Here is a 114,206-nt window from a genome sequence, read left to right on the forward strand (position 1 = left end):
CGCCAGCTTCATCCTCGAAGAAGGCCTGCCGCTGACCGCCCTCGTGCGCATCGCCCGCTCCATGGCCGATGCGGCCTGCGAAGCCGGTGTGGCCATCGTCACCGGCGACACCAAGGTGGTCGAACGCGGCAAGGGCGACGGCGCCTACCTCAGCACCACCGGCCTCGGCTGGATCGCCCCCGGCGTGCGCTTGTCGGGCGCGAGCGCACACGTGGGCGACGCCATCGTGCTGTCCGGCTCCATCGGCGAACACGGGCTGGCCGTGCTCAGTCAGCGCGAGGGCCTGCAATTCGACTCCCCCATCGTCTCCGACACCGCCCCCTTGAACAGCCTGGTGCACGCCATGCTGGGCTGTGGTGCCCGCCTGCGCGTCTTGCGTGACCCCACCCGCGGCGGCGTGGCCACCACCCTCAACGAAATCGCCGCCGCCTCTGGCGTGGGCATGATGCTCGACGAAGCAGCCATCCCCCTGCAGCCCGCCGTGCAAGGTGCCTGCGAACTGATGGGGCTCGACCCGCTCTACCTCGCCAATGAAGGCAAGCTGCTGGCCCTGTGCCACCCCGACGACGTCGACACCCTGCTGGCCACCCTGCACACCCACCCCCTGGGCACCCAGGCCCGCTGTATTGGCACCGTCACCGAAGACCCCCATCATTTCGTGCAAATGCGCACAGCCTTCGGCGGTTGTCGTATGCTGGATTGGTTGATGGGTGACCCTCTGCCTCGCATCTGCTGAGGCCGCACCGCACGGTTCACCCGCCACCCCACACAGGAGCGCAGCCATGGCCCTCAAGCACGCCACCTCTGGAGACCTCGTTTCCACCCTGCCCTTGGGGCCGGCACTCAAAGAGACCCCCAGCCATGCCTTTGTCAAAGGGCGCCATCTGGAGGTGATCCGTCTGGTGCTCCACGCCGGCAAGGCTATGCCCCCGCACGATGTCTCGGGCGAAGTCACCGTGTTGTGCCTCGAGGGCTGCATCGAGCTGACCGTCGGCCAGGGCGTGCGCACCATGCAGCCCGGCGACCACGTCTACCTCGATGCCCGCGAGCCTCACGGTCTGCTTGCCCTGGAAGACGCCTCCGCCCTCGTCACCATCAGCCTGGTGGGCGCCCCCGGCCAAACCGCCATACGTTGACCCCGCCCGCTTCATGACCGCGACCGTGACCCTGGACGACCTGATCCACGCCTGGCCCGCCAGCCCGCAAAACCTGCTGCAGGTCTTGCGCACCATCCAGGCCCACTCCGGCCACGTCCCACCCCAGGCTATTGACGCCCTGGTGCAGCAATGGGGCCTGAGCTACACCGCTGTCCGCAGCGTGGTGAGCTTCTACCATTTCCTCAGTTTCGAGCCACGCGGCCGCTACACCGTCTACCTCAGCGACAGCGTCACCGACCGCATGTTGGGCAACGAGGCCTTGCTCACCCAACTCTGCCAACGCCTTGGCGTAGCCGAAGGCGTCACCTCCCCCGATGGCCGGGTGTCCGTGCACCGGACCGCCTGCACGGGTCTGTGCGATCAGGGTCCCGCCGGCCTCGTCAACGGCCGCCCGCTGGTGCAGCTCACGCCCCGCCGCATCGACGAAATCGCCGACCTCATCCTGTCCGACACGCCCCTGGACGCCTGGCCCGCCGACTTCTTTGCCGTGCACAACCCCGTCTGGCGCCACAGCCTCACGCTGAGCCACCCCATTGCGCCCGGCACCGGCCTGCAGGCCATGCTCAGCCGCGATGCCGACGGCATGCTGCAAGCCCTGCAAACCGCCGGCCTGCGCGGCCGTGGCGGTGCCGGCTTTGCCACCTGGCAAAAATGGCAAGCCTGCCGCAATGCCCCCGGCCCCCGCGCCATCACCTGCAATGCCGACGAGGGCGAGCCCGGCACCTTCAAAGACCGCATGCTGTTGATGCAATGGGCCCACGAGGTCTTCGAGGGCATGACCATCGCTGCCCTGACCGTCGGCGCCACCCAAGGCTTCCTCTACCTGCGTGGTGAATACGAATTCATCGCCCCGCACCTGCGCGAGGTGCTGGCCCAACGCCGCAACCAAGGCCTGCTCGGCGCCAATGTGGCCGGCAGCGGCCAGGCCTTCGACATCGCCCTGCACCTGGGCGCCGGCGCCTACGTCTGCGGCGAAGAAACCGCCCTGATCGAATCGGTGGAAGGCAAGCGCGGCATCCCTCGCACCCGCCCGCCCTTCCCCGTCGACCGGGGCTACCTCGGCCTGCCCACCGTCAACAACAACGTCGAAACCTTCGTGCAGGTGGCGCAGATCGCCGTGCACGGCGGCGACTGGTTTGCCGCCCAGGGCACTGCCCAATCCAAAGGCACCCGCATCCTCAGCGTCTCGGGTGACGTCACCCGCCCCGGCCTGTACGAAATCCCCTGGGGCATGACCGTGTCCGAAGTCCTGCAAGACGCTGGCGCGCACGACGTGCAAGCCGTGCTCGTCGGCGGCCCCTCCGGCAAGCTGATCGAAGCCAGCCAGTTGCAGCGCCAGATCAGCTTTGAAGACCTACCCACCGGCGGTGCCTTCACCGTGTTCAACCACCAGCGCGACATGCTGGATGTGGCGCGCCAGTACACCCACTTCTTCGCCCACGAATCCTGCGGCTTCTGCACACCCTGCCGCGTCGGCTGCATGCAACTGGTGGACACCGCTGACCGCCTGATGAGTGGCCACGCCAGCGCACATGACCTGGAGCGCCTGCGCGACATCGGCGCCCTCATGCAGCGCCTGAGCCACTGCGGCCTGGGCCAGACCGCCGCCCACCCGCTGCTCGACGTGCTCGCCCATTTCCCCGAACAGGTCGAGCGCCGTCTGGTGCCCAGCCTGCACGCCTTCGATCTGGACGCCGCCTGCGTCGACATGGCCCACCTGCCCACCGCCGTCCCTCACCGCACGGAAAACCCCGCATGAGCGCGCCCCAGACACCCACGCCCTCCGCCATGCCCGAGGACTCGACCGTGACCACGCCCCAGGCCGCGCCCGAGACCTTCCTGCTCGATGGCCGCCCCATCCCTTTCCAGCCCGGCCAGACCCTGATGCAGGCAGCCCAGGCTGCCGGCGTCTACATCCCGCACCTGTGCCACCACGCCGACTTCGACCCCATCGGCAGCTGCAAGGTCTGCAGCGTGCGCATCCAGGGCCGCACTGTGGCCTCGTGCACCATGCCCGCCCGTGCCGGCCTGGTGGTGGAATCTGAAACACCCGAACTCCAGCACGACCGCCAGCGCATCACCCAGATGCTCTTCGCCGAAGGCCAGCACCACTGCCCCTTCTGCGAAAAAAGCGGCGCCTGCCACCTGCAAGCTGTGGCCTACCACCTGGGCATGCAAGACACCCACTTCGTGCACACCGCCCCGCACCCAGACGTGGACGCCTCCCACCCCGACGTCTGGCTCGACCGCAGCCGCTGCATCCTGTGCGAGTTGTGCGTGCGCGCCAGCCGCGAGGTCGATGGCAAAAACGTCTTCGCCATCGGCGGGCGCGGCGCCCACACCACCTTGCTCGTCAACAGCCCCAGCGGCCAGCTGCACGACAGCGACGTGGCCGTCACCGACCGCGCCATGCACATCTGCCCCGTGGGCGCCCTGATGCCCAAGCGCCAGGGCTTCGTCATCCCCATCGGCCAGCGCCCCTACGACGCCGCCGACATCGCCCAGCGCCCGGAGGACAGTTGATGAGCACCGCCACCCCGCAGAAGAAGCTGCGCATCGCCACCTGCTCGCTGGCCGGCTGCTTCGGCTGCCACATGTCCTTCCTCGACGTGGACGAAGCCCTGGCCGACCTCATCGAGCACATCGAGTTCGACCGCAGCCCGCTCACCGACATCAAGCACGTCAGCGCCGAAGGCGTGGACATCGGCTTGATCGAAGGCGGCCTGTGCAACAAGGAAAACGTCGAGGTGCTGCGCGAATTCCGCGCCCGCTGCACCACCCTGGTCGCCGTGGGTGCCTGCGCCATGTACGGCGGCGTGCCCGCGCTGCGCAACGGCATCCCCGTCTCTGAACTCGTGGCCGAGGCCTACCTGGGCACCGATCTGCACAACCCCCAGGTCCCCTGTGACCCCGAACTGCCCCCCTTGCTCAACAAGGTGCTGCCGCTGCACGAAGTCGTGCCCATCGACGTGACCCTGGCTGGATGCCCGCCCCCGGCCGCCGCCTTCCGCGAACTGATCCTGGCCGCGCTGGCCCAACGCGCCGCCGTGATCCCCCGCACCGACCGCCATTTCGACTGAACCACCATGCCCCACCCGCTTGAAACCGCCGCCGACCCGGCCAGCCTGAACCGCGTGGTCATCGAGCCCGTCAGCCGCGTCGAAGGCCACGGCAAGGTCACCCTGCTGCTCGACGACAAGCGCAAAGTCCACCAGGCCCGCCTGCACATCGTCGAATTCCGTGGCTTCGAGCGCTTCATCCAGGGCCGCCCCTACTGGGAGGTGCCCACCCTCGTGCAACGCCTGTGCGGCATCTGTCCGGTCAGCCACCTGCTCGCCGCCAGCAAGGCCTGCGACGCCTTCGTGATCGGCAACGGCCGCATCACCCCCACCGCCGAAAAGCTGCGCCGCCTGCTGCACTTCGCGCAGGTGCTGCAGTCCAACGCCCTGCACTTCTTCCATCTCGCCTCGCCCGACCTGCTCTTTGGCTTCGACGACGCCGTGGCCCACCGCAACATCGTCGGTGTGCTGCAAGACCAGCGCGAACTCGGCCTGCAAGGCATCCGCATCCGCAAGTACGGGCAAGAGATCATTCGGCTGCTCACTGGCAAGCGCGTGCACGGCACCGGCTCGGTCCCCGGCGGCTTCAACAAGCCCCTGTCCGTGGCCGACCGCGACCTGATGCGCGCCGACATCGACCAGATCATCACCTGGTGCGAAGGCGCCCTGCAACTCGCCCGCGACCTCTTCCTGCGCGGCCAGCCCGAACAAGGCCGCTTCGCCAACTTCGCCTCCGGCTTCATGTCCCTGGTGCGCCCCGACGGCGCCGCCGACCTCTACGACGGCGCCCTGCGCGTGAAAGACGTCCAAGGCCAGCTCATCGTCGACCAGGTCGATGTGCACGACTACCAGCAGCTCATCGTCGAAGAGGTCAAGCCCTGGACCTACATGAAGTTCCCGCACCTGCGCGCGCTCGGCCCCGAGCACGGCTGGTACCGCGTCGGCCCGCTTGCCCGCGTCAACAACGCCACCTACCTCGACACCCCGCGCGCCGAAGCCGCCCGCGCCGAGTTCATGGCGTGGGGCAACGGCCAGCCCATCACCGCCTCACTGGCCCAGCACTGGGCCCGCATGATCGACACCCTGCACTGCGCCGAAGGCATCGCCCGCCTGCTGGGCGACCCCGACATCACTGGCACCGACCTGATGGCCACCGGCACCCCGCTGCGTGAAGGCATCGGCGTCATCGAAGCACCGCGCGGTACCCTGCTGCACCACTACCGCATCGGGGACAACGACCTCATCGAATACGCCAACCTCATCGTCTCGACCACGCACAACAACACCGCCATGAACGAAGCCGTGCGCAGCGTGGCCACCGAATACTTCGATGGCCGCGAAGTCACCGAAGGCCTGCTCAACCACATCGAAGTCGCCATCCGCGCCTACGACCCTTGCCTGTCGTGCGCGACCCATGCAGTCGGCAAGATGCCGCTGCGCATTGAGGTGGTCGAGCCCGATGGCCAACTGGCCGACGTTCTGCTCAAGCACGAAGACGGCACGCTGGAGCGCCCCGATCTGAGCACAGAGCCCACGGCGCGCAACTGGCCGCCCACCAGCGCATGAGCCCCTCCAGCCTGATCGAGTTCGACGAGGCGCCCTGCGACTGGGGCACCACGCTCATCGTGGCAGTAGGCAACCCCAGCCGGGGTGACGATGCCGCAGGCCCCCTGCTGGCGGAACGCCTCAGCGAGTGGCTCGACGACGAGGGCTGCATCCACCGCATGGACCTCGCCATCATCAGCGACCAGCAGCTCATGGTCGAACATGCTTACGACCTGCGATGGCGCGACCGCGTCTTGTTCATCGATGCAGCGGCACGTCAAAGCGAGCCCGTGACATGGCGCCGCATCCGTTCCGCACGTTCGGGCCCCGCCATCAGCAGCCACCAATGCACACCGCAGCAACTGCTGCACCTGTGTGCCAACACCCTCCAGATGTGCCCCCCCAGAGCCTGGCTCTTGTCCCTGAAGGGAGAATGCTTTGAGCTGGGAGCGCCAGTGTCTGAGGGCATGCGACAGGCGCTGGACCAAGCCTGGCCCGAGATCCTCCACTGGATTGCGCCAAAGCTCTATGCATGAAGCCTCCCTGGCCATCGAGGTCATCGCCCTGCTCGAACGTCAACGCGACGCGCTCTCGCGCATCACCCGCATCGTGCTCGACATCGGCGCCCTGGGCTGTGTCGATGAAGACGCGCTGCGCACCGCCTTACTGGCGGCTTTGCCAGGCACCTTGGCTGAAGGGGCTGCCATCGAGATGCACACGGTTCCGGCGCAGGCACGGTGCCTGCAATGCGGCTCAGTGTATGAACCACCCGACCGCGTTGAGCCGTGTCCGCAATGTGGGTCGGCCCGCAAGCAATGGTTGAGTGGACAATCCCTCACGCTGCGAAGCGTGGAAGGCACGCCACGCTAATGCGTCCATCAAGGTAGGCAACGCGCACCGACTGCGCCAAGCGGGGTGGCAACCATCTGCCGTGCCGAACCGGGCTCGGGCCATGAAGACGACGCCCTCTCCGTCTCTGGGGCTCACTCACGTGCCATGTAGCGCTGCGCAGCCTGCCAGCCCAGTTCCGCCAGAGGTCCGGCCTTGCGGCCGGTTTCCTCGGCATCCTCGGCCGCGGCATTGCCGTCCGCCGCGCGCTGCGCAATGCCATGCAAGATGGCCGCCATGCGGAACAGGTTGTAGGCCAGATAGTAGTCCCAGTGGCCTGCCGCATCGCGTCCGGTCGCAGCGCCGTACCAAGCAACGTACTCGGCTTCTGAGGGAATGCCGAGTGTCTCAAGGTCTAGCCCGCCAATGCCCCGCCACAGGCTTGGTGGGATGCGCCAGGCCATGCACTGGTAGGCCAAATCAGCCAAAGGGTGCCCCAAGGTCGACAACTCCCAATCCAGCACGCCGATGATGCGTGGCTCGGTGGGATGGAACACGAGGTTGTCCATCCGGTAGTCACCATGCACCAGCGTGGTCTCATCATCCTCGGGCAGGTGCGCGGGCAGCCAGTCCATCAGGCGATGCATGGCGGCGTTCACGGGCAAGGTTGATTCGCGGCACTGGCGGGACCAGCGCGCGACCTGTCGGCCCACATAGTTGCCCTCTTTGCCATAGTCGCCCAAGCCCACTGCGCGGTAGTCCACGGCATGCAGCGCAGCGATCACCCGGTTCATCTCTCGGTAGATGGACCAGCGCTCGTCGGGGGCCATTCCCGGCAGCGACTGGTCCATCAGGACGCGGCCGTGCAGGTATTCCATCACGTAGAACGGCGTGCCCAGCAGCTCGCTGCTCTCGCAGTAATGGAGCATGCGCGGCACAGGCACATTCGTCACCTCCAGGGCCTTCATCACGCGGTATTCGCGGTCGATGGCGTGGGCCGAGGCGATCAGCGTGCCGGGCGGCTTCTTGCGCAGCACATAGTCGCGGACTTCTCCGTCGTTTTCGGTCGTGATGCGATACGTGGGGTTGGATTGCCCACCTGACAGCACACGCACCTGCAGGGGGGCGCTGCCTGCGAGTCCTTGAGCACGCAGGTAGCTGCCAAGCTCTTGCACCGGCAGAGGCTGTTCGGCATGGCCTGTCGCGATGCCCGTCACGCCGCACCTCCGTGGCGCAGCAACTCGGCTTCGGCGGTCTCTGCCAAGTGGGCGAGTTTGCGGGCCATGCTCCAGCGGTGCACCTCGCTGGGGCCGTCGTAGATCCGGAAAGAGCGCATGTCGGTGAAGATGCGCATCACAGGGGTTTCCGCTGTGACCCCTTGGCCGCCAAGCATCTGCACGCTGCGGTCCACCACACGCCACTCCGCCTCGGAGCACACGACCTTGGCCCTGCTCGACTCGAAGTTGCACTTCTCGCCCTGGTCCAATAACCAGGCCGTATGCCAGATGTGCAGGCGCGCCGTCTGCAGATCCATGTCGTTGTCGGCCACCATGAAACCCACGCCTTCGTGCTCGACCAGCGGCTTGCCAAAGGCGTGGCGCTTGCGCACATAGGCCAGTGCCGTGTCGTGCGCGCGACGGGCCTGCCCCAGCCAGCGCATGCAGTGTGTCAGACGCGCTGGCGCCAAACGCACCTGGGCGTAGCGGAAGCCCTTGCCGACTTCGCCCAAGACATCGGTGGCGGGCACGCGCAGGTTGTCAAAGCGCAGCACACCATGACCGCCGGTGAAGCAGGTGTCCATCGCGTCCATGTTGCGCTCCAGCACGATGCCGGGGCGGTCCATGTCCGACAGGAACATCGTGGCCGAACCGTCCTCCATGCGCGCCATGATGATCGCGTAGTCGGCGCCCTCGGCGCCCGTGATGAACCATTTGCACCCATTGATCACATAGTCGTCGCCGTCGCGCACGGCCGTGGTGGCCAGCATCGAGGGGTCGGCGCCCGCGCCGGGTGCGGGCTCGGTCATGGCAAAACACGAGCGGGTGAGCCCCTGCACCTGAGGGCGCAGCCAGCGCTCCTTCTGAGCCGGCGTGGCCACCTCTTCCATCAGGTGGATGTTGCCCTCGTCCGGCGCATGGATGTTCAGCGCCGTCGGGCCGAGCCAGGAGTAGCCCGCTTCTTCGAACACCACGGCCTTTTCGACGTGGGTAAGGCCCAGACCGCCCATCGCGCGGGACGCGTGCGGCGTGAGCAGTCCGGCCGCCCGGGCACGTCCGATCAGTTCGCGACGCAGCGCTTCACTCGGGCCGTGGTGGCTTTGGCGCTCGTCGTTTTCGAGGGGGATCACCTGCTCGGCGATGAACTGTCGGGTCTTGTCGCGCAGCGCGCGCAGCTCTGGGGTCAGCGAAAAGTCCATGGGGCGTCTTCAAGGTTGGTCGATGGCAAACTTTATTGTTCAACCACATTGTTGAACAATAGTGTAGATCGATATTTCCTACGATCACAGCCCCTCGCCCCGATCCTGCCTCTTGCCCGCACAAGGAAACCCCGCCCATGTCCTCCGATGAAACCGCCCTCAGCGCATCGAGCGCCGTCCTCTACGGGATCCTGAACGGCTTGGCGGAACAGAAGATCGTCCCGGGTCAGCGACTCGTGGAGGTCGATCTGGCCGAGCAATACCAAGTGAGCCGCAATTCCGTGCGTGAGGCGCTGCAACAACTCGCGGCCCAAGGCGTTGTCGAACTGCTGCGCAACAAGGGGGCGGCGGTGCGATCGCTCAGCCTTCAGGAGACGCGGGAGGTGCTGGACGTGGCAGAGCGGATGACGGGCTTGCTGGCCAAAAGTGCAGCCTTGGGGATCGCTGCCGGCCAACCGAGCGACCCGATCCGTGAGGCACTCGCCGAACTCGAACGCGCCAACGCCGCACAGGATGTCGATGCGTTTGCGCGCGCACGGCGCGGCTTTTACCGCGCCCTGCTTCAAACCAGTGGCAGTCGGGAGCTCAAACGGCTGTTTCCGTCTATCCAGATGCCCATCGTTTACGCGCAGCACCGCCCTGCGACCTTGCAGAAGGTCCGCATGCGCGACTACCAACTCATGTGTGATGCGGTCCTCAGGGGGGACGCGTCAGCGGCGGACGAGGCGGGCATGGCACACGTGCGCAATGTGCGCGAAGCCATTTTCCGTGGACTCTCTAGCGACCCGGGCTGATCTGGCTGGTACGTGCGTGCGCCCGAATCCGCTCTGCCAAAGCCGCCGCCCAAGCCTCATACGCCAGCGCCCCCGGATGAAACCCGTCCTGCGCCATGTAGCGCAAGTCCATCGGAAAGTCCGCGCCCAGCACTTCACAGTCCGGCTGGCCGGCCACCCAGCGCCGCTGCGCCTTGTCCAAGCGCGTGGCACACCGCCCCAGATACCAGCGCAAAGGCTGCGGCAAAGCGGGAAACAAATGCACCGGCGGCAAGGCCGACAAGATCACCTGCTGAGCCTGATGCCGCTGCTTCAACTCCGTCACCAGAGATTGCAGACCGTGAAGCCAATGCGCCAGGTGCGTGCGCCCCGTGGCGTCGTTCACCCCCACGGCTACCACCACCACGTCGAAAGGCTCGGCAGGCAGCCCACGCACCGCCGCGCGCACATCGGCCAGCTTGTGACCCGTGCAGGCCTGCAGCCGCCAATGCACCGTGAAATCACGTGACAAGTCCTGCGTCAAGCGCCCGGTCAGCGCCTCGTCCTGATGCGCCGCGCCCACGCCCGCCGCCGACGAGTCGCCCACCACCAGCAGGCGCAACACCGGCCCCTGGCCGATCACGCCGGCTCGTGGTCCAGGCGGCTCGGGCAACACCGGCGTGCGGCGCCGCACCCAGCGCCCCTGCACCAACAGCAGCGGCGCCAAGCTCAGCGTGAGGGCCCCGTGCAACCAGCGTTCCACCTGTCGCCCTCCGCCACCGGCTGTGCCGATCAGTCCTTGAACTGCGGCGTCTGCTTGGCCATGCTGGCCATCATCGCCGTCGTCAGGTCGCTGGACATCAACATCGCCGCATTCCACGTTGCGATGTAGTTCAGGCCATCGGCCACCGAGTGGTCGCGGCTGTAGTTCAGCATTTCCTTCGTGCCGCGAATCGACAGCGGCGACTTCGACGCAATCAAAGCCGCCATCTCGCGCACACCCGCCTGCATCGCCTCACGCGTCTCGAACACCTGGTTGACCAGGCCAATGCGCAGCGCCTCATCGGCCAGCACCTTGCGGCCCGTGAACGCCATCTCGCGCACGATGCCCTGGTTGCCAATCAGCTTGGGCAAACGCTGCAGTGTGCCCACGTCGGCCACCATGCCAATGTCGATTTCCTTGATCGTGAAATACGCATCGGCCGAGCAATAGCGCATGTCGGTGCAGCTGATCAGGTCCACCCCGCCACCCACGCAGCCGTTGTGGATGGCAGCCAGCACCGGCTTGCGGCAGCGTTCGATGCTGCTGAGCGTGTCCTGCAACTCCAGCACCAGCGCCCGCAGCTTCTCGCGCGAACGGCCATCGCAGTCGTCCTTGATCTGGGCTTGCAGGCCCATCATCATCGTCAGATCAATGCCCGAGGTGAAGTGCTTGCCCTCACCTTCCACAATCACCACGCGCACTTCCGGCGTACGGTCGGCCCACTGCATCGCGCTGCGGATGTCCTGCCACATCTGCCAGTTCATGGCATTGGCCTTCTCAGGCCGGTTGAGCTTGACGGTGGCAATGTGCTGGTCCACCGACACAGCCAGGGTTTCAAATTGCATGGAGATTTCTCACTGTCCAGGTTGAGACATTTGGGCTTTGTAGGCCGGCAGGTAGGCGGCCAGGCGTGCGCCCATCTCGGCACCCAGGGCCTGCAGCCCGCTCATCGGTCGCACCATCACCTCAAAGTCCACGATCTTGCCGTCTTCATCGAAGCGGATCATGTCGATGCCCTTGAGCTGCTTGTCGGCCACCGTGGCGCTGAACTCCAACACCACGTTCAGGCCGTCGTCAGACACGAGCGTGCGGTGGTAGGTGAAGTCCTTGAACACCTGCAGCACCGTGGTCAGGATGAGGTTCACCGCTGTGGCACTCACATACGGCTTGAAGGCCATCGGCGAGCGGAACACCGCATCGTCGCGCAGGATCGAGGGCAAGCGCCCCAGATCCTGCTGCGCCACCATCTCGTGCCACAGCGCCAGCGAGGCCGCCGCCTGCGGATTCAAGTTGGGTGACATCGCCATGATCAGAGCGCCGCAGCGACTTCGGTGCCTTGCTTGATGGCGCGCTTGGCGTCCAGCTCGGCGGCCACATCGGCCCCACCGATCAGGGTCACCTTCTGGCCCGCCGCCTCCAGACCGGCCTGCAGTTCGCGGAAGGGCTCCTGGCCTGCACACAGCACCACGTTGTCCACCGGCAGCAGCACGTCCTTGCCACCCACGGTGATGTGCAGACCTGCGTCGTCGATCTTGTTGTACGTCGCGCCGGCAATCATCTCCACATTGCGGTTCTTCAGCGAGGTGCGGTGGATCCAGCCCGTGGTCTTGCCCAGGCCGTCGCCCACCTTGCTGGTCTTGCGCTGCAGCAGGAAGATCTGACGCGGTGGCTTGGGCAGGTGCGGCGCCTTGATGCCACCGCGCTCGGCGTAACCCGAGTCAATGCCCCATTCCTCATTGAACTTCGCCAGGTTCAGCGAGGGGCTCTCGCCTTCATGGGTCAGGTACTCTGAGACGTCAAAGCCGATGCCACCGGCGCCGATCACGGCCACGGTCTTGCCCACCGGCTTCTTGTCACGCAGCACGTCCAGGTAGCTCAGCACCTTCGGATGGTCCACACCTTCGATGGCGGGCGTACGCGGCGACACGCCGGTGGCCAGGATGATCTCGTCAAAGCCACCCTTGACCAGGTCGTCCACTGACACGCGGGTGTTGAACCGCGCGTTCACGCCCGAGGCCTTCAGCTCATTGCGGTAGTAGCGCAGGGTCTCGTAGAACTCTTCCTTGCCCGGGATCTGCTTGGCGATGTTGAACTGGCCGCCCACATCCTCGCCAGCTTCAAACAGCGTCACGTCGTGACCACGGCGAGCGGCCGTCGTCGATGCAGCCAAACCGGCCGGGCCCGCGCCCACCACGGCCACGCGCTTCTTCGCCGTCACCGGCTCAATCTTCAAGATCGTCTCGTGGCAGGCACGCGGGTTCACCAGGCACGAGGTGATCTTGCCGCTGAAGGTGTGATCCAGGCAGGCCTGGTTGCAGCCGATGCAGGTGTTGATCTCATCGGCCTTGCCAGCAGCCGCCTTGTTCACGAAGTCAGGGTCAGCCAGCAGCGGACGCGCCATCGACACCATGTCGGCGCAGCCCTCGGCCAGGATCTTCTCGCCCACTTCCGGCGTGTTGATGCGGTTGGTCGTGATCAGCGGGATCTTGACCTTGCCCTTCATCTTCTGCGTCACCCAGGCAAAGGCACCGCGCGGCACGCTGGTGGCAATGGTCGGGATGCGGGCCTCGTGCCAACCGATGCCGGTGTTGATGATGGTGGCGCCAGCGGCTTCCACCGCCTGGGCCAGTTGCACCACTTCGTCAAAGGTCGAACCACCCTCCACCAGGTCCAGCATGGACAGGCGGTAGATGATGATGAAGTTCGGGCCCACGCGCTCACGGGTGCGGCGCACGATCTCCACCGGGAAGCGCATGCGGTTCTCGTACGCGCCACCCCACTCGTCGTCACGCTGGTTGGTGCGCGCGGCGATGAACTCGTTGATCAGGTAGCCTTCCGAGCCCATGATCTCCACGCCGTCGTAGCCGGCCTTCTGGGCCATGGCTGCGCTGTGCGCGTAGTCATTGATCGTGCGCTCCACCTCTTCGGTGGTCAGCGCGCGCGGGGGCATCGGCGAAATCGGCGCCTTGATGGCGCTCGGGCCCACCAGGCCAGGGTGGTAGGCATAGCGGCCAAAGTGCAGGATCTGCATGGCGATCTTGCCGCCCGCAGCGTGCACGGCATCCGTCACCACCTTGTGCTGGGCGGCCTCTTCTTCCGTGGCCATGCGGGCACCACCGGGGTACGGACGACCATCGTCATTGGGCGCAATGCCGCCGGTCACCATCAGCGCCACCCCACCACGGGCACGCTCGGCATAGAACGCAGCCATGCGCTCGAAGCCATCCTTGGCTTCTTCCAGGCCCACGTGCATCGATCCCATCAGGACACGGTTGCGCAGCGTGGTGAAACCCAGGTCAAGCGGTTGCAAAAGGTGGGGATAGGCGCTCATGGGAATGGCTCTCTGGTGATGAAGGATGGGGATGGCCGGTTAGATCGGCACTTTTGATCAATGCAGCAACTATGCAACCAGTTGCATGAATGCATATTAGGGGATTCGCGGGCGCTATGCAACTGGTTGCATAGTTGAGAAGCGGGACGTAGACTGGCGCCATGTCGCTCTCCCACGCCTTGATGACGTCCCTGCTGGAAAAATCGTCCTCAGGCTACGACCTCGCCCGCCGTTTCGACAAGTCCATCGGCTACTTCTGGCGCGCCACCCACCAGCAGATTTACCGTGAGCTGGCCCGCATGGAGAAGGCCGGCTGGATCGCATCGGAAGCCGCCCCTGACGGTGGCCGCACCCGCAAGAAGATCTACCGCGTGCTCGACGCCGGCCGCACCGAACTGGAACGCTGGGCCCGCGAGCCCGCCCCTCTCGTGGACATGCGCGACGAGTTCATGGTGCGCCTGCGCGCCGACGCCGTCATCGGCCCTCTGGGCTTGCATGCCGAGATCGAGCGCCGACTGGCCCTGCACAGCACCAAGCTCGCTGCCTACCGCGCCATCGAAACCCGCGACTTCCCGGCTGAGCAGGTTCTCACCCGCGAGGCCCGCATCCAGCACCTGATCCTGCAGACCGGGATCATGTACGAGCAAAGCTGGGTGCATTGGTGCCAGGAAGCCCTGAAGGTGCTCCAGGACGACGAACCCGCGGCCCTGGCGCCCCCACCGACGGCCGACGCCCAATAAAGGCGTGCGTCAAGGCGCCTTGACGAATCCTGCCTGGGTGGTGATCCAGGCCAGGTCAAACGGCAGACGCAAGCGCGTGTCCGTGATCGTCATCGGCACCGGCTCCTGCGGCCCGAACAGCCGGAACGCGGTCTGCGACTGCATCTGCGCCACGATGTCGCTCCGCACCTGAGGCCGCAGCGCCATCACCGTGTCCACCGGCACCCGCACGGTCTCATTGAGCTCGCCGCTCACCGCCAGGTCCAGGTCCAGCGGCACTTTCGTCTTCACGGGAACCCGCAAGCGCACCGGTAAACGAATCTGCACCGGCACCGTCACATCCAGCGCAGGCAACCAGCGGTGCACCGGCGCATGCAAGCGCGCCACCGTGTTCACCTCCACCTCGTGCGCCACTTGCACCTCCGTGGACACCGGCAGTGTCGTGGCCAGACGCACCCGCGCGTGCACACTGTCCTGCAAGGTCACCGGCACCTCCTGGCGCACAGGCACCTGCACTCGCAAGGTGGGCGGCACCTGCAAGGTCAAAGGAGACGACACCTCCGCCAGGGCCGGCAGCCCGGACGGCAGGCGCAGCCGCACCGCCTGCTCGCGCACGGTGATGTGGCTCTCGAAGTGCGCGTAAAACCACATCACCCCGCCCGCCATCAAAGCCAGCCAGAGCAGAAGCAAGCCCACTGTCACAGCCAGCAACGCACCCGGCCGCACCGGTCGATGCCAGCCGCGCGGGGCGTCAGCCGTGGCGGGGTGGACGCTCATCGTGCGCAGGCCCTGTCTCGTGCGTTCACGGTGCTGGGCATCACGGCGCCGACGCCTCTCTCACACCCAGCGTCACCGAGCGGAACGGAATGGTGAGGTCCATCAGGTCCAACCCCGCCTGCACCGTGGGCTGCGGGAAGGTCAGCTTGGCGCTCACCGGCGCCATCAAGGGCACGGCCAAAGCCTGGCGGATCGGCACCTGGGTCTCGATCACCGTGTCGATGTGCGTGCGCAAAGGCGCCTGCATCGTCACCTGGGCGGTGCGAACCAGCGCCACCGGCAGATCATGCTGGATCGGGATGTTCAGATCGATCGGTACCGATGCCTTCACCGGCACCTTGCCCTGGATCGGCAAGGTCATCGCGATGCCCATCACCTTGGTCTGCACATGCGTATCCAGGTCAATCACCTGATCCACCTCGATCACCTGCTTGATCGGCACCGTCATCCGAATCGGCACCACCGTGTCGATGCTCACGGTCATCGGCACCGCCTGCTTCAGCGCAATGTCCAGATCATGCTGGATCGGCACGCGCAACGGCACCGTCTGGTCCACCTGCACCTGGATCTTGCGGCTCACCTCGGCCTCCACCGCCAGCTCCTGGGGCAAGCGGATCTGCACGTCCTGCTCCTGCAAGACCACCCGCGCCGCCAGGTTCTGCCAGGCCCACCAGCCCGCCGCCAGCGCCACCCCGCACATCAGCAACAGCAAGGTCACGGCCGTCAGGATCAGGTGCTTCCAGGTCACCGCATGGCCATAGACCGCCAGCATGGGGTCAGCGCTCGGTGGCATGTACGGTGCTGCGGACATCTCAGGGGTGTCAGACGGGTCAAAGGGCGTTTGGATCACCAATCGACTATGCCATGCCCGACTCGGTAAAATGGGGCGTTTCGACGAGACCTGTGTCGCCCATGAACCCGCAAGATGGCGAATTCCACGACCTGCCCTCTGCCCGGGCCATGTTCGCCGCCCTGCAGGCGCGGGCCGAAGCGCAAGGCCTGAGCCTGCGCCCCCCGCCTCCCGAGCCCACCAGTTGCTGCGGCCGCGGCTGCAACGGCTGCGTCTGGGAGGGCTACTACGCCGCCACCACCTACTGGCGCGACGAAGCGCTGCTCATCCTGTCGGACTGACACGGCGCGCCACTTGCGCGCCGGTCCTGAACCCGCCGTTCTCAGCTCACCTTGAACTTGAACTGACCGTCCTTACCGGCCGACACCTTGATCTTCTGAATCGGGCGCCCTTCGGCCATGCGCGCCAGCACACTGTCGGCCACCTCAGGCAACAGGGCACCGTTGAGGATGTGGTCCACGGCCCGCGCGCCCGTGTCCACCTCGGTACAACGCGCCAGCACGGTGTCGATCAGGGCATCGTCATAAGCCAACTCAGCCTGGTGGTTCGCCTTCACACGCGCCGCAATGCGGTCGAGCTTGAGCTTGATGACGTCAGCCAGCACATCGTCGTTCAAGGGGTAGTACGGCACCACCTTGGTCCGCCCCACAAAGGCCGGCTTGAAGGTCTTGTACAGCGTCGGGCGCAGCACCTCGGCCAGCGTGTCGGCATCCGGCAGCACCTCAGCCGACTTCATCACCGCGCCACCGAGTTCCTCGTCTTGCTGGAAGCAGGCCTGCATGATGTGCTGCGAGCCCGCGTTCGAGGTCAGAATGATCACCGTGTTGCGGAAGTCAATCTCACGCCCCTCGGCATCGTCCATCAGGCCCTTGTCGAACACCTGGAAGAACATCTCCAGCACATCGGGATGGGCCTTCTCCACCTCGTCCAGCAACACCACGCTGTAAGGCTTGCGACGCACGGCCTCGGTCAGCACGCCGCCTTCTCCATAGCCCACGTAACCGGGGGGCGAGCCCTTCAGGCCGCTCACGCTGTGCGCTTCCTGGTACTCGCTCATGTTGATGGTGATGAGGTTGCGCTCACCGCCGTACAGGATGTCGGCCAGCGCCAGCGCGGTCTCAGTCTTGCCCACACCGCTCGGCCCCACGAACAGGAACACGCCCTTGGGCTTGTTCGGGTCTTCCAGCCCGGCACGCGCGGTGCGCACACGCTGGGCAATGGCGGCCAGCGCGTGGTCCTGCCCGATCACCCGCTCCTGCAAGGTCGCCTGCAGATTGCGCACGGTCTGGATCTCGTCCTTCACCATCTTGCCAAGCGGGATGCCCGTCCAGGCCGCGATGATCTCGGCCACCACATGGCCGTCCACCTGCATCGGCACCAATGGGGCTTCGCCCTGCAGCGCGGCCAATTCGGCCTGCTTGGCGGCCAGCAACTCGTGATCGGCGCTGGCAAACACCGACAGACCCGACTTCTTGCGTCCCTTCGTCGCAGCGGGCGTCGGAGTCGGTGCCGGGCTCGTCGAGGCAGACACAGCGGCCGCCTGGCCCGCCACGGCTGCGTCACCCTGCGCCACCTCGGCCATCGACAGGCCACCAGCCTGGTGCTCCAGTTTGTCGCGCAACACGCGGATGTCTTGCACCAGTTGCTGCTCCTGCACCCAACGCGCCTCATCGGCCTTCAGCGTTGCCTCCAGCGACTCGCGCGTCAGGCGCAGCTCATTGAGTCGGTCGTCATGGCGCGCACCTGCAGCCACTTCGCGCAACAGGGCCGCCGCTTCCGCATCCAGGCGCTCCAGATGCTTGCGGGTCTCTTCAATGCGCGCGGGCGTGGCGCTCTGCCCCAAGGCCACCTTGGCACACGCCGTGTCCAGCACGCTCACCGCCTTGTCCGGCAACTGACGCCCACTGATGTAACGCGCCGACAAGCGCACCGCCTCCGCAATCGCCTCGTCCAGCAAACGCACGCCAAAGTGCTTTTCCATCAAGGGCGCCATGCCCCGCAGCATCGCGCAGGCCAGCTCCTCGCTCGGCTCTTCCACCTTGATGACCTGGAAGCGCCGCGCCAGCGCCGCATCCTTCTCGAAATACTTCTTGTACTCGCCCCAGGTGGTCGCGGCAATCGTGCGCAACTCACCGCGCGCCAAGGCAGGCTTGAGCAGGTTGGCCGCATCGTTCTGCCCTGCCTGCCCGCCTGCACCGATCATGGTGTGCGCCTCATCGATGAACAGGATGATCGGGTGCGGGCTGCGCTTGACCTCATCGATCACGTTCTTGAGCCGGTTCTCGAACTCGCCCTTCACCGAAGCCCCGGCCTGCAGCAGGCCCATGTCCAGCACATGGATGGCCACGCTCTGCAAAGGCGCAGGCACATCGCCCAGGGCCACACGCAGCGCCAAGCCTTCGACGACCGCGGTCTTGCCCACGCCCGCCTCACCCGTCAGAATGGGGTTGTTCTGTCGACGGCGCATCAGGATGTCGATGGCCTGGCGGATCTCGCTGTCACGACCAATCACCGGGTCCACCTTGCCCTCGCGGGCACGCTGCGTCAGGTTGGTCGTGAACTGGTCGAGCGCGGGTGTCTTGCCACCCAGCGCTGCCCCCGTCGTCCCCTCACGTTCGGCCTCACCACCGGCTGCCGGCGCCTGCGCATCCCGCACCGACTGCGCCGCCTCCACCGAACCCTGTGTGATGTCGTTCAAGCGGTGCTTCAGCTCTTCCAACTTGAACCTAGCAAACTGGCTGGACACCCGACGTGCCAACTGACTCAAGCTCGGCTCGGTCAACAGCGCCAGCAGCACATGCGCACTGCGGATGCGCGCGGCGTGTGACTCCAGCGAGGCGATCAGCCACGCGTGCTCCAACAACACCGGTAGGTGCGCCGAGAACACCGGCGTGCGTGTGTTCCCGTCCTTGAACTGGCTGAGCTCGGTTTCCAGATCACGCTGCAGCGCCGTCACCGACACCTCGAAGCGCTGACACAGCACCGCCAGATCGGTCTGAGGCTGCTCCAGCAGCGCCAGCATGAAATGCTCCAGGTCCACCTCGAAATGCCCCCGCGCCATGCACAGGCTGGCAGCCCGCTCGGCCGCGCGCCGCGTGGTGTCGTTGAGCTTGGAGATCAAGGTCTTGAGGTTCTGACTCATGGTGATGACAGCGTTGGATAAGCCAAGGAAATGACGCCAGCTCAAGCGGCCGCATGGATGTCGTAATGCACATCCGAGCGGTCCTGCGTGGCCGGTCTGGTTTGTAAAAAGGTGTCCCAGCCCAGGCGGGCCTCATGGAGAGATCGGTGCGAGCCCAGCGTGCAGCCCTGCACCTCGTCGCGTTGCAGGGTCAGGTTGACCTCGTACTCCAGGGCCACGCCGTTGAGCATGGTCAGCCACGACTTCAAGGCCGCCGCGCCCCGCCCACCCGGCAGAAAGCGCCGCAGACCGGCGCGGTCCAGGGGCCCCAACACGACGCGCATGCGCAGATCACGCTGCCAGACGCGCTCACCCAACATGGCCGAACGCCCCAGCACACCCGTGGTCGGCACCTGTCCGGCCCGCCCCCCCGCGATCACGCCCAGATGGCCCCAGGCCTCGTCCGGCAGGCGATACCAGCGCCCCACGAACTGTTCGATTCGCACGGGCACCTTCAGGTAAGACTGCAGCACCTGCTGCAACTGCCGTGCCGACAGCGTGCGACGCTGCAAGGCCCCCGCATGGAAAGCCAGCGACTCATCCGCCACGCCACCAAAAGCCCCCTGCAGCCGCTCGCGCAGGCCCTTCTGCCCCAGCCCGGCCAAGGCCAGCACCTCGGGCAAAAATCGCTGCCGCTGCGCGCCCTCGTACTGCACCGCCATGCGGTGCTTGCGCCACGCCTGGTAGAACAGCGCCACCGCCCGGTGACTGAACACGTCCAGGAAGGCACGCGCCGCGCGGTCCTTGTGAAAGTGTTCCCGTTGAGCCAAGGTCTCGGTGTAGTACAGCGGCAAGGCACCGGTCACGCCCAGCAAGCCCATGAACGCTGGCGTCAGGTCAATGCGTGCCACCTCGTGGCTGCGCGGCAACCGGGCGGCTGCGCCGTCGCCCGCTTCCCCTGAAGCCGCCAGCACCGCATCGAGCGCCTGCTCAGCCACATTCCCCGGCACCGCGTCACCCCCCGCAGGGCGAGGCGCTGCGAGCTCAGCGTGCCGCTGCACCTCCAGCGACTCGATCTCGCTGGGCGGAAACGACAAAGCCAGGCTGTTGCGAAAGTTCAGGCGCGACAGCCCCTGCCCGGGCTGCCCGCCCTCGGCCAACCACCCCTCCAGCAGCCGCACGGCCTGGAAAAAGCTGAACTGCTGCGGGTTCTGCAGCAGCTCCTCGATCACACCAGCGGCAGCTCGCCGTTGCGCGGGGGGCATGTCAACACCTCTTCCTGTGTGCGAGCCGACACCAGCGTCAGCTTCGTGAAACTGTTGGCGTGCACATACAGGCCAAAGAAATGGTCGAGCACGGCGGCAAACAGGCCCAAGCCCGTGCCCACAAAGCTGCCCTCGTCGACGGTGAGTCGCACCTCGGTCCCGCGCACAAAGCTGGCGTAGGGCTCGCCCTGCAACCACGCCGTCGCCGGCCGGAACTCGATCGCCACCAGTCCATCGAGCTGACGACGGTTGCTCGCGCTGCGCGGCAGGTCGTACAACCTCAACATTTCCTTGAGCGCGTCAATGCCGCCGCCTGACAAGGACAGGTGGTTGAGCGACAAGTGCGAAATCAAACGCCACAAGGCCCCCCTCCCCCGCTCAAAGCGCTGGCTGGCGGTGGGCTTGCGCAGCAGACGGATCTCCTTGGCCGGCCCGCCACCCTCCATGAACAGATCCCCGCCGGGCGTGCCCGGTGCCAGCAGACTGGGCAGATCCCGGTTGGTCGCAGTGACGTCCAGCGACAAGGTCTCGACGCTGGGCAGGATCGGATCGAAAGACTCGTCCACCAAGGTCAGCGACACCTCATAGCCGGGGCTGTGCAAGGCCACATCCTCGTCACGCTGCAACTGCCAGTACGCCAGGCAGCGTGCGCCGCCACGACGCTGCCGGGTGCACGCCGCACTGAGCGTGGCCGGCAAATCGTCATCCCCCATCTCCTCGTCGGACCACAGCTCATCGTGCTGCAGTGAGAAGAACGGACGCACCTCATCCACCGCTTCACCGACCGTCGTCTGGCGCACGCGATACACCCGGTCCAGCGAGTACAACTCGTAGCCATAGGCCTTGCGGGCGTCCACCACCACCGGGTAGTCGGCGGCCTTGTGGGTGATGCGAATCGGGTCAGCCGCTTGCGTGAACAGGTTGACCACGGGGGTGGCCCCGAGCACCACGTTGTGCGCCGCCACGGTCTCGAGCAAACGCGACTCGTCCGAGTCGGCCCGCACCTCGCGCAGGGGAATGTGCAGGACCACACTGCGCGGCCCCCCTTCGTCTTCACCCGCAACCGGCGCACCACCCGCCACACTCAGGGCCGGCAGCTCCACAAAATTGAACTTCTCGGGAAAGGCGAAGTACTCGGTCAACAGCCGGTACGCCGGATTGGCCCGTGCATCCCAGTCGATCAGCGCCTCCTCGTCGGCAAAGCCGCGCAAGGTCGGCAGCCGCATCCGGCCATCGACGGTGGCGGGCGGCAGCTGCCAGGGATGGTGCGCTTGCCACTGCAGCATCACGGCCAGCGCCTTGTTGCACAGCACCTCCCGCAAGGCGCTGACCTGGGAGGCCTCGCCATCAAGGTACACGCTCAAGGGCTCGCTCAAGATGGCCTGCCACGACATCTGCGGCGACAACTTCTCGAGCGTGATCGACAACACCGAGCTCGCCCCAGCCGGCACCCGGCTGCCGGGCGGCGCCCCCACGGCATTGCGGAACGACACCTCGCTCACCCGCACCGGCACCAGACGCACATCTTGCGTGGTGCGAAAGCGACAGGTCACCCCCTTGACCGCACGGCTCGTCATGGGGGTGCCACGCGGCAGCACCACGCTCTTGCTCATCTGCCCGGCGGCCGCACCCAGGTCCAGACAGGCAATCGCGCAAGACGGGAAGGGTCGCAGGTAGTGCGGATACAGCACTTCCAGCAGCGACTCGGTGAACAGCGGGAAGTCATCGTCCAGGCGCTTGTGGATGCGCGAGCTGAGGAAGGCGAACGACTCCATCAGCCGCTCGACATGGGGATCGTCCCCGACATCCCCCGTCAGCTGCAAACGCCCGGCGATCTTCGGGTAACGACGCGCAAAGTCCGCCGAGCGCGTGCGCAGGAACGCCAGCTCTCTCTCGTAATGGGGCAACAACTCATCCATGACTAGCGCCTGACGAATACAACAACATCAAGGATCAAGCCGACGCAAAGCGCGCCTGCATGACCCGGTAACTGGACAAGGACGGCTGCAGCACCGCATCAAAGCTCACGGTCTCACGCGTGGGTCGCACCACCAGCATCGCGCGGATGGTGAAGGCCAGGGAGCTCTGCGAGGTCTGCTCGTCATGGAACTGCACCGACACGTTCTGCAACCGCGGTTCATGGGACTCGATCGCGTGCGACAGGCTGCGGCTGATGTGCCGACGGTCCTCGGAACTCGACAAGACCCGGCCCACGAAATCACGCACCCCGAAGCACAGCACCGAGCGGGCCGTGTGCGGCCCCAACTCCACCGCATCAAAGTTGATGGCCGCACGCGAGTTCAGCAAACTCTCCAGATCCCGCGCCACGGCGTCGCGCAATTGCTCGACGGTACAGGTCTGCATCAGCCCTTCGGGCAGCTCGGGGTTGTTGTCCAGCAAGCGATCGAACACGCTGCGGCGAATGCGCACGGCAGAAGACATCTTTCACACAGCCTGAAGCAAGAGATGGGGCACAAGGCCCCATCCCGGTCACGCACATCGTGCGTTCATGCGATCACACCGATCAGTTCGGCGCGTCGAAGGTGGCCTTGTTGGTGGCCAGGCTCCACGAAGCCACTTGACCCGGCTTGGACTTGCCGTCCATGGTCTGCTGGGTGTAAGTCCATTGCACGGCCGAGTACTTCAGACCGAAGGTCTCGGTCGGCAGTCCTTCCTTGTCCACCGAAGGCACCACCTGGGAGATGATGACCTTCTTCAGCTGGATCTTGAGGTACAGCACGCGGTCGTTCGTGCCGTTGGCGCGCATGAAGTGGATTTCCACGTCGTCATACAGCGTACCGGCCGAGCAGGACTCCCACAGCTGCGGGCTGACCATGTCCAGATCTTTGGTGAAGATCATTTCGCCGTGTTCGCAACGCTCAGCAGTGTGACCACCGGCGGTCGAGGCCGTGGCGGACTTGGGCTGGCGAATGAAATGCTGCCAGCTGGTGGCTTCGAACCAGGGGGCCGGGTGCGTCTGGCCCGTGCCAGCGTCACGCGATTCGCCCTTGATGTCCTTGCCATTCAACGGCTTGTTGAACTTGACGTAAATGTCTTTCATGTGAATGTCACTCCTTGATTTGTATCGTGAAGAGTGCGGAAGCGGTCACCGTCAGCGCCGCTCCGCGGGGGGCTCACCTGCTTACTTCGAGCCCTGAGGCATCTCGGCAACCAGGCGCAGCGACACCGACAGTTCATCCAGCTGGTAATGGGGGCGCACAAAGGCCACCGCCCGATACGCACCCGGACGACCCGGCACTTCGCTGACCTCGACACTGGCCTCTCGCAACGGCTTCTGGGCGCGGATTTCCTGCGACGCGTCCTGAGAATCCACCACGTACTGCATCAGCCAGTTGTGCAGATAACGCTCGACGTCGAGCGTGTTGGCAAAACTGCCCACCTTGTCGCGCATCATCGACTTCATGTAATGCGCGATGCGGCAGACCGCAAACATGTACTGCAACTGGGCCGACAGCGCTGCATTGGCATTGGCCGCCTCGCTGTCGTACTTCTTGGCTTTCTGGGCCGACTGCGCACCGAAGAAGGCCGCGTAGTCGGTGTTCTTGCAATGCACCAGGGGAATGAAGCCCAGATCGCTGAGCTCCTTCTCACGACGGTCGGTGATGGCCACCTCGGTCGGGCACTTCAGGGCCAGCTCGCCGTCATCGGTCTTGAAAGTGTGGGTGGGCAGGTCTTCCACCAGGCCACCACCCTCCACGCCACGGATGGCAGCGCACCAGCCGTAGGTCTCGAACGCGGCTGTCAGGCGCGCGCCGAGTGCGTACGCCGTGTTCACCCACAGGTACTTGCTGTGATCGGTGCCATCGACGTCTTCCACGAAGTTGAAGCCCTCGGTCGTGAGGCCTTCCTTGGGGTCGTAAGGCAGGCGGCCCAGGAAGCGCGGCACGGTCAAGCCCACATAGCGCGCGTCTTCCGACTCGCGGAAGGACTTCCACTTGGCGTAGTCGACGGTGTCGAACACCTTGGCCAGATCGCGGGGCTTGCCCAGATCGGTGAAGGCTTCCAGGCCGAACAGCTCGCTGGATGCGGCCGAGATGAAGGGAGCATGCGCCGCGGCTGCCACGTGCGACATCTGCTCGACGAAGTACATGTCTTCGGCGCCACGGCCAATCTCGAAGTCGCCAATCAGGGCGCCGAATGGCGAGCCGCCGAAGGTGCCGAACTCTTCTTCGTAGACCTTCTTGAACAGCGCCGACTGGTCGAAGTCAATCGCCGTCTTGAAGTCCTTGACGATGTCCTTCTTGCTCGTGTTGAGCAGCTTGATCTTCAGCCGCTCGCCGGTGGAAGTGTGCTTGCACAGGTAGTGCAGGCCAGTCCAGCTGGACTCGATCTTCTGAAACTCGGGCGCGTGCAGCACTTCGCTGAGCTGCGCCGAGATCAGTTGGTCGATCTCGGCGATGCGGGCATCGATGTTGGCCGACAGGTTGTCGGACACCACCACGGTGCCGTCGAGCACTTCCTTGACCAACTCGCCAATGATGTCCTTGGCACGGGCGTGCTCGCTGTCGGTCTTGGCCACCTTGCTGCGAGCGACGATGTCGTCGAGCAGGCTGAGGCTGTCGACCAGGGCACCGGTCTGGGGTTGCAGTTGGGCACTCATGGCATCACTCCTGTTCAGGCTGCAGGGCTTCGGCGCTCAACTGCTTGAGCTTCTCGGTGCTGCTCAGCACCTCGGCCAGAGCGTCTTCGAGCTTCTCGTTACCGGCCAGCTTGTTGCGCAGGTCGGAGAGCTTGGTGCGTGCTTCCAGTAGCTTGCGCAGCGGCTCTACTTGCTCGACCACGGACTCCGGACGGAAATCTTCGATCTTCTTGAACTCGAGGTTCACGCCGAACTCACCGCCCTCGGCCGACAGCTTGTTCTTCACACGGAAGCTGGCGCGCGGCGCAATGCCGTCCATCACTTCGTCGAAGTTGTCCATGTCGATGTTGACGAACTTGCGGTCCTTGAGCTTGGGCAGGGGCTTGTCCGGGTCAGGCTGCCCACCAAAGTCACCCATCACGCCGACGACAAAAGGAATCTCCTTTTGCTCGGTGGCATCACCCACTTCCACGTCGTAGGTGAGTTGAACACGCGGGGGACGCACGCGCCCCAGTCGTTGCTGAACGCTGTCTTTCTTGGCCATGAGCAGCCTCCTTCCTGATGTCTGTGATTACTGCAAGGCGCCAAACGGGTTGGCGCGACCGGCGGTGGTGCTCACCGGCTTGGCGGCAGGCGCGGGTTTGACCACGGGGGCGGCCCGGGTCACGGCAGCGGGGGCCGCAGCTGGTTGGCCATTGGTCACCTGGCTCACGGCCGGGGTCCTGCTTGCGGCGCGACGCACGGCGCGGCGCACGGGCTTGGTCGATGCCGCAGCGGCTTCGGGCTGGGGCGCCACCAGGATGGGCTCGCCCAGGGCTTCGCGGATCAGCTTGGCGACACTCTCGGCCTCATTGCGGGTCGAGCCCTTGACCTCATTGACCTTGCGCAGGTGCGACAGGGCTTCGGCGCTCACACGCAGGCCGCTGACGGCCAGGATGCTCTGCGCGGTCAGGTCGTTGACATCGCGCTGCAGCACTTCCTGCGCGTCGTTGATTGCGTGACCATACTGACGTGCTTCGAAGTGAATCTGAGCCTTGCGCACCCAGGGCTGCTTGGCCGAAGGATCCAGCTTGATGGCCTGATCCAGTTGTTCAAATGCCTGTTGAGACTGACCTTGCTTCAGGGCCTCATCGGCCGCCGTCACACGCGCATCGACTTTCTCTCGGAGGGCCTTCTGTGCAGATTCGGTGTCCTGCTTTTGCATTGAGGAACAGGCTGTCAAGGTGGACAACAACGAGATCATCACCATGCTGCCCATGCGGCGGCGTACGTTTTGCGACGTCAATCCAATACTCCCTTATGACTTGTGACTGCGACCTGGTGGGTTACCCCCCGATCAACAGCGCGGATTAAAGCGGAATTCATTTGGCACGCCTGCCCCCATTCGGGGGTGACTTACAGACTCTTTCAACTCGTTGCAAATCCATCCCCCTCCTTGTGGGGGAAGCCGCAATCCCAATAGCCATCGGCTTCTTACACTACCCGCCGGCGATGGGCACCCCTTGCTCCGCCAGCGATGTATGAACACACACACACAGGGTTGGCGTGCCTTGGCATGCGGCATGTTGGCCTTCGTACTGGTGGGCTGCGGCAGCACACCCACCGACAAGACAGCCATGTCCGACATGGCACCCAAGGAACTGGCCGAGCTCGGCGCCGAAGGTGGTGGCGCGACGGAGAGTGGCGGTGTGATGGACTATCTCGGCAGCCTCGGCAAGAAGGCGTTGGAAGCGACCGGTTTGAAGAAGCCCGAGACACCGGAAGTCCCCAAGGTGCCCGACAGCGCCCTGCCCGACCGTCGCATTGATTGGCGCATCCATCCCAGTCTCTCCCTGAACGTCACCGAGCAGGGTCAATCACTGGCCTTGCTCACGCGCCTGTATCGCCTGCGCAGCCCCGATGCCTTCCTGCAAGCAGCGCCTGACACCTTCGGCGACGCCACCAAGGAGAAGGAGGTGCTGGGAGATGACCTCGTGTCGGTGCGCGAAGTGCAACTCATTCCCGGCAAGCCTTACGAAACAACCGAGAAGGTGCCACGGGAGGTGCGCTACATCGGCATCGTGGCCCAGTTCCGTGCCCCAGCGGCCAACCGGTGGCGCTACGCTTTCAGCACAGCCTCCGCCGAGCGCAGCGGCTTGACACTGGGCGCCCACGCGTGCGCCCTCAGTGTGCAGGCTGGTGAGCCCATCGGCCAGCCTGTCAAGGTCGTCCGCTCGGCCGCCGTGACGTGCCCCTGAATTTGCCCTTGACGCAACGCTCCCATTCACCAGAAGGTCTCGTGTGATCCAGTCACCCAAAATCCTGTGGGGCGAAGGCCTCTTCCTGCGCCCCCAGCACTTCCAGCAACAAGACGCGTATCACGAGTGGCGCCTGGCTCAGATGTCACGCCTGCTGCACCCCTATGCCTGGGGCGTTCGTCACGTTAAGGTGGATCCCGACGCACTGCAAACCGGAATGCTGCGTCTGCTGGAGTTGCAGGTGGTGCTGCCCGATGGCGAACTCTTCAACGCGCCCGGGGAAGACGAGTTGCCGCCGGCGGTCTCGCTGTCGTCCCTCACCCAGGATGGCACGAGCGAAGCGGTCTTCCACTTGGCCCTGGCGCCCGTGCGAGCCAGCGGCACCAACATGGCGAGCACGCAGCAAGAGGCGGACACGGCCGTGCGCTACTTCCGCTCGCCCGTTCAGGCAGCCGATGGCTTCACCGACGCGGTGGCCGCCGAGCTGGTGGTGCTGCGCAAGTCTGCGCGCATCCTGCACGATGGTGAACCACGGGCTCATCTGGTGAGCCTGCCCCTGCTGCGTCTGCGCAAGACCTCGACTGGCGGTTTTGAACTGGATGGGCGTTTCATGCCGCCCTCGCTGAGCATCCAGTCCTCACCGTCGCTGTTCCTGTACCTGCGTCGCCTGCTCGACGTGCTGCAAGCCAAGGTCGATGCGCTCTACGGCATGCACCGCGAGCCCAGCAAGAACATCATCGAGTTCCGCTCGGGCGATGTGGCCTCGTTCTGGCTGCTGCACACGGCCAGCTCGGCCTTTGCCGGTTTGTCGCACCTGTCGCGCCACGCCTCTCTGCACCCCGAGCGCCTGTTCGAAAAGTTGCTCGAACTGGCCGGTGCGCTGATGACCTTTTCCAAGACCTTCACGCTGGCCGACCTCCCCACCTACGACCACCTCAATCCAGGCCCGGGTTTCACCCGTCTGGATCAGATCGTGCGGGAGCTGCTGGAGACGGTCATCTCGACCCGTTACTTTGCGATCGCGCTCAACGAGACGCAGCCCTCCTTCCACCAGGGCCGACTCGATGCGGAGCAGATCAACCCGCAGACCCAGCTTTATCTGGGGGTGAGTGCCACGATGGCGCCCGCCGAACTGGTCGAGGTGGTGCCGCAACGCTTCAAGATCGGCGCACCGGACGACGTCGAGAAGCTGGTGCTGTCGGCCATGCCGGGGGTACGCCTGGTGCATGCCCCTCAGGTGCCCGCAGCCGTGCCGGTTCGCCCGGGCAGCTACTACTTCACCCTGGAGCCACGCGGCAGCTTGTACGAGCGCATGCTGCAAGCCCAGGCCCTGACCGTTTATGCCCCCTCCGGCCTGCCCGACCTCCGTCTGGAGCTGGTGGCCGTGAACGCCTGATCCGAGGACCCTGCACATGACCTCCTCCATAGCCCCCTCGCTGTTTGGCACGCCCTCGCCCACCCACGCCGCGCACACGGCATCTGCCGCCCCCCCCTCCGAGGCACACAGCCTGCTCGACCTGATGTATGACGGCTTCTACCTGCTGTTCCTGCTCAAGGGCAAGCACGCACCGCTCGATGCCGAGGTGTTTCGCGAGCGGATCAAGCAGTTCCTGACCGCTTTCGAGCGTGGCGCCACCCGCATGAACGCTTCGGCCGAAGACGTGTACGCCTGCAAGTACGCGTTCTGCGCCACCGTGGACGAAGCGGTGCTGATGTCGGGCTTCAAGGTCAAGGAAGCCTGGCAGCGCCTGCCACTGCAGGTGCAGTTCTTTGGCGAACAACTGGCCGGCGAGCAATTCTTCGAGAAGCTGGAAGAGCTGCGGCGCCAGGGAGCCCCACGCGTGCAGGCCATGGAGGTGTTCCACATGTGCCTGCTGCTGGGTTTCCAGGGCAAGTACCTCATCGAGGGCTCGGAGAAGCTCGGCTATCTGACCGCGCGTCTGGGTGACGAGATTGCCCGCATCAAGGGCCAAGGCGCCGGCTTTGCACCCAACTGGGCTGCACCGGATCGCGTCCAGCATCAGCTCAAGAACGAAGTGCCGCTGTGGGTGGTGGCGTCCGTCTTCGGCCTGATGGCCTTGCTGGCCTACACCGGCTTGCGCTGGCAACTGGGGCAGCACACCTCCGATTCACTCGGCCAGGCTCATCACATCGTGCAACTGGCGCCACAGGTGGCGAACATCACGATCACGCTGCCCTGACGCTCGCGACCTGGCAACGCTTCATCGGCTCATGCGCCGGGGTCATCGTCGGACGCCGACGCCCCAGCGCGACCATCTCCCAGCGCCACCCGCAGTTGCTTCACCCGCTCACCAATCTTGATCTCCAGCCCACGCGGGACGGGTTGATAGAAAGCCTGCGGCGCCATGCCATCCGGGAAATAGCGCTCACCGGCCGCGACGCCGCCCGGCTCGTCGTGCGCATAGCGGTAGCCCTCGCCGTGCCCCAGCGTCTTCATCAGCTTGGTCGGCGCATTGCGCAGGTGCATGGGCACGGGCCGGGTCGTGTCCTGCTTGACCCAGGCGCGCACCGCCTTGTAAGCTATGTAGGCGGCATTGCTCTTGGGCGCCACAGCGAGATAGATCACGCATTGGGCCAGGGTCAACTCGCCCTCGGGTGAGCCGAGGCGCTCATAGGTTTCGGCGGCATCCAGCGCCATGCGCAAGGCGCGGGGATCGGCCAGACCGATGTCTTCGCTGGCCATGCGGATCAGGCGTCGCACGATGTAGCGCGGGTCCACCCCGCCATCGACCATGCGCACGAACCAGTAGAGCGCCGCATCCGGGTCGGAGCCGCGTACCGATTTGTGCAGAGCCGAGATGGTGTCGTAGAACTGGTCGCCGCCTTTGTCATACCGCCGCAGTTGCTCGCCCAGCGACTTCTCCAGCGTGGCTTCGTCGATGGTGTCTCGGCCTTTGAGCATCCCGGCCAGGGTCTCGTAGGTGTTGAGCACGCGACGGGCATCGCCATCGGCGTAGGCGATCAGGCGGGTGCGAGCCTCGGGCGTGAGGCTGGGGCCCTGCAACTCGGCCTGACCACGCTCCAACAGGGTCTGCATCGCGGCCTCGTCCATGGCACGCAGCACGTGCACGGTCGCGCGCGACAGCAAGGCGGCATTCACCTCGAACGATGGGTTTTCAGTGGTCGCGCCGATGAAGGTGAACAGGCCGGACTCGACGTGGGGCAGGAAGGCGTCTTGCTGGGCCTTGTTGAAACGGTGCACCTCGTCCACGAACACGATGGTGCGGCGCCACGCACGCCGCGCCGCCTGCGCCTGCTCGACGGCCTCACGGATGTCCTTGACGCCTCCCAGCACCGCCGAGATGGCGAGGAACTGCGCATCGAAGGCGTGGGCCATCAGTCGCGCGAGCGTCGTCTTGCCCACGCCGGGCGGGCCCCACAGGATCATGGAATGGGGCTGGCCCGACTCGAAAGCCACACGCAAGGGTTGGCCTGGACCCAGCAAGTGATCTTGTCCGACGACCTCATCGATGGTGCGCGGGCGCAGGCGCTCGGCGAGCGGCGCCCCCAGACCAGGCGCCTCGGGTGCGCCCACACGGACACCGGCCGCACCGGCGCCGCCTGTGGGGTCCGGCAGATCGAGGGAGAGACTCTCTTGCATGGTGTGATTGTCGCAGTTGCCGGGCCACCCGAACACATCACCGACAAACAGCACTGGACAAACCCTGTCACTTATGGGAAACTCTTGGAATTCGCTGTTTTGCAACTTGCACGACACGAATTCAAAGTTCATCCCCTCTGACCTTTTTCAAGCCGGGCAGTACCGTCGGGTACCTGCCAAGAGCGTGTCTTGAGTTCCGGTTGGCGGCGATGCCGTCGCTTTCCAACCGACTCACCGTGGCCCTTCTCTGTGCCGAGCGCACCTGCCACGAAGTCTGTACACGAAATCCATAGCGACTCCACCTGGCTCAGGCCTTTGATCGTGTGATCAGGCCTTGGCCGTGGCGTTTGTTTCTTGTCGAACCGTCGACAAGCGGCAGCGCTTTGCATTGCTTGAAAGAAGTTATGTCGAATCAAAACGAAATCAACACCAGCGCCCCTTCGCAACTGGACGCCTTGGCCCAACGCATCGAAGCCGAGGTGTTTGGCGATGACACCGCCGAAGCGGCCGTCGAAGCCACCGGCCCCCGCTTTGAAGACCTGGGTCTGAGCCCCGCCCTGTGCAAGGCACTGGCCGATTCCGGCTACACCCAGCCCACCACGGTGCAGGTTCAGGCCATCCCGGCCGCCATGAACGGCGCCGACCTGCGCGTGGCTTCGAGCACGGGCAGCGGCAAGACCGCCGCCTTCATGCTGCCCTCGCTGGAGCGCATCATTGCCGCCCGTGGCGACAACACCAAGCGTCGCGAAAAGGGCAAGGTCCATGGCCCCCGCGTGCTGGTGCTGGCCCCCACGCGTGAGTTGGCGATGCAGGTGGCCAAGGCCGCTGACACCTACGGCCGTCACATGCAAGGTCTGCGTGTGGCCACCGTCGTGGGTGGCGTGCCTTACGCCTACCAGCTCAAGGCCCTGAAGGGTCCGCTGGATGTGCTGATTGCCACCCCCGGCCGTCTGCTCGACCACCTGAACACCGGTGCCGCCGTGCTCGACAACCTGGAAGTGCTGATCCTGGACGAAGCCGACCGCATGCTGGACATGGGCTTCATCGATGACATCGAAACCATCGTCGAGCGCACGCCGGCCGAGCGTCAGACCCTGATGTTCAGCGCCACCTTCGCCGGTCACGTGGGCCAGCTGGCTCAGCGCCTGACCCGCGATGCCGTGAACATTGAAGTGGCGTCGCACACCGACAGCCACGACAACATCGAACAGCGCCTGCACCTGGCCGACAGCCTGCAGCACAAGAACGAACTGCTCGACCACCTGCTGTCCGACAAGGCCGTGGACCAGGCCGTGATCTTCACGAGCACCCAGCGTGACGCCGACATCCTGGCCGACCGTCTGGCTGACATGGGTCACTCCGTGGCCGCCCTGCACGGTGGCATGCCGCAAGGTCGTCGCAACCGCGTGTTGCAAGGCCTGCGCAGCCGTCAGCTGCGCGTGCTGGTCGCCACTGACGTGGCCGCCCGCGGCATCGACGTGCCCACGATCACCCACGTGATCAACTACGGCATGCCGATGAAGGCCGAAGACTATGTGCACCGCATTGGCCGTACCGGTCGTGCCGGTCGCAGCGGCCTGGCCGTGACCCTGGCCGAGCGCCGTGACATTGGCATGGTGCGTCGCATCGAGCGTTACACCACGCAGCGCATCCCCGAGTCGGCGATCGAAGGCCTGGAGCCCAAGATGAAGTCCGGCGGCTACGCAGACAGCCGTGGCCCTCGCATGGGCAAGCCGATGCCGGGTCATCGCAACCGCGAAGACCGTGGCGCACCGCGCTTTGGCGCCAACCGCGAAGGCGGCTTTGGTGACCGTGGCGGCGATCGCGGCGGCTTCGGTGGCGACCGTGGCGGCTTTGGCGGTGATCGCGGTGGCTTCGGCGGCGACCGTGGTGGTTTTGGTGGCAAGCGCGAAGGCGGCTTCGGCGGCCAGGAGCGCGGCCACTTCGGTGGTGACCGTGGTGGTTTCGGCGGCGATCGTCCGTCGTTTGGCGACCGCGCTCGCCAAGATCGCCCATATGGCGACCGCCCGGCCTTCGGTGACCGTCAAGGCCCCCGTGGCGACCGCTCCTACGGTGATCGCCCGGCTTTCGGCGACCGTCAGGCCTTTGGTGATCGCCCCCGTGGTGACCGTCCTGCCTTTGGCGATCGTCCGGCTTTCGGTGACCGCCCGCACGGCAAGCCGTTTGGCGACAAGCCTTTTGGTGGCAAGCCGGCTCACGGCAAGTCGTTTGGCGAGAAGTCTTTCGGTGAGAAGTCGTTTGGCGACAAGCCTTTCGGCGGCAAGCCCTTTGGCAGCAAGCCCGGCTTCAAGTCCGGCGGCCCCAAGCCTGGCTTTGGCGGCAAGCGCCCTGGCTTCGGCAAGCGTGAAGGCTGATTGATCAGATCCTGATCATCACAGGGCGGCCCCTCCGGTCGCCCTGCGCAAGACCCAAAATAATTCAGGCCCGCATCGAACGGGCCTGATTCATTCAAAAACATCAGGAAGCAGGCCTGACGCCCACGGTGTCAAGGCTGTCTGAGCACATCGGCCCCTGCAGGCGGTGTGAACTGAAAACGGGTGGCCGGCAAGGCCACCTTCGATTCAAACTGCGCAAACTCCAGCCGCGAGCGCTGACCAAAGCTGTCCAGGATCTCCAGGGCGGCGAGTTGCCCTTTTCTGAATCCGACACGAACGGACTGAAACTGCCCCTCTTTGTGGCGTGGCAAGGCTTCCACCCATTCCAAAGACGTTGCTTGTTGAACCATCGGGGTCGCGGTCGCCGCACCCGATGAGGACGCAGGCACGTTGCGGAGGGTGAAGTCCTTGTCCAACGTCCCACCGGCCAGCAAGGCCGCCGGAGTCGCACCCAGTGCCTCGCTCATCGGTCGCACGGTCACCTGATTCAGGTCCACATCGTGCAGCCACACCTGTTTGCCATCGCCCACGATGAGTTGCTCCGTGGGGGTGGTGTAGGCAAAGCGGAATCGGTTCGGGCGCTGGAACTCCAGCGAGCCCTTGGATTTACGCGACTTCTTGCCGTCGGGCGAGATCACCGTCTGGGTGAACTCCCCCCGACCTGCCTGCACGTCTTTGACAAAGGCACGCAAGCTGGCCACGGCATCGGCCTGCGCCGCACTGCACACCAGCGTCATGCCCAGCGCCAACATGCTGGCGCGCCCCATTCCTGTCCACTTCGATTGCATTGCTTCAGGCCTCATCCCAGGGTGCCGAGGTGGCACCGCCATCGCCACCACGGGCCGGCACGATCAGTTCACGGTTGCCATTGGTGGCCATGCTCGATACGAGTCCGGATTTCTCCATTTGTTCCAACAGGCGCGCCGCACGGTTGTAACCGATGCGCAAATGGCGCTGCACCAAGGAGATCGACGCCTTGCGATGCTGCAGCACCACGGCCACGGCGTTGTCGTACATCGGATCTTGCTCACCATCGCCGCCACCCATCGGGGAGCCATCGAGGTTGCTGCCCTCATCGCTGAGGTTGCCCCCTTCGAGGATGCCTTCGATGTAGTTGGGCTCGCCCTGCGACTTGATGTATTCGACCACGCGGTGCACTTCTTCGTCACTGACGAAGGCCCCGTGCACCCGCATCGGCAGGCCCGAGCCGGAAGGCAGATAGAGCATGTCGCCCTGCCCCAGCAGCGCCTCGGCGCCCATCTGGTCGAGGATGGTGCGGCTGTCGATCTTGCTGGAGACCTGGAAGGAGATGCGCGTGGGGATGTTGGCCTTGATCAGGCCCGTGATGACGTCCACCGAGGGGCGCTGCGTGGCCAGGATCAGGTGGATGCCAGCGGCACGGGCCTTCTGGGCCAGACGCGCGATCAGCTCTTCGATCTTCTTGCCCACCACCATCATCAGATCGGCCAGTTCGTCGATCACGATGACGATGTGCGGCATGCGGTCGAGTGGCTCGGGCTCGTCAGGTGTCAGGCTGAAGGGGTTGGGGATCAGCTCACCGCGTGCCTTGGCCTCGTCCATCTTCTTGTTGAAGCCAGCGAGGTTGCGCACGCCCATCTTGGACATGAGCTTGTAGCGGCGCTCCATCTCACCGACTGCCCAGTTCAGGGCGTTGCCGGCCTGCTTCATGTCGGTCACGACGGGGCACAGCAGGTGCGGAATGCCTTCGTACATGCTCATTTCGAGCATCTTCGGGTCAATCAGGATGAGCCGCACATCGCGCGCTTCGGCCTTGTAGAGCAAGCTCAGGATGGTGGCGTTGATGCCCACCGACTTGCCCGAGCCGGTGGTACCGGCCACCAGGCAGTGCGGCATCTTGGCCAGGTCGGCCACGACGGGCGAGCCCACAATATCCTTGCCCAGGCCGATGGACAGCATGGACTGGGCCTCGTGGTACACCTGCGAGCCCAGGATCTCGGTGAGGCGGATCATCTGGCGCTTGGCGTTGGGCAACTCCAGCGCCATCAGGTTCTTGCCGGGAATGGTTTCGACCACGCGGATGGACACCAGCGACAGCGAACGGGCGAGATCCTTGGCCAGGTTGACGATCTGCGAGCCCTTGACGCCGGTGGCTGGCTCGATCTCGTAGCGGGTGATGACGGGGCCCGGCGAGGCGGCCACCACACGCACTTCGACGCCGAAGTCCTTGAGCTTCTTCTCGATGAGCCGCGAGGTCATCTCCAGCGACTCGGTGGTGATGGTTTCGGTGCGGCCTGGCGCCGAATCGAGCAGGTCGATCTGCGGCAGCTTGCCATCGGCCATCTCGGCAAACAGCGGCTTTTGCTTTTCCTTGTTGACGCGCTCGGACTTGGGCACCTCGACCACGGGCTGCTCGATGATCAAGGGGATGGGCTCAGGCGGCAACTCCTGGCGCACCTCTTCGACGACGCGTTCACGCTCGATGGCAGCTTTCTCACCAATGCGGATGTCTTGCGCCACCTCGCGCTGGGTTTCACGCTCTTGACGCAGGCGGTCAAACAACTGCCCGATGCGCTCGGCCAGATCCAGCCAGGAAAAGCGCAAGGCCAGCGCACTGCCCGCCACCAGCAAGGCGATCCACAACACCCCCGAGCCGTTGAAGCCCAGCCAGTGCATGCCCCACTGCCCCAGCACCATGCCGAGCACGCCGCCGGCTTGCTCCCCGGCTAACAAGGCCTCATTGCGGTACAGGCGCGACCATTCCAGCGCACAACTGGCAGACAGCAGCAACACCAATCCCAGCCAGACGCGCCAGGCTCCCGTCACTGGCGCCGCAGGCTCGACGGGCATGGGCGAGCGCGCGACGCTGCGCGCCGTGTCGCGCCGCATCCAGAGCGCCAAAGCGCCCAGCCACACGCGCAATCCGACCACGGGCAGCCACCAGGCCGAGTGGCCCAGCAGCATCTGCAGGATGTCGGACACATAAGCCCCGAACTGCCCGACCCAGTTGTGAGGGACGGGATGCTGCCCGGACGTGGTGAACGCAGGGTCGAATCGGTCGTGGCTGGCCATGGCCAACACCACGAGAATCCACAGGACGCCGCCCAGCAGCAAGGCGGCCTGGAAGCGCAAGGTTTGCTCGACCGGCTCGATCGGTGCGACCACGGGTGCCTTGGGCACGCGGTGCAGACGCCCGGTGGTGCGAGCGGCACCGGCAGGTTCGGCGCGGCGCTCGGCGCCCTTGCCCGAGCCTGCGGTATCAGAATGAAGAGATCCCAGCGGAAATGTCATGGCGACATTGTGAGCGCTTTTTGCCCCGGCTCGCGCCGACGTGCGGGCAGCAAAATGCCCCTCGCAAGGGGCATTGGCTCAGGCGGGGGGCAGCCGACCGAAGATCAGGCGGTGTTGGCCAGGCGCTCCTTGAGCACCACGCTGCCGGTTTCCTGGGTTTCGATCAGGCCGCGCTCTTCGAGGTCCTTCATGACGCGGCTGACCATCTCGCGGGAGGCGCCCACATGCTTGGCCAGATCCTGGCGGGAGACCTTGCCACGGATGACCTTCTCGCCCGCGTCTTCGTCGGCCATGTCGAGCAAGGCACGCGCCACTCGGCCATAGACGTCCAGCAGGGCCAGGGACTCGATCTGGCGGTCGGCGGCGCGCAAGCGCTGCACGAGGCCGCGCAGGATGGCGTAGGAAAGCGAGGAGTTCTCGGGCAGGCAACGGGCGAACTCGGGGCGCCCCAAGACCAGGACATCGGTCTGGACCTCGGCCCGGACCGTGGCAGAGTGCGGCTCGTTGTCGATCAGGCTCATTTCACCCAGATAGTCACCCGCTTCCAACACTGCCAAGATGACCTCGCGGCCCCGTTCGTCGGCGGCGACCACGCGGGCCCGACCCGTGAGCAGGATGAACAGCGCATTGGTCTTGCGACCCCGTTCGACAATCAACTCCCCCCGACGGTAGCGACGCTTGACCACGCCCTCGGCAATCGACTCGGCCTGAGCCTGCGTGAGCATTGAAAACAACGGGACTCGACGGATCAGGTCGAGATTGGACAGCATGGCCATGAACGCTCCTCTTTTATCAGGCAGGTACTCAGGTCAAAAACATGGAAGCGGGCGGGCTTTCCCACCCCGAATCGGTGCGACACACAACCTGTCTCTACAATTTTCGTCTAGACACCGTTATTTTTTAGCACTTTAACGAGGCTGCATGACGCGGCCCATCGGAATTTGCCCTTGTGCGCAACGGTCACTGACGTGGCTGTAGCATACACACACTGAAAGGCCAAGCCATGAGCACTCCACAACACAGCCAAGTCCTGATTCTGGGCTCCGGCCCTGCGGGCTATACCGCGGGCATCTATGCCGCCCGCGCCAACCTCAAGCCCACGCTGATCACCGGCATCGCCCAAGGCGGTCAACTGATGACCACCACCGAAGTGGACAACTGGCCCGCCGACGTGAACGGCGTGCAGGGCCCTGACCTGATGCAGCGCTTCCAGCAACACGCCGAGCGCTTCCACACCAACATGATCTTTGACCAGATCAATGAGGTGGACCTGTCCCAGCGCCCCTTCACCCTCAAGGGCGACGCCGGTACCTACACGACCGAGACCCTGATCATCGCCACCGGCGCCTCGGCCAAGTACCTGGGCCTGCCCTCTGAAGAAGCCTTCATGGGCCGTGGCGTGAGCGGCTGCGCCACCTGCGATGGCTTCTTCTACCGCAACCAGGAGGTCTGCGTGGTGGGCGGCGGCAACACGGCCGTCGAAGAGGCGCTGTACCTGTCGAACATCGCCAGCAAGGTGCACCTGATCCACCGCCGCGACAAGTTCCGCGCCGAGCCGATCATGGTCGACAAGCTCTATGAGAAGGTCGCCGCCGGCAAGATCGAGCTGCATGTGTTCAATGTGCTCGACGAGGTGCTGGGCGACCAGAGCGGCGTCACGGGCGTGCGCCTGAAGAATGTGGAAGACAACAGCTTCAAGGAACTGCCGCTCAAGGGCTGTTTCATTGCCATCGGCCACCAGCCTAACACCGACATCTTCAAGGGTCAGCTGGAGATGAAGGACGGCTACATCGTCACGCGCGGCGGCAACAATGGTTTTGCCACGATGACCAGCGTGCCCGGCGTGTTCGCCGCTGGCGACGTGCAGGACCATGTGTACCGCCAGGCGATCACCAGCGCTGGCACCGGCTGCATGGCCGCCCTGGACGCCCAGCGCTTCCTGGAGCAAGGCGCAGCCTGATCGAGGGGGATGGCGGCTTGTTTGTCGCCGTCTCTTTGCCAAGACCGAAGAATCTGGCTATAATCTCGGTTTTTGCACAATTCGTCCCGGAGTTGATGCGTCAATTGTGGGCCACACCAGTGGCTTTGACGCCGATGCTTCCGGAAGGGTGCTTCAACAGGGTCTGGTTCAGCAATGAGCACCCCTGCTCTGGGCACCGATTCGCAACATAAGCGCAATTACAGCGAACGGAGAAGCGTCATGGCACGCGTCTGTCAAGTCACGGGCAAGGGCCCGATGTCCGGGAACAATGTTTCCCACGCCAACAACAAGACCAAGCGTCGTTTTCTGCCCAACCTGCAGTACCGTCGTTTCTGGGTCGAAAGCGAAAACCGCTGGGTGCGTCTGCGCATCAGCACGGCCGCTCTGCGTCTGATCGACAAGGTGGGTATCGACCAGGTCCTCGTGGACCTGCGCGCCCGCGGCGAACTGTAATTGGAGACTGAATCATGGCTGCAAAAGGCGGACGCGAAAAGATCAAGCTGGAATCCACTGCGGGTACCGGCCACTTCTACACCACCAGCAAGAACAAGAAGACCACGCCTGAAAAGCTGGAATTCATGAAGTTCGACCCCAAGGCACGCAAGCACGTCGCCTACAAGGAAGTGAAGCTGAAGTAATTCAGCCTTTCTTGTCTGCCTGGCCAGCCCGGCCAGCAGGAATCAAAAAAACCCGCCAGTGCAAACCGGCGGGTTTTTTGTTTGTGTGGCGCAGGACTTTTGCTTCTCTGGCGCAGAACATGAGAGGCCGTCAGCCCCTCATGCGCCGCCCGCCTTGGCTCACACCGCCAGCGGTGCGAGTTGATGGTCAGACGTTGGCGCCTGAGCCGGCAGGTCCAGCTGGGTGCCGAAGCGGGCCGGCAGGCTGACCACCAGCTCGAAAGCACGGAAATCCGCACCTGCGTTGGCGTCGCGGAAGTGGATGTGCACATCCCCGCCCTCACGCTGCAGGAAACCGCGCACGGCATCCATGCCGACGCCGCGCCCGGATACCTCGGTCACCTGCTCGGCCGTGGAGAAGCCGGACAGGAAGATGGCCTGAGCCACGGCTTCGTCCGAACGGGCCTCCTCCGCATCAAGCAGCCCCTGCTCTACGGCACGTGAACGGATTCGTGCCAGGGCTAGGCCACGTCCGTCGTCGTGCAGGCGGATGCGCAAACCACCCACGTCGAGCTTCATCTCGATGTCGATGCGGCCGGCAGCTGGCTTGCCTGCGGCCAGGCGCTCGCTGGCAGGCTCCAGCCCGTGGTCCATCGCGTTGCGCAACAGGTGTGTGAACAGGTTCTTGAGCAGCGGCGCAATCTGGTTCTGCACCACCACCTGGTGGTCGTGCAGGCGGACCACCGGCGGCTCCTTGCCCAGTTCACGCGCCAGGGAAGGCAGCGAGTCCAGCTGTCCGGCCAGCACGCCCTCGAGGCGCTCGGTGCCGACCTGACTCAGGGTCAGCTTGACCTGCTGGAGGGCACTGCGCAAGGCGGCGGCATCGTCGAGGTTCACCGAGGACAACAGGTCGAGCGAGTCGGCCAGGTGCTCACGGTCGACCAGCGCGTACTTCTCGACACTGCCGCGGCGACCCGGCCCCTTGCGGCCCAGCACGTTGTCGTTGATGCGGGCGTACTCCTCGACCATTGCCTCGACGCCGTCGAGCGTGCGCAGCAATTCGGGTGCATCCCAGACAGCATCCGGATCCTTGCGCAGCTGATCGTAGGCCTGCTCGGCTTCGTGCACGAGGTTGGTCAGGTGGATGAAGGCGTAGGTGCGGGCATTGCCCTTGATGGTGTGCATGTTGCGGAACAGCAGTGCCACCACGTCCTGGTCCTTGCTCGAGGTCTGCTCGATGAGTTGGCGGTTCTCGACGATGAAGCGACGAGAACCGTCGATGAAGTCGCTGAACTTCTCCTGGGTCACGGGCAGGATCTGCCCGATGATGTCCAGCTCGCGCTTTTGCTCCGAGGCCTCTTGCTCGAGTCGCTTGAGCTCGGTGACATCGCGCACGCACAGCATCAGCTTGTCGACGGTGTCATCGGCGTTGCAGATGGGTGACCAGCTCAAGGCCAGCGATTTGACGCGGCCATCGGGCATGGTCTTGTCAAATTCGGTGACCATGAGGTGGCTGTTGAACTCGAAGTTCATCACGTCTTCACCGACGCAGCTGGCGGCGGCAGCCTCCACCGAGGACAAGGCATCCGAGCCCAGTGAGCTGTTGCTGAACAGCAAGGTCATCAGGTTCTTGCCGGCGATGTCCTTGGTTTCAAGGATGGTTTCGAGGTAGGCCGAGTACTCGGGGTGCACCTCGTTGCTGGCGGTGACGGTGAGCACACCCTGCGGCAGGTTCTCCAGCATGCTCTGGATGTCCTGGCTCTTTTCGCGCAGCTGCTCGGTGCGCTCGCTGACCAGGCCTTCGAGGTTGTCATTGATGCCCTGCAGGTCCTTGACCAGCTTGCGGTTCTCCATGAAGGTGTTGGCAAAGCGGGTCGAAGCCACATACATCATGGCGCACATGTAGACCAACACGCCCGAGAAGATCAGCGACACCGAGGAGATCTTGCCCAAGGCCAGCAGCACGTCGTTGAAACCGGTGAGCAGGAAGATGATCATGGCGACGGTCAGGATGGCCGCGCCAGACTTGCCTTCACGCCATGCCAGCACCAGCTGCCAGAGGCTGATCGAGCCCGAGATCAGGTTCAGGATGAACAAGACCGGGCGCACCTTCTGGAACAGCTCGACGTTCGGCGCGAACATCATGCTGCCGATCGTGGCGCACAGGATGATGTAGATGCCGCCCTTCACCCAGTTGAGCCGTGGCAGGAAGCGGTGCGTGATGTACTGCCCGAACATGTAGAACATGAAGATGCCCATCAGGCCGACGTAATGCGAATAGAGCATCACCTCCGGGCTGAAAACCTTCATGAAGTAGTCGCCCGGCGAACCGAAGAACGGGAAGATGAACAGACCCGCCAGAGCCGCCGTCAGGTACAGGGGGTACTGTGTCTTGGAATAGACCAGCAGAAAGAACAGGCCAAACACGAACATCACGTAGGCTGCGATGGTGCGCGCCTCACCGCCCCAGAACTGCCACAGCGCCAGGCTGCTGTCGTGCTGGTCGTAGCGGTGCACCTCGAAGGGCAGCTGATAGATGCCGGTCATGAGGGGCGTTTCCACACGGAAGGCCACGACATGCTCCGGCTGTGTCACCTTGAAGCGCACGGGGATGGGCTGGATGGAGTAGTAGCGCTCGACGTTGATGTCGTGGGGACGTTGGTACACCTCTTGTCCATCCACATACACGTGCATGCGCGCCATGTAGGTGTTGACCATGAAGACCACCTCCTGACCGATGAGGTCGGGGTTGAACTTCAGGTTACCGCGGTACCAGCCCACGGTGAACACCTTGCCATCGTTGTAGGCCGGCTTCCAGGGGCCCGGCGCCATGATCAGCTTCCAGTCCTGGGTGTCCAGCCCCGGATCCTTGTTCTCGGGGCGGTCGTCCCGGGTGAACAGCCACTTGCCCGCGAGCTTCGCGGGCTTGTCGAGCGACTGGATGTCAATGTGACAAGAGTGGCAATCGGGACGCGTGTCAGCCGCACGGGCTGACCACGACAGGAGCATGCCCAGAAGGGCCAGCATCAGGAATCGACTGATGGACATGAGGTGTACCTCTCTGATGGAGGGTGGGCGGACAGTTCAGCGACCAGGGTGGCCGCCCCCGCCTGCCTGCTTGCGGCACACGGGCAACAGCCGTTTGACAGCGTCAGGCTTCGGCCAGCTTCTTGAAGGTGGCGATCACGGCTTCGCCCTTGAAGGGTTTGACGATCCAGCCCTTGATGCCGGCCGCCTTGCCTCGCTCTTTCATGATGGGCGTGTTCTCGGTGGTCAGCATGATGATGTTGACCGCGCTGTTGCGCAGTTCGCCCCGGATCTTCTCGGCCATGGTCAAGCCGTCCATATTGGGCATGTTGACGTCGCTGACCACCAGCTTGATGCGGGCGTCGGCCTTGAGCTTGTCCAGCCCATCCCGGCCGTCGACGGCCGTGACCACGTCCAGGCCATTCTTCTTCAGGAAATCGCCCACCTCATTGCGGACGGTTGCAGAGTCATCAACGACGAGTACTTGTGCCATGGTGGTTCACCTCTTGAGAAAGTGGAATCAGAAAAGTTCGAGTTCGCCGGACTCGAACAGGTTGTCGGTGAGCACTTCGTTCTCTTTGAACTTTTCGGGCGCCCAGCTGAGGTTGAAAACAAAGCGTTGGTAGATGACGAGCGGTGCCACCTTGCCGTAGGGATCGAGCACGGTGTAGCGCAGGCACAGTTGCGGATCTTCCGAGCCGAAGGAGATGTAGCGGTGCTGGTGGTTGACGATGAGCGGCACCTGCGACTGCCGCCAATCGACCGGTTCATCGGAGATGAAGCGGTTCTTGAAAGCGCCCCAGATCAAGTTGGTGACTTCGCCCATCACGTGGTTGATGTCGCGGAAGCTCGCGGGGTCGCGCTTGATGTGGGTGCGCCCGTTCTCCACATAGGTCAGCAGGGGTGCTTCCTCGGTCTGGAACATCATGTAGCCGCGGCACCAGTTGCTCTCCAGCGGGATGAGGGTGAACAGCTCGCCGTAGATGAGGCGGTCGCGCACCATGTAGGGGGCCTCGGTGCGCACCTCGACGTCCTTGAACTGGTTCTCGAGCGTGGACTTGGTGATCTCGCTGATGCCTCGCACCAGCGCGTTCGGGAACTGGAAGCTGAAGATGCTCTTGGCGATCATCGGCCCCAGCTCGTCGATCGTGGCGATGGTGTAGGCCGCCGTGAAGACGCTGCGGTAGAGATCGGGCAGGTCGTCCAGGTGCGACTGGGTTTCGCGCCTCAGGAAGATGGGCAGCTCGGGCCGGATGGCGTGGATGGCGCGCGCCAGCTCCAGGGCGTTGCCGCCCTCGCCCAGGTAGGTCTCCTGCAGGAAGATGGCCCCGAGATCGACATTGGACTTGAGCACCGAGAGCGCCGCCCCGGCCTGAGGCTTCACCGGGATCAGATGGTGAGCCTCGCAAAAAGCCTTGATGTGACCGCGCACCTCGACCTCGTCGTTGAGCACCAGCACCTTGCTGACCAGTTGGGCGGTTTCCTGCATGAAGTTGATCTCGGGCTATGGGAGGTTCAGAACAGTTCCAGCTCGCCGTGGCTTTCTTCGACCACGGTGGTGTCCACCTGGAAATCGATGTCGGCGAAATCGCAGACGCACAGACTGGCGTGGAAGGTGACACCGTCGTTGACGACGACCCGGAAATGCCGGATGAAGCTGGCATCGAGCTCATCGAGGTAATCGATGCACTGGCGCTCGAGCACGTTCGGGGTCGACATGCCCAGGTAGGGAAAGTGGTGAGACAGGTCGCGGTTGATCGCCCCGCAGAAGATGTTGCCGACCTCGCCGATCACGTCGAGGTAGTCGGCCTCGACCATGCTTTCGGCCGGCGCACGGTGGATGGCCGCCAGATGGCTGCGGGTGGCGGCATCGAGCGTGAAAGAGATCATCGTGATCGCACGAAACAGGTAGGACGACACGGTGAGGAGCACCATGCGCTCTTCCTTGATCTCGCCGTGGTCGTCGAGCGCTGTGACGTCCACGCGGTCATCGGGCGACGACACCACCGCCGCCTTGAGCGCGTTGGTGACGAAGAACTCGAAGCCGTCCTTGGCTTGCTGACTGATCATGGCGCTCAGACGGCTTCCGCAGCCAGCAGGTTGCGGGTCTGGTTGTTGATGACCTGCAGCTCCGTCACGGCCCCGATGATCATCTTGCCGCCCGCCTGCAGGTCCTGGAAGGTGGTGGTGGTGATGAGGTCGTTCTTGTGCAGGTTGTTGCTGTAGTCCTTGGACAGCGCCTCGGCCCGGTTGGCGAGGCTGCGCACCTCGTTGGCCACCACGGCAAAGCCCTTGCCCATTTCGCCGGCGCGCGCCGCCTCGATGGAGGCATTGAGCGCAACGATGATCACCTGGCGCACGATGGAGGCGAATTCGTCATTGCGGTCGTGCATCTCGCGGTTGTGGGAGATGAGCACATTCATGTCCGCGTGCCAGCGCTCGAAGGTTTTGATCAGGCCCATGAGCTTGTCGATGGCCGCGGCCAGCTGATGGCAGGTCTGCAAGGCTTGCTCACGCGAAAGCGCCGCGCCGTTTTGCACCTGATGCAACTGCTCCTCCAGGCCGGCGCGAAGTTGGGTCAGCTGCTGGGCCGCGTCGGCATCCTGCTGCTGCGTAGCTTGCACCTGCGCCTGCAGTTGGGCCTGTAGTGCATCCACGCGGACTTGCCAGTCCTGTTGCAGTGCCTGCACCTCGGACTGCGGCACCAACACGCCACGGGCGGCCCACGCACGCCGCTGGTACCACCAGGTCACGCCCACACCGAGGACGCAACCCACGACACCGATCCCCAAATCAAGCCACATGTTCGAACCCTTGCCATCACTGAAAGCGCGCGACTGCGATGACACAGCCCGCGTCTGCCTCGTGCTCACCTTTCACCTGACAACAGGTTCATGGCTTTGACTGACAGAACGGCTTCAGGTTACAGGACAGGGCGGCCACCCCCACTTGGGGGAAATCGGCAATCTCGATCCGAAAACAACAAGCAACGCGCCAAAGTTCACGTTACAGGATGTATCGGACGCGAAAAAGTTCAGGGCTTGCCCTGAGTCCGGCCGCAAAAACGAAAAAGCCCCGCGAATGCGGGGCTCGATGGTGGGCAAATGTCCCAGACTCAGGCGTGGGCTGCACGTAGCTTGCGCGAGAACTCCTGCAGGGCGGCGATGCCGCTGCTTTCTGCACGGTGACACCACTCTTGCAGATCGTGCACCAGTTGCTCGGCCGAGACGTTCGTGCGGGTCCACAGGGCACGCAGCTCTTCACGCATGGCAATCAGCTTGTCGAGCTGAGGCAGGTTGGCGAGGGCTTGCTGCACCTCGGTTGCCATGCCGGTGGGCATCTGCGCTTCGTCGCGGTGCACCCAGCGGCGCACGCGCTTGAGCTGTGCGGCGGCGGCGCCCTGCCCGCTGGCCTTCAGGCGCGTCACTTCGCTGGCACAGGCGCGGCGCACTTCACGCGCATAACCTGCCATCAGCTCGTAGCGATTGGCCACAATGGCCTCCAGGGTCTGCGCATCGGCCACGGGTTTGACGTCACCCAGCGTCAAGCGAGGGGGCGTTTTGCGAACCTTGGCCAGGCCCATCATCTCCAGCGCGCGGATGTAGCCCCAGGCGATGTCGAATTCATAAGGCTTGACCGACAGCTTGGCCGAGGTCGGGTAGGTGTGATGGTTGTTATGCAGCTCTTCGCCACCGATGATGATGCCCCAGGGCGAGATGTTGGTGGAGGCATCGGGCGCTTCAAAGTTGCGATAGCCCCACCAGTGACCCAGGCCATTGATGATGCCGGCCGCCGTGATGGGAATCCACGCCATCTGGACCGCCCAGACCGTGATGCCGATGACCCCGAACAAGGCCAGGTTGATCAGCAGCATGACGATGGGACCCCAGTTGTTGCGCGGGGTGTAGAGATGACGCTCGAGCCAGTCGTCGGGGGTGCCGTGGCCAAACTTCTTGAGCGTTTCGGCCTTCAGGGCCTCGTCGCGGTAGAGCTCGCGACCTTGCAGCAGCACGGTCTTGATGCCGTGCGTGACCGGGCTGTGCGGGTCTTCGGCGGTTTCGCACTTGGCGTGGTGCTTGCGATGCACGGCCACCCACTGCTTGGTGACGGTGCTGGTGGTCAGCCACAGCCAGAAGCGGAAGAAATGCGAAGGGATCGCGTGCAACTCCAGCGCGCGGTGCGCCTGGGATCGGTGCAGGAAGATGGTCGTGGACGCGATGGTGATGTGCGTCACGATAAGGGTGAAGGCCAGGATCTGCCAGCCACTGGCATCCGTCCAGCCGTTGATTGCCCACTGCACGATGCTGTCGTGCAGCGAAGCCAAAAACCCGAAATCAAACATTCAATAGTACCTTTCAAGGACCGGAGATTGTAGAGTCCTCCGTGCAAGCGCGTTTAACCCAGGACAAGAAACGCCAGACTCGCTGGTTCAATGTAGCGACGTGCGGCCGCCGCCGCTACCCGACAACGGGGTGGCGGACACAAATCCGCACGAAATGTCCGAATATCATTGGCCGGGAGGCCGTCCCGTCGTGCTCAGGGGGCCACCGCCGCCCCGACCTGTTCTTGCAAGCGCGCCGCCAGCGCCCGGCGATCGGCATGGGCGGTCGCCAACAGCGGCAAAACGTGCACATGCACGACCAGCCCCCGCGCCGAGACCACCGACCACAGGGACTGCAACAGGCTGGTGTCGCCGACGTAAGCGGCCAGCGGGCTGACCGCGTGCACCGTGTCGGCGTACCGCAAGGCCACGGGCTGCACCGGTACGGCCGCGTCGATCGCCGACTGCAGGAGATTGGGGTGAAAGTGCAGCACCCCGTGGCCCGTGCCCGTGGTGCCTTCGGGAAAGACCGCCAACGTGTGCCCCTCGCGCAGGCCCTTGGTCATCAAACCCAGCACGCGCATGGCATCGCGCCGGCGTTCTCGCGCAAGGTAGAGCGTGCCGGCCTGGGTGACCATGCGCCCGACGACGGGCCAGTCCGCCACCTCGGCCTTGGAGACAAAGCGCGACGGCACCACGGCGTTGAGGGCCACGATGTCCAGCCAGGACACGTGGTTGGACACCACCAGCTTGGCGCCGGGGCGGGCTTGCCCCTGCACGACCAGCTCGATCCCGAGCATGCGCAGCAGTTGCCCCGACCAGCGCACACACTCGGCATCCCGGCCACGCTCGTCCAGCCGCGGCCACACCCGCCAGGATCGGAGGTAGCCATGCAGCACATGTACGATCACCCGGCTCAGGCGCCACACCACGCGCGGGATGGCCAGCAGGGAGCCGGCACGCCAGAAGCGCGGCGTCAGCGCCGACTCTGGGGACACCAGGCTCATGCCTCGGCGCGATCCTGGGCGTCGTGGGCCACCTGCCCTGCCACCAGGGTCAGTCGCACACGGCCAGCCAGCTCGAAACCGGTGGCTTCGAAGGCAAACGGGGTGTGCTTGCCCTGGCTCACCAAGGCAGACGGCTGCACCTGCCAGCGCGCGGCCGGGTCGAACATCACGATGTCGGCCACCCCTCCGGCGACCAGACGGCCCGCACTGTGGGTCAGGGAGCCCAGCGCATCGCCCAGCACTTTGACGGGGCCTTGTGTGACCACCGACAGGGCCTGACGCAATTTGTCGGCCGCAGGCTGGTCCTGCTGATCGGCGCCCGACCACTTCATGGCCAGGCTCAGCAGCAGTTCCACGCCGGTGGCACCGGGAGTCGCCTCCCCGAAGGGCAGCATCTTCTCGTCCTCGCTGACCGGGTTGTGGTCGGACACCAGCGCGTCGAGTGTGCCGTCGGCCAAGCCGGCGCGCAGGGCGTCGCGGTCACGGCCCTGGCGCAGCGGCGGGGTCACGCGCATCGACGAGTTGAAGTAGCCGATGTCGACGTCGGTCAGCATCAGCGAGTTGATGCTGACGTCGGCCGTGATAGGCAGGCCCTGGGCCTTGGCCTGACGCACCAGCTCGACGCCGGCGGCGCTGGAGATGCGGCACAGATGCACGCGCGCGCCCGTGACCTTGACCAGCTCGACGATGGTGTGGATGGCGATGGTCTCGGCACTCACGGGCACGCCCGACAGGCCCAGACGGGTGGCGACCGCCCCACTGGCCGCCACGCCCTTGCCCAACCACGGGTCGAGCGGGCGCAGCCACACGGTGTAGCCAAAGGTGGAGGCGTACTGCATGGCACGCTGCAGCACCTGGGTGTCCTTGATCGGCGACTCGGCCTGCGAGTAGCCCACGCAGCCGGCCTCGTGCAGTTCGGCCATCTCGGTCAGGTTCTCGCCCTTCAGACCGCGGGTCAAGGCGCCCAGCGGGAACAGGCGGCAGCGGCTCAGCTTGCGCGCGCGCAGCTTGAGCATCTCGACCAGACCGGGCTCGTCCAGCGCCGGGTCGGTGTCGGGCAGGCAGACCACGCTGGTCACGCCACCCGCAGCGGCGGCGGCCAGTTCGGACTCGAGCATGCCTTCGTGCTCGTGGCCGGGCTCGCGCAAGCGCACGGCCAGGTCCACCAGGCCAGGGGCCACGATGAGGCCGGTGGCGTCGATGACGCGGTCGGGCTCGAAATCGGCGCTGACGTTGCCGAGTGCCGTGATGCGGCTGGCCGTGATGGCCAGGTCACCGACCTGGTCGAGGCCGGAAGCAGGGTCGACCAGTCGGCCGTTCTTGATCAGGATCTTCATGATGGGATCAGGCCTCGTTACCAGCCAGAATGGACATCACGGCCATGCGCACGGCGATGCCGAACGTGACCTGGGGCAGGATGACGCTTTGCTTGCCGTCGGCCACCGCGGAGTCGATTTCCACACCACGGTTGATGGGGCCCGGGTGCATCACGATGGCGTCGGGCTTGGCCAGCGCCAGCTTGGACTCGGTCAGGCCGAACTCCTTGAAGAACTCGCCCGCGCTGGGCAGCATCCCGCCGTTCATGCGCTCGTTTTGCAGGCGCAGCATGATGACCACGTCGGCATCCTTGATGCCTTCGGCCATGTCGTGGCACACGCGCACGCCCATCTCGCGCAGGTCACCCGGCACCAGGGTGCGGGGGCCCACCACACGCACTTCGGGCACGCCCAAGGTGGTCAGCGCGTGGATGTTGGAGCGGGCCACGCGTGAGTGCACGATGTCGCCCACGATGGCCACAGTCAGGTTGGTGAAGTCTTTCTTGTAGTGCCGGATCGTGTACATGTCCAGCAGCGCCTGCGTCGGGTGCGCATGGCGGCCGTCACCGGCGTTGACCACGTGCACATGCGGCGCCACGTGCTGGGCGATCAGATATGGCGCGCCCGATTCGGAGTGGCGCACCACGAACATGTCGGCGCTCATGGCGGACAGGTTGGCGATGGTGTCGAGCAGGCTTTCGCCCTTGGATGCCGACGAGCGCGCGATGTCGAGGTTGATCACGTCGGCGCTCAGGCGCTTGGCCGCGATCTCGAAGGTGGTGCGGGTGCGGGTGCTGTTCTCGAAGAACAGGTTGAACACGCTCTTGCCGCGCAGCAAGGGCACCTTCTTGACCTCGCGGTCGTTGACGCTCAGGAACTGCTCGGCCGTGTCCAGGATCTGGTGGATGATGGCTTTGGGCAGTCCTTCGGTGGACAGCAGGTGGATCAGCTCCCCGTGGCTGTTGAGCTGCGGGTTGCGCTGGGGTTTCCGGATGGCGGTCATCAAACCCTCTCGAAATGGAATTGGAAGCGGCCGTCGTCGGCGCGGACCAATGCCACACGCTCTTCAGACGGCAGGGTGATACGGGCAGCCGACAGGGCCGGCTCGAAAGGCAGTTGGCGTCCGCCACGGTCCACCAGCACGGCCAGCGTGACACTGGCCGGACGGCCGAAATCGAACAACTCGTTGAGCACGGCGCGGGTGGTACGACCGGTGTAGATCACGTCGTCGATCAGCAGGATGTGGGCGCCATCGACCTCGAAGGGCAGGTGCGTGGCATCCTTGGACGAGACCATGCCGCGCGAACCAAAGTCATCGCGGTGCAAGGCCGACGAGATCACGCCGTGCGGGGTCTTCAAACCCAGGTCGGCATTCAGACGCTCGGCCAGCCAGGCGCCGCCCGACCAAACCCCGACCAGCACGGTCTCGGGGGTCACGATGCGGCGCACGCCTTGCAGCAAGTTGGCATACAGGGCCTCGGCGTCGAGGTGCAGGGTATGGGGCGAAGTGCTCACTCAGGCCTCTTTCCGGATGTCATCCCCAGGATGATCGTTGAAGTACTGTTGCAGCAAGATGGCAGCCGAGGCGGCGTCCAGGTCCTGGGCGCCAAAGCCCTGGGCTTCGGTGGTCGAGTAGCGCTCGTCCACCTCGTGCACCGGCAGGTGAAACCGCCCGCGCAACTGGCCGCCGAACTTGCGGGCGCGCAGCGTGTTCTCGTGCTCGGCCCCATCGGGGTGAAAGGGCACGCCAATGACCAGCGCATCGGGGCGCCATTCGTCGATCAGCTTGCCGATCTGGGCAAACCGCTCGGCCCCTTCGGCGGCGATCGTGCGCAGCGGCTGGGCCTGGCGCGTCAGGCTGTTGCCCGTCGCCACACCCACTCGCTTGAGGCCGTAATCGAAGGCCAGAAAATGCCGGATCGCCGAGGCAGGCTGGGCGCTCATGCGTGACCGGCCTCACCCATCAGGAAGCTGCGGTCGATGCCCAGCAGGGACAGGGCCTTGTCGTAGCGCTGCTCCACCGGGGTGTCGAAGATGATCTGCGGGTCGGCATCGACGTTGAGCCAGCCATTGCGCGAGATTTCCTCTTCAAGCTGACCCGCCGTCCAGCCGGAATAGCCCAGCGTGATGAACACCTTGCGCGGCCCGGCGCCGTTGGAGAGCGCCTCCAGCACGTCGCGCGAGGTCGTCATCTCCAGTCCGCCTTCGATTTTCAAGGTGGAGTTGTAGTGTCCGCCCTCGTCGTCCAGGCGCTCGTGCAGAACGAAACCGCGCTCGGTCTGCACCGGCCCGCCCAGGTAGACCGGGCGCTCGGCCAAGTCGCTGCGCTCCAGCGACAGGTCCACCTTTTCGAACAGGTGCTTCAAATTGATGTCAATGGGTCGATTGATGACCAGTCCCAGGGCCCCCTTGTCGTTGTGCTCGCACATATAGACCACAGTCCCGGCAAAATTGCCGTCCACCATGCCGGGCATGGCGATGAGAAACTGATTGGTCAGGTTGATGGGGGAAGATGCGCTTGGGGACATGCGCCGATTTTAGACGCCCACGCTGATCCGTACCGACTATCTGTGAATTAGACGACCATGAGCGAAACGAATGCCTCGGCCCTGGTGTGGTTCCGCCGCGACCTGCGCTGCACCGACCACGCGGCCCTGTTTCACGCGTTGAAAAGTGCTCGCCGGGTCTGGTGCGCCTTCGTGCTTGACAGCGACATCCTGGAGCCCCTGCCCCGCCAGGATCGCCGCGTCGCCTTCATCCGCGACAGCCTGGTCGAGCTGGACCAGGGCCTGCGCGAACTGGCCTTGGCCGCGGGCGCGCCCCAGCCCGAGCGTGTGGGCTTGATCGTGCGCTATGGCTCGGCCCGCTCGGCGATCCCGCAACTGGCCGGCGAGCTGGGCGTGCAATCGGTGTACGCAAGCCACGACGACGAACCGGACGCGCAAGACCGCGACGCCCAGGTGCGTGGGCGCTTGAGCAACCTGGGCGTGGCGCTCTACACGGTCAAGGACCACGTGATTTTCGAGCGCAACGAGGTGCTCACCGGCAACGACACGCCTTATGGCGTCTTCACCCCGTACAAGAACGCCTGGCTCAAGAAGCTGGAGCCCTTCTACGTCAAGCCCTATCCGATCACGCCCTACGCGAATCACCTGGCGCCCGTGCCTCAGGCGGTGGACGCGATGGGCGCGGACCACATCCCCACGCTGGCCGACATCGGCTTTGAAGAGGTCGGTCCGCTGAAAATGGCCCCGGGCATGTCCGGTGCACAGGCTTTGCTGGACGACTTTCTGCACCGCATCGACCGCTACGACAGCACCCGCGACTTCCCAGGCCTCAAGGGCCCGAGCTACCTCTCCACCCACCTGCGCTTTGGCACGGTCTCGATCCGGCATCTGGTCGACCTGGCCTGGCAGCGCGCCCAGGCCGGCTCGGCGGGCGCCCAGGTCTGGCTGTCGGAGCTGATCTGGCGCGACTTCTATCACCAGATCCTGTTCCACCACCCGCATGTGGTGGGCGGCGCCTACAAGCGCGAGTACGACCGCATCAAGTGGGCCCACGGTGCGAAGGCCAACGCCCACTTCCTCGCCTGGTGTGAGGGCCGTACCGGCTTCCCTTTGGTCGATGCCGCCATGCGCCAACTCAACCAGACCGGCTACATGCACAACCGCCTACGCATGGTGGTGGCCAGCTTCCTGATCAAGGACCTGGGCATCGACTGGCGGCGCGGCGAAGCCTACTTCGCCGAGAAACTGCTCGATTTCGACTTGGCGGCCAACAACGGCGGCTGGCAGTGGGCGGCCTCCAGCGGCTGCGATGCTCAGCCCTGGTTCCGCATCTTCAACCCCGTCACCCAAAGCGAGAAGTTCGACCCACAAGGCAAGTTCATCCGCCGCTACGTGCCAGAACTGGCCACGCTGCCCGACAAGGCCCTGCATGCGCCCTGGCTGGCCCGCCCGGCCGATTTGGCCAGTGCAGACGATGTGGTGCTGGGGCGCGACTACCCGATGCCCATCGTGCAGCACGATGAAGCCCGCACCGAAACCCTGGCGCGCTATGCGGTGGTGAGTGAGAACAAGGTCAAGGACAGCGCGGCACCCCGAGGGCGCGCGCGCCGGGCTGGCTGAAGCGCCGCAGCGCCGTCAGAACAACTCGACGTCGCCCACGTGGGCGGCTTCGGTCTTGAGCACGCCGTCGCGTACCAGGGCCTCGTAGCACAGGACCTGGTTGCGCCCCTGGTGCTTGGCCTGGTAGACCCCTTGGTCGGCGCGCGAAAATGCCACGCTCGGGGTGTCGTTGTGCATCACCTCGGTGAAGCCCAGGCTGATCGTGACCTTGTTGACTTGCGGGAACACATAGCTTTCCACATTGCGGCGGAAGCGCTCGAAGGCCAGCTGGGCATCCTCTTCGGTACCGCCACGCAAGAGCACGACGAACTCTTCGCCACCGAAGCGGTACAGCCGGTCGTAGTGGCGGAAGGACTGGCGCATGATGCGCGCCACCAGCACCAGCACCTCGTCACCGATCAGGTGGCCGAACCGGTCATTGACCAGCTTGAACAGGTCGATGTCGACCACCCCCAGCCAATAGCCGGTGGCGGGCGACGTGCGCCGCTCGCCGTTGAGCCCCGGATCAGGCTGCGACGGCATGGACGCCTTGAGGAAAGTCCCGTCGAAGGTCTGGCGGTTGAGCAAGCCCGTGAGCGAGTCACGCTGGCTCGACTCCAGCAAATTCTGGAAATTGGCAAACACCTTGAGCAGGGTCTGGATCGGCCGGAGCGACTCCATCGCCAAGGGCTTGTCGGACATGACCTCGAGCACACCAGGCAAGCCCAGCTCGACCATCAAGGGCAACACGGTGACAAAGCGCTGGGCCGGGTCGACCAGGCTGGCCGTCGGCAACTCAGCCTGCTCCAGCAGACGGGAGTCGAGCACCAATTGCCGCAGAGGAAAGGCCGAGACGACCGGCAGCGACTCGAAGTCCACCCAGGGCGGGTCACTGACCGTCAAGGCCCCGCGCTGGGCCAGGCCACAGCACAACCAGCGCTGCGCCCCGTCATCGGGTCCCACCAAACGGTAGACCCCCACACGGGAGGCGGGCAGCAACTCCAGCACCCCCTGCGCCAGAGAGACGTCGAGCATCTCCCTGTCCCGCTGCGCGGTCAGCGCAGCGAGGTGAGAGATGTGGTCACCCACCAGGGCTGACGGTTCGGCGTCGTGTTCCATGCTGGATGAAGAGCTTAGCAGAGATGTCAGGCGTGGACATTTTCTGGATGCACCGCGTAACGTGCCACCAGCTCGAGCAACTCCTCTTCACCGTAAGGCTTGCCGAGGTAGTGGTTCACGCCCAGTTCTTCGGCGTAATCGCGGTGCTTCTGCGCGATGCGCGAGGTGATCATGATGACTGGCATGTCAACCATCTTCTCATCGGCGCGGATGTTGCGCACCAAGTCAAAGCCATCCATCCGCGGCATTTCAATGTCGGACAGCACCACGGCCGGACGCTCTTGCGCCAGGGCTTCCAGCGCTTCCAGACCGTCCTTGGCCAGGGTCACGCGGTAGCCTTCGCGCACCAGCAGACGCTGGGTCACACGGCGCACGGTGAGCGAGTCGTCGACCACCAGCACCAGCGGCGCCAGGGCTTCGTCGGGCACCTCGTCGGCCGCCGCCGTCGGGGCTTCCGACTGCAGCCAACCTTCGCTGGCGGCACTGTCGGCGGCCAGGGCGTGGGTGGTCAAGGCCTGCGCGTGCGTGCCATAGACCGTCGCGAGTGCCACGGGGTTGTAGATCAGGGACACGGCACCCGAGGCCAGCAAGGTCATGCCTGCCAGGCCCGGCATGCGCGACATCTGCACCCCGAGGTTCTTCACCACCACTTCCTGGTTGCCCAGCACTTCGTCCACGTGCAGCGCGACACGCTGTTGGGCCGAGCGGATGATCACCAGCGGCAGCGTGCGTCCGCCTTCATGGCTGCGCGGGCTGAAGTCCAGCAGGGCACCGAGCCAGTAGAACGGCAGCACATGGTCCCCAAAGACATAACTGCCCTGTTGGTAGGCGTGTGCCACCTCTTCGGGCTTGGCGCGACGCACCAGCTCGATCAGGTGGGTCGGCACCGCCACGGTGTGCGAGCCGCAACGCAGCATCACCACCTGGGTGACCGCCGTGGTCAGCGGCACAACCAGCTTGAAGCTGGTGCCGCGCCCGACACTGGTCGCGGTTTCGATGCGACCGCCCATGGCGTTGATCTCGGAGCGGACCACGTCCATGCCGATGCCGCGACCGGCCAGCTCGGTGACCTTCTCGAAAGTCGAGAAGCCGGGCATGAAGATGAACTGCGCCAGCTCGGCGTCGCTGACCTCGTGGCCGTCCTGCAGCAAGCCCATGGCCACCGCACGCTGGCGGATCACGGGCAGGTTCAGGCCCGCACCGTCATCACGGAACTCGATGGCGACTTCGTTGCCTTCCTGACGCAGGGACACGGTCACCAGACCGGACGGCTCCTTGCCTGCCGCCACGCGCACGTCCGGCATCTCGATGCCGTGCGAAATGCAGTTGCGCAGCAGGTGCTCGAAGGCACCGGTCATGCGCTCCAGCACGCCACGGTCAACTTCGGTGGCGCCACCGACGATGTCCAGGCGCACCTGCTTGCCGGTCTCCTTGGCAGCCTGACGCACCACACGGTACAGGCGGTCGGACAAGCCCTCGAACTCCACCATGCGGGTGCGCAGCAGGTCGTCCTGCAGGTCACGGGTCAAGCGGGCCTGCACCGCCAGCTGATCTTCTGCCGTTTCCAGGTTGCGCTGCAAGGTGCGCTGCACGGTGGCCACGTCGTTGACCGACTCGGCCATCATGCGGGTCAGTTCCTGGAAGCGGGTGTAACGGTCGAACTCCAGCGGGTCGAACTCCTGGCCGCCCGCACGGGCCGCCTCCATCCGGGTCGACATCTGGGTGTCGGCCTGCAGCTCGATGTCACGCAGTTGCAGACGCAAGCGCTCCAGGTTGTCCGTGAGGTCGTTGAGCGAGTTGCGGATCTGCCCCACCTGCGAGGACAGACGGGTGCGGGTGATGGACACCTCGCCCGCATGGTTGACCAGGCGGTCCAGCAACTGAGGCCGCACACGCACCGCGGCCTGAGAGGCGCTCTGCTGAGCCTCGCGCACGATGCGCTGCGAGCCTTGCCAGGCCTTGCCTTCCAGCACGGTCCAGTCGACCGGGGTCAGCTTGAGCTCGGCCACTTCGCGCACGCTGACGCGGCGCGGCGCCACCTCGGCGGCAGCGTCGTCCGTGCTCACGGACGGGCCTTCGACATCGGGCACGCTGTCGAGCGCTGGTGCAGGCCACGCGTCCTGCATCGCAGCTGGATCGACATCGACCGCACCATCCAGCACGGGCTCGTCCTCGGTGAGTTCGGCTTCGGCGGACTGAACCGCCTGCGCCACCTGCGCCTCGTAGGCCTGGGCATCTTGCTGACGCAGGGCCTCAAAAACCTCCATCAGACGGTCAACGCGGGCTTCCAGCGGGGCCACATCGTCATGGGTCACGGACTCGGCCGCGACCAGGTGCTCGATGGTACTTTCCAGGCGGTGCGCCAACTCACCCAGGCGCATGGCCCCCGCCAAGCGGGCGCCACCCTTGAAGGTGTGCAGCGTGCGCATGCAGGCTGTGCCCGCTGCGGCGTTATCGGGCGCATCGAGCCAGTCGCGGACCTGACCACCCAGCTGGGGCAGCAACTCCAGAGCCTCTTCCTCGAAGATCGGGAACAGGTCCACATCCACGCTGTCGACCGCGTCAATCTCTTCCTCGGCATCCCAGCTGATGGCCGCGCCACGGGCCGCGGCCGGCGCCGTCGACGCAGGCAGCTCATCGAGTGTCTTGAACTCGGCGACGCCCAACTGGGCCGTGTCCTGCACCACGCTCAGATCGATGTCGGCGCCGAAGTCTTCGGCGGCCGGCGCCGGCTCTTCGGTGCGCACCAGTCGCAGGTGAGAGCGCTCGGCCAGGTCGGGCTCGGCCTCTTCCTGACCGGCGACCAGGCTGCGCGCCTCAAAGCGGCGTGAGGCTTCGTGCTCGTAGTCTTCCAAGCGCGCCATCAGCTCGTCCGATGGCGACTTGAGGAAACCGGCAGCGAACTGATGCAGGAGGCGACGCACTTCTTCAGCCGCCTCGTTGAACAAGGTCGCGGCCTCGTCGTCCCCGGCGCCCAGCGCCTGGGAGCGCATCAGGGCGTGCTCCAGCAAGCGGGCCAACTTCGACAAGTCGGTGTAACCCACTGCGCCCGAGTTGCCAGCCAGCGAGTGCGCCAAGGCGATCGCTTCGTCGCTGACGGGGTGCTGGACTTCCAACGCCCATTCGTTCAAGGCTGTGGTCAGGCGACGCGACTGCTCGTCGGCTTCATTGAGGTAGATGTTGAACAGCGGGATGCCGATGCGCAGATCGCCCACCACCTTGAACTGCTCGTCGGCAGACACAGCGGCTTCGGTCTCGGCTTCGGCCACCTCTTCCGTGATGGGCTCGACGGTGGGTACGGTGGTGGATGCCGTGGTGTGTTCTGGCTCAGACTCGACTTCGACTTGGGCAGATGCTTCCGTCAGCTCGGGCAGGTCGATGGCTTCGCCCACCACGTCGAGCGGCAGTTCCAGCAACATGTCGTCATCCGGCAAGACCGATGCGGGCGTCTCTGCCACCACCGACTCCGGCACCAGATCAGGCAGCGCCGGCTCGTCCGGCACCACCAGCGTCTCGTCCTCCAGCACCAGATCAGGCAAGGCCTCGACCTCAATCTGCGTCTCGTCGGAGGCGGCCAGGGACAGCTCGTCGGCCGCCTCGGCCAGATCGCCAGCCGGTGTTTCGTACAGCTCACCCGCCACCGTCGGATCATCGTCCTCCAGCTGCACCACGTGCTTGGGCTCAAGGATGTTGACGCTCAGGGGTTGCTCGTCCTCGGCAGCGCTGAGGTCCGGTTCGGCTGCCGATGCGGATGTGGATTCGCTCAGCGACAGGTCCATCGGCATGGACAAAGACGCGGGCTCGATGAGATCGAACGATGCGTCGGTGCTCGGTGTGGACAGGTCCAGTTCGATGCCGAAATCGGCGATGTTCACCGTGGGCAACTCGGACGCGACCAGCGGGGCTTCTGCTTCCGCGGCTTCTGCGGCTTCGGCAGCCTCTGCGGCGCCTTCGGCTTCGGCCACTTCGATGGCTTCGATCACCTCGGGCACTTCCACCACACCGAGATCCTCGGACGACAGATCGAGCTCGAACGGCGCCAGGGCGTCGGGAACGCTCGGAACCTCCGGCTGCAGCGCCACCTCAGGCACCACCACCTCCTGTGCCACCGTTTCAGGCACAGCCGACTCGGTCACGTCGCTCAGGCTGCGACGTTGGCCGTGCAAGCGCAAGGCCTCGGCCACGGCCGTCACCGGCTCGTGGCGCCAGGCCGAGGCCTGACCTTCGGCAATCGCATCGGTCCAGGCCGAGAAATGAGCCAGAACCTCGTTGCTGACGCCCAGCAAATCGCCATTGGCAGGCTCTTGTGTGGCCAGCCAGGCGTTGTAGAGCTGCTCGCACGCCCAGGCGGCTTCGCCATACTGGGTCAGGCCCACCATGCGCGAGCTGCCCTTGAGCGTGTGGAACGCGCGGCGCACCGAGGTCAGCGATTCCAGATCGTCAGGCTGATGCGCCAGATGGTCCAGGCTGGCACGGGCCGTCTCGATCACTTCGCGCGCTTCCTCCAGGAAGATCTCGCGCATTTCATCGTCTTCTTCCAGCCCCGTCTCGGCAGGTGCTGCGGCCGCCACCGGCGCCAACAGCGGTGCCGGGGCCGGTGCCGGTGCCGGAGCCTCGACTTCAGGCTCTTCAGTGCGTGTCAGGTCAGACAGCACATGGGCGATCTGCTCGCGTGCCGCAGCCACCGATGCCTGATCGTCAGAGGACTGGGCGGTGACCAGGGCTGCCTGGGCTGCCGCCAGATTGTCTGCCAGTTCGCGCTGCTCCTGCACATGCCGCATTTCGGCCAGACGGTCCAGCTGATCGGACACCTCGCTCAGGGGCACGTCGCTGCGCTCCAGAGTCTGCGCCACCTCACCGGCAGCCGCCTGCGCCTCTTCCTGCTGCACCTGCTGGACGTGCTGGGCCACGGCCTCGACCGGGTCATCGGTCAGCGGCAAGGCGCGCTTTTCACGGCCCATCACGGGCGAGAGCACACCGGTATCCGGGTCGAGCTTGAACAGCGACTTGGCCAGGTGCGGCTGCACGCCCATCATGTCGATGAGGAAGCCCAAGGCGCCCAGGTTGCTGGCCAGGCGGTCGAACACGCCACGTTGCGCGGCATCGTCCAGATCGGTGCTGTCGAGCAGCAGGTGATCGACGTCATCGCGCATGCGCACGCTGGCTTGCGCCGCCAGATCCAGGCCGAGCACGGCCAACACGCCGCGCATCGACTGCAGGATGGCCGGCACACTGGCCAGCGGTGTGCGATCTTGGGGATCGCGGAAGAACTGATCGATGTGCTTTTCAGCTTCGCTCAGGGTGGTGCGCAACTCATCGACCACGGAGCCGATGGTGTGACGGTCGGACACCCGGCGGTACAGGTCCTCCATCCAGCTCTCCAGGGGCTGGGCGGGCTCACCCCGCCCCACCGCCTGGATGCGTTCGGCCAGGCGGTGCAGACGCGGCTGCTGCTCGGCCTGGTCGAACTCGCCATCCTCAAGGCTGGCCTCCATGTACAGCAGGCTGGTGGCCACCTCCATGGCCAGGCTGGGCTCGGGCGCACTCGCCGTGGCCACCGTCTTTTGCGCGGCGTCGGCCAAGGCCGTCGCCAAGGCATCGCCTTGCGTGAAGAGGCGGCGCAGCGAATCACACACCAGGGCGAACTGCTCGTTCAAGCCCCCCAGGCGCAACAACTCACCACCGGCCACAGCCGACCAGCCATCCTTGGCGCCGGCCACGCGCTTGAGCGCCTGCGTGACCCAGGCCGGGTCAAAACGGCCCAGACTGGACGCCGACAAGTTGACAGGTTGGTGACGTGCCAAGCCAAAGGTCCGGCGCACGCGCGCGAGCACCGAGCGCTCGGAGGCCGGCACCTCGCCCGCCTGGGCGCAGAAGAACAGCAACTCGCTCGCCAGACGGTCGGACGGCACGTCCTGCCCCTTGGTGAGCACGCGCAACTGGCTGAGCAGGGAGGACAGCACCCGCTTGGCATGGACGCTCAGGGGCACATGCTTACCTGCCAGGGCTTCCAGGAAGCCACTGGCCAGCATCCAGGTGGCCGATTCGCGCGAGGCGTGACGCTGCGAGGCGTCGCTCGCCAGCGAGGCGCACAGATCAGCCAGGGCCACGGCATCGTCAGGCTGGTTGCGGCGCATCAGCTTGAGGATGCCCATCTCGAAGTCTTCGACCGTGGCCGCGTCGGGTGAGCGGGGCGCCACGTCTTCCGGAGGCGCCAGCGGCGCTTCCAGCGACAAGGTGGGCCAGTCCTGGCTCCACAGATCGGTGGGCCGGGCCATGCCGCCCCCGACACGGGCCACCAGGGCCTCGTACTGAGGGAACATCGCCATCGCCGAGACCGACTTGCCCGCCAGACGGCGCGCAATGTAGTCGAGCAAGGCAAACGAGGCGCGCTCGATTTCGCGCACCACGTCTTCGTCGATCAGTTGCGGGCGGTTGACCAGCTTCTGGATCACCGCCTCACTGGCCCGCAGCACTGTGGCCCCGGCGGGCAAGCCCGCCAACTCCAGCGCCCCCACCCCTTGGTGGATCTGCTGCCGAGCTGTTCGCAAGACCGCCGGGTCCAGCGAGTCCATGTCGGACAGACCCACGGCGGTGGCGTCCTTCAGGCAACGATGCAGGGCCTTGTGCGCGGTGTCGAGCGACTTGCGCAACTCCTCATGCACCCAAGCCAGGGCACTGAGGTCATCCGAAGGCAGGGAGACGTCTTGTTGCAGGCTGTCCATGAATCATCCAGCTCAGGAGGCAATCTTGAATCGAGACACGGATTGCTGAAGTTCGTTCGCAGTCCGAGACAGCTCTCGCACCAGTTGCGTGGTGGAGCGGGTGCCTTCGCCGGTCTGTTCGGTCACCGCGAAAATGTGCTGGATGTTGGCCACCACCACGTTCGCGGATTCGGCTTCCTTCAAGGCCTGTTCGGAAATCTGCTCAATCAGGTCGGCCAGACGGCGTGACACGCGGTCAATGTCACCCAGTGCCGAGCCGGCAGCGTCGGAGAGTCGGGCCCCTTCCACCACACCCTGGGTCGAACGTTCCATAGCGGCCACGGCGTCCTGGGTGTCGGTCTGAATGGTGCGCACCAGTGCGGCAATTTCGCGGGTCGCGTCGGCGGAGCGTTCCGCCAGACGTTGCACTTCCTCGGCCACCACCGAGAAGCCGCGACCGGCTTCACCGGCAGACGCGGCCTGGATGGCGGCGTTCAAGGCCAGCACGTTGGTCTGTTCGGTAATGTCCGAAATCAGTTCGGTGATTTCACCAATTTCCTGCGACGACTCACCCAGTCGCTTGATGCGCTTGGAGGTGTCCTGGATCTGCTCACGGATGGTGTTCATACCGCCGATCGCGTTCTGCACGGCCTGCAAACCGGAATCGGCAGCCGACAGCGATTGGCGTGCCACTTCAGCAGACTGCTGAGCTTGCGCAGACACCTCGTTGATTCGGCCGGCCATGTGCAGCACAGATTCACCGGTTTCGCGAATTTCTCGCAGCTGTTCGTCAGAAGCCGCGAGCAGCTCGGTCGAGGTCGCTTCCACCTGGCCGGTGGTTTCGGTCACCCGTTGCACCGTGCCTTGCACCTGAGCCACCAGGGTGCGCAGTTCTTCCACGGTGAAGTTCACCGAGTCGGCGATGGCGCCGGTGATGTCCTCGGTCACGGTCGCTTGCTGCGTCAAGTCACCTTCAGCAACCATCTGCAGTTCGTTCATCAGTCGCAGAATGGCGGCCTGGTTGGCGTCGTTGACGCGCTTGGCTTCACGCTCCTGGCGTTCGGCTTCCTGGCGCTGGTACTCGGCGATCTGGGCGCGGTGACGGTTGTCGGTCACGAACACACGCAACAGGCCGTAGGCCGATGCGGCCGACAGCAGCAGGAAGGCCAGGATCAGGACAATGTTGAAGCCGCCGATGCCGGCGCCTTGCGACAGGCGCTGCTGCACCTGCTCCATGCCCTTGCGCAGCGGTTCGCTGTCGTCAATGATCGCCACCTGGGCGTCGCGGGCGGCCACCAGGTTCTGCAGGGAGCCCAGGATGTAAGAGGCTTGTGCGCGGGTACCTTCGAAGATCTTCAGCAAGGCTTCGAGTTGCTCACGCACCTCGGGGTTCTTCGCGGGCGACAGCTTCAGGTCGGCACTGCCCTTGAGCAAGCCCTGAGCGGTGTCCTGGAAGGCGTTCAAGTCCTTACCCAGCAAGAACACCGCTTCGGTCGACACGCCTTCCACCGTCAGAAATTCGTTGGCGGATTTACCGATCCGCTGCGTCAGCATCACCAACTGGCTCAGGGCTTGCGCCTCGCCGGCCGTCAGGTTGCCCGACTCGACGCGGGTGAGCGTGATGCTCTCGGCCAGGTCCAACAACTCGGAAGACTGGGTGTTGACCTCGCGCAGCGCCTGGCTCACCTGGGTCAGAGTCTGCTTCTGGCTCAGCACGAACTTGGCGTTCTTCTCGGCGCGATCGACCAGCGGCAGCAAGGGTGCCAGGGTGTCCTGGACGCTGCCCGAGACGGCCTTCAGATCGAGTTCGTCATCGCCATTGGCCAGGCCGCGCACGTTGCTGGCCAGCACCTTGGAGCTCTCGTTCACTTCATCGAAGGCGGGCGCGCGACCGATCAAGGCCTGCGACACCGATTTCGCCAGACGTTGCGACTGCATCAGCGCCTGACCGGTGGCGGCCGATTGGCCAGCACGACGGTCGGCAGAGTTCACCGACAGGAAGGCACTGAGCACCAGACCCAGCACCCCGACCGCCAGACCGATACCCAGCAAACGCTGCTGGCGGTCGAGCTTGAGATGACCGACCAATGGCAAGCCGGAGCGCGGCTCCATCAGGCTGGCTTCGGAAATCTCTTCGTTCTGTCGCAGGTAGTCAGCGGGGAACTCGGAAGGCGCCGATTCGGAAATGATGGCCTCGTTGCCGCCCGGCTGAATGGTCGAAGCGCCCGCTTCGGTGTCCACCACCTGAGTCCCCGTGGCCGAGACCATACCCTCGGTGCTCAAGGCTTCCGAAGGAATCTCGTCATCCCCCTTGGTCTTGCCCATTTCCTTGATACGGCTGAGGAAACTCATGTTCTTGTGCTCCAAACGGTCAGATGTATACAGCGCGCTCGACAGGTTGCCCCGTCAGACATCGATCTTCAAAAATGCCTCGTCGGCCGACAGCGCGGCCAGATCCAGCTCGTACCAGACTCGCCCTTGCTCATCGGCCATCGCCTGGCCGATGAAGTGAGGTTTGCCTGCGGACGCCTCCCTGGCGGCCGGCTTCAACATGCTGGCATTGCGCAATCCCAGCAATCGGTCAATCAACAAGGCCACATTGAGTTGCAGGGCCGTGTTGAGCGCCACCAGGCGGCCCGCATCGCGCGCGGCCACGTCCGACAGGCTGCGGCCGGCACGCTCCGAGAGGCCCAGGAACATGGCGGCATCCACCACGCCATGCAACTGACCGCGCAGGTTGGCCACGCCCAGGAACCAGGGCTGGCTGTGGGGCACGTGCTGAGCGGGCGCGAGCGGGAAGATTTCACCGGCCTGCTCCAGCGGCATCAGGAAACCATGGCCGGCGATCTCGACCGCGAGCCAGTTGCGGCTCGGCGCCTGATCCCGCACGGTCTGCAGACGCTCTGCCAGACGCTGTTGCAAGGCCCTGAGGGCTTCTTTGTTGGCCATCTGTGAGCCCCCGATCTCAGCCGAAAGCCTTGATCTTGCGGAGCAGCTCTTCCGGATTCACCGGCTTGACGACGTAATCGCTGGCACCTTGGCGCATGCCCCAGACCCGGTCGGTTTCCTGATTCTTGCTGGTGCACATGATGACGGGCACGTTGGCGAACTGCGGATCGCGCGTGATGGCACGGGTCAGCTGAAATCCGTTCTGGCCTGGCATGACCACATCCATCAGGATCAGGTCGGGCTTTTCTTCCTGCAGGCGCCGCATGGCCTCCTCGCCATTTTCGGCCGTGCGCACGGCATAGCCGCTCTTGGTCAGGAGTTCCGACAGCACGTGCAGTTCGGTTTTGGAATCGTCAACAAGCAGAATTTTCTGGATCGGCATATCAAACCTTTTTCATGCGCAAGCGCCACAAGGGGACAGGTGGTCTCGCGCGATCAACATTCATCCCTGGCAATGATCGGTGAGCAAACCCTCTCAGGCCGTCAGCCGCCGTATTGGGCGACCGCCTGCAAGAGCTGGTCTTTGGTGAAAGGCTTGGTCAGGTAATCTTGCGAGCCCACCATGCGGCCACGCGCCTTGTCAAACAGGCCATCCTTGGAGGACAGCATGATCACGGGCGTGTTGGTGAACTTCGGATTGCGCTTGATGATGGCGCAAGTCTGGTAGCCATCCAGACGCGGCATCAAGATGTCACAAAAAATAACATCGGGTGAATGGTCGTTGACCTTGGACAAGGCATCGAAACCATCTTCTGCCAGGACCACCTCGTATCCCCCTTGTTTGAGGAATATCTCGGCGCTGCGCCGAATGGTGTTGCTGTCGTCAATGACGAGTACTTTCTTGGGGCCCCGAATCTCGGGGCTGTCAACTTCAGGCACGAAAGCGTTCCTCCAAACTGTGTCCCAGGCCGGGTCAATCTCGAACCATTACAGCACGCTCAACCCCACGGTTCAAAGCTGCACCATCTCGAAGTCTTCCTTGCGTGCCCCGCATTCCGGACAGACCCAGTTCATGGGAACGTCCTCCCAGCGTGTGCCTGCAGGGATGCCCTCTTCAGGCAGCCCAGCGGCCTCATCGTAAATCCAGCCGCAGATCAGGCACATCCAGGTACGAAATTCGTTCACGTCGACTTAAACCAGCTTGAATACAATGGACCAATTGTAGCCATCGGTCTTTCGCGCAAACCCAAGGGTTTGTGGGCAAGCAGACCTTATCTTTCACGAAAACCGCCATGATTGCTCAACTTCCCGGACAAGATCCCACCCTGGCGGACGAAGAGCTGGAAGCCGGCGCCCCCGCGTGTGTCCTCAGCTTCAATGCCAATGACCCCACCGGCGCCTCCGGCATCGGGGCAGATATTGCGACGATCGCCGCGATGGGGGCGCATGCGCTGCCCGTGGTCACCAGCATCCTGGTGCGCGACACCGCCGAAATCTTCGAGGCGCACGAGATCGATCCCGAGGCCGTTGCGGACCAGGCGCGCTCCGTGCTGGAAGACGCCACCATCGCGTCCTGGAAGGTCGGTTTCCTGGGCAGCGCAGAGGGCGTGAGCGCCGTCGCTGAGATCCTCTCCGACTACACCGACGTGCCGCTGGTGTCGTATCTGCCCAACTTGTCGTGGATGGACGACGATGCGCAGATGGCCTACCTGGATGCCTTCCGCGAGCTGATCCTGCCGGCCACCATGGTGTTGGTGGGCAGCCACAGCACCCTCACCGACTTCCTGTTGCCGGAATGGGACGCGGAGCGCCCCCCCTCGGCGCGCGAGCTGGCGGTGGCCGCCGCCGAACACGGCACCGACTATGTGCTGGTGACCGGCGTGCAACTGCCCGACCAGTTCATTGACAACGTGCTGGCCTCGCCTCAGGGCGCCATGTGCGGCGAGCGCTTCGAGCGCTTTGAAGCCAGTTTCGTGGGCGCCGGCGACACGCTCTCGGCCGCCTTGGCCGCCATCCTCTCCAGCGGCACCGCGCTCGATGTGGCCGCCGCCGAAGCCTTGAGCTTCCTGGATCAGGCGCTCGACGCCGGTTTCCGCCCCGGCATGGGCGGCGTCATCCCCGACCGCTTCTTCTGGGCCCTGCCCCCAGGAGAAGAGCCCGTGGCCCCACAGACTTCCGAAGAGTCCGTCGACCTGCTCGACGACACCGTCCCCCCTCTGCACTCACGCAATGTCCACTAACGCTTCGCTGTTTGAGCGCGCCCAGCGCGTCATTCCTGGCGGCGTCAATTCACCCGTGCGCGCGTTCCGCGCTGTGGGTGGCACGCCCCGTTTCATCACCCGCGCCGAGGGCGCCTACATGTGGGACGCCGAAGGCGCCCGCTACATCGACTACATCGGCTCCTGGGGCCCGATGATCCTGGGTCACGGTCACCCTGAGGTGTTGGAGGCCGTGCAGAAGGCCGCACTGGACGGTTTTTCGTTTGGGGCGCCGACCGAGCGCGAGGTCGAGTTGGCCGAGGAGATCCTCAAGCTGGCTCCGGGGGTCGAGCAGGTTCGCCTGGTGAGCTCGGGCACGGAAGCCGGCATGAGCGCCATCCGCCTGGCGCGCGGCTACACCGGCCGCAGCAAGCTGATCAAGTTCGAGGGCTGCTACCACGGCCACGCCGATGCGCTGCTGGTGAAAGCCGGCTCCGGCCTGGCTACCTTCGGTCACCCCACCAGTGCGGGCGTGCCGCCTGAAGTGGTGCAGCACACCTTGGTGCTGGAGTACAACAACATCGCGCAAATTGAGGAGGCGTTCGCCACCCAAGGTGCCGAGATCGCCTGCGTGATGATCGAGCCGATCGCCGGCAACATGAACTTCGTGCGCGCCAGCGTGCCGTTCATGAAGCGCATCCGCGAGCTGTGCACGCAGCACGGTGCCCTGCTGGTGTTCGACGAGGTGATGAGCGGCTTCCGTGTGGCCCTGGGCAGCGCCCAGAGCATCTACGCACGCGAGATCCCAGGCTTCCAGCCCGACATGAGCGTGTTTGGCAAGGTCATTGGCGGCGGCATGCCGCTGGCCGCGTTTGCCGCGTCGCGCGAGATCATGTCCAAATTGGCCCCGCTGGGCCCGGTCTATCAGGCCGGCACACTGTCGGGCAACCCGGTGGCCACGGCCTGTGGCCTGACCACACTCAAGCTGATCCAGCGCCCCGGCTTTTTTGAAGCCTTGTCGACCCGCACGCAGAGCCTGATGGATGGCCTCACCCAGGCGGCCACCCAGGCCGGCGTGCCCCTGGTGGCCGATTGCCAGGGCGGCATGTTCGGCTTCTTCTTTGCCGACACGCTGCCGCAGAACTACCAGCAGGTCATGGCCAAGGGCAGTGGGCGCTTCAACCGCTTCTTCCACCTGATGCTCGATCGCGGCGTGTACTTCGCCCCCGCCATGTACGAGGCCGGCTTTGTGAGCGCGGCCCACACGGAACAAGACATTGCCGACACGGTGGCTGCGGCCGCCGAGGCCTTCCGCCAACTCTGACGTTTCCATGCACATCCACATTCTTGGCATCTGCGGCACCTTCATGGGTGGCGTGGCTGCGCTCGCCCGCGAGGCGGGTCACCGCGTCACCGGCTGCGATGCCGGCGTCTATCCGCCGATGAGCGATCAGCTCCGTGCCCTGGGCATCGACCTGATCGAGGGCTATGGCGTGGAGCAACTGGCTCTTCAGCCTGACCTGTTCGTGATCGGCAACGTGGTCTCACGCGGCAATCCACTGATGGAAGCCATCCTGGATGCGGGTCTGCCCTACACCAGCGGGCCGCAATGGCTGAGCGAGAACGTGCTGCAGGGCCGCCATGTGCTGGCTGTGGCGGGCACGCACGGCAAGACCACGACCACGTCCATGCTGACCTGGATCCTGGAGTTTGCCGGACTGCAGCCGGGCTTCCTGGTGGGTGGCGTGCCGCAGAACTTTGGCGTGTCAGCCCGACTGGGCAACACCAACGCCGCCACACGGCCGGCCACAGGCCACCCCTTCGTGATCGAGGCCGACGAGTACGACACGGCCTTCTTCGACAAGCGCAGCAAGTTCGTGCACTACCGCCCGCGCACGGCCATCCTCAACAACCTTGAGTTTGACCATGCCGACATCTTTGCGGACCTGGCCGCCATCGAGACGCAGTTCCACCACCTGGTGCGCACGGTGCCTGCGAGCGGCCGCTTGGTGGTCAATGCCCGCGAAGAGGCTTTGAGCCGCGTGCTGGAGCGTGGCTGCTGGAGCGACGTGACTCGCTTTGGCGAACGCCGCGATGCACCCGGTTTCCGTGCCCGGGGCGAGCCCCATGCCTTCGACGTGCTGAAGACCGGCGTGCTGGTGGGCCGTGTGGAATGGACCCTGCTGGGCGAGCACAACCAGCTGAATGCCTTGGCCGCTGTGGCCGCGGCAGAGCATGTGGGGGTGGCGCCACAGGTGGCCTGCGAGGCGCTGGGTCAGTTCGCCAATGTGAAGCGACGCCTGGAGTTGAAAGGCGAGGTGCGCGGCATCACGGTGTACGACGACTTCGCCCACCACCCCACGGCCATCCGCACGACGGTCGATGGCCTGCGCCGCAAGGTGGGACCGGACAGCCGCATCCTGGCGGTATTCGAGCCGCGCTCCAACACCATGAAGCTGGGCACGATGAAGGCCCAGTTGCCGTGGTCACTGGAGGAAGCCGACCTGGCGTTCTGCCACAGCGGCGGCCTGGGCTGGGACGCCTCGGAAGCGCTGCTGGAGATGGGCGACCGCGCCGTGGTGTCCGACAGCATCGACACCCTGGTGACCAAGATCGTCAAAGCCGCGCAGCCGGGTGATCAGATCTTGTGCATGAGCAATGGCGGCTTTGGCGGGATCCATGAGAAGTTGCTCAAGGCTTTGAGCTGAAGCGTGAGCTTACGCACGCCAGGGAAACACAGATGAATGCAGCCTCACGCATCGAAGCTTTCGTAGAAGAAACCAACTTTGGGAACTGGTTCCTCAAGTCCAGCACGTGGAAAATTCATGTGCTGCGTCGCGCCCTGAACGACCTGCAACCGCTGATCCCCACGGGCAAGCGCTTCGAGCGCATCCTCGACGTGGGTTGCGGTTTTGGGCACTCGTTCCATGAGCTGGCACAGCGCTTCGAGCCCACGGTGATCGTGGGCATGGATGCGGACCCACAACTGCACGAGCGTGCCAGTGAACAAGCCAGCCGCTGTTCAGCTCACGTGGAACTGCACGCCGACAATGCCTCGCGGCTGACATTGCCAGATGCGAGCTTTGACATGGTGTACTGCCACCAGACGTTTCACCACATCGTGGCGCAAGAAGAAGCCATGGTGGAGTTCTTCCGGGTGCTCAAGCCCGGTGGCGTGTTGCTGTTTGCGGAATCCACCCGCAAGTACATCCACTCTCTGCCCATTCGCCTGTTGTTCCGGCATCCGATGGAGGTTCAGCGCACGGCAAGCGAGTATGTGGCCATGATCCGCAACACGGGCTTTGACCTTCCGGACGCCCGCATCTCTTACCCCTACCTGTGGTGGAGCCGCCCGGACATCGGTTTTTTCGAGTGGATTGGACGTCCCGTCCCGACGAAACGCGAAGAGACCCTGGTCAACGCCGTCGCGATCAAACCATGACGTCGGCCTCGATCAGAGGCTCCGCCAGTTTGCTGCCGAACCTCAATCGCCTCATCCTCCGGCACATCAGGGCCATTGAGATGGTGGGCGTGCTGATGCCCATCGGCAGTTTCAGCCTTGTCCGCTGGGTTGGGGCCACCATCCCTTTCCTGTTCGTCTGGGCCTTCAGCACCGTCGATGCGATCTTGCTGTCGTGGTGCGCGACTCTGAAACGCGATGCCACCTACTCGCTGCTCAATGTCTTCTGGATTTTGGTCGGGGTCGTCGGGATGTGGCGGGCCTCAGACATGCTGGGGTACTGAGCGCCTCAACCCTGGTCAGACATCAGCGCAGCGCCGCCACGGCTCCTTGGTAAGGGCCTGACGGAGCAAGCCCGCACACTGCAATGCGGCCATCCGCACCGGTGCCACGGCCAGCACCCAAGAGGGTGAGCGCAGCACCACCGCATCAGCCCGCTGCGCTTCACAAGGTTCAAATGGAATGGCCGACATGGCCGGCGAATCCGGGGCCTGCTTGATCCAGGCCTCTTTCAAAGTCCAGCGCGCATAAAACTGACGGTGCCGCGTTGCAGCATCCAACAGCGGGACAGCTTCTGCTTCCTGCTCGCCATGGATCATCGCTCCCAGGGCATCGGTATCGCGCTGACGCGTGGTGTCTTCGACGTCCACACCTATCGGATGTGACGCTACCGCGCACGCCACCCAGTCTGCACTGTGACTCAGGGAGACCTGCAGGGGGCACGCGTTCAGGTCGAACGGAGCGGCCATCAGCAACGGTGGCCCATCCTCGGCTGCGGACAGCACATACTCGGACGCCGCACCGCCATGCCATTGGGCCAGACACTGCCGCAAGAACCAGCGACCAGCCAAGAACTGTTGGCGACGGCGCTGGGCCGTCATGGCTTCACATCGTCTTTGCTCGCTCTCGCTCAGCCAGCCCGTCGACACATCTGGCAACGCCGAGCAGATGGCCGCCACACTGGCCAGGCTCACAAAAACGACATCTGTGCCCGCTTCAGGCTCAGCGTGCCACTTTGGCAATGGTGCCCTTCAGCGCCACACCCACGACGAAAGCGCCGGCGTGGCATTCATAGTCCGTGGCGCTCTTGACCTCGTTCTTCTTGTAGTAGCTGACGATGTCAACCACGGCGTTGGCGCCCAGAGACTTGGCCTTTTCCTGGAACGCGATCAGGGCTGACAGGGCGGCCCAACGGCAGCCTTCGTCATCGGCCTTGCCAAAGCCATTGGTTTTGCGGTTGGAGACATCCGAGCCCAGACGCTGCAACACCTTGGGGGTCTTCTGCCCGGCCAGATAGAACCGAACCGAGCCATCGAGCTTGGCCTGCGCCTCCGGCATCTCCAGCACTTCCGCGAAAGGCAGATGCAGTTCCGTGTCACGCGCCATGGCGGGAGACAGCAGCGACGCGCCAAGCACAATGGCCAGCAAAGAGTTCTTGATATTGTTTTTCATGGTCCACCCAATTAAAGAGAAATATTATTTGATCGCTTCAGATTTGACAGCCGACGCAGGCGCCAACTCGCCGGGAATCATGATTCGAGCCAGCAAGTTGCGAACCCACATGTTGTAAGTCGGGTGGATGAGTTTCGTGCCATCTTCACCGATCTCTTCATACAGGTTGGTGCTGGACTCATAGCTGATTTGATAGCTGGTCGCATCGTAATCGACCCGCACCACCGCCTTGTGCTTGTTCTGCTTGTTGTAGCTCAGGTGCATGACACCGGGGTTGTCTTGCTCGACCACCCAGCCAAAAGGCTGCGAGCCCATCAAGATCGCCTTGCGGACCTGGGCGATGGTCACGCCCTCCTCGGTCATTGACTTCAAGACCACGCGATCGGGCGCCAGCAAGGGCACACTTCTCATCCGGGCCTGTGCCGTTGTGGCCAAGGCGGCGCACAACATCATCGACACCGCCCACACACGAACATATTTCATCTCGTCTCCCTTTGATTCATCAATCGCGCCAGCGGCGCAGCACCAATGAGGTATTGATACCGCCGAACGCAAAATTATTGCTCATGACCACATCGGTCTCGATGGCACGGCCACCCGCGCCGATGTAATCCAGCTCGCCACAGCGAGAATCCACCTCCGTGAGGTTGATGGTGGGCGCAAACCACCCGTCTCGCATCATTTCGAGCGACATCCAGGCCTCCAGCGCACCGCAGGCGCCCAAGGTGTGGCCCATGTAACTCTTGAGCGAACTGATGGGAACCTGACGTCCGAACACTTCGGCGGTGGCATTGGTTTCAGCCAGGTCGCCGTGTTCGGTGGCGGTGCCATGGGCGTTGACATAGCCGATGGCCTCGGGCGGCACGGCGGCACTGTCCAGGGCTAGGCGCATGGCCTGGGCCATGGTGCGGGCATTGGGCTGGGTCACATGGGTGCCGTCGCTGTTGGTGCCAAAACCGATGATCTCACCCAGAATCCGGGCGCCACGCGCCTGGGCATGGGTCAGCTCTTCGAGCACCAGGGTGCAGGCGCCCTCCCCCAGCACCAGGCCATCGCGCTTGGCATCGAAGGGCCGAGGTGTCAGATGGGGGGTGTCGTTGACCGTGCTCGTGGCGAACAAGGTGTCAAAGACCGCGGCATCGATCGCGTCGAGTTCTTCGGCTCCGCCGGCCAACATCGCCACCTGGCGACCGCTCTGGATCGCCTCGAAAGCGTAGCCGATGCCCTGACTGCCTGCCGTGCAGGCGCTGGAGGTGGTGATGATCCGCCCGGTGATACCAAAGAACACACCGATGTTGACCGCCGCCGTGTGGGACATCATCTTGATGTAGGTGTTGGCCGTGATCCCTTCTGTTGTCTTGTGCATGATCATGTTGCCGCAATCACCGATCGCAGCGGGGGACCCCACCGACGAGCCATAGGAGATGCCCATGCGACCACTGCTGACGAGCGGATCGCCGAGGAGTCCGGCATCGGTCAGCGCGAGTTCGCTGGCACGCACACCCAAGACCGCGACCCGCCCCATGCTGCGGGTGGCTTTGCGGTTGTAGTGGGCGGGCAGGTCAAACGGCGCCGCCGGGGCACCCAAGCGCGTGTTGAGGCCTTCGTACTCATCCCACGCGGTGAGGTACTGCACCACATTGCGCTCTTCCTTCAGCCGAGCGCGCACCGTCGCCCAGTCATGTCCAAGAGGGCTGAGCGCCCCCACTCCGGTGATCACCACGCGTTTCATCCGACCATCCCTCCATTCACCGAAATCACCTGACGGGTGATGTAAGCCGCATCGGGCGACATCAGGAACGCCACGGCGGCTGCCACCTCATCGGGTTGCCCCATGCGACGCGCCGGGATCATCTTTAGCGCCTCTTCCAGCACATGGGGCTCGATCATGTCGGTGTCGATCAAGCCGGGGGCCACGCAATTGACCGTGATCTCGCGCTTGGCCAGCTCGATCGCCAACGCCTTGGTGGCGCCGATGATGCCGGCCTTGGCGGCGCTGTAGTTGGTCTGTCCACGGTTGCCCATCAGGCCCGACACCGAGGCCATTGTCACGATACGGCCCGGCGCACGCCGACGTACCATGGGCATGATCACCGGGTTGAGGACGTTGTAGAAAGCATCGAGATTGGTGTGGATGACCTCGTCCCACTCCTCGCCGCTCATCGCCGGGAAGGCGTTGTCACGCGCGATGCCCGCATTGCACACCACGCCGTGATAGGCGCCGTGCGCGTCCATGTCGGCCGTCAACGCTTCGGCAGCGGCCACGCGGTCGGCGACATCGAAGCTCAGCACGCGAGCCTCGCGGCCGAACGCCCGCGCGGCATCGGCCACCGCTTCCGCGTGCTCGCGCTGCTGGCGGCAATGCACCACGATGTCAAAGCCGTCCTTGGCCAGGCGCAGGGCGATGGCCCGGCCAATGCCCCGGCTGGATCCTGTGACCAGCACAAACCGATCTGTCATGCAGACTCCCGAGAGAAATTCAGAAACGCCGTCTCGTTGGGCGGCTCAAAAACCGACAAATTGGCCTCAGCGGCCAGCGCGTCATCAACCAGGATCCGGCAGGCGAACATGCCCAGGCCGTTGTCCCCCATCAGCTCGCAACGGGCCTCAATGCGCAGGCAGTCGCCGACCAGGAAAGCCTGGCGGTGCACGCTGTAGCGCCGTGTACCCAGCAGCAAACCGACCTTGACGGCCTCGCCTTTCCGACGGGCCCGATTGCCCGCCCAGGCCGCGATCGCCTGTGCCATGAATTCCACACCAACCCACATCGGTGCGCGGCCATCCCGCACGAAATAGCTGTCGGGTCGCAGGGTGGCCTGCGCGACCACCGTCTCGTCATCGGCCGACAACACGGTGTCCAGCCAGCTCATGTCGCCACGGTGAGGCACCAGCTCTTCCACCGCCACAGCGGCCAGATTCTCAGCCATCAGGCGGCTCCCAGGATCAAGGTGGCATTGCTGCCACCAAAGGCAAAGGAATTGGACATCACATAGCGCGGCGCATGGCCGAGTTGTTCACCCGGTCGCACCACGGACAGGGCCGGCAAGGCCGGATCGGCTTGCCCATCCCACCAGTGCGGTGGCAAGCGGCCCTGTGGATTGTCGACCAGTGTCAGCCAGGCAAAGGCGGCCTCCAGCGCACCTGCGGCCGCCAGGGTGTGCCCCGTCAATGGCTTGGTCGAGCTGACGGGCACTTTGCAGCCCAGGACCTCAGCCACCGCGAGCGATTCCATCGCATCGTTGTGCGGGGTCGCCGTACCATGCAGGTTCAGGTAGTCGATGGCCTCCGGCGTCAGACCGGCGCGCTCCAGCGCGGCACGCATGGAGCGAATCGCCCCCTGGCCGCTCGGGTCCGGCGCAGACATATGGTGGGCATCGGACGTTTCCCCCCAACCCGCCAGTTGAACAGGGCCCGCGTCACGCTCCATCAGGAACAGGGCCGCGCCCTCTCCCAGATTAATACCGCGGCGGTGCTGCGACAAGGGATTGCACACCTCGGGCGAAACCGATTCCAGCGCCGAAAAGCCCGCCACGGTGAACGCCCCCAGCACATCGCAGCCACCGGCGATCACCGCATCGGCCAGCCCCGCCTTGAGCAAGCGGGCACCGCTAGCCAGCGCCTTGGCGCCCGATGAGCAGGCCGTGGAGATGACATGGGCGATGCCCGTGAGGCCGAGCGCCACCGCCAGGCACTCGGCCAGGTTGCCCAATTCCTGCTGGGCATAGCTGAAGCCCTCGGGCCAGGACTGATCGCGCTCGAACTGTGCCCGTGCGGCTTCGCCCTCCGGCAAACCGGACGTGCTCGTCCCCACGACGATGGCGACGCGGTGGGCGCCGTGGCGGGCAATGGCCGCGTCCACCGCAGGACGGATCTGCGCCAGTGCCGCCCAGGCCATGGCGTTGTTGCGCGTCTGGTAGTGGCTCGGCAGGTGTCGCAGGTCGGGTAATGCCTGCGCCACCTTGCCCACATGCAGGACGCGTCCCGGGGAATAGCGGTCGGTCGGCGTCAAGCCGCGGGCTTGAGCAGAATCCATGAGCGCCTGGCGCACGGTGTCCACGCCACTGCCCAGCGAACAGATCAGCCCCAGCTCTTGCAGATAAACCTTTGTCATGGCGTCCCAAAATCAGGTTGTGCGCCTTGTGTCTGCAGTCGCACGACATAGCCACGCTCACGATGCCTCAGCTCGATCACACCCGGGCGCACGGCACGCATGTCGAACACCACGGCGTCGCCATGCCACAACTCGCGGCCGTCGGCCCGTGACAGCAGCATCCAGCCAGTGGGCAAAGCTCCTTGCACCTGGGGCTGAGGCCACCAGACATACTGCAGGTCACTCAACACATTCTCGGCGGAGACCACGCTGGGCCAACCGGGCGCCAGAGACTGCATCAGCGTCTGGCCATCCCAGGACAGCCGCGCAATGGTCTGCCCCATTTGCAGCACGGCGAGGCGCAGTCCATCCGGATCGACTTCCAGCACGGTCTCAAAGACGCGCACCTGTCCCTGCGCCTCGACCTCCATGCGCTGCACCACGGCCAACTCCCGGCCGAGCGAGGCCGGACTCAGACGCAACAGAGGCGTCGACTCAGCAGGCTGCCAACTGGCACAACCGCTCAGCGCCGCGGCCAAGGAGCTGCCCACCAGCGCAGCCACCACATGCCGACGCGCCCGACTACTCACTGGGCGCACAGGGCCTCCAGGACGCCCAGGCGTCGCTTGGCGTCGGCAACATAGGGGTTGGATGTGTCCCAGGCGTAGCCAGCCAGAATCGACGCGATCATGCGACGAACCTCTGGCGAGGCGTTCTCATGGAAGATGACCTGCTGGAACCCGCCGGCGTACCAGGATTCGACAAACACGCGGAAGGTGTCCACGCCCGCCTTCAAGGGGCGGGCATAGTCGGCGTCCCAATCCACCGTCTCGCCCTTGAACTGCCGCTCCAGACAGGCCGCAGCCAGGCTGGCCGACTTGAAGGCGATCGTGACGCCACTGGAGAACACCGGATCGAGGAACTCGCCTGCATTGCCCAGCAAGGCATAGCCCTTGCCCCACAGACTCTTCACATTGGCCGAGTAACCGGTGATGTGCCGCGCGGGCGTGTCCCACTCCGCATTGGCCAGCAAGCGGGCCAGGCCCGGCTCTTCGGAGACCAACTGCTGCAGGCGCTCGGTGTCGGTGCCTGTGTAGCGCGCCAGAAAGTCCGTGTGCGCCACCACACCTTGGGAGCAGCGCCCATCGGAGAAGGGGATGGTCCAGTACCAGACGTCGCAGAACTCGGGGTGCACCGAAATCCGGATCTTCTGACGGTCAAACTCGCCCCCCAGGGGCATGTTGTCCTTCACATGCGTGAAGATGGCACCACGCACCGGGAAGTTGGACGGGTACTCCAAGTCCAGCAGGCGAGGCAGCGTCCGGCCGAATCCGCTGGCATCGAGCAGGAAGGCGCTGCTGACCTCGTAGGTCTCGCCGGCCGGGTCGCGCACGGTCACCACAGGTTGCTCGCCGGCCAAGTCGACGGCCAGCACCTCGTGCCGATAGCGAACCTCGGTGCCCAGGCGCTCAGCCTCTTTCGCCAGCACATGGTCGAAGCGGGCGCGCTGCACCTGGTAGGTGGTGCCCCAGCCGGCGGAGAACTTGTCTCGGAAATCGAACTCGGTGTAACGCTCACCGCGCGCAAACGAGGCACCATTCTTGAACTGGAACCCGGCCTCCACCACCGCTTGCAGCATGCCGGCCTCTTCGATGTAGGCCATGCTTTGCGGCAACAGGCTTTCACCGATCGAGAAGCGCGGGAAGGTCTCCTTTTCCAGGATGAGCACCTGGCGCCCCTGCTTTCGCAACAGCCCTGCCGCCACCGCGCCAGCCGGGCCGGCACCGATGATCAGAATGTCTATGTGTTCCCGTTTCACGAGTTCCCTCTTTCCGCTTTGTCCGTTTGATGAATCAGTCGCAGGGTCGGGGCCAACAGGCAGACCAGCGTCAAGCCGATCAACAGGGTCAGCCCGAAGGCCCGCAAGGCTGGTGTGGATGACAGGGCCAACAGCCCAAAAGACAGGCCGGTGCTGATGGCCCCCAGGAGCACCGCCAGCCATGCATGGGCCTGCTGCTCACCCGGGTGTTCCAGCAAGAAGATGCCGTAGTCCACCCCCATGCCCAGCAGGAGCATCAGGGCCAGCAGGTTGAACAACTGGAAAGGCTCCCCCAGCAGACCCAGGATCGCCACGCAGACCAGGGAACCCAAGGCGCAAGGCAACCAGGCCCGCCACGCCGCGCGACCAAAGCGCAGGCACAAGGTCAGCAATACCAGCCCATGTCCGAGCCCCAGCAACCAGGTCATGGCCACGCGAAAGCGGCCCATCAGCTCGGAGATGTCATTGGGGCGGTCCACCCATTGCACGCCGGCCAGCGTGGAGGCGAGTTCGCGCAGGGCCTGGGCCTGCGTCTGCTGGCTGAGGCCACGGATGAGCACGACACTGGCGAAGCCTTCGTCCTGCGCTCCCAGCCATTGGGCACGCAGACCGCTGGAAGCCGGGCTGGCGAGCCATTGGCTCACCGTCAGGGCTTGTGTAACGAAGGCCGGTCGGCGCAGGTCCTCCCCCACCACCGACCCCACGGCCTGCAGCACGGCGGTCTCTCGCGCTTGTGTCAACGCGCGGGTGTCATCCTGTCGCTGGCGCGACGGCACCCAGTCGGACACCGCGCTCACGCCAATAGGGCCGCCTTGTTGAGGCGCTTGCGCCTGCCACGTCGTCAGAGCCTGCTTGAGGGCTTCCTCCCTGCCCAGGACCTCGTCTTCCGTGCTGCCCTGCACCAGGAAAAACTGTGCGGGGCTGGGCATCTGCAGCAAGCGTCCAACAGCCATCTGCGCCTTCATCAAGGCGGGCGGCGATGACTGCAACTGCCGCAGGTCGTCGTTGACCTGCAGGCGCGCCAGGCCCACGACACAGACGATGGCCACGATCACCAGCGCGATCCACAAACGTGCCCGTGTCAACACCGGCCAATGCCCCAGGCTCGAGGCGATACCCTGCGCAAGGCGGCCGCCCTGGAGCTGGCCGCAGTCCAGCCAGGGAAACCAGCAAACCGCCGTGGCGAAGGCCGCCGTCAGGCCCACGGCAGAGAACAAGGCCATCTGCCTCAGGCCTGGAAAGGGCACCACCGCGAGCACGAGATAACCCAGCACGCTGGTGGCCAGCGCCAGCAACAGGCCGGGCAGCAAGTGCCGCATCAAGGCCCAGCGTGGCTGATCGGGAGTCCCCAGCCGGGAGGCAAAGTAGTGAATCCCGAAGTCCTCGGCCACCCCCACCAGACTGGCCCCAAACACCAGCGTCAGCAGGTGAACCTGACCAAAGACCAGCACGGTGGCCGACAAACCCGCAGCGCAACCGATCACCAGGGACACGGCGATCAACAACATAGGGCCGGCTGCCCGGAACGTCGCCAGCACCAGGGCGATCACGGCCAGCAGCGAACCCCAGCCGATGGTGTTCATCTCTTGATGGCCTTGCGCGGCGCCCGCTTCCGCATGCAAGGGCACGCCGGCGGCCAGTACCGTCAAGCCGGCACCCAGATCGCCCCGCGCCGCCGTCTCGGCCTGCGCCAGCGCATCGCCCCAACGGCGCTGGCCATCAAACCGGAAGGCCGATCCCTGGGTCTCGTACAAGAGCACCGCCCAGTCACGACTTGCGGGCTGATCCTTCACCCACAACAGACCATCACGCGGTCGTGCGGCGCTCAAGCCACCCCGCTCTGCCCACCATGCGGACCACAAGCCCAAGGGGTCAGCCAGCCAATTCGTCGGTTGCCCCATGCTGAAGCCATGAAGCCGGCCCATCGCCTGGGCCGCCAGAGCCGTCACATCGGCCTGTGGCAAGGCGGCACGCTGTGCATCGGTCAGCAAGACGTCGCGCCAAGGTGCATAGAAGGACATGATCTGGTCCGACGGCACCGCATCCTGCGCAGGCCGGAGCCCGGCCTGTTTCGCCTGGAGTGCTTGGTCAAATCGCTGCGCCGCTTGGCGGACCCGCTCCCAGTCAGCACCGCCCAGCATCACCACCACACGCCGCTCGCCCTGCTCGGCCAGCTGCTTCATCGCCCGCTGTGCAGCGGGTTGCTGCTCGTCCTGCGGCAACAACGCAAATACGTCAGAGTCCAGCCGCGGCGACTGCCAGAACTGCCACTGGTGCCAGCCCAGCATGGCGACCACCAGCAGCCACAACAGCGGCAGCCAGAGAGGTCCACGTTCAGAACGGTCGCTCACACCCGGTCCCCTGTCTGTCTTCAGTTGAAGCGCGCGGCTTCAGCCTGAGTCAGGCTGGTACTGCTGTGGTGGGCAAAGCGGATGCGGCTTTCATCGCCGGCGCCCTCGGTCAGGCGCACCTGCTGGACATAACGGTCGCCCTCCATGTCGATGCGAGCGATGAAGCGCCGCAAGGCCTCGTCCTTCGGTACCAATGTCATGCGCCAGCCTTGCGAACCCAGCAAAGCGCCATCGACCTGGAAGCGCTTGCTCAACGCTCTCAGGTCGCCCCCTAACACGGCCATCAGCAATTCGTTGACCGCACGCAAGCCAGGCTCCTGGCGTGCATCCATCTGCTGCACGCCTCCCTCGGTGACCGTTATCAGCCGCTCGCGTGTGACCACCAGCGTGGAGGGAAAGGGTTCGAGCGTGAGCCACTGGATGCCCTGGCCCCGCGCGATCAGAAAACGTCCGCGTGACAACAGGGGCTTCTTGAAGCCCTTGATCGTCTTGATTTGCTCGAAGTCACCACGGATGACCGCTGCGTTGTCCATGCGACGGGCGGCTTCGGTCAACCAGTCTGGCAGGGACGATGGCGATGGTGATTGCGCATGCCCGCCATGGGCCGGCCACAACGACATCGGCACAGCCCCGCACATCCACGTCATGAGTTGACGTCGCTTCATGGTTGCGGCCCTTTCACGCCCAGGCGCTCGAACAACACGGGCGGACACACCCAGCACATCTCTCGCGTGGCGATGCACAGCGCCACCTGGATCGAGGTCGCCTTGTGCAGGCGCGCGCCCGTCTCGGCGCAGGTGACCAAGTAGTCGATGCGCAGGCGGTTCTCCCACTCCACGATCGTGGCGCAGATGCGGACCCGCTGGCCATAGTGGATGGAGCCGACGTACTTCATCCGCATGTCCACGATGGGCCAGGCATAGCCCGACTCACGCATCTGCGGGTAGTCGTAGCCGAACTTGGCCATCAAGGCATTGCGCGCGATCTCCAGGTACTTGACGTAGTTGCCATGCCAGACGATGTCCATCGGGTCCAGGTCATGAAAGGCAGGCGTCAGCTCGATCTCGTGACTGAGATCCGGCTGCGCATCCGCGGGCATCGGCTCAGTCACGGTACGGCTCCCACACCCCATCGTAGAGTCCCTGGATCAGACGATGCAGGTCGCCGTCCAGCGCGCGGTCCTCTTCCACCAGGGCAATGTGATCGGACAACTGACCCAGGAACGCGGCCAGTGCCTCGGGCAGCGGCAAGGCCCCCACCCGCTGACGCAAGGCCATGGCCTGACGGGCGGCGATCAACATGGCGGCCATCACCTGCTCGGTAAGTTCCAGCACACGCAGCGCATCGCGCGCGGCGATGGTACCCATGCTGACCTTGTCCTGGTTGTGGCACTCGGTCGAGCGCGAAAACACCGAGGCTGGCATCGTGTGCTTGAGGGCCTCGGCCGTCCATGCTGATACGCTGATCTGCAAGGCCTTGAGGCCGTGGTTGATCGCCGCCCGCGGCCCCTGGGCCCCCGACAGGTTGGACGGCAAGCCGTGGTTGAACTTGCTGTCGACCAACAAGGCAAGTTGCCGATCGAGCAGGTCGGCCACGTTGGCCACGGCGGTCTTGAGCGTGTCCATCGCCATGGCGATGTGGCCGCCGTAGAAGTGCCCGCCATGCAGCACGCGCTCGCCATCGGGATCGATCAGCGGGTTGTCATTCGCGCTGTTGAGTTCGTTCTCGATGAGGTGGCGCAGCCAGGGCAAGGCGTCTGCCAGCACACCGATGACATGGGGTGCACAACGCAGGGAGTAGCGATCCTGCAAGCGCTGTTCATTACGCGCCGGGCGATCACAGTTCAGGTCCTGGCGCAAACGCTGCGCCACCGATTGGGGGCCAGGGTGTGGCTTGTAGCCAAACAAGGTCTCATCGAAATGGTGGGCGTTGCCATCGGCCGCCCACACATTGCAGGCCGTCACCCGCGTGGCCAGACGCACCAGGCGCTCAGCGCGCTGCCAAGCCAAGCAGGCCAGGCCCGTCATCACCGAGGTCCCGTTCATCAGGGCCAGCGCCTCCTTCGGACGCAAGCGCAGCGGCTGCAGACCCAGGCGCGACAAGACCTCCTTGGCCGGCTGCACACGCCCTTCCCACCAGACATCACGCTCACCACACAACACCGCCGCCACATAGGACAGGGGCGTGAGGTCGCCACTGGCACCCACAGAGCCTTCGGCGGGAATCAGTGGCAGCACGTCGTGCACCAACAACTGTTCCAGCTGCACCAACAGGCCCAGGCTGACCCCCGAAACGCCCTGCGACAACGAAGCCAGTCGCGCCACTAGCACGGCCCGGGTTTCCTGCGGGCTCAGATAACGCCCGGCCCCAATGCCATGGTAGGTGTAAAGGTGATGCGGCAGCTCGGCGACCAGCTCAGGCGGGATGCTGACCGTACAGGAGTCGCCATAGCCCGTCGTCACGCCGTAAATGACCCCGTCCTCGCGCAGGAGACGATCAAGAAAGGCCGCGCCACGCTCGATCCGCTCTGTGAACGCAGGCTGCTTGCTCAATTGCGCAATCCGCTGGCGCGACGCCAGCGCGACCACATCGTCGATCGCCAGGCGCTGGCCGTCAAAGACCACCGCCTGGGCGCCCTCAGTGTGTTGATCTGTCATGTTGTTCCGCACGAGGCGCCATCGCCCCCTGCTGCCAGAAAGAAAAGAAATTGAACCAGGCCAGGGGCGAGCGTGCGAGCACGGTCTCCAGCCAATCCGCAAACTGCTGCGCACAGACGGCCATGGCTTCCGCCCTGGCCTTGCGCGGCAGCACCAGTTGCTCCGCCAGGCAATGCGCATGCAGCACGTAGCCCAGGCCGCCACCGGGCAAGGGCTTGCGCACACAGGCCATCGCATACAAGGGGCACTTGAGCAAGGCGGCCAGCACATATGGGCCAACCGGCCACTGTGCCTCGTGCCCCAGAAAGCGCGCCGGCACCGTCATGCTCTGATGCACCGGTACACGGTCCCCGGCAATCGCCACGAACTCGCCCTGAGCGACTTTCTCCGCCAGCAATATGGCCGTGGCCGGGTTGACCTCGGTGACCTGAATCAAGCGCACCTCGCTATCAGGGTGCAGGCGCTGCAACAGCCTGTTGAAACGCTCGGCATGGATGGTGTGCACCAAGACATTGAGGCGCACGCCACGATGGCGCTCGGCGCTGACGCGGCACAGCTCCATGCAGCCCACATGCCCCGTGACGATGACCGCTCCCCGCCCCTGTGCGACCAGGGTCATCAGGCCTTCCTCGCCCACCGTGCGCAAGGCCCCCTCGGGCATGGCCCCACTCATGGCCAGCAGCTTGTCCAGGATGGTGTCGGCAAAGGACAGGAAGTGGACCAGCGTGTCTCGCCAGCCCGGTGCATGGCCCAGCACCTGGGTGTGGGCTTCCAGTTTCTGCAGGTACGCCAGAGACGCATGACGCGCCTCGCGCCGCGTCGCCCAGTAGTAGATGACCACGGGGTACAGGCAGGCCCGAAACGGCAGACGCCCCAGGACACGGTAGATCCAGAACAGCAGGCGGATGCCCGAGACAAACGTGTGCTCGGTCAGACTCGCCCAGTGCGGGGCGGCCACATCATTCGCCACAGGTGCTTGCCCCATCAAGCCACCTTGCGCCACAGCAGCCGCGGCAACCGCAGCAGCATGCCCAGGAACAGGCGTGCGTGCATGCCCGAGATCAGCACGTTGTCCTGCAGCATCTTGAAATGGGACACCCCATCCAGCGGGTAGCTGACCCGGGTCGGCAGGCTGACGATGGGTACCCCACGCCAGTGCAGTCGCACCAGCAGTTCGGGGTCGAAGTCCATGCGGCGCCCCAGCTTGACCTGATCGATCAGATGCACCGCAGGCTGCAGCGGATAGACCCGGTATCCACACATCGAGTCGCGGATGTCCAGCGAGAGCGTGTTGATCCAGACCCAGACATGGGTGAGGTAGCGGCCATACAGGCGCCCCTTGGGCACGGATGCGTCGTAAACCGGCACCCCACAGATCACCGCGTCGGGGTGTCGTGCCGCCGCAGCGAGAAACTTGTCGATGTCAGCCACATCGTGCTGACCATCGGCATCAATCTGCAAGGCGTGGCTGAAACCCAAGGCCAGCGCCTGACGCAGGCCCGCCATCATGGCGCCGCCCTTCCCCTGGTTCACTGACAGGCGCACCAGGGTCATGCACGTGCCCTGTCGAGCGGCCAGCTCATCCAGCACCCGAGCGCAGCCGGGCTCGCAGCCATCGTCCACAACGATGACATGCAGACCCCGAGCCCGCACCGAGTCGACCATCAGGCCAATGGTTTGCGGGTGGTTGTAGCAAGGAATGACCGCCACCGGCTTAAACATGGCCGACTCCTTCGTCGACACGCCAGACCGCGCGGCCGCTGGCGTGCTCTCGCACCTCGCCATCTGCGTCCGCCTGCGGGGCTTGCGAATACAGACGGAACTGCAACACCGCCAGATCGAGCTCCTGCGGCTTGGTCTTGCGCTGCAGGCTGACGTACAAGGTGGTCCCCGGCGTCACCGGATTCACAAACTTGAGCGCCTCCAGGCGCACGAAGTGGGGCGGCAGGTCAAAGGACGCCCGCCCCAGCATCAACGCCCAGTCCAGCTGGGCCACGCCCGGCAGGATCGGGGCACGGTCAAAGTGACCTTTGAACACCGACAGCCGTTCATGGATGTCCAGGCTGGCAAGGGCCTCGTCAGCGCCTCGCGTGAGCCAGGTCACCGTGGGCGACTCGGGCATCGCCGTTCCGCTCGGCGCGGCCTCGGCAAACAGCTCCCGCAGCAATCCTTCCGGGGTCTTGCCCTGCGCATTGAGCGGCATCGCCTCCACAAAGCGCCAACGCCGGGGCAAGGCCATCGGCTCGAGCGTGCGCATCAAGGCCTCTTTCAGGCGATCCGTCAGCACGCGGCGGCCCTGGGCCAGCAAAGCCTGCCCGGCGCTCGACGCCACCAGCACCGCGCCCACGCGCTCACCAATGGGCGTGGGCACCACCACCGCCCGCGCCTCCTGCACCCACTCGGTCTCCCGCAAAGCCTGCTCGACCGCCGTCAGGGACACCCGCTTTTCCTCGATCTTGACGATACGGTCCAGCCGGCCCAACAACCGGAAGCTGCCTTGGCCTGCCGCCTCAACCCTGTCCGACGTGCGCCACCAGCCTGCCAACGGCAGACGCGGTGAATGGACGGACAGGCACCCCTCCTCCATGCGCCACTGCACATCGGCAAACGGCGCCCAGGCGGTGTCGGCCTCGCTGGCCTGGCGCCAGGCGATGCCCCCGGTCTCGGAACTGCCAAACACCTCGATCGGCCGCTGGCCGATCAGATCCGCCACCTGCGTGGACACCTCGAAAGGCAGGGGCCCGCCAGACGAGAAGACCGCACGCACGTTCGCACGAACCGCCGCCCAGTTCAGGTGTTCGCCCAAGCGCTTGAGGTGCGCAGGGGTGGCCACCAGCACCGCCGGGCCTGCGCACAGCGCCAGGATCATGTCCTCGGGGTAAAGCAGGCGCTGGGTCGCCAAAGGGCGCCCCGCGGCCAGCGGCCACAGCACCAGAAAAAGCAGCCCGTAGATGTGCTGATGGGACACCGTGGCCCAGACCACCGGCGCAACCGTGCCGCCCTGGTCCATGCGCCCGCCGAAAGCCTGCTCCAGCGCCTCGACCTCGGACCAGAACGGCGCAAGGGTCTTGTCGATGGCCTGCGGGTGCCCTTGCGAGCCGGACGTGAACACCTTCAACACGGTGGCATCCAGATTCAAAGGATGCCGCGCAGGCAGGTCCCCGCCCGGCGCAGCCGCCTGCAAGCCTTCGGGCAGATCACCCGCCAGACAGCAGCCCATCTCACGCAAGGCTGCCAAGGTGGCCGGGCGATCATCGCCGGGCAGCACCACCTCCTTGCCCGCATGCCAAGCACCGAACAGGGCCGCGGCAAACGTCAAGGGATCCTGAACATAGAGCGCCCACGCGCGGCCCTCCTGAGCCAGGAAGGCACGCTGCCAGCGCACCACCAGCGCCAAGAAATCGGCATGCGTGCCAAGCGCGCCATCCGCCTGCCTTGCCACCACGCGGTTGGCATCAGCGGGTCGGCAGGCCAACTCGCTCAGGGGAATCCACTCACGCATGCGGCCTCCCAGGCATCGACACAGCCGCAGCCGAACCGCGAACACGCTGGCGCACCAGCCACTCGACCACTGCAATCACGCCCATCAGGACGTAAGCGATGGCACCGTTGTAAAGGGCCCATTGCGCCTCGGTACCCCACACGGTTGTGGCCAAGGCCATGCTGCCATTGAGCAAGAAGAAACCACACCACACAAACGTGACCTTGCGGGTGTACGCAATGGCCACCTCGGGCAGATCGGGCTCTCTCAAGCGGGCCAGGCGTTCGACCGCGCTGGGCGGGTGGATGAGAGTCGAGGCAAACATCACCAACATGAAGACATTCACGGCCACCGGGTACAGCTTGACTGGCATCAAGGCATTGCCCAGCCAACTAAGGATAGCCAGGGTCAAGGCCACCGCCACCACCCCCCAGGTCGCCACCGTGCGACCCAGTCCGAGGCGCACCAAGGCAATGGCCAGCAACAGCAAGGCCAACCAGCGCGGCTCAAACCGCCCCAGAGAGAAATAGACCACGGCGGGATACGCCAGGGTCACGGCCCCCAGGGCGAGATTGCCCCACAGCCGTTTAGGCACCGACCTGCTCGCCGGACACCAGTTGGTACAAGGCATCGGCCACATCATTGACCGTACGCACCGTCTTGAAAGCCTCCGGCTGCAAGCGCTGCCCCACCATGGGTTTGAGCTGCACCATCAGGTCCACCGCATCGATGCTGTCGATGTCCAGATCTTCACGCAGGCGGGCTTGCGGCACCACCAAGGCGGGATCCAGATCAAAGGTCTTCACCAGGATGTCAACGATGCGTTGAAGGATTTCGTCTTTGGTCATAACAGGCATTCCGCAAGATTTCACAAGCGTGCATCAACGCGCACGCTGGGCCGTCACGAACGCAGCCAGCGCACGCACGCTCCCGAAGTGGCGACGGGTTTCTTCCGAGTCGGACGACACGGACACCCCATATTTGCGCTGCAGGGCCAGCCCTAGTTCCAGCGCGTCGATGGAGTCCAGCCCCAGGCCTTTGACAAACAAAGGCTCGGTGGGGTTGATCTCCTCGGGAGCGATGTCTTCCAGTGCCAGGGAGCTGATGATCAGCTCCTTGATCTCCTGTTCCAGCGTTTGGGTATCCATGTCAACAGTCACGGCGGGTCTCCGATGTGAAGTAATCGCTCAGGTAATCGGTCAATCGGCGAGCCGCCAGCGCATCGCTGGTACAGCCCTCGATCAGCTTGTCGGTCGGCAGGTCTTCGCGCACCACCAAACAGAAATGCGGCCGCTTGGGGGGTACACGCCACCATGGCTCGCCCTTGGTCAGCGTCGATGGGTCGCAGGTGATCACGACCGGCGTGATCGGGATGCGGCCTCGGACTGCCACATTCGCTGCGCCACGCTGCAAGGCCAGCGGCGCTCCGGGGGTCGAGCGCGTGCCCTCCGGAAAGATGATGAGGTGACTGCCCGACTGCACCGAAGCGATGCAATCGCTCAACATCGGCGGTCCGGCATTGTTGAAAATGAACCCCGCCGCCAGCACTGGCCCGCGAGTGAAGGGATTGTGCAGCAAGGCCGCCTTGACCACGCAGTCCGCCAAGGGCGTGAATGAGATCAGAAACACCACATCGATGAGCGAGGGGTGATTGGCCAAAATGAGCAAACCAGGGCGATTCAGCCTTTCCAGGCCATGCACCTCATAGGTCAACACACCTAGCCCACGCATCAGCCCGACAAAACAGCGGAAGGTCAGGTGGATGATCCGCCGCGACACACGCGCACGCCGCGCAGGCTCTCGGATCAGCAACCACACAGCCGGGAACACCAGCGCCCACAAGAGCAAGCCGCCCAACCCAAAACTGGCGAAACACAGCCCAGTGGCGAGCAGGCGCCAACACCAGCCCAGGCGATCAAGCATGGGCACTCCAGCGTGCACACACACCGGGTCGCTCATGACGAACCAGCACCTGGTCGCCCCCCACCTTCCCGATTTGCTGGAGCACCTGCCGCAGGACCGCCAGGCCTTCAGGCCGCCCCATGAGGGGCAACGGCGCCGCATCGGTAGTCTCTTCACCGAGCTGAAGCAGCACAGTGACGCCCTCGCTGCCACGGTGCGCCCCTGTCACGCGCCACGCCCAGGCAAACTCGCAGTTGTGCTCATCCTGAAAGTGCGCGTAGTGCTCAGGCAGAGGGGCTTCGTAGCACACCACCAGCACCTCAGGCTCACCGTCGGCAATCAGTGCCGCCGCTTCGACCAACGCCGCTGTCACCGTGGCGCGCCCGCCGGCCACCACCACCGCATTGCGTGTGTCACCGCGCGCAATGGAATACAAGGCAGCCACGGCGTTATGCACCGACAGCGCAAAGCCCGTTGGCGACAGTGGCTGCTGCTGAACCAGGTCACCCAGAAGCTGGAGCGAACGGTGGGCATCGCCGTAGCGCGACGCAAAAACCAGCGGCACATCGCCGGCGACCTGCTGGCACCAGTACGCCACCTGGCAGGCCAGACGCCCCAATCGGTCGACCCGACGGCGCATCATGGCCGGCATGTCCGACAGCGCCGGCACCTGCTGAACGTGCTCAGCCGGCAACTGCGCCGGACCGCGTGCCCACGCCAGCCACTCGTCCCGAGTGACCAAACCGTCGGCATACGCAGCCCATTCCAGAATCACCAATTCGCACTTCACACGCCACTCAACAGGAGCCGACAGCTCTCAAGCTCATCCGGTTCACCACCGAGACAACGTTAACGCAAGACCTCTTTAGGTTTCGCTTTGTAATTTTGTATTTTAATTCGGAACAGCCGACCCACCCGCCACACCCTCGAAATGGGTGCTTCAGACCTCACGGGCGTAAGCGGAAGCCAACATCAGGCCATCAAGGCCTCGGCCTCCACCATCAGGCGGGCCGGATTCGCCCCCAGACGCGCCTGTGGTTCGAACACGTCCACCCGGTCGGTGATCAGTCCGTCGAGCCCGGCGCGCCACAACATGCTGGCGCGCGAGGCCTGGTTGACGGTGTAGCTCAGGGCCTTCATGCCCGCCTCATGGATGGCGGCGATGCGCTCGGCATTCAGATGCGTGTGGTTCACCACCAGCGCCAGGCAGCCCAGCCGCGAGGCAGTCTTGATTCCGTCGTCGGCCCACTCATCGAGCAACATTGCCCGAGGCAGATCGGGCTGGGTCTGGCGCGCAGCCTCCAGCGCCGCCGTGCTGAACGAGCTGAGCAGTGGCTTGACGTGGGCCTGCGCCCACAGACGCGCCACATGCTGGGCCACGACCCGGCCGGTGCGCACCTCATCGCCCGGCGTCGGCTTGATCTCCAGATTGACCATCATGCCCAAGGCCTGCAGCCAGCGGGCCAAGGCCTCCAGACGCAGCAACGGCTCCCCCGCATATGGGCGGCCATGCCAGCTGCCAGCATCCAGGCGGGACAAGGCGTCCCAATTCAACAATCCCGCCTCGCCCTGCCCGTTGGTCGTGCGATTCAGGTCGGTGTCGTGCAGCAGAAACGGCTCGCCGTCGGCGCTGAGCTTCACATCGCACTCGAACATGGCAAACCCATGCTCGGCGCCCAAGCGGAATGCGGCCATGGTGTTCTCGGGGGCCAGTTCACCCGCACCTCGGTGGGCGATCCAGCAGGGATAAGGCCAGGTGGCATTCGGAGCAACAGCGTGCATGTTCGACTCGACAGAAAGTCATCAAGGTGTCAGTGCTGCCAGCATAACGACTTCAAACGCACCCAAACGCCGCCATAAGACCGTACTAAGCGCCCTTTTCTGACTAAGGGCATGACCCGCTGCGTTAACATCTCGACTCAGGCGCGAAAACCCTCCCCACAGCAGCGCCTGGGAGTGATTCATTGCCCCCAGGTGCCTTGCGCATTTCCGAAATCCGGCCCTTCGCGTCTGGCGACCTCATGAACGCACCCACCGAGTTGACCCACATGATCGCCCAGGCTGCCGACGCCCACACGGACGGCCAGCCACGCCTGCGCGAGATTCCCTATAACTACACCTCGTTCTCGGACCGCGAGATCGTCCAGCGCCTGCTGGGCCAGCGCGCCTGGGAGGCCCTGAGCCAGCTGCGCACCGAGCGCCTGACGGGCCGCTCTGCCCGGATGCTGTACGAAGTGCTGGGCGACATCTGGGTCGTGCAGCGCAACCCCTATCTGCAAGACGACCTGCTGGACAACCCCAAGCGCCGCGGCCAGCTGATTGAAGCGCTGCACCACCGCCTGGGAGAGGTCGACAAGCGTCGCACCCCCAGCAACGACAGCGCCCGCGACGCCTTGGTGGGCGAAGTGCTGGAGATGGCCCGCGCCGCGGTGGACCGTTTTGCCCGCGCCTTCGACCAGATGGGCGAGCTGCGTGAGCGCGCCCAGCGCGTGCTGCGCAAAGTCACCCGTCACGACAACATCAAGTTCGATGGCCTGAGCCGCGTCTCGCACGTGACCGACGCCACCGACTGGCGCGTGGAATACCCCTTCGTCGTCCTGACCCCGGACACCGAAGAAGAGATGGCCGCCCTGGTCAAGGGCTGCGTCGAGCTGGGCTTGACCATCATCCCACGCGGGGGTGGGACCGGCTACACCGGCGGCGCCGTGCCGCTGACCTGGAAGAGCGCGGTGATTAACACCGAAAAGCTCGAACAGATGACCGAAGTCGAGATGGTGAACCTGCCGGGCGTGGCCCAGCCGGTGGCCACTGTCTGGACCGGCGCGGGTGTGGTCACGCAGCGCGTGGCCGATGCGGCCGAACGCGCAGGCTTTGTGTTCGCGGTGGACCCAACCTCGGCAGAAGCCTCGTGCGTGGGCGGCAACATCGCCATGAACGCCGGCGGCAAGAAGGCTGTGCTGTGGGGCACGGCGTTGGACAACCTCGCCTCCTGGCGCATGGTGACGCCCGATGCGCAGTGGCTGGAAGTGGTTCGTCTGGACCACAACCTCGGCAAGATCCACGACATTGAAACCGCCAGCTTCGAGCTGCGTTATTTCGAGGCCGACGGCAAGACCCCGATCCGCACCGAGCGTCTGGACATCCCCGGCCGCATCTTCCGCAAGGAAGGCCTGGGCAAGGACGTCACCGACAAGTTCCTCGCCGGCCTGCCCGGCATCCAGAAGGAAGGCTGTGACGGCCTGATCACCAGCGCCCGCTGGGTCGTGCACCGCATGCCCAAGCACGTCCGCACCGTGTGCCTGGAGTTCTTCGGCAACCCCAAGGAAGGCGTGCCCTCGATCGTCGAGATCAAGGACTTCATGTTCGAAGAGATGAAGCAGCCGGGCGGCGCCATCCTGGCCGGCCTGGAGCACCTCGACGACCGCTACCTGCGCGCCGTGGGCTATGCCACCAAGAGCAAGCGCGGCACCCTGCCCAAGATGATCCTGGTCGGCGACATCGTCGGTGACGACGAGGACCGCGTGGCCCGCGCCACCAGCGAAGTCATCCGTCTGGCCAATGGCCGCTCGGGTGAAGGCTTCGTGGCCGTCAGCGCCGAAGCCCGCAAGAAGTTCTGGGCCGACCGCAAGCGCACCGCCGCCATCGCCAAGCACACCAACGCCTTCAAGGTGAACGAAGACGTGGTGATCCCGCTGCCGCGCATGGGCGAGTACACCCTGGGCATCGAGCGCATCAACATCGAGCTGAGCCTGCGCAACAAGCTGGCCCTGGTCGATGCGCTGGACGCGTTCTTCCAGACCGGCACCCAGCACATTGCCTCGTTCATGGGCAAGGTCGAAGACGCGGAAGAGCTGCCCAACGAAGAAGCCCTGGCCGAGAAGATCGCCACCGCGCAGGCCCACCTGGCCACCGTGCGAGCCCGCTGGGCCTTCTTGTCCGAGCACATCGACACCCCGATCACCGAGGTCGATGAGGCGCTGGTGGCCCATGGCTACCAGCAGCATCGCAACGGCAGCTACACGCCCGAAGCCGGGGACACCGTCTTCAACCTGCTGCAGACCTGGACGATCCGTGCCGGCTGGAAGCGCGAGATCCGCGACGTGCTGGCCCACGAGTTCAACGGCGGTGCCCTGCGCCCCATCCTCGACGAACTCAAGCGCATCCACAAGGAAGTGCTGCGTGGCCGTGTGTGGGTGGCCCTGCACATGCACGCCGGCGACGGCAACGTGCACACCAACATCCCCGTCAACAGCGACAATTACGAGATGCTGCAAACGGCGCACGAAGCCGTGGGCCGCATCATGAAGCTGGCGCGCTCGCTGGACGGCGTGATCTCAGGTGAGCACGGCATCGGCATCACCAAGCTGGAGTTCCTCACGGACGAGGAGATGGCCAACTTCACCGCCTACAAGCAGAAGGTGGACCCGGAAGGCCGCTTCAACAAGGGCAAGCTGCTGCGTGGCGAGGCCCTGCATCGCCTGGGCGACGACGTGCACGCCGCCGACCTGACCGAGGCTTACACGCCCTCGTTCGGCCTGATGGGCCACGAGTCGCTGATCATGCAGCAGTCGGACATTGGCGACATCGCCACCTCCGTCAAGGATTGCCTGCGCTGCGGCAAGTGCAAGCCGGTGTGCTCGACGCACGTGCCGCGCGCCAACCTGCTCTACAGCCCGCGCAACAAGATCCTGGCCACCTCGCTGCTGGTCGAGGCCTTCCTGTACGAAGAGCAGACGCGCCGTGGCGTGTCGATCAAGCACTGGGAAGAGTTCGAGGACGTGGCCGACCACTGCACGGTCTGCCACAAGTGCCTGACACCCTGCCCGGTCAAGATCGATTTCGGCGACGTGTCGATGAACATGCGCAACCTGCTGGTCAAGCTGGGCAAGAAGAGCTTCCGCCCTGCGGGCGCGGCCGGCATGGCCATGCTCAACAGCAACAACCCGCAGACCATCAAGCTGATCCGTTCTGCCCTGGTGGATGTGGCCATGCCACTGCAGCGCCTGGGCAACGAGGTGCTCAAGGTCGTCGCCCGCAAGCAGACCAGCGCACCCCCGGCCACGGTGGGCACGGCGCCGATCAAAGAGCAGATCATCCACTTCATCAACAAGAAGATGCCCGGTGGTCTGCCCAAGAAGACGGCGCGTGCGCTGCTGGACATCGAGGACAAGGACTACGTCCCCATCATCCGCAATCCCAAGGCCACCACGGCCGACACCGAGGCGGTGTTCTACTTCCCGGGTTGCGGTTCGGAGCGCCTGTTCTCGCAAGTGGGCTTGGCAACACAGGCCATGCTGTGGCACGCCGGCGTGCAGACCGTGCTGCCGCCGGGCTACCTGTGCTGCGGCTACCCGCAACGCGGCGCCGGCCAGTTCGATGTGGCCGAGAAGATGATCACCGACAACCGGGTGCTGTTCCACCGCGTGGCCAACACGCTGAACTACCTGGACATCAAGACGGTGGTCGTGTCCTGCGGCACCTGCTACGACCAATTGCAGGGCTACCAGTTCGACAAGATCTTCCCGGGCTGCCGCATCATCGACATCCACGAGTTCCTTCTGGAAAAGGGCATCACCCTGCCCAAGGCCGGCGGCTACCTCTTCCACGACCCCTGCCACAGCCCGATGAAGCAGCAGGATCCGATGAAGACCGTCAAGGCCCTGCTGGGCGATGGCGTGATCAAGTCGGAGCGTTGCTGCGGTGAGGCCGGTACGCTGGCCGTCAGCCGCCCGGACATCTCCACGCAAGTGCGCTTCCGCAAGGAGGAGGAGATCCGCAAGGGTGAAGCCGCGCTGCGCGAGCAAGGTCTGATCGGTGCCAAGGACAACGCCAAGATCCTGACGTCCTGCCCGGCCTGCCTGCAAGGGCTGAGCCGCTACGTCGATGACGCCCAGACCGGCCTGCTGGAGGCTGACTATGTCGTCATCGAGATGGCCAAGCAGATCCTGGGTGAGAACTGGATGCCGGAGTACGTGGCCAAGGCCAACAACGGCGGCATCGAACGCGTCTTGGTCTGACAGGCCCACCCCCTACGCGCTTCGGGCGCCCCCTCATGGGGGCGGACGCCGGCAGACCGACTGAGCCGGATCTGCGGCGTCCGTTGGGTCGGGCTGACGCGCCGCAGTCACTGTGCGTTCAACATTAATCCCAAACCCGAGTTGTCATGAGCATCACCTTGGTACCCGGCTGTGAGTTGTGCGAGCAGGATGGCGGCATCCTGTTGTGGCGCACGGAGAAGTTCCGTGTGATCCGCGCGGTGGATGCCGATCATCCGGCGTTCTACCGCGTGATCTGGAATGCCCATGTAGCGGAATGGACCGATCTGTCGCCCGCCGACCGCAGCCACCTGATGCAGGCCGTGGCCAAGGTGGAAACCGTGCTGCGCCAAGTGCTGCAGCCGACCAAAGTCAACCTGGCCTCGCTGGGCAATGTGGTGCCGCACCTGCACTGGCACGTGATCGCGCGCTATGACTGGGATACCCGCTGGCCGGCGCCGATCTGGGCGCCGAAACAGCGCGAGGTGAGCGATGCCGCGCAACGTCTGGCCGTACCGCTGTCAGAACTGGATGCGGCCGTCGTGGCCGCTTTCCAGGACGGCGACCACGCGGCCTGACGGCACAGGGCGCCGCGACCGCCCCTAATCCGATGCACCAACACCAAGGGCGCCCGCAGGCGCCCTTTTTCATGACGTCATGCATTGACTGACGCTCAGTCCACCAAGCCCATGTCCGGGCTCATCAGCATGCTTTCAATGTCGAGCAAGATCACCATGCGCTCGCCGACCTGCGCCAGGCCGCGCATGTAAGCGGCATCGATCGCCGACGACATCTCGGGCGAAGGACGAATCGCCTCGGCCGGGATCTCCACCACGTCGCTGACCGAGTCCACCACCGTGCCGATGGTGCGCTGCCCGATGTGCAGCACGATCGTCACTGTGAAGGAGTTGTACTCGGCCGAACTGCAACCAAAGCGCAGACGCAAATCGACGATGGGCACGATGGTGCCGCGCAGGTTGACCACCCCTTTGAGAAAATGCGGCGCGTTGGCAATGCGCGTGGGGTTCTCGTACCCACGAATTTCCTGCACTTTCAGGATGTCGATGCCGTACTCTTCGTCGCCCAGACGGAAGGTGAGGTACTCACGCGCCAGATTGGCCTGTGAGTCCGGCTGTTCGACCACGCTCAAGCTACCCATGAACACATTCTCCAATTCAGATGAGGCACACGCCGCTCAGTGGCGCGAGCGACGCACCAGGCTGCCCACGTCCAGGATCAGGGCCACGCGGCCATCTCCCATGATCGTCGCACCCGACACGTCGTTGACTTTGCGATAGTTGGTTTCGAGGTTCTTCACCACCACCTGTTGCTGGCCCAGCAGCTCGTCGACCAGCAGGGCCACACGGCCCCCTTCTGCCTCGACCACCACCATGATGCCGCTGTTGTGCTCCCAGTCGAAGCGGGGCACATCAAACACCTTTTCCAGCTCGATGACGGGCATGTACTCATCCCGCACCTCGACCACACGACCGGAGCCGCCAATGGTCTTGATCATTTCGGGGCTGACCTGGAAGGACTCGACCACCGACGACAGCGGCAGGATGTAGACCTCCTCGCCCACGCCCACGCTCATGCCGTCCATGATGGCCAGGGTCAGTGGCAGACGCACCGCCACCCGCATGCCATAGCCTTCGGCCGAGTCGATCTCGACCGTGCCGCCCAGCGAGGTGATGTTCTTCTTGACCACGTCCATGCCCACGCCACGGCCCGACACGTCGGTGACCTCCTCGGCCGTCGAGAAGCCTGGGGCAAAGATCAGGGCCCAGACTTCGGAGTCGGTCAAGGAATCGGGGGCGTCCAGGCCCTTTTCGCGGGCCTTGTTCAGCAGTTTCTCACGCGACAGGCCTTTGCCGTCGTCGCGCACTTCGATGACGATGGAGCCGCCCTGGTGCGAAGCTGCCAGGGTGATGGTGCCCTCTTCGGGCTTGCCCTTGGCCAGTCGCTCGGCAGGCATTTCGATGCCGTGGTCGCAAGAGTTGCGCACCAGGTGGGTCAGCGGGTCGGTGATCTTCTCGACCAGGCCCTTGTCCAGCTCGGTGGCCTCACCCTGGGTCACCAGCTCGACCTTCTTGCCCAGCTTGTTGGCCAGATCGCGCAGCATGCGGGGGAAGCGGCTGAACACGGTCGCCATCGGAATCATCCGGATCGACATCACGGCCTCTTGCAGGTCGCGCGTGTTGCGATCCAGGTCGGTCAGGCCGGCCACCAGTTGCTGGTAGACCACCGGGTCCAGGCCACGGCTGTTTTGCGCCAGCATGGCCTGGGTGATGACGAGTTCCCCGACCAAGTTGATGAGCTGGTCGACTTTCTCGACCGACACGCGGATGGTCGAGGCCTCCAGACCACCGGCCGGGCGATCGGCTTTGGGCGCCGCCGGCTTGGCCGGGGCGGGCGCACTGGGTTTCGGGGCCGGGGCCGCCGCGACCACCTGGGTGGTGGGCTGCTCCGGTGCGCCGGGCGCGTTGTCAAAGAAGCCATAGCCCGCATCGGGCGCTGCCTTGTCGGCCATCGGGGCCGCCGGCGCTGCCTGCATCGGGGCGGGCTCGTCGTCGAAGAAGCCGTAAGCGGCATCGGCCACCGGTGCGGCGGCACCGAAGGGCAGGAAGGCCACCTGCTCGCGCGAGACGTGGAAGGTAAACAGGTCCAGCAAGTCGGCCTCGGAGGTGCTGGTCGCCACCTTGAAGCGACGGATGCCGGCCAGCGCCGGGTCGTCGGGCAAGGGCTCGATGGTGCCCAGGTCCGTGATTTCCTTGAACAGGTCGATGAGGTTGTCCGCCTGGCTGGCATCCGACAGCGGCCCGACACGCAGCTCCACGGTGCGCTGGCCGCTGGCGGGGGCGGCCGCAGCGGGCGCCGCGACGGGCTCTGGCGTGGGTTCGGGCGCCTTTACCACCAGCGCCGGGGCCACCGCAGCCGGTGCCGGCGCACCTTCACCGGCCACCATGGCCCGAATGTTCACCAGCAACTCACTGGTATCGAAGGGGTCGGCGCCCGAGCCCTGGTGGCGGCCCAGCATGGCGCGCAGGGCATCGCCCGACTGCAGCAGCACATCGACCATGGGCGAGGTCGGCACCAGTTCATGGCGACGCAACTTGTCGAGCAGGGTCTCCATCTGATGGGTCAACTCGGCCACATCGCTGAAACCGAAGGTGGCGGCCCCCCCCTTGATGGAGTGGGCGCAGCGGAAGATGGCGTTGAGCTCTTCGTCGTCCGCCGCGGCCAGATCCACGTTCAACAGGAGTTGCTCCATGTTGTCGAGGTTTTCCCCGGCTTCTTCGAAAAAGACCTGATAAAACTGGCTGAGGTCGATGCCTGCCGAAGCGCTGCTGTTGTCTGTGCTCATCTCTGCCATGAAGGCTCCTGAATGTCGTCGCTGCGCCGTGCTGGAGGGCGCACCCCAAAGATCAGCGGATCACCTTCTGGATGACCTCGATCAGCTTATTGGGGTCAAAGGGTTTGACCAACCAGCCCGTCGCGCCAGCGGCACGGCCGGCCTGCTTCATCTGGTCGCTGGACTCTGTGGTCAGGATCAGGATGGGGGTGGACTTGAACTGGGGGTCCTCGCGCAGTTTCTTGGTCAGGCTGATGCCGTCCATGCGGGGCATATTCTGGTCGGTCAGAACCAGGTCAAAGCTGCGACCGCCGGCCTTCTCCCATGCATCCTGCCCGTCCACCGCTTCGACGACGTTGTAGCCCGCGCTCTTGAGGGTGAAAGAAACCATTTGACGCATGGACGCAGAATCGTCGACGGCAAGAATCGAGTGCATGTCGCTCTCCGGTGCTTGAATGAACAGTGCTTTGTCAGCAATTGAAAGATCTTATGACCAGTCCGAGTGGGGTCAGGATTTCATCGGGCGGAATTTCAGAACAATTCCACCGATCCTGCATCCATTTCGTCCTGGGTCACCGGGTTGGGCTTGAGAGGCAGGTCTTCGACCACAGCCGCCCCGTCCGGATCGTCTGATCCCAGTGCATCGCGGGCGATCTGGTCGGCGCAGCTGCGCAGACGCTGATTGGTGTGGGCGATCAACTGGGTGGCCATGTCCTGAAACTGCAGCGCCGTGACCGCCTTGAACAGCTTGCCACGCACCTCCTGCAATTCCGGGGTGATCTCATGTCCCTGGTCGATGACCTCGGCCAGCTGCCCGGCAGAACTGTGGAAGCCGTCGATCAGAGCCAGGCAGGCATCGTCGAGCAGGCGCTGCAGGCGCTCCAAGTCGGTGGAGGCCATCATCAGGTGATCCTGCAGCTCGGCCGCGAACAGCAGGGGCATCGCTGCAGGCTGGTTGGCGACGGAATCGTCGAAGCTCATCGTGGCTCCACGGAAGCAGGTTGAGGGCACTTGCACACAGGGCAAACGGATCAATATATGGGTTGTCGGTGTATTGTGCCGACGCTTGACACCCGAACAGGCTCCATCATGAGCCGGTTGTTAGAATTTTTCGGTTACAACGCCACTTAAGCCCACGTCGACGCGGTAAAACTTGGCGTAAATACAGGAATGGAAGCTTGCCCGTGTCCGATCACTCGCCCGCCCCCCCGGCCCCAGCTGGCGATGTGCCGTCCATGCCGCCTTTGCGCCTGAAGGTGTTGCACATCGAAGACAACGAGGCCGATCACGCCCTCGTGGCCATCCATCTGCAGCGTGGCGGCATCAACGCGGACATCCGCCGCATCGACACCGAGGCCGAGCTCAGCGACGCCTTGTTCGAGGACTGGGACCTGATCTTGTGCGACTACAACCTGCCGGGCTACTCCGGGCTGGCCGCGCTGGACAAGGTGCGGGCGCTGGGCAAACTGGTGCCTTTCATCCTGGTGTCCGGCGAGATCGGCGAGGACATTGCCGTGCAGGCCATGCGCAACGGCGCCAACGACTACCTGCTCAAGAGCAACCTGGCCCGCCTGGCGCCTGCGGCGATGTTGGCCATCGAGGCCAATCGCACGCGCATCGCCAAACAGCGCGCCGACTTGGCGCTGAGCCGCTCGCGCCAGCAGTTGCGCGAGCTCGCGCAACACTTGCAGGCCAGCATCGAGCAAGAACGCGCCGCCATCGCCCGCGAGATCCACGACGATGTGGGCGGCGCGATGACCGCTGTCAAGTTTGACCTGGCGTGGATCGCGCGCCACGCGCCCACTCCGGAGATTGCCGAGCGTGCCCGCCAAGCCCTGGAGTCCGTCGGACACGCCCATGACGCCAGCCAACGCATCATGCACAACCTGCGTCCGGCCATCCTGGAGCAAGGCCTGGTGCCGGCCCTGCAATGGATGGCAGACCGCTTTGCCAAGCGCACCGGCATTGAAACGACCTTCCGGGCCAGCCACGAGAAGCCGGACCTGGCCTCGGGGGTGCCGCTGGTCGCTTACCGCTTCGCCCAGGAGGCGCTCACCAACGTGTCCAAACACGCCCAGGCGACCAAGGTCAGCGTAGATCTGACCCAGGCGGGCGGCGTGTTGTCGGTCGAGGTGACCGACAACGGTCGCGGACTGAGCGCGGACGACCTAGCCAAGGCCCGCTCCTTCGGCATCCGGGGCCTGCATGAACGCGCCGAAACGGTGGGCGGCTGGGTGGACCTCAGCAGCAACCCGCAAGGCACCAGCCTGATCCTGTCGGTGCCCCTGTCCGGCCCTGAGAATGGCTTCATCGACGCCTTGCTCACCGGCTTGCCCGACGACACTGGCATCATGGACAACGACCACGACGACCCCACCGCCTGGGGCGACCTATGATCAAAGTCATACTCTGCGACGACCATGCCCTGATCCGCCGCGGGATCCGCGACACCCTGTCCGACTCGGAGGACATCGAGGTGGTGGGGGAAGCCGCCGACTACGGCGAGTTGCGCGCCCTGCTGCGCGACAAGTCCTGTGACGTGCTGGTACTCGACATCAACCTGCCCGGCCGCAGCGGCCTGGACGTGCTGCACGTGCTCAAGGAAGAAGGCAGCACGCTGCGGGTGCTGGTGGTGTCGATGTACCCCGAAGACCAGTACGCCATGCGGGCGCTGAAGGCTGGCGCCTCGGGCTACCTGAACAAGGGCAGCGATGCGGCTCAGATTGTGGCCGCCGTGCGCACCGTGGCCCAGGGCAAGAAGTATGTGACGCCCGAGATGGCGCAGATGCTGGTGGACAACCTGACCACGCCCACACAGGAAGACGCACACCAGAAGCTGTCCGACCGCGAGCTGCAGACCCTGGTGATGATCGCCTCGGGCAAGCGCCTGTCGGACATTGCCGAGCAGTTGCTGCTCAGCCCCAAAACGGTGAGCGTCTACCGGGCACGGGTGCTGGAAAAGCTGAGCCTGACCAACAACTCCGAGCTCACGGTGTACGCGATCCGCAACGGCCTGGTCTGAGCCCTGCCCGATCGGGACCCGGCCTGCGCGCCTGACAGCACGAGGCCCTGGCGATCACTCGATGGGCGTGAGCTTGGCCACGCTCAGCATCAGCCACTTGGTGCCGTGGCGCCCGAAATTGACCTGCACGCGGGCATCCGCGCCATTGCCTTCCAGCGTGAGGATGACGCCCTCACCGAACTTGTTGTGGAACACGGCCTGGCCCACCTTGAAGCCCGCCTCGGACTTGGCCTGCGCCATGGCCTTGGGAATCGGTGCGGTGAGGTCCTTGAAGGACTCCTCGCGCTTGCCATAGCCGCCCTGACCACCGCCGTAAGCCTGGCCACCATAGCCACCGCGGCTGCCCCCCGCCGAGCCTGAGCCACCGCCACGCCAAGGCTGTGCGCCCGCCCCCACCACCGAACCCATCCCCTTGCCACTGCTCCAGGCATCCTGGTACGAGGCGGCAAAGCCTGAACCAAAGCCCTGGTTGCGGGGTGTCAGCCACTTCAGGGCGCTTTCCGGCAGTTCATCCAGGAAACGGCTCTTGATGTTGTAGCGGGTCTGACCGTGCAGCATGCGGGTCTGGCAGAAGCTGATGTGCAGCCGACGGCGTGCCCGGGTGATGGCCACATACATCAAGCGGCGCTCTTCCTCCAGCCCTTCGGTCGACGTCGCCGAGTTTTCGTGCGGGAACAGGCCCTCTTCCAGCCCGGTCAGGAACACGTTGTTGAACTCCAGTCCCTTGGAGGCGTGGATGGTCATCAACTGCACGGCATCCTGCCCGGCCTGCGCCTGGTTGTCACCGGCCTCCAGCGAGGCGTGGGTCAGGAAGGCCAGCAGCGGCGAGATGATCTCGCCGGTTTCCGCGTCGGGGAGCATGTCCACCGAGGCCACCGCGGCGGGCAAGCCGGTGGCAATGGTGCCGACCGGCTCGTCCACAGGCAGCGCCACGGCGTCCTTGCCGAACCCTTCCTGCGTCACAAAAGCCTCGGCGGCGTTGACCAGTTCGTCCAGGTTCTCCAAGCGATCTTGGCCGTCCTTCTCGTTGCGATAGAAGTCGCGCAGGCCCGAGGTGTCGAGCACATGCTCGATGATCTGGCGCAGCGTCAGGCCGCGTGTGGCCTCGCGCATGGCGTCCACCAACGCTACAAAGCCCTGCAGGTTGGCGCCGGTCTTCCCCGGCACGGCGGTCACACTCTGCGACAGGCTGCGACCGCTGGTGCGCGCGGCGTCCTGCACCAACTCCACGCTGCGGGCACCAATGCCCCGCGCCGGGAAGTTCACCACGCGCAAGAAGCTGGTGTCGTCGTTGGGGTTCTCGATCAGACGCAGATAGGCCAGTGCGTGCTTCACTTCGGCACGCTCGAAGAAGCGCAGGCCGCCGTACACCTTGTAAGGCACGCCTGCATTGAACAGCGCCGATTCGATCACCCGCGACTGCGCGTTGCTGCGGTACAGCACCGCCACCTCGTGCAAGGGCTGGCCCTCGCGCTTGAACTGGCGCGCCTCGTCCACCACCCACTGCGCCTCGGCGTAGTCGCTGGCCGCCTCATAGATGCGGATGGGCTCGCCCAGGCCCTCGTCCGTGCGCAGGTTCTTGCCCAGGCGCTGGCTGTTTTGCGCGATCAGGGTGTTGGCCGCGTCCAGGATGTGGCCGTGGCTGCGGTAGTTCTGCTCCAGCTTGATGACCTTCTCGACGCGGAACTCGCGCTCGAAGTCGGCCATGTTGCTGACCTGCGCACCGCGGAAGGCATAGATGCTCTGGTCGTCGTCGCCCACGGCAAACACACTGTTGCCGGTCAGAGCCGGGTTGCCGGCGAACATCTTCAACCACATGTACTGCAGGCGGTTGGTGTCCTGAAACTCGTCGACCAGGATGTGCTTGAAGCGGCGCTGGTAATGCTCGCGCACCTCGGGGTGGTCGCGCATGATCTCGTAGGTGCGCAGCATCAGCTCGGCAAAGTCCACCACGCCTTCGCGCTGGCACTGGTCTTCGTAGGCCTGGTAGACGGCCAGTTGCATGCGGCCCAGCTCGTCACGTGGGGCCAAGTCCTTCGGACGCTGCCCTGCGTCCTTCGCATTGGCGATGAAATAGCTGGTCTGCTTGGGCACGCACTTTTCTTCGTCGAACTTGAGCGCCTTGATGATGCGCTTGACGGCCGACAGCTGATCTTGCGTGTCCAGAATCTGGAAGGCCTGCGGCAAACCGGCCAACTGGGCGTGGGCCCGCAAAAAACGGTTGCACAGACCGTGGAAGGTGCCGATCCACATGGCGCGCGTGTTCACCGGCAGCATGGCCGACAGACGCGCCTGCATCTCCTTGGCGGCCTTGTTGGTGAAGGTGACCGCCATGATGCCGGCTGGAGAGGCTTGGCCCGTTTGCAGCAGCCAGGCAATGCGCGTGGTCAGCACCCGCGTCTTGCCCGATCCGGCACCCGCCAGGATCAGCGCGGGCCCCGGCGGTGCCGTGACGGCCGCCAGTTGTTCCGGGTTCAAGCCCGCCAGCAAAGGAGAATGGCCCCCAGGGGCCGCGGAGGGGAACGAACCGGAGGTCGCGCTGTGCTCAATCATCCGGGAATTTTAGGCGCCCCGCCGCTCACTCGCCGTCCTACGGTCCTCAGACCGCGCGCAAGGCCACCGAACGGGTGAGCAGCCGCTCCATCAATTCGCGCACCGAGCGAATCTGCGAGCCAAACGGCAGCTCGCCTACCCCGCGGAAGAACAGGCCCTTTTTCAGGTCACCGCGCAGGGCAGCTGCCAGCTGGTTGTCGATGCAGAACTGGCCCCAGCCAGCCAGGCCATCGCGCAAACCACATTGCGCCAGGCAGTCAAAGGCCTTGGTGCAGCGATTCTTGGCGTGCACCACCGCTTGTAAACGGTCTTCGATCTTCAGATAGGCCTTGAGCCAGGGGGTGCCCACCGCACGGGCCGGCAAGCCAGCCACGCTGGTGAACTCGACCATGTCCTCGTCACGCGCTTCGGCCAGCACGCGCTTGAACTCGGGATGGGCATCACCCTCCTCGGTCACCGCAAACGGCGTACCCAGTTGCACCCCGGCAGCGCCCAGCGTCTGCACCCGCTGGATGTCCGCATGCGAGCGGATGCCGCCCGCCGCGATCAGCGGGATTTCCTTCTCGATCCCGGCCGAGCGCAAGAAGGCCAGCGAATCGGGAATCACCCGTTCAAAATCAAAGCGAGGGTCATTCAGGTCGGCAATCTTGGCTGCACCCAGATGCCCGCCCGCCAAGCGCGGGTGCTCGATCACGATGGCGTCAGGCAAGCGCTTCTTGCGCTCCCACTTCTTGACGATGAGTTGCACGCCCCGCGCGTCCGACAGGATGGGAATCAGCAGCGCATCGGAGTGGTCCTGTGCCAGATCCGGCAGGTCCAGGGGCAAACCGGCCCCCACGACGACGGCATCGACGCCAGCCTCCAGCGAGGCCGTCACATAGCCGGCGTAATCGCTGACCGCGCGCATCACGTTCATCGCAATCAGGCCGCGTCCCTGAGACGCCTCACGCGCCGCGCGGATCTCGCGCGCCACCGCTTCCCGGTTGGCCGCGTCCACCTGTCGACGGGTGTCCTCGTCCTGCCCGATGCGGCTGGAGAGACCCTCGGTGCGGGCCATCAAGTCAGGGTGGTGTCGGCGCGCATCCACGGCCGACAAGGTGCCCACGCCGCCCATGGCCGCCACGGTGCCCGCCAAGCGGTGCGCCGACACGCCCACGCCCATGCCGCCTTGCACAATCGGGAGCAATTCCCGCCCGCCCAGGGTCATGGGCTTCAGCCCGCTGTCGAACAACTGGGCGGCCAAGGCCTCATCCATGTAAGCAGAAGGCAAGGCAAGAGGCTCGGCAAGGTTGGCAGACATGGTCAGGTTCCATCACAAACAGGAACCCGAAGGTAGTCGCCTGACGCCGGCAGGGCCTTGCGTCAGGTCAAGTCTCGTCCAGCTTGAACGTCTCGCGGTAATCGGGGACCCGCGCCTTCCAGCCGAGTTTTTCCTTGATCTGCAAACGCAAGGTGTCGGCGGACTGCGGCTCGCCATGCGTGACGAAGACCTGCTTGGGCGCCTGTCCCAGCGCGCCCAGCCAGTGCAGCAAGTCAGCCTGATCGCCATGGGCAGACAGCCCCTCGATCTGCGCCACTTCCGCCCGAATGGGCACGTACTCGCCAAACATCTTGAGCGAGGTGGCACCCGCTGCCAGAGACGCCCCTCGCGTGCCGCCGGCCTGGAAGCCGCTGAGCACCACCGTGTTGCGCGAATGCTGGCCGTAGTACGCCAGGTGGTGCAAGATGCGCCCCCCCGTCACCATGCCACTGCCTGCGATGATCACCATCGGGTAGCGCTGTCTGAGCAGTGCCTTGGACTCGTCGACCGTGCGCACGAAGCGTGTCATGTCGCGGATGCCCTGCACCTCGTCGGCGCTGAGGCGATGCTCTTCGGGGTGACGGTCGTACACCTCGGTGGCCGAGATGGCCATCGGGCTGTCCAGCACAATCGGCATATCCGGGATCGCGCCCGCCTGCCTGAGCCGGTACAGGGCATACATGACACCCTGCGAGCGCCCCACCGCAAACGCCGGAATCAGCACCACCCCACCGCGCGCTGCAGTGCGACGGATGATGTCCCCCAGCTTGTCGATTGGATCGGTGTCCGGATGCAGGCGGTCACCATAGGTGGATTCGACCACCACCCAGTCGGCCTTCTGCCCGGTCTCTGGCGGATACATGACCAGGTCATCGTCGCGCCCCAGGTCGCCCGAGAACAGCACCGACTTGCCGCGGTGCTCGATGTGCACACTCGAGGCCCCGAGGATGTGACCGGCGCGCGTGAAGCGCACCTGCACCTCGTCCCCCAGTTCGATCGCCCCGCCTTGCGGCACGCGCTTGAGGTGCGACAGACACAGTTGTGCATCGCGCACCGTGTACAAAGGCTCCGCCGGCTCATGGCGTGTGGCCTTGTGCCGGTTGCGGTAGCGCGCCTCCTCTTCCTGCAGATGGGCCGTGTCCATCAACAGGATCTCGCACAGGTCAGCCGAGGCTGCCGTGGTCCACACCGGCCCCTTGAAACCATGGCGCATCAGCAAGGGCAAAGCCCCGCTGTGGTCGATGTGGGCATGCGTCAGCAGCACCGCATCCAGGCTGCGCGGGTCAAACGGCAGTTCGGCCCAGTTGCGCTCGCGCAGCGTCTTGAACCCCTGAAACAGGCCGCAATCGACCAGCAGGCGCTTGCCGGCCACTTCGACCAGCGTGCGGGAACCCGTGACCGTGTTGGTCGCGCCATAGAACGTCATGTGCATCGCACACACTCCTCTGCGAAATACTCAGGACCTTGTCGAGCGCTGCTGCCACTGTCCCCACAGTCGCACCGCCAGCGGCAACACCCGCCGCACGGTTGACCACAGGCCCAAGGACCGGGCCGCCAAGCCCAGGACCGCCTTGGGCCGCCAGGCCAGCATCAAAGCCGCCGCCCCGGCCACCAGGGCCGGATGCGCCCGCACCCACTGCCCGCCGGCCTTCACGCGATCGGCCACCCGCACGGCCGGCGCCATGAGCTGGCGCGCCTGGATGGCCAGCATCTGGCGCTGGACCGCACTGCGCTGCAACAACATCAGCTTGCGCAGCCGCAAATCGTCAGGTGAGGCACCTTTCATGGCTTGCGCTCCGCCTCGTCGGCCGAAGCTGGTGCGGGCGCGGCAGGCATCAAGGCCTGGCGGTCGGCATCCAGTTCGGCCAAGGTCGCCGCCAGCATCTGCCCCGATTCACGCACCAGCACTTTCACCCGGTGCATGGCCCAGGCGCTGATCAGCCCAAAGGTCAAGGTCATCAAGCCCACCACCAAGAGGCGATGGCTGTCCCAGAACAGCACCGTGATGAACACAGCGGCAAAGGCCAGCGCAAAGCAGCCCACCAGAACGCCCACGGCACCCCAGGCCACCGTGGCCAGAAGGCGCCGCTTCTCTTCTTCCAGTTCGGTGACGAGCAACTCCAACCGCGTGTGGATGATGGCCAACACCGTGGCCATCAAGCCCTGCAGCGAAGCACCCAGCCCCCGGCCCTGCGAGGAGGGCCCGTTGGACGGATTGGTCATGCCCGGATCACAGCGCGTCGATCAACGACGGCCGATCAGGATGCCCACCAGCAAGCCCACACCCGCAGCGACGCTCACCGACTTCCAGGGGTTGTCGTGCACATAACCGTCGGTGGCCTTGGCCGCCGCCTTGGCCTTGTCGACCACCGCCGCCTGGGCGTCGATCAGGCCGTCCTTGGCGTGCGACAGCGAAGCCTGCACGCGTGCGCGCAACTCGGCGATGCCACCATTGGCGTCGTCTGCCGTGGCGGCCAGCAGGGCTTCTGCATCGGCCATCACCAGCTTCAGATCGCTCATCAACTTGTCCTTCTGGATCGAGGTCAGTTCGCTCATGGTCAGCTCCTTGTGGGTTAAAAACGTTCAATGTAGTACCAACAACGGCACCTGGGAATGGGCCAGCACGCTCTTGGTCAAGGACCCGTGAATGAGCGCATCCAAGCCATGACGGCCATGTGAGGCCATCACGATCAGGTCACAGTGCCGCTGCTCGGCCATATCGACAATCGCCTGCTGCACGTTGTCGGTGATGACGAACTGGCCATCAAAGGCCACCCCGGCCTGACGTGCCTTCTCGGCAAAGGCCAGCAAGATCTCGCGGGCATGGGCCTCGCAGCGCTTCTCATGCTCCTGAAAGGTCTCCACATCGTAGGCGACGGCGGCCTGCTCCACCACGAGCACAGGCAAAGGTGGCTCGGCCGTGAAGCCTGTGATCGATGCGCCCAGCATCTTGGCCAAGCCAATGCTGTGCTCGATCGCCTTGTCGCACAACTCGCTGCCATCAACGGGCACCAACAAATGTTCGTACATGCGCACCTCCATGCCTTCGGGCCGGTCGCGTTCATGGACGGGCCTCATGCCCATCCTATGACCATCCCCCGCTCACGCCAAGTCCACATGATGACACCATCATCTGAAATGTCCAGAAACCTGATCCAGATCATGAAACAAGAGCTGACGCGGTAGCGAGGCAACACCCACGCCTGCACCTAAAATGACACGTTGCTGCTGAGACTGCTGCGCCACACCGGTGCGCCCTGCCGACCCACACCATGACCGAACTCGCCAAATCTTTCGACCCCGCGCCCATTGAAGCCAAATACGGTCCCCAGTGGGAACAACGCGGGCTGTACAAGCCCACGCTCGACGAGTCCAAGCCGTCCTTCTGCATCCAACTGCCGCCGCCCAATGTGACTGGCACGCTGCACATGGGCCATGCCTTCAACCAGACCATCATGGACTCGTTGACGCGCTACCACCGCATGAAGGGCCACAACACCCTGTGGATCCCCGGCACCGACCACGCCGGCATCGCCACGCAGATCGTGGTGGAGCGCCAGTTGCAGGAAAAGGGCCAGAACCGCCACGACCTGGGCCGCAAGAACTTCGTCGCCAAGATCTGGGAGTGGAAAGAGCAAAGCGGCTCGACCATCACCCAGCAGATGCGCCGCATGGGTGACTCGGTGTCGTGGGAGCACGAATACTTCACCATGGACGACAAGCTGTCCAAGGTGGTGAGCGAGACCTTCGTCAAGCTCTACGAAGAAGGCCTGATCTACCGCGGCAAGCGCCTGGTCAGCTGGGACCCGATCCTCAAGTCCGCCGTCTCCGACCTCGAAGTCGAAAGCGAGGAAGAAGACGGCTCGATGTGGCACATCCGCTATCCGATCGATGGCAGCGATGAGACCCTGGTCGTGGCCACCACCCGCCCCGAGACCATGCTGGGCGACACCGCCGTCATGGTTCACCCCGAAGACGAGCGCTACGCCCACCTGATCGGCAAGCTGGCCAAGCTGCCCATCACCGGCCGTCTCGTGCCCGTGATCGCCGACGAACACGTCGACAAGGACTTCGGCACCGGCGTCGTCAAGGTCACCCCCGCGCACGACACGAACGACTATCAGGTTGGTCAGCGTCACAACCTGCCGATGATCACCATCTTCACGCTCGACGCGCAGGTGGTGTCGCACCTGGAAGAGATCCCCGAGGCCTACCGTGGCCTGGACCGCTTCGTGGCCCGCAAGGCCCTGGTGGCCCAACTGGAAGCCGAAGGCCTGCTGGTCGAGGTCAAGAAGCACAAGCTGATGGTGCCGCGCTGCGCCCGCACCGGCCAGATCATCGAACCCATGCTGACCGACCAGTGGTTCGTCGCCATGACCAAGCCCGGCGCACAAGGCAAGTCCATCGCCGAGCAAGCCATCGAAGCGGTGGAGTCGGGCGATGTGAAGTTCGTGCCCGAGAACTGGGTCAACACCTACAACCAGTGGATGAAGAACATCCAGGACTGGTGCATCAGCCGCCAGCTGTGGTGGGGCCATCAGATCCCGGCCTGGTACGGCAGCAACGGTGAGATCTTCGTCGCCCGCAACGAAGACGAAGCCCGCACCCGCGCCAAGGCCGCCGGCTACGAGGGCGAGTTGACCCGCGACGAAGACGTGCTCGACACCTGGTACTCGTCGGCGCTGGTGCCCTTCTCCACCCTGGGCTGGCCTGAGCAGACCAAGGAATTGGACCTGTTCCTGCCCTCGTCCGTGCTGGTCACCGGCTACGACATCATCTTCTTCTGGGTCGCCCGGATGATCATGATGACCAAGCACTTCACCGGCAAGGTGCCCTTCAAGCACGTCTACATCCACGGCCTGGTGCGCGATGCCCAAGGCCAGAAGATGTCCAAGTCCGAAGGCAACGTGCTCGACCCGGTCGACCTGATCGACGGCATTGAGCTGGCCCCGCTTCTGGACAAGCGCACCACCGGCCTGCGCAAGCCCGAGACCGCGCCCAAGGTCCGCAAGAACACCGAAAAGGAGTTCCCGGACGGCATCCCTGGCTACGGCGCCGACGCGCTGCGTTTCACCTTCGCCGCACTCGCCAGCCTGGGCCGCAGCATCAACTTCGACTCCAAGCGCTGCGAGGGCTACCGCAACTTCTGCAACAAGCTCTGGAACGCCACCAAGTTTGTGCTGATGAACACCGAAGGCCAGGACTGCGGCCTGAACCTCGACAAGCAACCCGGCCAGTGCGCCGCCACCGGCTACCTGGACTTCAGCCCGGCTGACCGCTGGATCGTGTCCGAGCTGCAGCGCGTGGAAGCCGCGGTCGAACAAGGCTTCACCGAGTTCCGCCTGGACAACGTTGCTAACGCCATCTACCAGTTCGTGTGGGACGAGTACTGCGACTGGTACATCGAAATCGCCAAGGCTCAGCTCAACGCCGCCAAAGACAGCAGCAACGAGGCCCAGGCTCGCGCCACCCGTCGCACCCTGATCCGCGTGCTGGAAACCGTGCTGCGCCTGCTGCACCCCATCACCCCCTTCATCACCGAAGAGCTGTGGCAGGTCGTGGCCCCGGTGGCTGGTCGCAAGGCCACCGACTCGGACGACACCATCGTGGTGGCGCCCTACCCGCAAGCCGACCTCAGCAAGGTCTGCGCCGCGTCCGACGCCTGGGTCGCCAAGCTCAAGGCCATCGTCGGCACCACCCGCAACCTGCGCAGCGAGATGAACCTGTCACCGGCCGAACGCATGCCGCTGCTGGTCACAGGCGACGCCGAGTTCATCGCGCAGGCTGCGCCGGTGCTCAAGGCGCTGGGCAAGCTCAGCGAAGTCAAGTTGCTGGACGAAGCGGCGTTTGCCGAAGCCACAGCCCTGGCTCCCGTCGCCGTTCAAGGCGAAGCGCGTCTGGCCCTGCACGTCGAGATTGACGTGGCCGCCGAGAAGGAGCGCCTGACCAAGGAGATCAAGCGCCTGGAAGGCGAGATTGCCAAAGCCCAGGCCAAGCTCGGCAACGAAAGCTTCGTGGCCCGCGCTCCGGCCGCCGTGGTCGAACAAGAAATACAACGCATGGCCGACTTTGGTGCCACGCTGGAGCGCGTGCAACAGCAATTCAACCGCCTGGGTTGATCGCCCGCCATGAACGGCATCCCACGAACAGCACACCAAGGAATCGATCCGTGAGCATCACCAAAGCCATCTTCCCGGTGGCGGGTCTGGGCACCCGCTTTCTGCCCGCGACGAAAGCGCAGCCCAAAGAAATGCTGCCCGTGGTGGACAAGCCGCTGATCCAGTACGCCGTGGAGGAGGCCTACAACGCCGGCATCCGCGAGATGATCTTCGTGACCGGCCGCCACAAGCGCGCCATCGAAGACCACTTTGACACCGCGTTCGAGCTGGAGCATGAACTGGCGCAGGCCGGCAAGAACGAGCTGCTGGAGTTGGTGCACTCCATCAAGCCCGCCGACATGGAGTGCGTGTTCGTGCGCCAGCCCAAGAGCCTGGGCCTGGGCCACGCCGTACTCTGCGGTGAACGCTTGGTGCGCGGCGAGCCCTTCGCCGTCCTGCTGGCCGACGACCTGATGGTGGGCGACACCGCTGTGCTCAAGCAGATGGTGCGCCAGTTTGAAGCCTTGCAGGGCTCCATCCTGGCCGTGCAGGAAGTGCCCGCCGAGCACACCAAACGCTACGGCATCGTGGCCGGCCAGATGCAGAGTGATCGCGTCATGGACGTGTCCCAGATTGTTGAGAAGCCTGCGCCCGAAGTGGCACCATCCCGTCTGGGGGTGGCGGGTCGCTACATCCTCACGCCCGGCGTGTTCGAGCAGATCCGCCTGCAACCTCGCGGCGTCGGCAACGAGATCCAGCTGACCGATGGCATCGCGGGCCTGCTGCGCAACGAAAAGGTGTATGCCTACCGCTACGAAGGCAAACGCTACGACTGCGGCAGCAAGGAGGGTTTCCTGGAAGCCAACGTCGAATTGGCCTTGCAGCACCCACAGGTCGGTGCCTGGTTCAAAGAGTATCTGCAGGGATTGCGCCTGGCCTGATCGGCTTGCCTGCACCTTTTGCCAGCACTCAAAGCAAACAGGGGCCGTTCAGGCCCCTGTCTCATGCACGGCATTCAACCGAGCGCGCATCAACCCGTCTTTGATGAGGTCTTGGCGGGCGCTTGAACGACGGTGGGCAGCAAGCCTGCCACCTCCAGTTGCATCATGATCATGTTGACCAAGGTGGCCACCGAAGGTCGCCCCGTGTCAACACTGTAGTGCGCCACCTCTTCGTACAGCGGGTGACGCTGCTCGTAGAGCTCACGCAACTTAGCCTGCGGATCCGCCACCTGCAGCAGCGGGCGTTGCGTATCGTGACGCAAGCGGCGGTACAGCTCCTCAGGGGAAGAGCGCAGGTAGATCACCGTCGTGCGATCGCGTAGGTGAGCTCGGTTGGCCGGTCGCAAGACCGCGCCGCCCCCCGTCGCGATGATCAGCGGCTCACCTTCGTGACGCGTCAACTCATCAAGGACAGCCTCTTCCTGATCCCGGAATGCTGCCTCACCGTAGAGCTCAAAGAACGAACGGATCGGCATGCCGATCCGCTCTTCGAGCACCGCATCGGAGTCGACAAAGCGAGCCCCGATGCGTTTGGCTAATTGCCGACCGACGGTGGACTTGCCACCGCCAGGAAGGCCGACCAAGGCGATGTTCATCACTCAGCGCAAGGCGCCCTTCTCCGTGATCACCTTAGGTGTCAGGAAAATCAGCAACTCCGAGCGCTCCGACGTCTTGGAGCGTGTCTTGAACAGGTGGCCCAGCACCGGAATGTCACCCAGCAGAGGAACTTGCGACTTGTTCTCGGTCTCGCTCTGCATATAGATGCCACCGATCACCACCGTGCCACCATTCTCGACCAACACCTGCGTTTGCACGTGCTTGGTATCAATGGCATAACCGGCCGTCGTGATGCGACCGACGCTGTCCTTGTTGACGTCAACGTCCAGGATGATGCTGCCCTCGGGCGTGATCTGCGGGGTCACTTCGAGCTTCATGCTCGCCTTGCGGAAAGCAATCGAGGTGGCGCCGCTGGAGGTGGCTGTCTGATAAGGCAACTCCGTACCTTGCTCAATCAAGGCCTTCACTTGGTCGGCGGTGATGACACGCGGACTGGAGACGATCTTGCCTTTGCCTTCAGCCTCAAGTGCAGACAGCTCAAGATTCAGGAATCGTCCTTTGCTTGCACCGAAAAGCGACAAGGCGACGGACGCTGCATTGACCCCGTTGATGCCGCTGGCCGGCATGTTGACGAAATAGGTGTTCGGGGTGTAGCTGCCATCGGTCAGCTCAGCAACCCCGGTCATCTCACCGACGCCTTGGTAGTTGCCGCCCAAATAGGTACCACTGCCCTGCAGACTGTTCGAGCGGCCACCCAGCTTGATGCCCAGGTTGCGACCGAAGGTGTCCGTGGCCTCCACAATGCGGGCTTCGATCAGCACCTGCCGCATCGGGATGTCGATCTTCGAGATCATTTGCTGGATCTCTTCCAGCTTGGACGGAATGTCCGTCACGAAGATCTGGTTTGTGCGCTGTTCGTGGAACACACTGCCGCGTGGGGAAATCGTCTTCGTGTTGGAACTCGACCCACTGCCACCAGAGCTTCCTGTCAAGCGCTTGGCGATTTCTTCCGCCTTCGCATAGTTCAACTGGAAAGACTGGGTGCGTAGGGGCTCCAGATCCTCGATCTGCTTCTTGGCTTCGAGGTCAAGCTTTTCCTTGGTGTAGATCTCGTCCTTGGGTGCAATCCACAGCACATTGCCGGTCTTGCGCACGCCCAAGCCCTTGGCCTGCATGATGATGTCCAATGCCTGATCCCAAGGCACATCCTTGAGGCGCAGCGTGACCGTACCGGTCACGGTGTCGCTGGTCACCACGTTGAAGTTGGTGAAGTCAGCGATCACCTGCAACAGGGCACGCACTTCGATGTTCTGGAAGTTGAGCGACAGCTTCTCACCCGCGTAACCCGGTCCCGGGGTCAGCTTGTTGGGCTCGGCCTTGCGGGCACGCACTTCCAGCACAAACTGGTTGTCGCTCTGGTACGCGGAGTGCTCCCAGTCACCCTTGGGCTTGACCGTCAGCTTGACGCGATCACCGACCTGTTCGGCCGTCATGTTCTGCACCGGGGTGCCGAAGTCGGTCACGTCAAAGCGACGACGCAAACGCTCAGGCAAGGTGGTGCGCAGGAACTCGACCACCAAACCTTGCCCCTGCTGCTTGATGTCCACACCCACCTGATTGTTGGGCAGGTCGATCACCACGCGGCCGGAGCCATCCTGACCACGACGGAAATCAATGTTCTTGAGCGCCAGCGGGCTGACGTTCTTGTTCTCGGCAAAATGCACCACTTCGCTGCCGCCCACACGGGTGGTCCCGGCAGACTGGGGTGCATTGCTGGTCACCGCAGGGGCCAAGCTCAGCAGCAAGGTCTTGCCCTGCAAGCTGGCGGTGTAGGTGGTCGCCTGGCGCAGGTTCAGCACCAAACGAGTCCGTTCACCAGCCTGTGCAACGTTGACGGTGCGCACATTGCCCTGATTGATCTCGACGACGCTGCGCTCGAGCTCGCTGCCCACGCCCGGCAAGTCGATGGCGATGCGGGGCGGCGTTTGTACGATGAAGCCCGCCGGCAAGGCCGCCAGCGGCTCAGACAACTCGATGCGCACGACATCGGTTCCCGCTTGCTGGGTACTGGTGATGGCCTGAATGGCCGCGGCCGCCCAGGTCAAAGGTGAGACCAAAGCCAAGGACAGGCCAGCCATCGCAACGCGCCACGGTTTCATATTCATAGTCTCCAGCTTCGTCTTCATCGTCCACCCTCCTGCAACTGCAGGGTGGTTGGACGTTCAATCCACTCGCCTGCGGCGTCCTGCACAATTTCTCGCAACGTGATCTCTGTTTCGGTGATCGTCAAGATCTTCCCGTAGTTCTGACCGAGGTAGTCGCCCACCTTCACCTGGTACAACAGTTCATCCACCTTCAGCAGCGCGTAGGGCGCACCTTTGCGGTTGACGCTGCCGACCATGCTCATGGCATCCAGCGGGAAAGCCTCCAGCGGCTCCTTGCGGCGATTCAGCTCGGCTGAGACCGCGGAGTTGGGCTGCGCGGCTTCGTTCTTGAGTGCCCCTGTCAGCTTGTTCTGGCTGAAAGGCTCCTCGGAGTCCATGCCGGCGTAGGCCTGCGGATGAAACTTCTGCGGCTCGGTCAGTGGCTGAATATTGGGCTTGACCTCTTGGCGCTGCTGATCCATCCAGGCTTGCAGCTCGTCGTGCTGACCACCGCAAGCGGTCAGGCTCAGCACGGCCAACAAGGCCAGCAATTTGTGTTGGGGTTGATGCATCACTTGCCCCCCGCTTTCTTGCTCTTGTTCTTCTCGGCCCGCGCCGCCTCGATCTCGGTGGGATCAAGGTAACGGTAGGTGCGAGCGGTGGCCTCCATATACAAGGCCCCCGTGTTGTCCTTGCCCGAGGCGCTGGCAATGTTGAGGTTGTGCAGCGTGACGATGCGGGACAGGTTGGCAATGTCACCGGTGAACGCGCCGATGTCGTGATAGCGACCCGTCACGCGGATGGCGATGGGCAGCTCGGCGTAGTACTCCTTGACGTCCACCTGACCGGGACGAAACAGGTCAAAGTCGAGTCCACGCCCCAGGCCCGCCTGGTTGATGTCCGACAGCAGCGCTGCCATTTCGGCCTTGCCTGGCAAC

The 114,206-nt window shown here is 64.7% G+C and carries 106 protein-coding genes (1 of these 106 running past the window's edge); 30 read left to right on the plus strand and 76 right to left on the minus strand.

What is annotated here, in order from left to right; genetic code table 11:
* The 8 genes from hypE to RBT42_RS04430 all read left to right on the plus strand — a co-directional run.
* The coding region (hypE, locus tag RBT42_RS04395; RefSeq protein WP_320362655.1) for a hydrogenase expression/formation protein HypE at window positions 1–736 on the plus strand (736 nt) is incomplete at its 5' end.
* 46 nt (window positions 737–782) lie between these two features.
* A complete protein-coding gene (locus tag RBT42_RS04400; protein WP_320362656.1) occupies window positions 783–1,136 on the plus strand; it encodes a cupin domain-containing protein in 354 nt (117 codons plus the stop codon).
* Window positions 1,137–1,149: 13 nt separating this feature from the next.
* Window positions 1,150–2,916 carry an NAD(P)H-dependent oxidoreductase subunit E gene (locus tag RBT42_RS04405; RefSeq protein ID WP_320362657.1) on the plus strand — a complete coding sequence of 589 codons (1,767 nt, stop codon included), beginning with the start codon at window positions 1,150–1,152 and terminating at the stop codon, window positions 2,914–2,916.
* On the plus strand, window positions 2,913–3,680 hold the full coding sequence (locus tag RBT42_RS04410; protein ID WP_320362658.1) for a 2Fe-2S iron-sulfur cluster-binding protein: 768 nt from the start codon (window positions 2,913–2,915) through the stop codon (window positions 3,678–3,680). Before RBT42_RS04405 ends, RBT42_RS04410 begins: the two co-directional genes overlap by 4 nt.
* Complete coding sequence (locus RBT42_RS04415) at window positions 3,680–4,237, plus strand: NADP oxidoreductase (protein WP_320362659.1); 558 nt, start codon at window positions 3,680–3,682, stop codon at window positions 4,235–4,237. The genes RBT42_RS04410 and RBT42_RS04415 overlap by 1 nt, the downstream gene beginning before the upstream one ends.
* A gap of 6 nt (window positions 4,238–4,243) precedes the next feature.
* Window positions 4,244–5,782, plus strand: a complete 1,539-nt coding sequence (locus RBT42_RS04420) for a Ni/Fe hydrogenase subunit alpha (protein WP_320362660.1) — start codon at window positions 4,244–4,246, stop codon at window positions 5,780–5,782.
* Window positions 5,779–6,297 (plus strand): hydrogenase maturation protease, encoded by a 519-nt coding sequence (locus tag RBT42_RS04425; RefSeq protein WP_320362661.1) that lies wholly within the window; start codon window positions 5,779–5,781, stop codon window positions 6,295–6,297. Before RBT42_RS04420 ends, RBT42_RS04425 begins: the two co-directional genes overlap by 4 nt.
* Entirely contained in the window at window positions 6,290–6,631 is a 342-nt protein-coding gene (locus tag RBT42_RS04430) for a hydrogenase maturation nickel metallochaperone HypA (RefSeq protein WP_320362662.1), read from the plus strand. Before RBT42_RS04425 ends, RBT42_RS04430 begins: the two co-directional genes overlap by 8 nt.
* A 113-nt stretch (window positions 6,632–6,744) precedes the next feature.
* On the opposite strand, the gene RBT42_RS04435 is transcribed toward RBT42_RS04430, so the two are convergent.
* Together RBT42_RS04435 and RBT42_RS04440 are read right to left on the minus strand one after the other, a co-directional pair.
* Complete coding sequence (locus tag RBT42_RS04435) at window positions 6,745–7,806, minus strand: phosphotransferase (RefSeq protein WP_320362663.1); 1,062 nt, start codon at window positions 7,804–7,806, stop codon at window positions 6,745–6,747.
* Window positions 7,803–9,005 (minus strand): acyl-CoA dehydrogenase family protein, encoded by a 1,203-nt coding sequence (locus RBT42_RS04440; RefSeq protein ID WP_320362664.1) that lies wholly within the window; start codon window positions 9,003–9,005, stop codon window positions 7,803–7,805. Before RBT42_RS04440 ends, RBT42_RS04435 begins: the two co-directional genes overlap by 4 nt.
* A gap of 137 nt (window positions 9,006–9,142) precedes the next feature.
* Between RBT42_RS04440 and RBT42_RS04445 the strand changes: the two genes are divergently transcribed.
* The gene (locus tag RBT42_RS04445; RefSeq protein ID WP_320362665.1) at window positions 9,143–9,799 is read left to right on the plus strand and encodes a GntR family transcriptional regulator; all 657 of its coding nucleotides are present in this window, start codon (window positions 9,143–9,145) and stop codon (window positions 9,797–9,799) included.
* Here RBT42_RS04445 and RBT42_RS04450 read toward each other — a convergent pair.
* From RBT42_RS04450 to RBT42_RS04465, 4 genes are read right to left on the minus strand one after another with little or no spacing between them, the layout of a single operon-like run.
* Window positions 9,783–10,520 carry an SGNH/GDSL hydrolase family protein gene (locus RBT42_RS04450; protein ID WP_320362666.1) on the minus strand — a complete coding sequence of 246 codons (738 nt, stop codon included), beginning with the start codon at window positions 10,518–10,520 and terminating at the stop codon, window positions 9,783–9,785. The two genes, RBT42_RS04445 and RBT42_RS04450, sit on opposite strands and share 17 nt — an antisense overlap.
* A 29-nt stretch (window positions 10,521–10,549) precedes the next feature.
* The gene (locus RBT42_RS04455; protein ID WP_320362667.1) at window positions 10,550–11,365 is read right to left on the minus strand and encodes a crotonase/enoyl-CoA hydratase family protein; all 816 of its coding nucleotides are present in this window, start codon (window positions 11,363–11,365) and stop codon (window positions 10,550–10,552) included.
* Window positions 11,366–11,374: 9 nt separating this feature from the next.
* A complete protein-coding gene (locus tag RBT42_RS04460) occupies window positions 11,375–11,827 on the minus strand; it encodes a nuclear transport factor 2 family protein (protein ID WP_320362668.1) in 453 nt (150 codons plus the stop codon).
* A 2-nt stretch (window positions 11,828–11,829) separates the two neighbouring features.
* Window positions 11,830–13,851: an NADPH-dependent 2,4-dienoyl-CoA reductase gene (locus tag RBT42_RS04465; protein WP_320362669.1), complete on the minus strand. Its 2,022-nt coding sequence runs from the start codon at window positions 13,849–13,851 to the stop codon at window positions 11,830–11,832.
* Window positions 13,852–14,012: 161 nt separating this feature from the next.
* Between RBT42_RS04465 and RBT42_RS04470 the strand changes: the two genes are divergently transcribed.
* A complete protein-coding gene (locus RBT42_RS04470) occupies window positions 14,013–14,591 on the plus strand; it encodes a PadR family transcriptional regulator (protein ID WP_320362670.1) in 579 nt (192 codons plus the stop codon).
* 9 nt (window positions 14,592–14,600) lie between these two features.
* On the opposite strand, the gene RBT42_RS04475 is transcribed toward RBT42_RS04470, so the two are convergent.
* Window positions 14,601–15,347, minus strand: coding sequence for a hypothetical protein (locus RBT42_RS04475; protein WP_320362671.1), 747 nt, complete (start codon window positions 15,345–15,347; stop codon window positions 14,601–14,603).
* A 40-nt stretch (window positions 15,348–15,387) separates the two neighbouring features.
* Window positions 15,388–16,158, minus strand: coding sequence for a hypothetical protein (locus RBT42_RS04480; RefSeq protein WP_320362672.1), 771 nt, complete (start codon window positions 16,156–16,158; stop codon window positions 15,388–15,390).
* A gap of 101 nt (window positions 16,159–16,259) precedes the next feature.
* Between RBT42_RS04480 and RBT42_RS04485 the strand changes: the two genes are divergently transcribed.
* A complete protein-coding gene (locus tag RBT42_RS04485; RefSeq protein ID WP_320362673.1) occupies window positions 16,260–16,478 on the plus strand; it encodes an oxidoreductase-like domain-containing protein in 219 nt (72 codons plus the stop codon).
* Between the two features lie 41 nt (window positions 16,479–16,519).
* Here the strand turns inward: RBT42_RS04485 and tssH are convergent, their stop codons facing one another.
* The 8 genes from tssH to RBT42_RS04525 all read right to left on the minus strand — a co-directional run bounded on the left by tssH (window position 16,520) and on the right by RBT42_RS04525 (window position 26,387).
* The gene (tssH, locus tag RBT42_RS04490) at window positions 16,520–19,339 is read right to left on the minus strand and encodes a type VI secretion system ATPase TssH (RefSeq protein WP_320362674.1); all 2,820 of its coding nucleotides are present in this window, start codon (window positions 19,337–19,339) and stop codon (window positions 16,520–16,522) included.
* A gap of 41 nt (window positions 19,340–19,380) precedes the next feature.
* Window positions 19,381–20,583: a type VI secretion system baseplate subunit TssG gene (tssG, locus tag RBT42_RS04495; protein WP_320362675.1), complete on the minus strand. Its 1,203-nt coding sequence runs from the start codon at window positions 20,581–20,583 to the stop codon at window positions 19,381–19,383.
* Window positions 20,547–22,502, minus strand: coding sequence for a type VI secretion system baseplate subunit TssF (tssF, locus tag RBT42_RS04500; RefSeq protein WP_320362676.1), 1,956 nt, complete (start codon window positions 22,500–22,502; stop codon window positions 20,547–20,549). The genes tssG and tssF overlap by 37 nt, the downstream gene beginning before the upstream one ends.
* Window positions 22,503–22,536: 34 nt before the next feature.
* Entirely contained in the window at window positions 22,537–23,025 is a 489-nt protein-coding gene (gene tssE / locus RBT42_RS04505) for a type VI secretion system baseplate subunit TssE (RefSeq protein WP_320362677.1), read from the minus strand.
* Window positions 23,026–23,107: 82 nt separating this feature from the next.
* The gene (locus RBT42_RS04510) at window positions 23,108–23,644 is read right to left on the minus strand and encodes a type VI secretion system tube protein Hcp (protein WP_320362678.1); all 537 of its coding nucleotides are present in this window, start codon (window positions 23,642–23,644) and stop codon (window positions 23,108–23,110) included.
* Window positions 23,645–23,725: 81 nt separating this feature from the next.
* Window positions 23,726–25,204: a type VI secretion system contractile sheath large subunit gene (gene tssC / locus RBT42_RS04515; protein ID WP_320362679.1), complete on the minus strand. Its 1,479-nt coding sequence runs from the start codon at window positions 25,202–25,204 to the stop codon at window positions 23,726–23,728.
* A 4-nt stretch (window positions 25,205–25,208) separates the two neighbouring features.
* Window positions 25,209–25,727: a type VI secretion system contractile sheath small subunit gene (gene tssB / locus RBT42_RS04520; RefSeq protein ID WP_320362680.1), complete on the minus strand. Its 519-nt coding sequence runs from the start codon at window positions 25,725–25,727 to the stop codon at window positions 25,209–25,211.
* A 27-nt stretch (window positions 25,728–25,754) separates the two neighbouring features.
* Window positions 25,755–26,387 (minus strand): hypothetical protein, encoded by a 633-nt coding sequence (locus RBT42_RS04525; RefSeq protein ID WP_320362681.1) that lies wholly within the window; start codon window positions 26,385–26,387, stop codon window positions 25,755–25,757.
* Between the two features lie 358 nt (window positions 26,388–26,745).
* Here RBT42_RS04525 and tssJ point away from each other — a divergent pair, with 358 nt between their 5' ends.
* Genes tssJ through icmH form a run of 3 tightly spaced genes read left to right on the plus strand, consistent with a single transcriptional unit; the run spans window position 26,746 to window position 29,621 of the window.
* Window positions 26,746–27,420: a type VI secretion system lipoprotein TssJ gene (gene tssJ, locus RBT42_RS04530; RefSeq protein WP_320362682.1), complete on the plus strand. Its 675-nt coding sequence runs from the start codon at window positions 26,746–26,748 to the stop codon at window positions 27,418–27,420.
* A 43-nt stretch (window positions 27,421–27,463) separates the two neighbouring features.
* On the plus strand, window positions 27,464–28,816 hold the full coding sequence (gene tssK / locus RBT42_RS04535) for a type VI secretion system baseplate subunit TssK (protein ID WP_320362683.1): 1,353 nt from the start codon (window positions 27,464–27,466) through the stop codon (window positions 28,814–28,816).
* Window positions 28,817–28,832: 16 nt separating this feature from the next.
* The gene (gene icmH, locus RBT42_RS04540) at window positions 28,833–29,621 is read left to right on the plus strand and encodes a type IVB secretion system protein IcmH/DotU (protein ID WP_320362684.1); all 789 of its coding nucleotides are present in this window, start codon (window positions 28,833–28,835) and stop codon (window positions 29,619–29,621) included.
* A gap of 29 nt (window positions 29,622–29,650) precedes the next feature.
* Here icmH and RBT42_RS04545 read toward each other — a convergent pair whose 3' ends face one another.
* Window positions 29,651–31,042 (minus strand): replication-associated recombination protein A, encoded by a 1,392-nt coding sequence (locus RBT42_RS04545; RefSeq protein WP_320362685.1) that lies wholly within the window; start codon window positions 31,040–31,042, stop codon window positions 29,651–29,653.
* Window positions 31,043–31,446: 404 nt separating this feature from the next.
* Between RBT42_RS04545 and RBT42_RS04550 the strand changes: the two genes are divergently transcribed.
* On the plus strand, window positions 31,447–33,417 hold the full coding sequence (locus RBT42_RS04550) for a DEAD/DEAH box helicase (protein WP_320362686.1): 1,971 nt from the start codon (window positions 31,447–31,449) through the stop codon (window positions 33,415–33,417).
* A 131-nt stretch (window positions 33,418–33,548) separates the two neighbouring features.
* Here the strand turns inward: RBT42_RS04550 and lolA are convergent, their stop codons facing one another.
* The 3 genes from lolA to RBT42_RS04565 all read right to left on the minus strand — a co-directional run bounded on the left by lolA (window position 33,549) and on the right by RBT42_RS04565 (window position 37,484).
* Window positions 33,549–34,205 (minus strand): outer membrane lipoprotein chaperone LolA, encoded by a 657-nt coding sequence (lolA, locus tag RBT42_RS04555; protein ID WP_320362796.1) that lies wholly within the window; start codon window positions 34,203–34,205, stop codon window positions 33,549–33,551.
* Window positions 34,206–34,230: 25 nt separating this feature from the next.
* A complete protein-coding gene (locus RBT42_RS04560) occupies window positions 34,231–36,489 on the minus strand; it encodes a DNA translocase FtsK (RefSeq protein WP_413785851.1) in 2,259 nt (752 codons plus the stop codon).
* A gap of 323 nt (window positions 36,490–36,812) precedes the next feature.
* Window positions 36,813–37,484, minus strand: a complete 672-nt coding sequence (locus RBT42_RS04565; protein ID WP_320362688.1) for a Crp/Fnr family transcriptional regulator — start codon at window positions 37,482–37,484, stop codon at window positions 36,813–36,815.
* Between the two features lie 227 nt (window positions 37,485–37,711).
* Between RBT42_RS04565 and trxB the strand changes: the two genes are divergently transcribed.
* The 3 genes from trxB to rpmG all read left to right on the plus strand — a co-directional run bounded on the left by trxB (window position 37,712) and on the right by rpmG (window position 39,327).
* Window positions 37,712–38,668, plus strand: a complete 957-nt coding sequence (trxB, locus tag RBT42_RS04570) for a thioredoxin-disulfide reductase (protein ID WP_320362689.1) — start codon at window positions 37,712–37,714, stop codon at window positions 38,666–38,668.
* A gap of 240 nt (window positions 38,669–38,908) precedes the next feature.
* On the plus strand, window positions 38,909–39,142 hold the full coding sequence (gene rpmB, locus RBT42_RS04575) for a 50S ribosomal protein L28 (RefSeq protein ID WP_290731615.1): 234 nt from the start codon (window positions 38,909–38,911) through the stop codon (window positions 39,140–39,142).
* Between the two features lie 14 nt (window positions 39,143–39,156).
* Window positions 39,157–39,327 (plus strand): 50S ribosomal protein L33, encoded by a 171-nt coding sequence (gene rpmG, locus RBT42_RS04580; RefSeq protein WP_058087945.1) that lies wholly within the window; start codon window positions 39,157–39,159, stop codon window positions 39,325–39,327.
* A gap of 159 nt (window positions 39,328–39,486) precedes the next feature.
* Here the strand turns inward: rpmG and RBT42_RS04585 are convergent, their stop codons facing one another.
* The 12 genes from RBT42_RS04585 to RBT42_RS04640 all read right to left on the minus strand — a co-directional run bounded on the left by RBT42_RS04585 (window position 39,487) and on the right by RBT42_RS04640 (window position 51,505).
* Window positions 39,487–42,354, minus strand: coding sequence for an ATP-binding protein (locus RBT42_RS04585; protein ID WP_320362690.1), 2,868 nt, complete (start codon window positions 42,352–42,354; stop codon window positions 39,487–39,489).
* A gap of 103 nt (window positions 42,355–42,457) precedes the next feature.
* Window positions 42,458–42,826 (minus strand): response regulator, encoded by a 369-nt coding sequence (locus tag RBT42_RS04590; protein WP_320362691.1) that lies wholly within the window; start codon window positions 42,824–42,826, stop codon window positions 42,458–42,460.
* Between the two features lie 27 nt (window positions 42,827–42,853).
* Window positions 42,854–43,822 (minus strand): chemotaxis protein CheX, encoded by a 969-nt coding sequence (locus RBT42_RS04595; protein WP_320362692.1) that lies wholly within the window; start codon window positions 43,820–43,822, stop codon window positions 42,854–42,856.
* A gap of 26 nt (window positions 43,823–43,848) precedes the next feature.
* A complete protein-coding gene (locus RBT42_RS04600; protein WP_320362693.1) occupies window positions 43,849–44,403 on the minus strand; it encodes a hypothetical protein in 555 nt (184 codons plus the stop codon).
* A 5-nt stretch (window positions 44,404–44,408) separates the two neighbouring features.
* Entirely contained in the window at window positions 44,409–45,137 is a 729-nt protein-coding gene (locus RBT42_RS04605; RefSeq protein ID WP_320362694.1) for a methyl-accepting chemotaxis protein, read from the minus strand.
* Between the two features lie 311 nt (window positions 45,138–45,448).
* Window positions 45,449–46,675, minus strand: a complete 1,227-nt coding sequence (locus RBT42_RS04610; RefSeq protein WP_320362695.1) for a fatty acid desaturase — start codon at window positions 46,673–46,675, stop codon at window positions 45,449–45,451.
* 194 nt (window positions 46,676–46,869) lie between these two features.
* Window positions 46,870–47,661, minus strand: coding sequence for a lysophospholipid acyltransferase family protein (locus RBT42_RS04615; RefSeq protein ID WP_320362696.1), 792 nt, complete (start codon window positions 47,659–47,661; stop codon window positions 46,870–46,872).
* Window positions 47,658–48,998, minus strand: coding sequence for a dihydroorotase (locus RBT42_RS04620; RefSeq protein ID WP_320362697.1), 1,341 nt, complete (start codon window positions 48,996–48,998; stop codon window positions 47,658–47,660). The genes RBT42_RS04615 and RBT42_RS04620 overlap by 4 nt, the downstream gene beginning before the upstream one ends.
* Window positions 48,999–49,005: 7 nt before the next feature.
* A complete protein-coding gene (locus RBT42_RS04625; RefSeq protein WP_320362698.1) occupies window positions 49,006–49,980 on the minus strand; it encodes an aspartate carbamoyltransferase catalytic subunit in 975 nt (324 codons plus the stop codon).
* Window positions 49,980–50,492 carry a bifunctional pyr operon transcriptional regulator/uracil phosphoribosyltransferase PyrR gene (gene pyrR / locus RBT42_RS04630; protein WP_320362699.1) on the minus strand — a complete coding sequence of 171 codons (513 nt, stop codon included), beginning with the start codon at window positions 50,490–50,492 and terminating at the stop codon, window positions 49,980–49,982. The genes RBT42_RS04625 and pyrR overlap by 1 nt, the downstream gene beginning before the upstream one ends.
* Window positions 50,493–50,921 (minus strand): Holliday junction resolvase RuvX, encoded by a 429-nt coding sequence (ruvX, locus tag RBT42_RS04635; protein WP_320362700.1) that lies wholly within the window; start codon window positions 50,919–50,921, stop codon window positions 50,493–50,495.
* Window positions 50,918–51,505, minus strand: coding sequence for a YqgE/AlgH family protein (locus RBT42_RS04640; protein ID WP_320362701.1), 588 nt, complete (start codon window positions 51,503–51,505; stop codon window positions 50,918–50,920). The genes ruvX and RBT42_RS04640 overlap by 4 nt, the downstream gene beginning before the upstream one ends.
* Before the next feature lie 57 nt (window positions 51,506–51,562).
* Here RBT42_RS04640 and RBT42_RS04645 point away from each other — a divergent pair, with 57 nt between their 5' ends.
* Window positions 51,563–53,104: a deoxyribodipyrimidine photo-lyase gene (locus RBT42_RS04645; RefSeq protein ID WP_320362702.1), complete on the plus strand. Its 1,542-nt coding sequence runs from the start codon at window positions 51,563–51,565 to the stop codon at window positions 53,102–53,104.
* A 15-nt stretch (window positions 53,105–53,119) separates the two neighbouring features.
* Here the strand turns inward: RBT42_RS04645 and RBT42_RS04650 are convergent, their stop codons facing one another.
* The 7 genes from RBT42_RS04650 to RBT42_RS04680 all read right to left on the minus strand — a co-directional run bounded on the left by RBT42_RS04650 (window position 53,120) and on the right by RBT42_RS04680 (window position 64,959).
* Complete coding sequence (locus RBT42_RS04650; protein WP_320362703.1) at window positions 53,120–54,202, minus strand: GGDEF domain-containing protein; 1,083 nt, start codon at window positions 54,200–54,202, stop codon at window positions 53,120–53,122.
* Window positions 54,203–54,228: 26 nt separating this feature from the next.
* Entirely contained in the window at window positions 54,229–60,927 is a 6,699-nt protein-coding gene (locus RBT42_RS04655) for an Hpt domain-containing protein (RefSeq protein WP_320362704.1), read from the minus strand.
* A gap of 12 nt (window positions 60,928–60,939) precedes the next feature.
* Window positions 60,940–63,258: a methyl-accepting chemotaxis protein gene (locus RBT42_RS04660; protein WP_320362705.1), complete on the minus strand. Its 2,319-nt coding sequence runs from the start codon at window positions 63,256–63,258 to the stop codon at window positions 60,940–60,942.
* A 54-nt stretch (window positions 63,259–63,312) separates the two neighbouring features.
* Entirely contained in the window at window positions 63,313–63,855 is a 543-nt protein-coding gene (locus tag RBT42_RS04665; RefSeq protein ID WP_320362706.1) for a chemotaxis protein CheW, read from the minus strand.
* 16 nt (window positions 63,856–63,871) lie between these two features.
* Window positions 63,872–64,237, minus strand: coding sequence for a response regulator (locus RBT42_RS04670; RefSeq protein WP_306564297.1), 366 nt, complete (start codon window positions 64,235–64,237; stop codon window positions 63,872–63,874).
* Window positions 64,238–64,338: 101 nt separating this feature from the next.
* Complete coding sequence (locus RBT42_RS04675) at window positions 64,339–64,734, minus strand: response regulator (RefSeq protein WP_320362707.1); 396 nt, start codon at window positions 64,732–64,734, stop codon at window positions 64,339–64,341.
* Window positions 64,735–64,806: 72 nt separating this feature from the next.
* Window positions 64,807–64,959, minus strand: a complete 153-nt coding sequence (locus RBT42_RS04680; RefSeq protein ID WP_300156152.1) for a rubredoxin — start codon at window positions 64,957–64,959, stop codon at window positions 64,807–64,809.
* Window positions 64,960–65,087: 128 nt separating this feature from the next.
* On the opposite strand from RBT42_RS04680, the gene thiD reads away from it, so the two are divergent.
* The 5 genes from thiD to RBT42_RS04705 are packed head-to-tail and all read left to right on the plus strand — an operon-like array spanning window position 65,088 to window position 69,737.
* The gene (thiD, locus tag RBT42_RS04685) at window positions 65,088–66,035 is read left to right on the plus strand and encodes a bifunctional hydroxymethylpyrimidine kinase/phosphomethylpyrimidine kinase (RefSeq protein WP_320362708.1); all 948 of its coding nucleotides are present in this window, start codon (window positions 65,088–65,090) and stop codon (window positions 66,033–66,035) included.
* Window positions 66,025–67,317, plus strand: a complete 1,293-nt coding sequence (gene hemL, locus RBT42_RS04690) for a glutamate-1-semialdehyde 2,1-aminomutase (RefSeq protein WP_320362709.1) — start codon at window positions 66,025–66,027, stop codon at window positions 67,315–67,317. Before thiD ends, hemL begins: the two co-directional genes overlap by 11 nt.
* Window positions 67,318–67,324: 7 nt before the next feature.
* Complete coding sequence (gene mpl / locus RBT42_RS04695) at window positions 67,325–68,701, plus strand: UDP-N-acetylmuramate:L-alanyl-gamma-D-glutamyl-meso-diaminopimelate ligase (protein WP_320362710.1); 1,377 nt, start codon at window positions 67,325–67,327, stop codon at window positions 68,699–68,701.
* 32 nt (window positions 68,702–68,733) lie between these two features.
* Window positions 68,734–69,435, plus strand: a complete 702-nt coding sequence (locus tag RBT42_RS04700) for a class I SAM-dependent methyltransferase (protein WP_320362711.1) — start codon at window positions 68,734–68,736, stop codon at window positions 69,433–69,435.
* Window positions 69,432–69,737, plus strand: coding sequence for a hypothetical protein (locus tag RBT42_RS04705; RefSeq protein WP_320362712.1), 306 nt, complete (start codon window positions 69,432–69,434; stop codon window positions 69,735–69,737). Before RBT42_RS04700 ends, RBT42_RS04705 begins: the two co-directional genes overlap by 4 nt.
* 15 nt (window positions 69,738–69,752) lie before the next feature.
* Here RBT42_RS04705 and RBT42_RS04710 read toward each other — a convergent pair whose 3' ends face one another.
* From RBT42_RS04710 to ugpQ, 22 genes are all read right to left on the minus strand, one after another.
* Complete coding sequence (locus tag RBT42_RS04710) at window positions 69,753–70,427, minus strand: 4'-phosphopantetheinyl transferase family protein (RefSeq protein ID WP_320362713.1); 675 nt, start codon at window positions 70,425–70,427, stop codon at window positions 69,753–69,755.
* A 28-nt stretch (window positions 70,428–70,455) separates the two neighbouring features.
* Window positions 70,456–70,905: an excinuclease ATPase subunit gene (locus tag RBT42_RS04715; protein ID WP_320362714.1), complete on the minus strand. Its 450-nt coding sequence runs from the start codon at window positions 70,903–70,905 to the stop codon at window positions 70,456–70,458.
* A gap of 24 nt (window positions 70,906–70,929) precedes the next feature.
* On the minus strand, window positions 70,930–71,388 hold the full coding sequence (locus tag RBT42_RS04720) for a hypothetical protein (RefSeq protein ID WP_320362715.1): 459 nt from the start codon (window positions 71,386–71,388) through the stop codon (window positions 70,930–70,932).
* A gap of 19 nt (window positions 71,389–71,407) precedes the next feature.
* On the minus strand, window positions 71,408–72,637 hold the full coding sequence (locus RBT42_RS04725; RefSeq protein ID WP_320362716.1) for a beta-ketoacyl-ACP synthase: 1,230 nt from the start codon (window positions 72,635–72,637) through the stop codon (window positions 71,408–71,410).
* On the minus strand, window positions 72,634–73,365 hold the full coding sequence (locus tag RBT42_RS04730; RefSeq protein WP_320362717.1) for a 3-ketoacyl-ACP reductase FabG2: 732 nt from the start codon (window positions 73,363–73,365) through the stop codon (window positions 72,634–72,636). The genes RBT42_RS04725 and RBT42_RS04730 overlap by 4 nt, the downstream gene beginning before the upstream one ends.
* Window positions 73,362–73,832 carry a hypothetical protein gene (locus RBT42_RS04735; protein ID WP_320362718.1) on the minus strand — a complete coding sequence of 157 codons (471 nt, stop codon included), beginning with the start codon at window positions 73,830–73,832 and terminating at the stop codon, window positions 73,362–73,364. Before RBT42_RS04735 ends, RBT42_RS04730 begins: the two co-directional genes overlap by 4 nt.
* Window positions 73,832–75,016: a beta-ketoacyl-ACP synthase gene (locus RBT42_RS04740; protein ID WP_320362719.1), complete on the minus strand. Its 1,185-nt coding sequence runs from the start codon at window positions 75,014–75,016 to the stop codon at window positions 73,832–73,834. Before RBT42_RS04740 ends, RBT42_RS04735 begins: the two co-directional genes overlap by 1 nt.
* Window positions 75,013–75,594 carry a DUF3261 domain-containing protein gene (locus RBT42_RS04745; protein ID WP_320362720.1) on the minus strand — a complete coding sequence of 194 codons (582 nt, stop codon included), beginning with the start codon at window positions 75,592–75,594 and terminating at the stop codon, window positions 75,013–75,015. Before RBT42_RS04745 ends, RBT42_RS04740 begins: the two co-directional genes overlap by 4 nt.
* Window positions 75,582–76,814, minus strand: coding sequence for an NAD(P)/FAD-dependent oxidoreductase (locus RBT42_RS04750; protein WP_320362721.1), 1,233 nt, complete (start codon window positions 76,812–76,814; stop codon window positions 75,582–75,584). The genes RBT42_RS04745 and RBT42_RS04750 overlap by 13 nt, the downstream gene beginning before the upstream one ends.
* Complete coding sequence (locus tag RBT42_RS04755; protein ID WP_320362722.1) at window positions 76,811–79,165, minus strand: hypothetical protein; 2,355 nt, start codon at window positions 79,163–79,165, stop codon at window positions 76,811–76,813. The genes RBT42_RS04750 and RBT42_RS04755 overlap by 4 nt, the downstream gene beginning before the upstream one ends.
* 20 nt (window positions 79,166–79,185) lie before the next feature.
* Window positions 79,186–79,830 carry an outer membrane lipoprotein carrier protein LolA gene (locus RBT42_RS04760; protein ID WP_320362723.1) on the minus strand — a complete coding sequence of 215 codons (645 nt, stop codon included), beginning with the start codon at window positions 79,828–79,830 and terminating at the stop codon, window positions 79,186–79,188.
* A complete protein-coding gene (locus tag RBT42_RS04765; protein ID WP_320362797.1) occupies window positions 79,827–80,264 on the minus strand; it encodes an acyl-CoA thioesterase in 438 nt (145 codons plus the stop codon). The genes RBT42_RS04760 and RBT42_RS04765 overlap by 4 nt, the downstream gene beginning before the upstream one ends.
* A 4-nt stretch (window positions 80,265–80,268) precedes the next feature.
* Window positions 80,269–81,822 carry an aromatic amino acid ammonia-lyase gene (locus RBT42_RS04770; protein ID WP_320362724.1) on the minus strand — a complete coding sequence of 518 codons (1,554 nt, stop codon included), beginning with the start codon at window positions 81,820–81,822 and terminating at the stop codon, window positions 80,269–80,271.
* Window positions 81,803–82,807, minus strand: coding sequence for an acyltransferase (locus RBT42_RS04775; protein WP_320362725.1), 1,005 nt, complete (start codon window positions 82,805–82,807; stop codon window positions 81,803–81,805). The genes RBT42_RS04770 and RBT42_RS04775 overlap by 20 nt, the downstream gene beginning before the upstream one ends.
* A complete protein-coding gene (locus RBT42_RS04780; protein ID WP_320362726.1) occupies window positions 82,807–83,544 on the minus strand; it encodes a glycosyltransferase family 2 protein in 738 nt (245 codons plus the stop codon). Before RBT42_RS04780 ends, RBT42_RS04775 begins: the two co-directional genes overlap by 1 nt.
* On the minus strand, window positions 83,537–85,324 hold the full coding sequence (locus tag RBT42_RS04785) for an AMP-binding protein (protein WP_320362727.1): 1,788 nt from the start codon (window positions 85,322–85,324) through the stop codon (window positions 83,537–83,539). Before RBT42_RS04785 ends, RBT42_RS04780 begins: the two co-directional genes overlap by 8 nt.
* Window positions 85,317–85,898, minus strand: a complete 582-nt coding sequence (locus tag RBT42_RS04790) for a hypothetical protein (RefSeq protein WP_320362728.1) — start codon at window positions 85,896–85,898, stop codon at window positions 85,317–85,319. The genes RBT42_RS04785 and RBT42_RS04790 overlap by 8 nt, the downstream gene beginning before the upstream one ends.
* Entirely contained in the window at window positions 85,891–86,151 is a 261-nt protein-coding gene (locus RBT42_RS04795) for an acyl carrier protein (protein ID WP_320362729.1), read from the minus strand. The genes RBT42_RS04790 and RBT42_RS04795 overlap by 8 nt, the downstream gene beginning before the upstream one ends.
* 33 nt (window positions 86,152–86,184) lie before the next feature.
* A complete protein-coding gene (locus RBT42_RS04800) occupies window positions 86,185–86,451 on the minus strand; it encodes a phosphopantetheine-binding protein (RefSeq protein ID WP_320362730.1) in 267 nt (88 codons plus the stop codon).
* A 1-nt stretch (window position 86,452) separates the two neighbouring features.
* A complete protein-coding gene (locus RBT42_RS04805) occupies window positions 86,453–87,226 on the minus strand; it encodes a 1-acyl-sn-glycerol-3-phosphate acyltransferase (RefSeq protein WP_320362731.1) in 774 nt (257 codons plus the stop codon).
* Complete coding sequence (locus RBT42_RS04810; RefSeq protein WP_320362732.1) at window positions 87,219–87,995, minus strand: beta-ketoacyl synthase chain length factor; 777 nt, start codon at window positions 87,993–87,995, stop codon at window positions 87,219–87,221. The genes RBT42_RS04805 and RBT42_RS04810 overlap by 8 nt, the downstream gene beginning before the upstream one ends.
* 182 nt (window positions 87,996–88,177) lie before the next feature.
* Complete coding sequence (gene ugpQ, locus RBT42_RS04815) at window positions 88,178–88,987, minus strand: glycerophosphodiester phosphodiesterase (protein WP_320362733.1); 810 nt, start codon at window positions 88,985–88,987, stop codon at window positions 88,178–88,180.
* A 239-nt stretch (window positions 88,988–89,226) separates the two neighbouring features.
* On the opposite strand from ugpQ, the gene RBT42_RS04820 reads away from it, so the two are divergent.
* Both RBT42_RS04820 and RBT42_RS04825 read left to right on the plus strand, forming a co-directional pair.
* Complete coding sequence (locus RBT42_RS04820) at window positions 89,227–93,222, plus strand: FAD/FMN-binding oxidoreductase (protein WP_320362734.1); 3,996 nt, start codon at window positions 89,227–89,229, stop codon at window positions 93,220–93,222.
* A 146-nt stretch (window positions 93,223–93,368) separates the two neighbouring features.
* A complete protein-coding gene (locus RBT42_RS04825) occupies window positions 93,369–93,818 on the plus strand; it encodes an HIT family protein (protein WP_320362735.1) in 450 nt (149 codons plus the stop codon).
* 95 nt (window positions 93,819–93,913) lie between these two features.
* Here RBT42_RS04825 and RBT42_RS04830 read toward each other — a convergent pair whose 3' ends face one another.
* The 4 genes from RBT42_RS04830 to RBT42_RS04845 form a co-directional block, all read right to left on the minus strand.
* On the minus strand, window positions 93,914–94,390 hold the full coding sequence (locus tag RBT42_RS04830) for a chemotaxis protein CheW (protein ID WP_413785852.1): 477 nt from the start codon (window positions 94,388–94,390) through the stop codon (window positions 93,914–93,916).
* Between the two features lie 45 nt (window positions 94,391–94,435).
* Window positions 94,436–96,613: a chemotaxis protein CheA gene (locus tag RBT42_RS04835; protein WP_320362737.1), complete on the minus strand. Its 2,178-nt coding sequence runs from the start codon at window positions 96,611–96,613 to the stop codon at window positions 94,436–94,438.
* A 52-nt stretch (window positions 96,614–96,665) separates the two neighbouring features.
* Window positions 96,666–97,028, minus strand: coding sequence for a response regulator (locus RBT42_RS04840; protein ID WP_320362738.1), 363 nt, complete (start codon window positions 97,026–97,028; stop codon window positions 96,666–96,668).
* A gap of 95 nt (window positions 97,029–97,123) precedes the next feature.
* The gene (locus tag RBT42_RS04845; protein ID WP_320362739.1) at window positions 97,124–97,573 is read right to left on the minus strand and encodes a hypothetical protein; all 450 of its coding nucleotides are present in this window, start codon (window positions 97,571–97,573) and stop codon (window positions 97,124–97,126) included.
* 254 nt (window positions 97,574–97,827) lie between these two features.
* On the opposite strand from RBT42_RS04845, the gene RBT42_RS04850 reads away from it, so the two are divergent.
* Complete coding sequence (locus RBT42_RS04850; protein WP_320362740.1) at window positions 97,828–98,988, plus strand: sensor histidine kinase; 1,161 nt, start codon at window positions 97,828–97,830, stop codon at window positions 98,986–98,988.
* On the plus strand, window positions 98,985–99,614 hold the full coding sequence (locus RBT42_RS04855) for a response regulator transcription factor (RefSeq protein WP_320362741.1): 630 nt from the start codon (window positions 98,985–98,987) through the stop codon (window positions 99,612–99,614). Before RBT42_RS04850 ends, RBT42_RS04855 begins: the two co-directional genes overlap by 4 nt.
* A 54-nt stretch (window positions 99,615–99,668) precedes the next feature.
* Here the strand turns inward: RBT42_RS04855 and RBT42_RS04860 are convergent, their stop codons facing one another.
* The 7 genes from RBT42_RS04860 to RBT42_RS04890 form a co-directional block, all read right to left on the minus strand.
* Window positions 99,669–102,167, minus strand: coding sequence for a UvrD-helicase domain-containing protein (locus RBT42_RS04860; RefSeq protein ID WP_320362742.1), 2,499 nt, complete (start codon window positions 102,165–102,167; stop codon window positions 99,669–99,671).
* Between the two features lie 46 nt (window positions 102,168–102,213).
* Window positions 102,214–103,467, minus strand: coding sequence for an NAD(P)H-dependent flavin oxidoreductase (locus tag RBT42_RS04865; protein WP_413785849.1), 1,254 nt, complete (start codon window positions 103,465–103,467; stop codon window positions 102,214–102,216).
* Between the two features lie 67 nt (window positions 103,468–103,534).
* Entirely contained in the window at window positions 103,535–104,899 is a 1,365-nt protein-coding gene (locus RBT42_RS04870) for an MBL fold metallo-hydrolase (RefSeq protein ID WP_320362743.1), read from the minus strand.
* Between the two features lie 24 nt (window positions 104,900–104,923).
* Window positions 104,924–105,253: a YqjK family protein gene (locus RBT42_RS04875; protein WP_320362744.1), complete on the minus strand. Its 330-nt coding sequence runs from the start codon at window positions 105,251–105,253 to the stop codon at window positions 104,924–104,926.
* Complete coding sequence (locus RBT42_RS04880) at window positions 105,250–105,690, minus strand: phage holin family protein (protein ID WP_320362745.1); 441 nt, start codon at window positions 105,688–105,690, stop codon at window positions 105,250–105,252. Before RBT42_RS04880 ends, RBT42_RS04875 begins: the two co-directional genes overlap by 4 nt.
* A 21-nt stretch (window positions 105,691–105,711) precedes the next feature.
* Window positions 105,712–106,023: a DUF883 family protein gene (locus tag RBT42_RS04885; protein WP_413785850.1), complete on the minus strand. Its 312-nt coding sequence runs from the start codon at window positions 106,021–106,023 to the stop codon at window positions 105,712–105,714.
* A gap of 27 nt (window positions 106,024–106,050) precedes the next feature.
* A complete protein-coding gene (locus RBT42_RS04890) occupies window positions 106,051–106,545 on the minus strand; it encodes a universal stress protein (RefSeq protein WP_320362746.1) in 495 nt (164 codons plus the stop codon).
* Window positions 106,546–106,739: 194 nt separating this feature from the next.
* On the opposite strand from RBT42_RS04890, the gene RBT42_RS04895 reads away from it, so the two are divergent.
* Both RBT42_RS04895 and galU read left to right on the plus strand, forming a co-directional pair.
* Window positions 106,740–109,586, plus strand: a complete 2,847-nt coding sequence (locus tag RBT42_RS04895; RefSeq protein WP_320362747.1) for a valine--tRNA ligase — start codon at window positions 106,740–106,742, stop codon at window positions 109,584–109,586.
* Window positions 109,587–109,636: 50 nt separating this feature from the next.
* A complete protein-coding gene (gene galU, locus RBT42_RS04900) occupies window positions 109,637–110,506 on the plus strand; it encodes a UTP--glucose-1-phosphate uridylyltransferase GalU (RefSeq protein WP_320362748.1) in 870 nt (289 codons plus the stop codon).
* Between the two features lie 89 nt (window positions 110,507–110,595).
* Here the strand turns inward: galU and RBT42_RS04905 are convergent, their stop codons facing one another.
* The 4 genes in view from RBT42_RS04905 to RBT42_RS04920 are tightly spaced (at most 23 nt apart) and all read right to left on the minus strand, a layout consistent with a single transcriptional unit that may run on beyond the window.
* Complete coding sequence (locus RBT42_RS04905; RefSeq protein WP_320362749.1) at window positions 110,596–111,162, minus strand: shikimate kinase; 567 nt, start codon at window positions 111,160–111,162, stop codon at window positions 110,596–110,598.
* Window positions 111,163–111,165: 3 nt separating this feature from the next.
* Window positions 111,166–113,283 (minus strand): type IV pilus secretin PilQ, encoded by a 2,118-nt coding sequence (gene pilQ, locus RBT42_RS04910; protein ID WP_413785853.1) that lies wholly within the window; start codon window positions 113,281–113,283, stop codon window positions 111,166–111,168.
* Between the two features lie 23 nt (window positions 113,284–113,306).
* The gene (locus RBT42_RS04915) at window positions 113,307–113,840 is read right to left on the minus strand and encodes a pilus assembly protein PilP (RefSeq protein ID WP_320362750.1); all 534 of its coding nucleotides are present in this window, start codon (window positions 113,838–113,840) and stop codon (window positions 113,307–113,309) included.
* Window positions 113,840–114,206 carry the 3' portion of a type 4a pilus biogenesis protein PilO gene (locus RBT42_RS04920; RefSeq protein WP_320362751.1) on the minus strand. The gene runs 317 nt beyond the window's last position, so only the last 367 of its 684 coding nucleotides appear in the window; its start codon lies beyond the right edge, outside the window; its stop codon occupies window positions 113,840–113,842. Before RBT42_RS04920 ends, RBT42_RS04915 begins: the two co-directional genes overlap by 1 nt.

Origin of the sequence: Aquabacterium sp. (assembly GCF_034003525.1) — a bacterium.
Taxonomy (GTDB): Bacteria; Pseudomonadota; Gammaproteobacteria; order Burkholderiales; family Burkholderiaceae_C; genus Aquabacterium.

Bases quoted from the DNA above. Each gene is read 5' to 3' on its own strand.
- RBT42_RS04400 (WP_320362656.1), top strand. From the start codon at position 783: ATGGCCCTCAAGCACGCCACCTCTGGAGACCTCGTTTCCACCCTGCCC.
- RBT42_RS04405 (WP_320362657.1), top strand. From the start codon at position 1,150: ATGACCGCGACCGTGACCCTGGACGACCTGATCCACGCCTGGCCCGCC.
- RBT42_RS04410 (WP_320362658.1), top strand. From the start codon at position 2,913: ATGAGCGCGCCCCAGACACCCACGCCCTCCGCCATGCCCGAGGACTCG.
- RBT42_RS04415 (WP_320362659.1), top strand. From the start codon at position 3,680: ATGAGCACCGCCACCCCGCAGAAGAAGCTGCGCATCGCCACCTGCTCG.
- RBT42_RS04420 (WP_320362660.1), top strand. From the start codon at position 4,244: ATGCCCCACCCGCTTGAAACCGCCGCCGACCCGGCCAGCCTGAACCGC.
- RBT42_RS04425 (WP_320362661.1), top strand. From the start codon at position 5,779: ATGAGCCCCTCCAGCCTGATCGAGTTCGACGAGGCGCCCTGCGACTGG.
- RBT42_RS04430 (WP_320362662.1), top strand. From the start codon at position 6,290: ATGCATGAAGCCTCCCTGGCCATCGAGGTCATCGCCCTGCTCGAACGT.
- RBT42_RS04440 (WP_320362664.1), bottom strand. From the start codon at position 9,005: ATGGACTTTTCGCTGACCCCAGAGCTGCGCGCGCTGCGCGACAAGACC.
- RBT42_RS04445 (WP_320362665.1), top strand. From the start codon at position 9,143: ATGTCCTCCGATGAAACCGCCCTCAGCGCATCGAGCGCCGTCCTCTAC.
- RBT42_RS04455 (WP_320362667.1), bottom strand. From the start codon at position 11,365: ATGCAATTTGAAACCCTGGCTGTGTCGGTGGACCAGCACATTGCCACC.
- RBT42_RS04460 (WP_320362668.1), bottom strand. From the start codon at position 11,827: ATGGCGATGTCACCCAACTTGAATCCGCAGGCGGCGGCCTCGCTGGCG.
- RBT42_RS04465 (WP_320362669.1), bottom strand. From the start codon at position 13,851: ATGAGCGCCTATCCCCACCTTTTGCAACCGCTTGACCTGGGTTTCACC.
- RBT42_RS04470 (WP_320362670.1), top strand. From the start codon at position 14,013: ATGTCGCTCTCCCACGCCTTGATGACGTCCCTGCTGGAAAAATCGTCC.
- RBT42_RS04475 (WP_320362671.1), bottom strand. From the start codon at position 15,347: ATGAGCGTCCACCCCGCCACGGCTGACGCCCCGCGCGGCTGGCATCGA.
- RBT42_RS04480 (WP_320362672.1), bottom strand. From the start codon at position 16,158: ATGTCCGCAGCACCGTACATGCCACCGAGCGCTGACCCCATGCTGGCG.
- RBT42_RS04485 (WP_320362673.1), top strand. From the start codon at position 16,260: ATGAACCCGCAAGATGGCGAATTCCACGACCTGCCCTCTGCCCGGGCC.
- tssH (WP_320362674.1), bottom strand. From the start codon at position 19,339: ATGAGTCAGAACCTCAAGACCTTGATCTCCAAGCTCAACGACACCACG.
- tssG (WP_320362675.1), bottom strand. From the start codon at position 20,583: ATGCCCCCCGCGCAACGGCGAGCTGCCGCTGGTGTGATCGAGGAGCTG.
- tssF (WP_320362676.1), bottom strand. From the start codon at position 22,502: ATGGATGAGTTGTTGCCCCATTACGAGAGAGAGCTGGCGTTCCTGCGC.
- tssE (WP_320362677.1), bottom strand. From the start codon at position 23,025: ATGTCTTCTGCCGTGCGCATTCGCCGCAGCGTGTTCGATCGCTTGCTG.
- RBT42_RS04510 (WP_320362678.1), bottom strand. From the start codon at position 23,644: ATGAAAGACATTTACGTCAAGTTCAACAAGCCGTTGAATGGCAAGGAC.
- tssC (WP_320362679.1), bottom strand. From the start codon at position 25,204: ATGAGTGCCCAACTGCAACCCCAGACCGGTGCCCTGGTCGACAGCCTC.
- tssB (WP_320362680.1), bottom strand. From the start codon at position 25,727: ATGGCCAAGAAAGACAGCGTTCAGCAACGACTGGGGCGCGTGCGTCCC.
- RBT42_RS04525 (WP_320362681.1), bottom strand. From the start codon at position 26,387: ATGCAAAAGCAGGACACCGAATCTGCACAGAAGGCCCTCCGAGAGAAA.
- tssJ (WP_320362682.1), top strand. From the start codon at position 26,746: ATGTTGGCCTTCGTACTGGTGGGCTGCGGCAGCACACCCACCGACAAG.
- icmH (WP_320362684.1), top strand. From the start codon at position 28,833: ATGACCTCCTCCATAGCCCCCTCGCTGTTTGGCACGCCCTCGCCCACC.
- RBT42_RS04545 (WP_320362685.1), bottom strand. From the start codon at position 31,042: ATGCAAGAGAGTCTCTCCCTCGATCTGCCGGACCCCACAGGCGGCGCC.
- RBT42_RS04550 (WP_320362686.1), top strand. From the start codon at position 31,447: ATGTCGAATCAAAACGAAATCAACACCAGCGCCCCTTCGCAACTGGAC.
- lolA (WP_320362796.1), bottom strand. From the start codon at position 34,205: ATGGGGCGCGCCAGCATGTTGGCGCTGGGCATGACGCTGGTGTGCAGT.
- RBT42_RS04560 (WP_413785851.1), bottom strand. From the start codon at position 36,489: ATGGCCAGCCACGACCGATTCGACCCTGCGTTCACCACGTCCGGGCAG.
- RBT42_RS04565 (WP_320362688.1), bottom strand. From the start codon at position 37,484: ATGGCCATGCTGTCCAATCTCGACCTGATCCGTCGAGTCCCGTTGTTT.
- trxB (WP_320362689.1), top strand. From the start codon at position 37,712: ATGAGCACTCCACAACACAGCCAAGTCCTGATTCTGGGCTCCGGCCCT.
- rpmB (WP_290731615.1), top strand. From the start codon at position 38,909: ATGGCACGCGTCTGTCAAGTCACGGGCAAGGGCCCGATGTCCGGGAAC.
- rpmG (WP_058087945.1), top strand. From the start codon at position 39,157: ATGGCTGCAAAAGGCGGACGCGAAAAGATCAAGCTGGAATCCACTGCG.
- RBT42_RS04585 (WP_320362690.1), bottom strand. From the start codon at position 42,354: ATGTCCATCAGTCGATTCCTGATGCTGGCCCTTCTGGGCATGCTCCTG.
- RBT42_RS04590 (WP_320362691.1), bottom strand. From the start codon at position 42,826: ATGGCACAAGTACTCGTCGTTGATGACTCTGCAACCGTCCGCAATGAG.
- RBT42_RS04595 (WP_320362692.1), bottom strand. From the start codon at position 43,822: ATGCAGGAAACCGCCCAACTGGTCAGCAAGGTGCTGGTGCTCAACGAC.
- RBT42_RS04600 (WP_320362693.1), bottom strand. From the start codon at position 44,403: ATGATCAGTCAGCAAGCCAAGGACGGCTTCGAGTTCTTCGTCACCAAC.
- RBT42_RS04605 (WP_320362694.1), bottom strand. From the start codon at position 45,137: ATGTGGCTTGATTTGGGGATCGGTGTCGTGGGTTGCGTCCTCGGTGTG.
- RBT42_RS04610 (WP_320362695.1), bottom strand. From the start codon at position 46,675: ATGTTTGATTTCGGGTTTTTGGCTTCGCTGCACGACAGCATCGTGCAG.
- RBT42_RS04615 (WP_320362696.1), bottom strand. From the start codon at position 47,661: ATGAGCCTGGTGTCCCCAGAGTCGGCGCTGACGCCGCGCTTCTGGCGT.
- RBT42_RS04620 (WP_320362697.1), bottom strand. From the start codon at position 48,998: ATGAAGATCCTGATCAAGAACGGCCGACTGGTCGACCCTGCTTCCGGC.
- RBT42_RS04625 (WP_320362698.1), bottom strand. From the start codon at position 49,980: ATGACCGCCATCCGGAAACCCCAGCGCAACCCGCAGCTCAACAGCCAC.
- ruvX (WP_320362700.1), bottom strand. From the start codon at position 50,921: ATGAGCGCCCAGCCTGCCTCGGCGATCCGGCATTTTCTGGCCTTCGAT.
- RBT42_RS04640 (WP_320362701.1), bottom strand. From the start codon at position 51,505: ATGTCCCCAAGCGCATCTTCCCCCATCAACCTGACCAATCAGTTTCTC.
- RBT42_RS04645 (WP_320362702.1), top strand. From the start codon at position 51,563: ATGAGCGAAACGAATGCCTCGGCCCTGGTGTGGTTCCGCCGCGACCTG.
- RBT42_RS04650 (WP_320362703.1), bottom strand. From the start codon at position 54,202: ATGGAACACGACGCCGAACCGTCAGCCCTGGTGGGTGACCACATCTCT.
- RBT42_RS04655 (WP_320362704.1), bottom strand. From the start codon at position 60,927: ATGGACAGCCTGCAACAAGACGTCTCCCTGCCTTCGGATGACCTCAGT.
- RBT42_RS04660 (WP_320362705.1), bottom strand. From the start codon at position 63,258: ATGAGTTTCCTCAGCCGTATCAAGGAAATGGGCAAGACCAAGGGGGAT.
- RBT42_RS04665 (WP_320362706.1), bottom strand. From the start codon at position 63,855: ATGGCCAACAAAGAAGCCCTCAGGGCCTTGCAACAGCGTCTGGCAGAG.
- RBT42_RS04670 (WP_306564297.1), bottom strand. From the start codon at position 64,237: ATGCCGATCCAGAAAATTCTGCTTGTTGACGATTCCAAAACCGAACTG.
- RBT42_RS04680 (WP_300156152.1), bottom strand. From the start codon at position 64,959: ATGTGCCTGATCTGCGGCTGGATTTACGATGAGGCCGCTGGGCTGCCT.
- thiD (WP_320362708.1), top strand. From the start codon at position 65,088: ATGATTGCTCAACTTCCCGGACAAGATCCCACCCTGGCGGACGAAGAG.
- hemL (WP_320362709.1), top strand. From the start codon at position 66,025: ATGTCCACTAACGCTTCGCTGTTTGAGCGCGCCCAGCGCGTCATTCCT.
- mpl (WP_320362710.1), top strand. From the start codon at position 67,325: ATGCACATCCACATTCTTGGCATCTGCGGCACCTTCATGGGTGGCGTG.
- RBT42_RS04700 (WP_320362711.1), top strand. From the start codon at position 68,734: ATGAATGCAGCCTCACGCATCGAAGCTTTCGTAGAAGAAACCAACTTT.
- RBT42_RS04705 (WP_320362712.1), top strand. From the start codon at position 69,432: ATGACGTCGGCCTCGATCAGAGGCTCCGCCAGTTTGCTGCCGAACCTC.
- RBT42_RS04715 (WP_320362714.1), bottom strand. From the start codon at position 70,905: ATGAAAAACAATATCAAGAACTCTTTGCTGGCCATTGTGCTTGGCGCG.
- RBT42_RS04720 (WP_320362715.1), bottom strand. From the start codon at position 71,388: ATGAAATATGTTCGTGTGTGGGCGGTGTCGATGATGTTGTGCGCCGCC.
- RBT42_RS04725 (WP_320362716.1), bottom strand. From the start codon at position 72,637: ATGAAACGCGTGGTGATCACCGGAGTGGGGGCGCTCAGCCCTCTTGGA.
- RBT42_RS04730 (WP_320362717.1), bottom strand. From the start codon at position 73,365: ATGACAGATCGGTTTGTGCTGGTCACAGGATCCAGCCGGGGCATTGGC.
- RBT42_RS04735 (WP_320362718.1), bottom strand. From the start codon at position 73,832: ATGGCTGAGAATCTGGCCGCTGTGGCGGTGGAAGAGCTGGTGCCTCAC.
- RBT42_RS04740 (WP_320362719.1), bottom strand. From the start codon at position 75,016: ATGACAAAGGTTTATCTGCAAGAGCTGGGGCTGATCTGTTCGCTGGGC.
- RBT42_RS04760 (WP_320362723.1), bottom strand. From the start codon at position 79,830: ATGAAGCGACGTCAACTCATGACGTGGATGTGCGGGGCTGTGCCGATG.
- RBT42_RS04765 (WP_320362797.1), bottom strand. From the start codon at position 80,264: ATGCCCGCGGATGCGCAGCCGGATCTCAGTCACGAGATCGAGCTGACG.
- RBT42_RS04770 (WP_320362724.1), bottom strand. From the start codon at position 81,822: ATGACAGATCAACACACTGAGGGCGCCCAGGCGGTGGTCTTTGACGGC.
- RBT42_RS04775 (WP_320362725.1), bottom strand. From the start codon at position 82,807: ATGGGGCAAGCACCTGTGGCGAATGATGTGGCCGCCCCGCACTGGGCG.
- RBT42_RS04780 (WP_320362726.1), bottom strand. From the start codon at position 83,544: ATGTTTAAGCCGGTGGCGGTCATTCCTTGCTACAACCACCCGCAAACC.
- RBT42_RS04785 (WP_320362727.1), bottom strand. From the start codon at position 85,324: ATGCGTGAGTGGATTCCCCTGAGCGAGTTGGCCTGCCGACCCGCTGAT.
- RBT42_RS04795 (WP_320362729.1), bottom strand. From the start codon at position 86,151: ATGACCAAAGACGAAATCCTTCAACGCATCGTTGACATCCTGGTGAAG.
- RBT42_RS04800 (WP_320362730.1), bottom strand. From the start codon at position 86,451: ATGGATACCCAAACGCTGGAACAGGAGATCAAGGAGCTGATCATCAGC.
- RBT42_RS04805 (WP_320362731.1), bottom strand. From the start codon at position 87,226: ATGCTTGATCGCCTGGGCTGGTGTTGGCGCCTGCTCGCCACTGGGCTG.
- ugpQ (WP_320362733.1), bottom strand. From the start codon at position 88,987: ATGCACGCTGTTGCTCCGAATGCCACCTGGCCTTATCCCTGCTGGATC.
- RBT42_RS04820 (WP_320362734.1), top strand. From the start codon at position 89,227: ATGAACGCACCCACCGAGTTGACCCACATGATCGCCCAGGCTGCCGAC.
- RBT42_RS04825 (WP_320362735.1), top strand. From the start codon at position 93,369: ATGAGCATCACCTTGGTACCCGGCTGTGAGTTGTGCGAGCAGGATGGC.
- RBT42_RS04835 (WP_320362737.1), bottom strand. From the start codon at position 96,613: ATGGCAGAGATGAGCACAGACAACAGCAGCGCTTCGGCAGGCATCGAC.
- RBT42_RS04840 (WP_320362738.1), bottom strand. From the start codon at position 97,028: ATGCACTCGATTCTTGCCGTCGACGATTCTGCGTCCATGCGTCAAATG.
- RBT42_RS04845 (WP_320362739.1), bottom strand. From the start codon at position 97,573: ATGAGCTTCGACGATTCCGTCGCCAACCAGCCTGCAGCGATGCCCCTG.
- RBT42_RS04850 (WP_320362740.1), top strand. From the start codon at position 97,828: ATGCCGCCTTTGCGCCTGAAGGTGTTGCACATCGAAGACAACGAGGCC.
- RBT42_RS04855 (WP_320362741.1), top strand. From the start codon at position 98,985: ATGATCAAAGTCATACTCTGCGACGACCATGCCCTGATCCGCCGCGGG.
- RBT42_RS04860 (WP_320362742.1), bottom strand. From the start codon at position 102,167: ATGATTGAGCACAGCGCGACCTCCGGTTCGTTCCCCTCCGCGGCCCCT.
- RBT42_RS04865 (WP_413785849.1), bottom strand. From the start codon at position 103,467: ATGTCTGCCAACCTTGCCGAGCCTCTTGCCTTGCCTTCTGCTTACATG.
- RBT42_RS04870 (WP_320362743.1), bottom strand. From the start codon at position 104,899: ATGCACATGACGTTCTATGGCGCGACCAACACGGTCACGGGTTCCCGC.
- RBT42_RS04875 (WP_320362744.1), bottom strand. From the start codon at position 105,253: ATGAAAGGTGCCTCACCTGACGATTTGCGGCTGCGCAAGCTGATGTTG.
- RBT42_RS04880 (WP_320362745.1), bottom strand. From the start codon at position 105,690: ATGACCAATCCGTCCAACGGGCCCTCCTCGCAGGGCCGGGGGCTGGGT.
- RBT42_RS04885 (WP_413785850.1), bottom strand. From the start codon at position 106,023: ATGAGCGAACTGACCTCGATCCAGAAGGACAAGTTGATGAGCGATCTG.
- RBT42_RS04890 (WP_320362746.1), bottom strand. From the start codon at position 106,545: ATGAGGCCCGTCCATGAACGCGACCGGCCCGAAGGCATGGAGGTGCGC.
- RBT42_RS04895 (WP_320362747.1), top strand. From the start codon at position 106,740: ATGACCGAACTCGCCAAATCTTTCGACCCCGCGCCCATTGAAGCCAAA.
- RBT42_RS04905 (WP_320362749.1), bottom strand. From the start codon at position 111,162: ATGAACATCGCCTTGGTCGGCCTTCCTGGCGGTGGCAAGTCCACCGTC.
- pilQ (WP_413785853.1), bottom strand. From the start codon at position 113,283: ATGAAACCGTGGCGCGTTGCGATGGCTGGCCTGTCCTTGGCTTTGGTC.
- RBT42_RS04915 (WP_320362750.1), bottom strand. From the start codon at position 113,840: ATGCATCAACCCCAACACAAATTGCTGGCCTTGTTGGCCGTGCTGAGC.